This is a genomic window from Nonomuraea sediminis, assembly GCF_018531495.1.
In the GTDB taxonomy this organism is placed as follows: Bacteria; Actinomycetota; Actinomycetes; order Streptosporangiales; family Streptosporangiaceae; genus Nonomuraea; species Nonomuraea sediminis.
In genome coordinates this window covers 740,306-853,627 of the sequence record NZ_JAHDTI010000003.1, presented here as the reverse complement: position 1 = coordinate 853,627, position 113,322 = coordinate 740,306, and the positions used below count along the sequence as shown (strand labels likewise).

At 71.7% G+C, this 113,322-nt stretch carries 103 protein-coding genes and 1 other RNA gene (2 of these 104 only partly in view); 56 read left to right on the top strand and 48 right to left on the bottom strand.

Annotation, left to right across the window (positions count from 1 at the left end):
- Positions 1-405, top strand: partial view of an SAM-dependent methyltransferase gene (locus KIK09_RS18025; RefSeq protein WP_214320358.1) — the 3' portion only. 393 nt of this gene lie to the left of the window's left edge; the window shows 405 of its 798 coding nt (coding positions 394-798); its start codon lies beyond the left edge, outside the window; the stop codon is at positions 403-405.
- Here KIK09_RS18025 and KIK09_RS18020 read toward each other — a convergent pair.
- A complete protein-coding gene (locus tag KIK09_RS18020; RefSeq protein WP_214320357.1) occupies positions 402-1,202 on the bottom strand; it encodes an SAM-dependent methyltransferase in 801 nt (266 codons plus the stop codon). The two genes, KIK09_RS18025 and KIK09_RS18020, sit on opposite strands and share 4 nt — an antisense overlap.
- Before the next feature lie 251 nt (positions 1,203-1,453).
- Here KIK09_RS18020 and KIK09_RS18015 point away from each other — a divergent pair, with 251 nt between their 5' ends.
- Positions 1,454-1,735 (top strand): metal-sensitive transcriptional regulator, encoded by a 282-nt coding sequence (locus tag KIK09_RS18015; protein WP_214320356.1) that lies wholly within the window; start codon positions 1,454-1,456, stop codon positions 1,733-1,735.
- A 14-nt stretch (positions 1,736-1,749) separates the two neighbouring features.
- Positions 1,750-2,391: a class I SAM-dependent methyltransferase gene (locus KIK09_RS18010; protein ID WP_214320355.1), complete on the top strand. Its 642-nt coding sequence runs from the start codon at positions 1,750-1,752 to the stop codon at positions 2,389-2,391.
- Here the strand turns inward: KIK09_RS18010 and KIK09_RS18005 are convergent.
- The gene (locus KIK09_RS18005; protein WP_214320354.1) at positions 2,388-2,615 is read right to left on the bottom strand and encodes a hypothetical protein; all 228 of its coding nucleotides are present in this window, start codon (positions 2,613-2,615) and stop codon (positions 2,388-2,390) included. The two genes, KIK09_RS18010 and KIK09_RS18005, sit on opposite strands and share 4 nt — an antisense overlap.
- A gap of 79 nt (positions 2,616-2,694) precedes the next feature.
- On the bottom strand, positions 2,695-2,832 hold the full coding sequence (locus KIK09_RS18000) for a hypothetical protein (RefSeq protein WP_214320353.1): 138 nt from the start codon (positions 2,830-2,832) through the stop codon (positions 2,695-2,697).
- A gap of 152 nt (positions 2,833-2,984) precedes the next feature.
- On the opposite strand from KIK09_RS18000, the gene KIK09_RS17995 reads away from it, so the two are divergent.
- Genes KIK09_RS17995 through KIK09_RS17955 form a run of 9 tightly spaced genes read left to right on the top strand, consistent with a single transcriptional unit; the run spans position 2,985 to position 11,602 of the window.
- Positions 2,985-3,323, top strand: coding sequence for an NADH-quinone oxidoreductase subunit A (locus KIK09_RS17995; RefSeq protein ID WP_214320352.1), 339 nt, complete (start codon positions 2,985-2,987; stop codon positions 3,321-3,323).
- Complete coding sequence (locus KIK09_RS17990) at positions 3,314-4,507, top strand: hypothetical protein (protein ID WP_214320351.1); 1,194 nt, start codon at positions 3,314-3,316, stop codon at positions 4,505-4,507. Before KIK09_RS17995 ends, KIK09_RS17990 begins: the two co-directional genes overlap by 10 nt.
- A complete protein-coding gene (locus KIK09_RS17985; RefSeq protein ID WP_214320350.1) occupies positions 4,500-5,342 on the top strand; it encodes an NADH-quinone oxidoreductase subunit H in 843 nt (280 codons plus the stop codon). The genes KIK09_RS17990 and KIK09_RS17985 overlap by 8 nt, the downstream gene beginning before the upstream one ends.
- Complete coding sequence (locus KIK09_RS17980) at positions 5,342-5,830, top strand: NADH-quinone oxidoreductase subunit J family protein (protein WP_214320349.1); 489 nt, start codon at positions 5,342-5,344, stop codon at positions 5,828-5,830. Before KIK09_RS17985 ends, KIK09_RS17980 begins: the two co-directional genes overlap by 1 nt.
- Positions 5,820-6,125, top strand: coding sequence for an NADH-quinone oxidoreductase subunit NuoK (gene nuoK / locus KIK09_RS17975; protein ID WP_214320348.1), 306 nt, complete (start codon positions 5,820-5,822; stop codon positions 6,123-6,125). Before KIK09_RS17980 ends, nuoK begins: the two co-directional genes overlap by 11 nt.
- Positions 6,122-8,242: a proton-conducting transporter transmembrane domain-containing protein gene (locus KIK09_RS17970; protein WP_214320347.1), complete on the top strand. Its 2,121-nt coding sequence runs from the start codon at positions 6,122-6,124 to the stop codon at positions 8,240-8,242. The genes nuoK and KIK09_RS17970 overlap by 4 nt, the downstream gene beginning before the upstream one ends.
- 3 nt (positions 8,243-8,245) lie before the next feature.
- The gene (locus tag KIK09_RS17965; RefSeq protein WP_214320346.1) at positions 8,246-9,703 is read left to right on the top strand and encodes a complex I subunit 4 family protein; all 1,458 of its coding nucleotides are present in this window, start codon (positions 8,246-8,248) and stop codon (positions 9,701-9,703) included.
- Positions 9,700-11,037, top strand: a complete 1,338-nt coding sequence (locus KIK09_RS17960; RefSeq protein ID WP_250573231.1) for an NADH-quinone oxidoreductase subunit N — start codon at positions 9,700-9,702, stop codon at positions 11,035-11,037. The genes KIK09_RS17965 and KIK09_RS17960 overlap by 4 nt, the downstream gene beginning before the upstream one ends.
- A gap of 28 nt (positions 11,038-11,065) precedes the next feature.
- Positions 11,066-11,602 carry a carboxymuconolactone decarboxylase family protein gene (locus tag KIK09_RS17955; RefSeq protein WP_214320345.1) on the top strand — a complete coding sequence of 179 codons (537 nt, stop codon included), beginning with the start codon at positions 11,066-11,068 and terminating at the stop codon, positions 11,600-11,602.
- Here KIK09_RS17955 and KIK09_RS17950 read toward each other — a convergent pair.
- On the bottom strand, positions 11,550-12,125 hold the full coding sequence (locus tag KIK09_RS17950) for a TetR/AcrR family transcriptional regulator (RefSeq protein ID WP_250573230.1): 576 nt from the start codon (positions 12,123-12,125) through the stop codon (positions 11,550-11,552). The two genes, KIK09_RS17955 and KIK09_RS17950, sit on opposite strands and share 53 nt — an antisense overlap.
- Positions 12,126-12,230: 105 nt before the next feature.
- Between KIK09_RS17950 and KIK09_RS17945 the strand changes: the two genes are divergently transcribed.
- Positions 12,231-14,525, top strand: a complete 2,295-nt coding sequence (locus KIK09_RS17945) for a glycoside hydrolase family 2 protein (RefSeq protein WP_250573229.1) — start codon at positions 12,231-12,233, stop codon at positions 14,523-14,525.
- Positions 14,518-17,274, top strand: a complete 2,757-nt coding sequence (locus tag KIK09_RS17940) for an AfsR/SARP family transcriptional regulator (protein WP_214320342.1) — start codon at positions 14,518-14,520, stop codon at positions 17,272-17,274. The genes KIK09_RS17945 and KIK09_RS17940 overlap by 8 nt, the downstream gene beginning before the upstream one ends.
- An 18-nt stretch (positions 17,275-17,292) precedes the next feature.
- Here the strand turns inward: KIK09_RS17940 and KIK09_RS17935 are convergent, their stop codons facing one another.
- The 6 genes from KIK09_RS17935 to KIK09_RS17910 all read right to left on the bottom strand — a co-directional run bounded on the left by KIK09_RS17935 (position 17,293) and on the right by KIK09_RS17910 (position 23,767).
- Entirely contained in the window at positions 17,293-18,279 is a 987-nt protein-coding gene (locus tag KIK09_RS17935; RefSeq protein WP_214320341.1) for an aldo/keto reductase family protein, read from the bottom strand.
- Positions 18,280-18,282: 3 nt separating this feature from the next.
- On the bottom strand, positions 18,283-19,278 hold the full coding sequence (locus KIK09_RS17930) for a LacI family DNA-binding transcriptional regulator (protein WP_214320771.1): 996 nt from the start codon (positions 19,276-19,278) through the stop codon (positions 18,283-18,285).
- Complete coding sequence (locus KIK09_RS17925; protein ID WP_214320340.1) at positions 19,275-20,639, bottom strand: GH1 family beta-glucosidase; 1,365 nt, start codon at positions 20,637-20,639, stop codon at positions 19,275-19,277. Before KIK09_RS17925 ends, KIK09_RS17930 begins: the two co-directional genes overlap by 4 nt.
- On the bottom strand, positions 20,636-21,457 hold the full coding sequence (locus tag KIK09_RS17920; RefSeq protein ID WP_308164166.1) for a carbohydrate ABC transporter permease: 822 nt from the start codon (positions 21,455-21,457) through the stop codon (positions 20,636-20,638). Before KIK09_RS17920 ends, KIK09_RS17925 begins: the two co-directional genes overlap by 4 nt.
- Positions 21,454-22,407, bottom strand: a complete 954-nt coding sequence (locus KIK09_RS17915; RefSeq protein ID WP_214320339.1) for a carbohydrate ABC transporter permease — start codon at positions 22,405-22,407, stop codon at positions 21,454-21,456. Before KIK09_RS17915 ends, KIK09_RS17920 begins: the two co-directional genes overlap by 4 nt.
- A 61-nt stretch (positions 22,408-22,468) precedes the next feature.
- Complete coding sequence (locus KIK09_RS17910; protein WP_214320338.1) at positions 22,469-23,767, bottom strand: ABC transporter substrate-binding protein; 1,299 nt, start codon at positions 23,765-23,767, stop codon at positions 22,469-22,471.
- 224 nt (positions 23,768-23,991) lie between these two features.
- Here KIK09_RS17910 and KIK09_RS17905 point away from each other — a divergent pair, with 224 nt between their 5' ends.
- Genes KIK09_RS17905 through KIK09_RS17895 form a run of 3 tightly spaced genes read left to right on the top strand, consistent with a single transcriptional unit; the run spans position 23,992 to position 27,574 of the window.
- Positions 23,992-25,293, top strand: coding sequence for a cellulase N-terminal Ig-like domain-containing protein (locus tag KIK09_RS17905; RefSeq protein WP_214320337.1), 1,302 nt, complete (start codon positions 23,992-23,994; stop codon positions 25,291-25,293).
- Entirely contained in the window at positions 25,185-26,168 is a 984-nt protein-coding gene (locus KIK09_RS17900) for a glycoside hydrolase family 9 protein (RefSeq protein ID WP_214320336.1), read from the top strand. The genes KIK09_RS17905 and KIK09_RS17900 overlap by 109 nt, the downstream gene beginning before the upstream one ends.
- Positions 26,168-27,574, top strand: a complete 1,407-nt coding sequence (locus KIK09_RS17895; protein ID WP_308164165.1) for a glycoside hydrolase family 6 protein — start codon at positions 26,168-26,170, stop codon at positions 27,572-27,574. Before KIK09_RS17900 ends, KIK09_RS17895 begins: the two co-directional genes overlap by 1 nt.
- Here the strand turns inward: KIK09_RS17895 and KIK09_RS17890 are convergent.
- The gene (locus KIK09_RS17890) at positions 27,571-28,230 is read right to left on the bottom strand and encodes a FadR/GntR family transcriptional regulator (protein WP_214320335.1); all 660 of its coding nucleotides are present in this window, start codon (positions 28,228-28,230) and stop codon (positions 27,571-27,573) included. The two genes, KIK09_RS17895 and KIK09_RS17890, sit on opposite strands and share 4 nt — an antisense overlap.
- Positions 28,231-28,306: 76 nt before the next feature.
- Here KIK09_RS17890 and KIK09_RS17885 point away from each other — a divergent pair, with 76 nt between their 5' ends.
- From KIK09_RS17885 to KIK09_RS17850, 8 genes are all read left to right on the top strand, one after another.
- On the top strand, positions 28,307-29,443 hold the full coding sequence (locus tag KIK09_RS17885; RefSeq protein WP_214320334.1) for an amidohydrolase: 1,137 nt from the start codon (positions 28,307-28,309) through the stop codon (positions 29,441-29,443).
- 12 nt (positions 29,444-29,455) lie between these two features.
- A complete protein-coding gene (locus tag KIK09_RS17880) occupies positions 29,456-31,072 on the top strand; it encodes an ABC transporter substrate-binding protein (protein ID WP_214320333.1) in 1,617 nt (538 codons plus the stop codon).
- Positions 31,069-31,992 carry an ABC transporter permease gene (locus KIK09_RS17875; RefSeq protein WP_214320332.1) on the top strand — a complete coding sequence of 308 codons (924 nt, stop codon included), beginning with the start codon at positions 31,069-31,071 and terminating at the stop codon, positions 31,990-31,992. The genes KIK09_RS17880 and KIK09_RS17875 overlap by 4 nt, the downstream gene beginning before the upstream one ends.
- A 2-nt stretch (positions 31,993-31,994) precedes the next feature.
- Positions 31,995-32,768, top strand: a complete 774-nt coding sequence (locus KIK09_RS17870) for an ABC transporter permease (protein ID WP_308164164.1) — start codon at positions 31,995-31,997, stop codon at positions 32,766-32,768.
- Positions 32,765-33,718, top strand: a complete 954-nt coding sequence (locus tag KIK09_RS17865) for an ABC transporter ATP-binding protein (RefSeq protein ID WP_214320330.1) — start codon at positions 32,765-32,767, stop codon at positions 33,716-33,718. The genes KIK09_RS17870 and KIK09_RS17865 overlap by 4 nt, the downstream gene beginning before the upstream one ends.
- Positions 33,715-34,563 carry an ABC transporter ATP-binding protein gene (locus KIK09_RS17860; RefSeq protein WP_214320329.1) on the top strand — a complete coding sequence of 283 codons (849 nt, stop codon included), beginning with the start codon at positions 33,715-33,717 and terminating at the stop codon, positions 34,561-34,563. Before KIK09_RS17865 ends, KIK09_RS17860 begins: the two co-directional genes overlap by 4 nt.
- Positions 34,560-36,002: an amidohydrolase family protein gene (locus KIK09_RS17855; protein WP_214320328.1), complete on the top strand. Its 1,443-nt coding sequence runs from the start codon at positions 34,560-34,562 to the stop codon at positions 36,000-36,002. The genes KIK09_RS17860 and KIK09_RS17855 overlap by 4 nt, the downstream gene beginning before the upstream one ends.
- Positions 36,003-36,130: 128 nt before the next feature.
- Positions 36,131-38,038 carry a Xaa-Pro dipeptidyl-peptidase gene (locus KIK09_RS17850; protein ID WP_214320327.1) on the top strand — a complete coding sequence of 636 codons (1,908 nt, stop codon included), beginning with the start codon at positions 36,131-36,133 and terminating at the stop codon, positions 38,036-38,038.
- 156 nt (positions 38,039-38,194) lie between these two features.
- Here KIK09_RS17850 and KIK09_RS17845 read toward each other — a convergent pair whose 3' ends face one another.
- From KIK09_RS17845 to KIK09_RS17830, 4 genes are read right to left on the bottom strand one after another with little or no spacing between them, the layout of a single operon-like run.
- Positions 38,195-39,763, bottom strand: coding sequence for an MFS transporter (locus tag KIK09_RS17845; RefSeq protein WP_214320326.1), 1,569 nt, complete (start codon positions 39,761-39,763; stop codon positions 38,195-38,197).
- Between the two features lie 16 nt (positions 39,764-39,779).
- The gene (locus KIK09_RS17840; protein WP_214320325.1) at positions 39,780-40,199 is read right to left on the bottom strand and encodes a hypothetical protein; all 420 of its coding nucleotides are present in this window, start codon (positions 40,197-40,199) and stop codon (positions 39,780-39,782) included.
- Positions 40,196-41,713 carry a hypothetical protein gene (locus KIK09_RS17835; RefSeq protein WP_214320324.1) on the bottom strand — a complete coding sequence of 506 codons (1,518 nt, stop codon included), beginning with the start codon at positions 41,711-41,713 and terminating at the stop codon, positions 40,196-40,198. Before KIK09_RS17835 ends, KIK09_RS17840 begins: the two co-directional genes overlap by 4 nt.
- A gap of 57 nt (positions 41,714-41,770) precedes the next feature.
- Positions 41,771-42,562, bottom strand: coding sequence for a DUF4253 domain-containing protein (locus KIK09_RS17830; RefSeq protein WP_214320323.1), 792 nt, complete (start codon positions 42,560-42,562; stop codon positions 41,771-41,773).
- Between the two features lie 69 nt (positions 42,563-42,631).
- Here KIK09_RS17830 and KIK09_RS17825 point away from each other — a divergent pair, with 69 nt between their 5' ends.
- Together KIK09_RS17825 and KIK09_RS17820 are read left to right on the top strand one after the other, a co-directional pair.
- Positions 42,632-43,240 carry a response regulator transcription factor gene (locus tag KIK09_RS17825; protein WP_214320322.1) on the top strand — a complete coding sequence of 203 codons (609 nt, stop codon included), beginning with the start codon at positions 42,632-42,634 and terminating at the stop codon, positions 43,238-43,240.
- Positions 43,237-43,812, top strand: a complete 576-nt coding sequence (locus tag KIK09_RS17820; RefSeq protein ID WP_214320321.1) for an HAD family hydrolase — start codon at positions 43,237-43,239, stop codon at positions 43,810-43,812. Before KIK09_RS17825 ends, KIK09_RS17820 begins: the two co-directional genes overlap by 4 nt.
- On the opposite strand, the gene KIK09_RS17815 is transcribed toward KIK09_RS17820, so the two are convergent.
- The 3 genes from KIK09_RS17815 to KIK09_RS17805 all read right to left on the bottom strand — a co-directional run bounded on the left by KIK09_RS17815 (position 43,809) and on the right by KIK09_RS17805 (position 46,673).
- Positions 43,809-44,612 carry a MerR family transcriptional regulator gene (locus KIK09_RS17815; protein WP_214320320.1) on the bottom strand — a complete coding sequence of 268 codons (804 nt, stop codon included), beginning with the start codon at positions 44,610-44,612 and terminating at the stop codon, positions 43,809-43,811. The two genes, KIK09_RS17820 and KIK09_RS17815, sit on opposite strands and share 4 nt — an antisense overlap.
- Positions 44,613-44,664: 52 nt before the next feature.
- On the bottom strand, positions 44,665-45,279 hold the full coding sequence (locus KIK09_RS17810) for a TenA family protein (protein ID WP_308164163.1): 615 nt from the start codon (positions 45,277-45,279) through the stop codon (positions 44,665-44,667).
- Between the two features lie 308 nt (positions 45,280-45,587).
- On the bottom strand, positions 45,588-46,673 hold the full coding sequence (locus KIK09_RS17805) for a TIGR03118 family protein (RefSeq protein WP_214320319.1): 1,086 nt from the start codon (positions 46,671-46,673) through the stop codon (positions 45,588-45,590).
- Between the two features lie 91 nt (positions 46,674-46,764).
- Here KIK09_RS17805 and ppgK point away from each other — a divergent pair, with 91 nt between their 5' ends.
- The 4 genes from ppgK to KIK09_RS17785 all read left to right on the top strand — a co-directional run bounded on the left by ppgK (position 46,765) and on the right by KIK09_RS17785 (position 52,622).
- The gene (ppgK, locus tag KIK09_RS17800) at positions 46,765-47,478 is read left to right on the top strand and encodes a polyphosphate--glucose phosphotransferase (RefSeq protein ID WP_214320318.1); all 714 of its coding nucleotides are present in this window, start codon (positions 46,765-46,767) and stop codon (positions 47,476-47,478) included.
- 238 nt (positions 47,479-47,716) lie between these two features.
- Positions 47,717-51,577: an ATP-dependent RNA helicase HrpA gene (gene hrpA / locus KIK09_RS17795; protein WP_214320317.1), complete on the top strand. Its 3,861-nt coding sequence runs from the start codon at positions 47,717-47,719 to the stop codon at positions 51,575-51,577.
- Positions 51,574-51,969 carry a DnaJ family domain-containing protein gene (locus tag KIK09_RS17790; RefSeq protein ID WP_214320316.1) on the top strand — a complete coding sequence of 132 codons (396 nt, stop codon included), beginning with the start codon at positions 51,574-51,576 and terminating at the stop codon, positions 51,967-51,969. Before hrpA ends, KIK09_RS17790 begins: the two co-directional genes overlap by 4 nt.
- Positions 51,966-52,622, top strand: a complete 657-nt coding sequence (locus KIK09_RS17785; RefSeq protein WP_250573226.1) for an HAD family hydrolase — start codon at positions 51,966-51,968, stop codon at positions 52,620-52,622. The genes KIK09_RS17790 and KIK09_RS17785 overlap by 4 nt, the downstream gene beginning before the upstream one ends.
- Here KIK09_RS17785 and KIK09_RS17780 read toward each other — a convergent pair.
- Both KIK09_RS17780 and KIK09_RS17775 read right to left on the bottom strand, forming a co-directional pair.
- Positions 52,619-52,912 (bottom strand): hypothetical protein, encoded by a 294-nt coding sequence (locus KIK09_RS17780; protein WP_214320314.1) that lies wholly within the window; start codon positions 52,910-52,912, stop codon positions 52,619-52,621. The two genes, KIK09_RS17785 and KIK09_RS17780, sit on opposite strands and share 4 nt — an antisense overlap.
- Positions 52,913-52,941: 29 nt before the next feature.
- Positions 52,942-54,675: an ABC transporter ATP-binding protein gene (locus tag KIK09_RS17775; RefSeq protein ID WP_214320313.1), complete on the bottom strand. Its 1,734-nt coding sequence runs from the start codon at positions 54,673-54,675 to the stop codon at positions 52,942-52,944.
- Between the two features lie 70 nt (positions 54,676-54,745).
- Here KIK09_RS17775 and KIK09_RS17770 point away from each other — a divergent pair, with 70 nt between their 5' ends.
- Positions 54,746-55,165, top strand: coding sequence for a MarR family winged helix-turn-helix transcriptional regulator (locus KIK09_RS17770; RefSeq protein ID WP_214320312.1), 420 nt, complete (start codon positions 54,746-54,748; stop codon positions 55,163-55,165).
- Positions 55,166-55,383: 218 nt separating this feature from the next.
- On the opposite strand, the gene KIK09_RS17765 is transcribed toward KIK09_RS17770, so the two are convergent.
- Complete coding sequence (locus tag KIK09_RS17765; RefSeq protein WP_214320311.1) at positions 55,384-56,697, bottom strand: amidohydrolase family protein; 1,314 nt, start codon at positions 56,695-56,697, stop codon at positions 55,384-55,386.
- Between the two features lie 60 nt (positions 56,698-56,757).
- A complete protein-coding gene (locus KIK09_RS17760) occupies positions 56,758-57,909 on the bottom strand; it encodes a PucR family transcriptional regulator (protein ID WP_214320310.1) in 1,152 nt (383 codons plus the stop codon).
- 100 nt (positions 57,910-58,009) lie between these two features.
- On the opposite strand from KIK09_RS17760, the gene KIK09_RS17755 reads away from it, so the two are divergent.
- Complete coding sequence (locus KIK09_RS17755) at positions 58,010-60,088, top strand: M6 family metalloprotease domain-containing protein (RefSeq protein WP_308164162.1); 2,079 nt, start codon at positions 58,010-58,012, stop codon at positions 60,086-60,088.
- A 69-nt stretch (positions 60,089-60,157) separates the two neighbouring features.
- Positions 60,158-62,686 (top strand): tetratricopeptide repeat protein, encoded by a 2,529-nt coding sequence (locus KIK09_RS17750; protein WP_214320309.1) that lies wholly within the window; start codon positions 60,158-60,160, stop codon positions 62,684-62,686.
- Here KIK09_RS17750 and KIK09_RS17745 read toward each other — a convergent pair.
- Complete coding sequence (locus tag KIK09_RS17745) at positions 62,667-63,539, bottom strand: hypothetical protein (RefSeq protein ID WP_214320308.1); 873 nt, start codon at positions 63,537-63,539, stop codon at positions 62,667-62,669. The two genes, KIK09_RS17750 and KIK09_RS17745, sit on opposite strands and share 20 nt — an antisense overlap.
- A gap of 64 nt (positions 63,540-63,603) precedes the next feature.
- Here KIK09_RS17745 and KIK09_RS17740 point away from each other — a divergent pair, with 64 nt between their 5' ends.
- A complete protein-coding gene (locus tag KIK09_RS17740; RefSeq protein ID WP_214320307.1) occupies positions 63,604-64,395 on the top strand; it encodes a tyrosine-protein phosphatase in 792 nt (263 codons plus the stop codon).
- Here KIK09_RS17740 and KIK09_RS17735 read toward each other — a convergent pair.
- Positions 64,392-65,432: a Gfo/Idh/MocA family protein gene (locus KIK09_RS17735; protein WP_214320306.1), complete on the bottom strand. Its 1,041-nt coding sequence runs from the start codon at positions 65,430-65,432 to the stop codon at positions 64,392-64,394. The two genes, KIK09_RS17740 and KIK09_RS17735, sit on opposite strands and share 4 nt — an antisense overlap.
- Before the next feature lie 88 nt (positions 65,433-65,520).
- Here KIK09_RS17735 and KIK09_RS17730 point away from each other — a divergent pair, with 88 nt between their 5' ends.
- Positions 65,521-66,282: an SDR family oxidoreductase gene (locus KIK09_RS17730; RefSeq protein WP_250573225.1), complete on the top strand. Its 762-nt coding sequence runs from the start codon at positions 65,521-65,523 to the stop codon at positions 66,280-66,282.
- Here the strand turns inward: KIK09_RS17730 and KIK09_RS17725 are convergent.
- Positions 66,279-67,181, bottom strand: a complete 903-nt coding sequence (locus KIK09_RS17725) for a proteasome assembly chaperone family protein (protein ID WP_214320304.1) — start codon at positions 67,179-67,181, stop codon at positions 66,279-66,281. The genes KIK09_RS17730 and KIK09_RS17725 overlap by 4 nt on opposite strands.
- A 272-nt stretch (positions 67,182-67,453) precedes the next feature.
- Here KIK09_RS17725 and KIK09_RS59215 point away from each other — a divergent pair, with 272 nt between their 5' ends.
- Together KIK09_RS59215 and KIK09_RS17720 are read left to right on the top strand one after the other, a co-directional pair.
- The gene (locus KIK09_RS59215) at positions 67,454-67,576 is read left to right on the top strand and encodes a hypothetical protein (RefSeq protein WP_275956155.1); all 123 of its coding nucleotides are present in this window, start codon (positions 67,454-67,456) and stop codon (positions 67,574-67,576) included.
- 70 nt (positions 67,577-67,646) lie between these two features.
- A complete protein-coding gene (locus tag KIK09_RS17720; protein WP_214320303.1) occupies positions 67,647-68,648 on the top strand; it encodes a terpene synthase family protein in 1,002 nt (333 codons plus the stop codon).
- On the opposite strand, the gene KIK09_RS17715 is transcribed toward KIK09_RS17720, so the two are convergent.
- From KIK09_RS17715 to KIK09_RS60045, 4 genes are all read right to left on the bottom strand, one after another.
- On the bottom strand, positions 68,649-70,763 hold the full coding sequence (locus KIK09_RS17715) for an ATP-binding protein (RefSeq protein WP_308164161.1): 2,115 nt from the start codon (positions 70,761-70,763) through the stop codon (positions 68,649-68,651).
- 394 nt (positions 70,764-71,157) lie between these two features.
- Positions 71,158-71,994: an ABC transporter permease gene (locus KIK09_RS17710; protein WP_214320302.1), complete on the bottom strand. Its 837-nt coding sequence runs from the start codon at positions 71,992-71,994 to the stop codon at positions 71,158-71,160.
- The gene (locus tag KIK09_RS17705) at positions 71,991-74,507 is read right to left on the bottom strand and encodes a CocE/NonD family hydrolase (RefSeq protein WP_214320301.1); all 2,517 of its coding nucleotides are present in this window, start codon (positions 74,505-74,507) and stop codon (positions 71,991-71,993) included. The genes KIK09_RS17710 and KIK09_RS17705 overlap by 4 nt, the downstream gene beginning before the upstream one ends.
- A 239-nt stretch (positions 74,508-74,746) precedes the next feature.
- Positions 74,747-75,145: a PaaI family thioesterase gene (locus KIK09_RS60045; RefSeq protein WP_214320300.1), complete on the bottom strand. Its 399-nt coding sequence runs from the start codon at positions 75,143-75,145 to the stop codon at positions 74,747-74,749.
- Between the two features lie 25 nt (positions 75,146-75,170).
- On the opposite strand from KIK09_RS60045, the gene KIK09_RS17695 reads away from it, so the two are divergent.
- Positions 75,171-76,418 (top strand): cytochrome P450, encoded by a 1,248-nt coding sequence (locus KIK09_RS17695; RefSeq protein WP_214320299.1) that lies wholly within the window; start codon positions 75,171-75,173, stop codon positions 76,416-76,418.
- 4 nt (positions 76,419-76,422) lie between these two features.
- Positions 76,423-77,262, top strand: a complete 840-nt coding sequence (locus KIK09_RS17690; protein ID WP_214320298.1) for a class I SAM-dependent methyltransferase — start codon at positions 76,423-76,425, stop codon at positions 77,260-77,262.
- Here the strand turns inward: KIK09_RS17690 and KIK09_RS17685 are convergent.
- Positions 77,183-77,683 carry a GNAT family N-acetyltransferase gene (locus KIK09_RS17685; protein WP_214320297.1) on the bottom strand — a complete coding sequence of 167 codons (501 nt, stop codon included), beginning with the start codon at positions 77,681-77,683 and terminating at the stop codon, positions 77,183-77,185. The genes KIK09_RS17690 and KIK09_RS17685 overlap by 80 nt on opposite strands.
- 16 nt (positions 77,684-77,699) lie before the next feature.
- On the opposite strand from KIK09_RS17685, the gene KIK09_RS17680 reads away from it, so the two are divergent.
- The 3 genes from KIK09_RS17680 to KIK09_RS17670 are packed head-to-tail and all read left to right on the top strand — an operon-like array spanning position 77,700 to position 82,683.
- The gene (locus tag KIK09_RS17680) at positions 77,700-78,455 is read left to right on the top strand and encodes a class I SAM-dependent methyltransferase (protein WP_214320296.1); all 756 of its coding nucleotides are present in this window, start codon (positions 77,700-77,702) and stop codon (positions 78,453-78,455) included.
- Between the two features lie 54 nt (positions 78,456-78,509).
- Complete coding sequence (locus KIK09_RS17675; protein ID WP_250573224.1) at positions 78,510-79,745, top strand: MFS transporter; 1,236 nt, start codon at positions 78,510-78,512, stop codon at positions 79,743-79,745.
- A gap of 28 nt (positions 79,746-79,773) precedes the next feature.
- Positions 79,774-82,683, top strand: a complete 2,910-nt coding sequence (locus KIK09_RS17670) for an AfsR/SARP family transcriptional regulator (protein WP_214320294.1) — start codon at positions 79,774-79,776, stop codon at positions 82,681-82,683.
- On the opposite strand, the gene KIK09_RS17665 is transcribed toward KIK09_RS17670, so the two are convergent.
- From KIK09_RS17665 to KIK09_RS17655, 3 genes are read right to left on the bottom strand one after another with little or no spacing between them, the layout of a single operon-like run.
- Positions 82,655-84,148 (bottom strand): AMP-binding protein, encoded by a 1,494-nt coding sequence (locus KIK09_RS17665; RefSeq protein ID WP_214320293.1) that lies wholly within the window; start codon positions 84,146-84,148, stop codon positions 82,655-82,657. The two genes, KIK09_RS17670 and KIK09_RS17665, sit on opposite strands and share 29 nt — an antisense overlap.
- The gene (locus KIK09_RS17660; protein WP_214320292.1) at positions 84,148-85,170 is read right to left on the bottom strand and encodes an acyl-CoA dehydrogenase family protein; all 1,023 of its coding nucleotides are present in this window, start codon (positions 85,168-85,170) and stop codon (positions 84,148-84,150) included. Before KIK09_RS17660 ends, KIK09_RS17665 begins: the two co-directional genes overlap by 1 nt.
- On the bottom strand, positions 85,167-86,333 hold the full coding sequence (locus KIK09_RS17655; RefSeq protein ID WP_214320291.1) for an acyl-CoA dehydrogenase family protein: 1,167 nt from the start codon (positions 86,331-86,333) through the stop codon (positions 85,167-85,169). The genes KIK09_RS17660 and KIK09_RS17655 overlap by 4 nt, the downstream gene beginning before the upstream one ends.
- A gap of 156 nt (positions 86,334-86,489) precedes the next feature.
- On the opposite strand from KIK09_RS17655, the gene KIK09_RS57775 reads away from it, so the two are divergent.
- The 5 genes from KIK09_RS57775 (at position 86,490) to KIK09_RS17630 (ending at position 91,472) form a co-directional block, all read left to right on the top strand.
- Complete coding sequence (locus tag KIK09_RS57775) at positions 86,490-87,701, top strand: sensor histidine kinase (protein ID WP_308164160.1); 1,212 nt, start codon at positions 86,490-86,492, stop codon at positions 87,699-87,701.
- A gap of 3 nt (positions 87,702-87,704) precedes the next feature.
- Entirely contained in the window at positions 87,705-89,042 is a 1,338-nt protein-coding gene (locus KIK09_RS17645; protein ID WP_308164159.1) for a sensor histidine kinase, read from the top strand.
- A gap of 11 nt (positions 89,043-89,053) precedes the next feature.
- Positions 89,054-89,653, top strand: coding sequence for a TetR/AcrR family transcriptional regulator (locus KIK09_RS17640; protein WP_214320290.1), 600 nt, complete (start codon positions 89,054-89,056; stop codon positions 89,651-89,653).
- 68 nt (positions 89,654-89,721) lie between these two features.
- Entirely contained in the window at positions 89,722-90,681 is a 960-nt protein-coding gene (locus KIK09_RS17635) for an AurF N-oxygenase family protein (protein WP_214320289.1), read from the top strand.
- Entirely contained in the window at positions 90,678-91,472 is a 795-nt protein-coding gene (locus KIK09_RS17630) for an SDR family NAD(P)-dependent oxidoreductase (protein ID WP_214320288.1), read from the top strand. Before KIK09_RS17635 ends, KIK09_RS17630 begins: the two co-directional genes overlap by 4 nt.
- Before the next feature lie 123 nt (positions 91,473-91,595).
- On the opposite strand, the gene KIK09_RS17625 is transcribed toward KIK09_RS17630, so the two are convergent.
- From KIK09_RS17625 to KIK09_RS17615, 3 genes are read right to left on the bottom strand one after another with little or no spacing between them, the layout of a single operon-like run.
- A complete protein-coding gene (locus tag KIK09_RS17625; RefSeq protein ID WP_214320287.1) occupies positions 91,596-92,711 on the bottom strand; it encodes a C45 family autoproteolytic acyltransferase/hydrolase in 1,116 nt (371 codons plus the stop codon).
- Entirely contained in the window at positions 92,708-93,727 is a 1,020-nt protein-coding gene (locus tag KIK09_RS17620; protein ID WP_214320286.1) for a carboxymuconolactone decarboxylase family protein, read from the bottom strand. Before KIK09_RS17620 ends, KIK09_RS17625 begins: the two co-directional genes overlap by 4 nt.
- A 12-nt stretch (positions 93,728-93,739) precedes the next feature.
- Complete coding sequence (locus KIK09_RS17615; protein WP_214320285.1) at positions 93,740-94,981, bottom strand: FAD-binding oxidoreductase; 1,242 nt, start codon at positions 94,979-94,981, stop codon at positions 93,740-93,742.
- Positions 94,982-95,104: 123 nt separating this feature from the next.
- Here KIK09_RS17615 and KIK09_RS17610 point away from each other — a divergent pair, with 123 nt between their 5' ends.
- Positions 95,105-96,181, top strand: coding sequence for a sensor histidine kinase (locus tag KIK09_RS17610; protein WP_214320284.1), 1,077 nt, complete (start codon positions 95,105-95,107; stop codon positions 96,179-96,181).
- The gene (locus KIK09_RS17605; protein ID WP_214320283.1) at positions 96,178-96,837 is read left to right on the top strand and encodes a response regulator; all 660 of its coding nucleotides are present in this window, start codon (positions 96,178-96,180) and stop codon (positions 96,835-96,837) included. The genes KIK09_RS17610 and KIK09_RS17605 overlap by 4 nt, the downstream gene beginning before the upstream one ends.
- Here KIK09_RS17605 and KIK09_RS17600 read toward each other — a convergent pair.
- From KIK09_RS17600 to KIK09_RS17580, 5 genes are read right to left on the bottom strand one after another with little or no spacing between them, the layout of a single operon-like run.
- A complete protein-coding gene (locus tag KIK09_RS17600; protein WP_214320282.1) occupies positions 96,821-97,801 on the bottom strand; it encodes a helix-turn-helix transcriptional regulator in 981 nt (326 codons plus the stop codon). The two genes, KIK09_RS17605 and KIK09_RS17600, sit on opposite strands and share 17 nt — an antisense overlap.
- A gap of 31 nt (positions 97,802-97,832) precedes the next feature.
- Complete coding sequence (locus KIK09_RS17595; protein ID WP_214320281.1) at positions 97,833-99,620, bottom strand: zinc-binding dehydrogenase; 1,788 nt, start codon at positions 99,618-99,620, stop codon at positions 97,833-97,835.
- Positions 99,621-99,638: 18 nt separating this feature from the next.
- Entirely contained in the window at positions 99,639-99,992 is a 354-nt protein-coding gene (locus tag KIK09_RS17590) for a VOC family protein (protein WP_214320280.1), read from the bottom strand.
- Complete coding sequence (locus KIK09_RS17585; protein WP_214320279.1) at positions 99,985-100,776, bottom strand: GNAT family N-acetyltransferase; 792 nt, start codon at positions 100,774-100,776, stop codon at positions 99,985-99,987. The genes KIK09_RS17590 and KIK09_RS17585 overlap by 8 nt, the downstream gene beginning before the upstream one ends.
- Complete coding sequence (locus KIK09_RS17580; protein WP_214320278.1) at positions 100,773-101,852, bottom strand: M20 family metallopeptidase; 1,080 nt, start codon at positions 101,850-101,852, stop codon at positions 100,773-100,775. The genes KIK09_RS17585 and KIK09_RS17580 overlap by 4 nt, the downstream gene beginning before the upstream one ends.
- A gap of 95 nt (positions 101,853-101,947) precedes the next feature.
- On the opposite strand from KIK09_RS17580, the gene KIK09_RS17575 reads away from it, so the two are divergent.
- On the top strand, positions 101,948-102,562 hold the full coding sequence (locus KIK09_RS17575) for a hypothetical protein (RefSeq protein ID WP_214320277.1): 615 nt from the start codon (positions 101,948-101,950) through the stop codon (positions 102,560-102,562).
- Between the two features lie 97 nt (positions 102,563-102,659).
- Here KIK09_RS17575 and KIK09_RS17570 read toward each other — a convergent pair whose 3' ends face one another.
- The 5 genes from KIK09_RS17570 to KIK09_RS17550 all read right to left on the bottom strand — a co-directional run bounded on the left by KIK09_RS17570 (position 102,660) and on the right by KIK09_RS17550 (position 106,555).
- Positions 102,660-103,082, bottom strand: a complete 423-nt coding sequence (locus KIK09_RS17570) for a hypothetical protein (protein ID WP_214320276.1) — start codon at positions 103,080-103,082, stop codon at positions 102,660-102,662.
- 180 nt (positions 103,083-103,262) lie between these two features.
- Positions 103,263-103,658, bottom strand: an RNA gene (rnpB, locus tag KIK09_RS17565) — RNase P RNA component class A.
- Between the two features lie 145 nt (positions 103,659-103,803).
- The gene (locus KIK09_RS17560; protein WP_308164158.1) at positions 103,804-105,012 is read right to left on the bottom strand and encodes a bifunctional RNase H/acid phosphatase; all 1,209 of its coding nucleotides are present in this window, start codon (positions 105,010-105,012) and stop codon (positions 103,804-103,806) included.
- A complete protein-coding gene (locus tag KIK09_RS17555; RefSeq protein WP_214320275.1) occupies positions 105,009-105,749 on the bottom strand; it encodes a zinc ribbon domain-containing protein in 741 nt (246 codons plus the stop codon). Before KIK09_RS17555 ends, KIK09_RS17560 begins: the two co-directional genes overlap by 4 nt.
- 2 nt (positions 105,750-105,751) lie before the next feature.
- Positions 105,752-106,555 carry a Nif3-like dinuclear metal center hexameric protein gene (locus tag KIK09_RS17550; protein ID WP_308164157.1) on the bottom strand — a complete coding sequence of 268 codons (804 nt, stop codon included), beginning with the start codon at positions 106,553-106,555 and terminating at the stop codon, positions 105,752-105,754.
- Between the two features lie 78 nt (positions 106,556-106,633).
- Here KIK09_RS17550 and KIK09_RS17545 point away from each other — a divergent pair, with 78 nt between their 5' ends.
- Both KIK09_RS17545 and KIK09_RS17540 read left to right on the top strand, forming a co-directional pair.
- Positions 106,634-108,064: a flavin-containing monooxygenase gene (locus KIK09_RS17545; protein ID WP_214320274.1), complete on the top strand. Its 1,431-nt coding sequence runs from the start codon at positions 106,634-106,636 to the stop codon at positions 108,062-108,064.
- A 56-nt stretch (positions 108,065-108,120) separates the two neighbouring features.
- Complete coding sequence (locus KIK09_RS17540; protein WP_214320273.1) at positions 108,121-109,011, top strand: LLM class flavin-dependent oxidoreductase; 891 nt, start codon at positions 108,121-108,123, stop codon at positions 109,009-109,011.
- An 11-nt stretch (positions 109,012-109,022) separates the two neighbouring features.
- Here KIK09_RS17540 and KIK09_RS17535 read toward each other — a convergent pair whose 3' ends face one another.
- Positions 109,023-111,731 (bottom strand): ATP-binding protein, encoded by a 2,709-nt coding sequence (locus KIK09_RS17535; RefSeq protein ID WP_214320272.1) that lies wholly within the window; start codon positions 111,729-111,731, stop codon positions 109,023-109,025.
- A gap of 79 nt (positions 111,732-111,810) precedes the next feature.
- On the opposite strand from KIK09_RS17535, the gene KIK09_RS17530 reads away from it, so the two are divergent.
- Together KIK09_RS17530 and KIK09_RS17525 are read left to right on the top strand one after the other, a co-directional pair.
- Positions 111,811-112,062: an SCO4226 family nickel-binding protein gene (locus KIK09_RS17530; RefSeq protein WP_214320271.1), complete on the top strand. Its 252-nt coding sequence runs from the start codon at positions 111,811-111,813 to the stop codon at positions 112,060-112,062.
- Between the two features lie 74 nt (positions 112,063-112,136).
- On the top strand, positions 112,137-112,385 hold the full coding sequence (locus tag KIK09_RS17525; protein ID WP_214320270.1) for an SCO4226 family nickel-binding protein: 249 nt from the start codon (positions 112,137-112,139) through the stop codon (positions 112,383-112,385).
- On the opposite strand, the gene KIK09_RS17520 is transcribed toward KIK09_RS17525, so the two are convergent.
- A complete protein-coding gene (locus KIK09_RS17520; RefSeq protein ID WP_214320269.1) occupies positions 112,358-113,254 on the bottom strand; it encodes an NAD(P)H-dependent flavin oxidoreductase in 897 nt (298 codons plus the stop codon). The genes KIK09_RS17525 and KIK09_RS17520 overlap by 28 nt on opposite strands.
- Before the next feature lie 18 nt (positions 113,255-113,272).
- Between KIK09_RS17520 and KIK09_RS59205 the strand changes: the two genes are divergently transcribed.
- Positions 113,273-113,322 carry the start of a LuxR C-terminal-related transcriptional regulator gene (locus tag KIK09_RS59205; RefSeq protein ID WP_214320268.1) on the top strand. Its footprint extends 1,468 nt past the window's final position, so the window shows 50 of its 1,518 coding nt (coding positions 1-50); its start codon is at positions 113,273-113,275; its stop codon lies off the right edge, out of view.

Sequence of the window (113,322 nt, the reverse complement as noted above, 5' to 3'; positions counted from 1 at the left end):
GACGTGCGCGATCCGGACAGGATCCTGTCGCGGGCGGCCGAGACGCTGGACTTCTCCCGGCCGATCGGGCTGATGATGCTCAGCATCGCGGGGCAGGTGCCCGACGACGACCTGATCGGCGACCTGGTCCGCCGCTACGTCGACGCGCTGCCGCCGGGCAGCCATCTGGCGCTGTCCGACGGCGTGAACGTCAACCCCAACCTGGTGGCGGCGGTCAACTCCTACAACGCGCGCGCCGCCTTCCCCTACACGCTGCGCAGCCCGGAGCGGCTGGCCCGTTTCTTCGACGGGCTCGAGCTGGTGGAGCCCGGCGTGGTCGCCACGCCGGACTGGCGCCCGCCGCTGGGACCGCGCGCGGTCGTGGACGTGGTCAACGCCGTCTGCGGGATCGGCCGCAAGCGTTAGGGCTTGCGCGCCACGGCGCCGTGGGCGTCGATCGGCGAGGACTGGATGCCGTCGGGGCGCCAGTCGGTGATCGGGCTCAGGCCCGGCTCGATGAGCTCCAGGCCCTCGAAGCACTCGGCGAGCTGGTCGAGGGTGCGCAGGTTGTAGGGGATGGCCCCGGTCTCGGCGAGCTTGGCGCCGCCCTCGTTGATCGCCTCGCCGGTGTCGGTGCCGTCCCAGATGACCAGGTGGCTGCCGGACGGCACGGCGTCCATCACCCGGTTCACGATCGAGCGCAGCTCGCCGAAGTCGGCCACGTAGCCGAGCACGCCCATGAACATCACCGCGATCGGCCTGGTGAAGTCGAGCACGTTGCGCGCGTCTGCGACGATCCGCTCGGGGTCGTGCAGGTCGGCGTCCACGTACGTGGTCACACCCTGGGGTGTGGTGTTCACCAGCAGCGCCCGGGCGTGCGCGAGCACCAGGGAATCGTTGTCGACGTAGACCACGCGGGACTCGGGCCTGATGCTCTGGGCGATCTCGTGGGTGTTCTGCATCGTGGGCAGGCCGGTGCCGATGTCGAGATACTGGTCGATCCCCGCCTCGCCGGCCAGGTAGCGGACGACGCGGATCAGGAACTTCCTTGACTCGGCGGCCATCTTCACGATGTCGGGGTACACCGAGGCCACGGCGTCACCGGCGGCCCGGTCCACCTCGTAGTTGTCCTTGCCGCCCATCCAGTAGTTCCAGATCCGCGCGGCGTGCGGCGTTTCGAAGTCGATCTTGGAGAGCAGATCGGGTCGGGGATCTTCGGCCATGGCGGTGCTCCCGGTCGGAGGGATCTTTGCCCACAGACTAGATCTTGTCGAGGATCTTGCACGCGCCGTTCGTGAAGATCTCTCTCGTACGGCAAGCCACCCCACCGGCCGCCCGCCGCACTCCGGCTGAGGGCCCGCGCCCGGCGCTCGCGGCGAGTCGGCGACGCTCGCACGCCGCAACGGCGCGTCGAGAAATAGGGTACGGGGGTATGGTGTTAATCTCGGTGAGAGCGAGCGAGAGGACCTCTAGCATGCCCGGCTACACCGACACTAAGCAGGAACACCTCAGGCGGTTGCGCCGCGCCGAAGGCCAGGTGCGCGGCCTGCAGCGGATGGTGGAGGACGACAAGTACTGCATCGACATCCTGACCCAGGTCTCGGCCACCACCAGCGCGCTGCAGTCCTTCGCGCTGAGCCTGCTCGAGGAGCACATGGCGCACTGCGTCGCCGAGGCCACCCAGAAGGGCGGCGCCGAGGCGGAGGCCAAGGTGAAGGAGGCGGCCGAGGCGATCGCGCGGCTCGTGCGCTCGTGAATAGCCTGGACGGTATGCAGGATCTGTCGAGGTTCCAACGCCCGCGCTTCGCCCGCGCCTACGAGCGGATGAGCGCCGTCGCCGAGCAGGGCGCCATGGCCGGATACCGCCACCGGCTGCTGGCCGGGCTGTCCGGCCGGGTGATCGAGATCGGCGCGGGAAACGGGATGAACTTCGCCCACTACCCGCGCGAGGTCACCCAGGTCGTGGCGGTCGAGCCGGAGGACCTGCTCAGGGCCGCCGCCGTCAAGACCGCCGCCGGGTCTCCCGTGCCGGTGGAGGTCGTGGCGGGTCACGCCGACGCGCTGCCGTACGAGGACGGGAGCTTCGATGCGGCGGTGCTGTCGCTCGTGCTGTGCTCGGTGGCCGATCAGGCCGTCACGCTGGCCGAGGCGCGCCGGGTGCTGCGGCCGGGCGGCGAGCTGCGCTTCTTCGAGCACGTGCGCTCACGCCATCCGGTGGTCGGGCTCGTGCAGCGGGTGGTGACGCCTGTGTGGAGCCTGTCGGCGGGCGGCTGCCATCTCGACCGCGACACGGCCAGGGCGATCGCGGACAGCGGGCTGGTCGTGGAAGGACTCGACAGGTTCGCGTTCCGCCCGGCGACGCTCGCGCCGAAGCTGCCGCACATCCTCGGCACCGCGCGCAACCCGGGCTAGGCCTTGGGCAGGCGGGGGGAGATGCGGCCCTGGTCGACCAGGGCCAGGTACACGGCGAAGGCTCCCTGGGCCCACTGCTCCACCTGGCCCGCCGACAGCTTGAGCTCCTCGCCCTCGTGCGTCACGATCTCGTACCCGCCGAGCGTCACGCGGCGCCAGGCGACCAGGACGTTCTCGTACACCAGGACGTCGAGCATGGCGGCGAGGTATTCGCGGCCGGCCACGGCGGAAGCCTCCTCGCTCCTCGCCGTATGTCCTCCCCTACGCCTCCATTGTGCGTCCTCGGGGGCGTGCGGGAAGTGCCTATCGGGTGAGGTCCTGCGTGGCGGCGTCCTCCCGGTCGCGGTCGTTGCGCTCCCTGCGCACGACGGCGCGCACGCCGAAGATGAAGGCCGCTGCGACCACCGCCGGGGGCACCAGTGCCGCGAAGACGTCGAACATACGCCAAGTCTACGTCCCGCGGCGGGTGCCCCCTCTACGGGTGGCGATAGTACGCCACGGTCCCGCCAGGGTGTCGTGAGCTGCCCACGTGACGGATGTTGCTACGGTAGAGGTCACTACGTACCTTAGTAGTCAAATTCTGGAGGAATCGGATGGGGATCGGCCTGGTCGTGCTGCTGATCCTGCTCGCCGCCGGAGTGGCGGGGGTGTACGGCGTCTCGCGGATCCTCGCGCCCCGCCCGATCGCCGTCGGCCCGTTCCTGTCGGGGGCGCGTCCGGCCGAGCACGCGCTGTCGCGCTTCCACGTGCGCTGGTACGCGGTCACGCTGATCTTCCTGGCCTTCGACATGGAAATGGTCTTCATGTACCCGTGGGCGCTGGTGGTGGCCGAGGTCGGACCCGTCGCGCTGGTCGAGATGTTCGCCTTCCTCGGGTTGCTGCTGGTCGGGGTGCTCTACGCGTGGCGGGAGGGGGCCTTCCGGTGGGTCTGAGCGGGTGGCTGCTGCGGGCGGCGGCCGTGCGTCCCCGGGTGCTGGTCGTCACCGCGCTGTACGGCACGCCCGTACGGCTGGCCGTCGAGGCGGAGGCGGCCCGGCGTGGCTGGCTGTCCGCCCGGTCGCCCGCCGAGGCCTCGGTCGTGGCGGTGTGCGGCTCCCCGGACGCCGCTCTGGCTGAGGCGATCGACGTGGTGTGGTCCGACCTGCCCGTCCCCCGCGCCCTCGTCCACCTCGACGACCCGGCCGAGGTGGGGGCGGCCTTCGACCGCGCCACGGCCACGCTCTCCGACGAACCCGTCCAGCGCCACGACGCCGAAACCCGCCACCCCTGGCGCCCCGACACGCCCCCCGCCCCCATGAACCACGGCGACATGCCCGACCACGGCGGCATGGATCACGGCGGCATGGATCACGGGGACATGAACCACGGTGGCATGGACCACGGCGAGATGGATCACGGGGACATGGGCCATGGGGACATGGGTGGTCATGGGCACCACATGATGGGAAATCCCGGCGGGCTGAAGATGGCCGACCGCGGCGACGACCGCGACGGACTGAAGCTCGACCGGCTCCACATCCCCCTCGGCCCGATCCTGCCCGACTGGCCCGCCGGCCTGGTGATCCACACCGTCATGCAGGGCGACGTCATCCAGCAGGCCCACGTGTCCACGGCACACGGGCACGGCACGCCGTACTGGCACGAACCCTGGCTGTCCCCGGCCGGAGCGACCAGGGGCGAGGCGGCGAGAAGGACGGCCGCCGCCCACCTCGACAGCCTCACCCGCCTGCTCGGCGTGGCCGGCTGGCCGGGCGCCGCCCGCGAGGCCGCCCGCCTGCGCGACAGGACCCTGGCAGGAGCCCCTGTCCAGGACCCGTACACGCGTTTCGCCAGAAGGGTGGGCCGATCGAGGATCCTCGCCTGGATGCTCAAGGACATCGGCGTGATCGACGACCACGAGCGCGGCAGGGACGCCCTGGACAGGACCCGCTGGTGGCTGGCCGACACGGGCAGGGCGCTCGCCGCGACGGACGACCCCGGCCCGCTTGAGGGAGGCGAAGGGCCCACGAGCCCGCTGCCCGCCGTACTGCCCGAGCTGCTCGAAGGCGCCGAGCTGGCGGCGGCGCGGCTGATCGTCGCGAGCCTCGACCCGGACCTGGAGCTGCCCCATGGGTGAACTGGCCGTGCTGGGCGTGCTCGCGGTCGCGGCCGCCGCGCTGGACGGCAGGCTGGCGAGCGGGCACGCCGACGTGCCGTTCCGCGAGGCCGCCCGGCTGCTGGTCCAGCAGCGGCGCGTGACGCTGCTGCCCGACCTGCTGCTCACCCGCATCGGCGTGATCAGCCTGCTGGTCGCGGCGGTGCTGGCGGCCGTGGTGCTGCCGCTGGGCGGGCCGCCGGTGCTGGACCTCAGTGTCGGGATCGTCTGGTTCAACGCGATCGAGGTCGTCGTCTGGGGCGCGCTCTGGCTGACCGGCTGGGGCGCGAACTCCTTCTACCCGCTGGTCGGCGGCTACCGGTTCGTCGCGCAGGGGCTGGCCTACGAGCTGCCGCACATGTTCGCGCTGATCACGGTGGCGCTGGGCGCCGGGTCGCTGCGTCTGTCCGACGTCGTGGCGGCGCAGCAGGGGCTCTGGTTCGTCGTCTGGATGCCGGCGGCCTTCGTGGTGTACCTGATCTCGGCGCTGGCCTTCGCGTTCTGGGGGCCGATGGGGGAGCCGCTCGGGCGCGACGCGGCCGGGGGAGTGGTGGCGGAGCTGTCGGGGCCCGACCGGCTGGTGTTCATGGCCGGGCGGTACGCCCTGCTCGCGGTGGCCGCCGCGGCCGCCGTGCCGCTCTTCCTCGGGGGCGGGCCCTGGTCGCCGGCCAAGGCCGCGGTGGTGCTGGCCGTGCTGGTCGTGGCCAAGCACCGGCTGCCCGCCGTACGGATGGACAGGTTCATGACCTTCGCCTGGGTCGTGCTGATACCGCTCACGCTGGTGCAACTGCTCGTCGTGGGGATCGTGGTGCTGTGATGTTCTGGATTCTGGCGGTTCTGGCGGTGGCGAGCGGGATCGCGGTGTTCGTGGTCGACTCGATGGCGCGCGCGACGTTCGCGCTGCTGACCTCGCTGCTGGCGGTGGGCGCCACGTTTCTGTTGATCGACCTGCAGTACCTCGGCCTGTTGATCGTGCTGATGATGATCATGGAGATGCTCGTCATGGCGGTCTTCATGATCATGTACATGATGAACCCGGCGGGGCTCATGCCGATGAAGATGGTGCACAACGAGCGCGGCGCCGCGATCATCGCGGCCGCCGCGTTCGCGCTGCTGGCCGCCGGGGTGTTCCTGGTCGACTGGCCGGCGCGCAAGGGCGTGCCGCCCCGCGATCCGACGCACGCCCTGGGCCTGTCGATCATGGGCCCCAAGATGCTGGTGATGATGGTCATCGGGGTGGCGATCCTGGCCACGATGATCGCGACCGTGGTGCTCGCCACGCGCAGGGGGCGTCATGACGCTTGAGGCCTTCCTGCTGCTGGCCGCCGCCCTGTTCGCGGTCGGGCTGTACGGCGCGCTGTCGCAGCAGTCGATCGTCATGCTCATGATGGGCCTGGAGCTCATGATCAACGGGCTGATCGTGGCGGGCGGGGCCTTCTGGTACTTCGTGGCGCCCCAGACCGCGGACGGCCAGGTGCTGGTGCTGGTCGCGGTGACGGTGATGGCGCTGGAGATGGCCATGGGCTTCGCCGTCGCCACCGCCATCTTCCGCGCCCGCGACGTGGACATGACCGACGACGCCAGGGACCTGCGCGGATGAACGCCCTGCTCTGGCTGCTGCCCGGCCTGCCCGCCCTGACGGGCGGCGTCCTGCTGCTGGTACGGCGTGCCCCCCGCGTCGTGGCGATCTCGGCCGCCGCCCTGACGCTGGCGCTGGCCGTCTGGGCGGCGGTGGCGCGGCCCGCGGTCTCGGCGCGGCTGGTGTTCCGGTCAGGGCTGGCCGTGGACGGGCTGTCGGCGGTCATGGTGGTGACCGTGGCCGCCGTCGCGCTGGCCGTCCTCGTGTTCGCCGCCGGGGAGCTGCGGGAAGGGCGCTTCTTCGGGCTCATGCTGATCTTCGTGGCCGCGATGCTGGTCACGGTGACGGCCACCGACCTGGTCCTGCTGCTCATGGGCTGGGAGGTCATGGGGGCGATGTCGTATGCGCTCATCGGCTACTGGTGGCGCGACGGCTCCCGCGTCCGTGCGGGCACGATCTCCTTCGTCACCACGCGCGCCGGCGACCTGGGCCTCTACCTGGCGGCCGGCGCCGCCCTGGCGGGAGCCCTGGCCGCCTCGGGCGCCCAGACGGGTGCCCTCGCCGCCGGGCTCGGCTCGGCATTCGGCCCGGAAACCGCGGCGGGGGGCCCGCTGGGCGCCTTTACGGGTACGGCAGGGAGCGCTTTCGCGGGCGTGGCAGGCGGTGGGGTGGTGCCTGGGCCGGGGCTCGATGGGGTGCTGGCGTTGGGTGGGTTGCCGGGGTTGGGCGGGATATATCGGGATCTGGTGGCCGGGGGGATCGTGCTGGCGGCGCTCGGGAAGTCGGCGCAGGTGCCGTTCTCGTTCTGGCTGTCGCGGGCCATGGCGGGCCCGAGCCCGGTCTCGGCGCTGCTGCACTCGGCGACGATGGTGGCCGCGGGGGCGTACCTGCTGCTGCGGGTCGAGCCGCTGCTTGCCGCGACCGAATGGGCGGCGACCGTAGTGTCCTGGGCGGGCGTGGTGACGGCGCTGCTGCTCGGGGCGGTGGCGCTGGCCCAGCGGGACCTCAAGCAACTGCTGGCGGCCTCGACCTGCGCCCAGCTCGGCTTCATGGTGCTGGGCGCCGGAGTGGGCGCCGTCGCCGGAGGCACCGCGCAGCTGGTGGCGCACGCGGCGGTCAAGAGCCTGCTCTTCCTCGGGGCGGGAGCCTGGCTGACGGCCCTGGGCACCAAGGACCTGGGCTCGCTCGGCACGGCCGCCCGGCGGTATCCGCTGGTGGGGGTCACGTTCACGGTGGGCGCGCTGGCGCTGGCCGGGGTGCCGCCGCTGTCGCTGTGGGTGACCAAGGACGCGATCCTCGGCTCGGTCTCCCAGCCCGCCCTCTACGGCGTGGCCCTCGTCGCCGCCCTGCTCTCCGCCGCCTACGCCGCCAAGGCCCTGGTCGCCGTCTGGCGCCCGGCCTCCGACGCGCCGCCGGTCCTCGAGCACGGGCCCGAGCCGGTCACCGGGCGGGTGGGTGTGCTCCAGGGGATCCCGCTGCCCGTGCTCGCGGTCGGCGCAGCCACGCTGGGCGTCGTCGGGTTGCCGTCCGTGTTCGACGCATGGTCACGCCTGGTGGGGGATGCGGGCGCGCCCGGTCCCACTGGGGGCGAGCTGGTGCTGTCCGGCGCCCTGGCCGTGGCCGTGGTGGCCGCTGTCGTGATCGTGGCCCGGCGGTCCTGGGTTCCCGCGCAGGCGGGTCCCATGGCGGGCCGTACAACCGAGATGGCGGCGGGCCGTACGGACGAGGTGACGGCGGGCCGAGCAGGCGAGGTGGCGGCGGGCCGTGCGGGCGAGGTGGCGGCGGGCCGTGGGAGTGGGCTGGGGCGGGCCGCTGGGGAGTGGCTGTATCTGGAGCGGGGCGCGGAGGCCGGGCTGTGGCGGCCGATGCTGGCGTTGGCGCGCGGGGCGGCGTGGTTCGACGATCACGTGGTCGACGGGATCGTGCGGGCGGTGCCGAGGGCGGGGATGGCGGCGGCCAGGGTGGCGCGCAGGCCGTTCGAGGTGGGGGTCGACGGGGTCGTCCAGGGGCTGGCGCGGACGGCGGGGCGGCTCGGGCGGGTGGCGCGCAGACCGCAGACCGGGCAGGTGCACACCTATTTCGCCCAGGCCGCCGTGGCGTTGATCGTGCTGGCAGTCGTCTTCGCGGTGATGAGGTAACGCGTGCTCTCCCTAGTGATCTTCCTCCCCCTGGTCGCGGCCGCCGTGCTGGCGCTGCCGTGGATCGGCGCCAGGGCCGCGATCTGGGTCTGGATCGCGGCCTCGGCGCTTGACCTGGCGCTGGTCGTGGCCCTGTGGGTGGGCTACCGCGGCGGCATCGGCTACGAGGAGCGGCTGCGCTGGATCCCCTCGGTGGGCGCCGGGTACCACGTCGGCGTGGACGGGCTGTCGCTGCCGCTCATCGCGATGAGCGCGGTGCTGTTCCTGGTGTGCGCCGTCTACTCGCTGCGCGAGCCCGTCAGGCCGCGCGCCTACGCCGCGCTCTTCCTGTTCCTGCAGACTGTGTCGATCGGGCTGTTCGCGGCGCTGGACCTGCTGCTGTTCTTCGTCTTCTTCGACCTGTCGATCGTGGGCATGTACTTCGTGATCGCCGGGTGGGGGCACGGCGACCGGGCCCGCTCGGCGCTGAAGTTCTTCCTCTACACCTTCCTCGGCTCCCTGTCGCTGCTGCTCGGCTTCATCGGCCTGTACCTGGCCGGGAACACGTTCGACATGGTCGAGCTGATCCGCAACCCGCCGGCGGCCCCGGCCGTGGTGCTGCTGGCGATCGGCGTCGGGCTCGCGGTCAAGACCCCGACCGTGCCCGTGCACACCTGGCTGCCGCCCGCGCACACCGACGCGCCCGCCGCGGGGTCCGCGATCCTGGCCGCCGTCCTGCTGAAGATGGGCACGTACGGCATGGCCAGGATCGCGATGCCGATGCTGCCCGAGGCGTGGCGCGCCTACGCGTGGGTGGTCATCGTGATCGGCGTGGTCAGCGTGCTCTACGGCGCGCTGGTGGCGCTGGCTCAGGAGGACATGAAGCGGCTGATCGCCTACACCTCGGTCAACCACATGGGCTACATCGTGCTGGCCCTGGGCGCCGCGGGCCTGGCCGGCGGCGGGACGCAGGCGCGCGAGGTGGCCGTCGACGGGGCCGTCACGCAGATGGTGAGCCACGGGCTGATCACCGGGGCGCTGTTCCTGCTGACCGGGGTGCTGTGGGACCGCGCCGAGAGCTACCAGATCCCGAGATTCGGAGGGATCGCGGGCAGGGCGCCGGTGTTCACCGGGCTGATGGCTCTGGCGGCCTTCGCCTCGCTCGGGTTGCCCGGCCTGTCGGGGTTCATCGCGGAGTTCCAGATCTTCACCGGAGTCATCGGGGCCGGGGCGGTCTGGGCGGGCGCGCTCGGCATCGTGGGCATCCTGATCACCGCCGCGCTGCTGCTCAGGCTGCTGCACCGGGCCTTCCTCGGCAGCCCGGGCGAGCTGACCCCGCGCGTCACCGACGTGCGGCCGCGCGAGCTGGCCGCCGTCGCGCCGCTGCTCGGCCTCTCCCTGGTCATCGGCATCGCGCCCCGCTGGCTCCTCGACATGATCGAACCCGCTTCGGCGGCCCTGGTGCACCTGGTCGGCCGATGACCGGGATGATGAACGAGAACCCGCTCGACCTGCTGCCCGAGCTGCTCATCCTGGCGGGCGCCGTGATCGGGCTGCTCACCGGGATGTTCCTGCCCCGCGACAGGCAGCGGATCGTGGCCTGGATCTGCGCGCTCGCGCTGGCGGGATCGCTGGCCGCCACGGCCGCGGCGGTGGGGCGTGATCTGATGGCCTTCGAGTTGTACGCCGTCGACCCGCTCACCAACCTCGCCCGCGCCACCGTGGCCGTCGCCACCCTGCTCGCGCTCTGGCTGGCGGCCGGCTGGGCCGGGGGCGCCGCCCGCGAGACCGAGGTCTACGTCCTGATCATGCTCGCCGCGCTCGGCACGGTCCTGCTCGCCGGCGCGGACGACCTGCTTGTGCTGGTGGCGGCCTACCTGCTGGCCAGCATCCCCGCCTACGCGCTGGTCGCCTTCGCCAAGGACGCCCACGGCACCGAGGCGGCGCTCAAGTACTACCTGATGGGCGCCTTCATGGGCGTCCTCATGCTCGCCGGCGTCACCCTGCTGTACGGCACGGCCGGCACCACCTCCTACCGCCCCGGCGCCCCGGTCGTGGCCGTGATCCTGCTGCTCGCCGGGCTGCTGTTCAAGGCCGGCGGCGTGCCCGCGCACTTCTGGCTGCCGGACGCCGCGGAGGGCGCCTCAAGGCCGGTGGCCGCGTTCGTCACCACGGTGCCGAAGATCGGGGCGTTCGTGGCGCTGTTCCGGCTGGCCGAGGAGGTCTTCCGCGAGCCGCTGCTGCTCGCGCTCATCGCCGCGGCCACCATGACGCTGGGCAACCTGGCCGCCTTCTACCAGGACAACGTGCGGCGACTGCTCGCCTACTCCTCCATCAGCCAGGCCGGATACCTGCTGGTGCCGGTCGCCGTGGCGGGGCGCAGCGACCTGGCCGAGCCCGCGCTGCTGTTCTACGTGGCCGCCTACGCGGTCACCAACCTGGGCGCGTTCGCCGTGGTCCAGGCGGCGGGCACGGACCGGCTGCAGGACTACGCGGGGCTGGCGCGGCGCTCGCCCTGGCCGGCCGCCGCGCTGGTGGTGTGCCTGCTCGGGCTCGTCGGGACGCCGCCGACCGCGGTCTTCGTCGGCAAGCTGCTCGTCTTCGCCGCCGCCTGGGACGGCGGGTACGCGTGGCTGGCCGTCCTGGCCGCCGTCAACACCGTGGCCAGCGTCTTCTACTACCTGCGCTGGATCAGGCCCGTCTTCGCGGGGGAGGGGGCGGCGGCGCCCCGGGTCTGGGGATGGCCCGCGCTGGTGGCGTCGGCCGGCTCGGTGGCGCTCGGAATAGCCAGCGGCGCGCTCCTGCTTATACGGTAGGGGGGTATATTTCCGATAAGGAGGAAGCATGCGCCGCTTGACCGCGCTCGAACCGGACCAGGCTCCGGACAAGTCCCGCGACCTGCTGAACGACATCATCGCCAGGCGTGGCTCGGTGGGCGAGATGGTCTCCACCATGGCCAACTCGCCCGCGCTGCTGGAGGGCTACCTGGCCTTCTCGCGGGCGATGAAGCGGGTGAAGATCCCGCGGGCGCTCGGGGAGAAGATCTCGCTGGCCGTACAGGAGTGGATCGGGTGCGCGATGTGCCGTCAGGCGCACGCGGACGCGGCGCGCGCGGCCGGGTTGAGCGAGGCCGACATCGAGCTGGCCCGCCAGGGCACCTCGACAGACGCCCGCGAGGCGGCCCTCATCGGGGTGGCCGTCAGGGTCTTCGCCGAGCCGAGCTCGATCACCGACGAGGACGTGGCGGAGCTGCGGGCGCACGGCTGGAGCGACCGCGTGATCGCCGAGGTGGTCGGCCTCGTCACGCTGAACCTCCTGACGGGCGCCTTCAACCTGCTGGCAGGGATCGAGCCGAGAACACAGGAGCCAGCGTCCGCCTGAGCGTCTCGCCCGCCGCCGCCCGGTCGAGCCGCCCTGCCTCGACCTCGGCGGCGGCCGTGTGCAGGATCGCGAAGAACGTGCTGACCAGCCATGACAACGGCAGGTCCGTGCGGATCTCGCCCTCGTCGCGGCCCCGCTGGATGAGCTGCTCGACCCGGTGCAGCGGCTTGGCGTGCGACTCGCGGATGCGCTCGGTCGGCAGCAGCCTGTCGGCCGCCACGAACAGGCTGCTGTGCTGGTCGAGCACCTCCCACGAGGAGCCCACCAGCCGCGTCAGAGCCTCGGCCGCCGGCATCCGTTCCAGCTCGGGATCGTCAAGCAGGTGGTCGGCCTGCTCGACGGCCCGGTCCATCACGGCCTCGACCAGTTGCTCGCGCGAGGGGAAGTGGCCGTAGAGCGTCACCCTGCCCACCCCCGCGGCCTTGGCGATGTCGGCGACGCTGGCCGCGTGGTCGACGCTGAGCAGGCGGCGGCCCGCCTCGAGGATCGAGGCGATGTTGCGTTCTGCGTCGGCGCGGACCATGGTCATCAGCCTACTCGGGCGGGACGCTGCCGCCCTTTCGGTGACGTCCGGGCGAATGATCCTGGAACAATGGCTCCCGCCAGGAAGCCCACTGATGGAGCCCACTTGCGACCTCTGCACCACGCCTGGACTCTGTCCGGCGCCGGACACCACCGGGTCCCCGCCACGGTCCCCGGCTGTGTCCACACCGACCTGCTGTCGGCCGGCCTGATCGACGACCCCTACGTGGACGACAACGAGCACCACCTGGGCTGGATCGGCCGCCAGGAGTGGACCTACGAGACGTCCTTCACCTGGCACGACGACGGCCACGACCGGGTCGACCTGGTGTGCGAGGGGCTCGACACGGTGGCCACCGTCCTGGTCAACGGCGCCCGCGCGGGCAGCGCCGCCAACATGCACCGCACCCACCGCTTCCCCGTGCGCGACCTGCTGCGCGCCGGCGACAACACGCTGACCGTGGTCTTCGCCTCGCCGTACGGCTACGCCGAGGCCGTCCGCGCGGAGGTGGGCGACCGGCCCGGCGCCTACGCCGAGCCGTACCAGTTCATCAGGAAGATGGCCTGCGGCTTCGGCTGGGACTGGGGCCCGACGCTGGTCACCTCGGGCATCTGGCGGCCGATCGGCCTGCACGCCTGGTCGGGCGCCCGCCTGGCCGAGGTGCGCCCCGTCGCCTCGGCCGACGGCCGCGTCGAGGTGCACGTCCGCGTCGAGCGCGCCACCGACGCCCCGCTCACGCTGACCGCCGAGGTGGCGGGCGTCCACGCGGAGGTACGGCTGGCGCCGGGCGAGACCGAGGCCGTGCTCGCCCTCCACGTCCAGGACCCGGAGCCGTGGTGGCCCCGCGGGTACGGCGAGCAGCCCCTGTACGACCTGACCGTCAGGCTCGGCGACGAGACCACGACCACCAGGATCGGCTTCCGCGACGTGACCCTGGAGCGGGAGGCGTTCCGGCTGAACGTCAACGGCGAGCCGGTCTTCGTCAAGGGCGTCAACTGGATCCCCGGCGACTGCTTCCCCTCCCGCGCCACCCCCGACCGCCTGAAGGACGCGGCCGAGGCGGGCGCCAACCTGGTCAGGGTGTGGGGCGGCGGCCTGTACGAGAGCGACGCCTTCTACGACCTGGCCGACGAGCTGGGCCTGCTGGTCTGGCAGGACTTCCCGTTCGCCTGCGCCGCCTACCCGGAGGAGGAGCCCCTCTGGAGCGAGGTCGAGGCCGAGGCCAGGGACAACGTGGCGCGCCTGGCCGGGCACGCGTCGCTGGTGCTGTGGTGCGGCAACAACGAGAACCTCGAGGGGCACCGGCACTGGGGCTGGCGGGCAGGACTCGGTGACCGCACCTGGGGCGCCGGGTACTACCACGGCCTGCTGCCGAAGGTGGTGGCCGAGCTCGCGCCCGCCACGCCGTACTGGCCGGGCAGCCCCTACTCGGGCAGCCCCGAGCTGGACCCCAACGACCCTGCGCGGGGCACGATCCACCTCTGGACGGTGTGGAACACCCAGGACTACACCCACTACGCGGCCTACACGCCCAGGTTCGTGGCCGAGTTCGGCTTCCAGGGCCCGCCCACGCACGCCACGCTGCGCAGGGGCAGCACGCAGGATCCGCCGGTCTCGCACCAGAAGGCGGCCGGCGGCGACGACAAGCTGCTGCGCGGCCTGGGCGAGCACCTGCCCGAGCCCCGCACCCATGACGACTGGCACTACTACACCCAGCTCAACCAGGCCCGCGCCGTCGCCTTCGGCGTCGAGCGCTTCCGCGCGCTGGCCCCGTACTGCATGGGCGCGATCGTCTGGCAGCTCAACGACTGCTGGCCGGTCACCTCCTGGTCCGCCGTCGACGGCGAGGGCCGCAGGAAGCCCCTCTGGTACGGCTTGCGCCGCGCCTACGCCCCGCGCCTGCTCACCTTCCAGGGACCCGAACTGGTCGCGATCAACGACACTGCCGGGCCGTGGCAGGGCGAGGCCGAGCTGACCAGGATCGCCGTCACGGGCGAGGTGCTGGCCAAGGAGCAACTGCCGGTACAGGTGGGCCCGCGTTCGGTGGCGGGCTTCGAGCTGCCGTGGGACGCCACCCCCGGCGAGCTGGTCGTGGCCGTTCTCGGTGAGGCGCGGGCGCTGCGGCCCGGCGCCGAGGACCCGGCCATGGGCTACCCGCGGGCGGCCTACGACGCCGTCGCCGAGCGGGTGCCCGGCGGGGTGCGGATCCGGGTGACGGCGGTGACGATCCTGCGCGAACTGGCGATCTTCCCCGACCGGGTGGACCAGGGCGCCGCCATCGACGACCAGCTCGTCACCCTGCTGCCCGGTGAGAGCGCCACCTTCCACGTCACCACCGCCGCGGACGTGGACCCGGTGGCCTTCACCCGTCCGCCCGTCCTGGGCTGCGTCAATGAGTGACCTGCGCTTCCGCGTCCTCGGGCCGGTGCGGGCCTGGCGCGGCGAGGAGGAACTGGACCTGGGCTCGCCCCAGGCCCGGCTGACGCTGGCCGTCCTGCTACTGGCCGGTGGCCGGGTGGTGGGCAGGGAGCGGCTGATCGACGCCATCTGGGGCGACGACCCGCCGCCCACCGCGCTCGGCGCCCTGCGCACCTACGTGTCGCGGCTGCGCTCGCGGCTCGGCGACGGGGTGATCACGTCCGCGGGCGACGGGTACGCGGTGCCCGCGCCGCGGCTCGACCTGGACGAGTTCACCCGGCTGTGCGAGGCGGGGCAGCACGAGGAGGCGCTGCGGCTCTGGCAGGGCCAGGCCCTCGGCGGACTCGCCGGCGGCTACGCGCAGGCGCAGCGGGACCGGCTGGAGGAGCTGCGGCTGTCCGCCGTGGAACGCGCCGCCGAGCAGGCGATCGAGCAGCGCCGCGGCGGCGAGGCCGTGGGCGAGTTGAGCGCGCTGTGCGCCGCGCACCCGCTGCGCGAGCATGCGCGCGGGCTGCTCATGCGGGCGTTGGCCGCCTCGGGCAGGAAGGCCGAGGCGCTGGCCGTCTACACCGACACCCGCCGCCTCCTGGCCGCCGAGCTCGGCGTCGACCCCTCCGCCGAACTGGCCGCGCTGCACCGGCGGATGCTGGCCGACGACGCGCCCGCTCCCGCCCCCGCCGCCAAGCTGCTGCGACCCGCGCAGCTGCCCGCCGACATCGGCGACTTCACCGGAAGGGCCGCCGAGGTCGCCGAGCTGACCGCCGTCGTCCGGCCCGGCCGCACGGTCATGGTCGGCGCCATCGCCGGCATCGGCGGGGTGGGCAAGACCCGGCTGGCCGTGCGGGCCGCGCACCTGGTCAGGCGGGAGTTCCCCGACGGGCAGCTGTACGTCGACCTGATGGGCATGCACGCCAGGCCGCTCGATCCCGCGCACGTGCTCGGCTCGTTCCTGCGCGCGCTCGGCGTCGCCGACGTGCCCGACGAGGCGGCGGAGCGGGCCGCGCTCTACCGCTCCGCGCTGGCCGAGCGCCGGGTGCTCGTACTGCTCGACAACGCCGCCGACGCCCGGCAGGTCAAGGCGCTGCTGCCCGGCTCGCCCGGCTGCGCGGTGATCGTGACGTCCCGGGCCAGGCTGGTGGCGCTGGAATCGGCGCACCGGCTCGACCTGGACGTGCTCGAACCCGGCGAGGCGCTCACCCTGCTCGCGCGCATCGCCGGGGAGGAGCGGGTCGCCGCCGAACGGGCCGCCGCCATGGACGTGGTGGCCGCCTGCGGGTTCCTGCCGCTGGCGGTGCGGATCGCGGGCTCGCGGCTGGCCGGGCGGCCCGGCTGGACCGTCGCCCGGTTGCGCGACCGGCTCGCCGACGAGCGGCGCCGCCTGGCCGAGCTGCGCGTGGGGGAGCTGGCCGTGGAGGCCACGTTCTCGCTCGGGTTCGACCAGCTCACGGCGGAGCAGGCCAGGGCGCTGCGGCTGCTGGCCGTACCCGATGCCCCCGATCTGTCGGCCGAGACGGCCGGGGCCGTGCTGGACGTCGGCGAGCAGGCGGCGGAGAAGCTGTGCGAGGCGCTGGTCGACCTCAGCCTGCTGGAGTCGCCGGCACCGCGCCGCTACCGCTTCCACGACCTGCTGCGGACCTTCGCGCGCGGCCGGGTGGGCGAGGAGGAGGCGCGGCAGGCGCGGCGGCGGCTGCTCGACTTCCACCTGGCCGGCGCGGCGGCGGCGCTGCGCGTGCTGTGGCCCGGCTACCTCGTCAACGACCACCTGGCGCCGACGCGGGCGAGCGGGCTGCCGCTGGCCACCCCTGAGCAGGCACGGAGCTGGGCCACCGGCGAGCTGCCGGGGCTGCTCGGCGCCACCGCCGAGGCCGAGGACGTCGCGCAGGCCGTGGACCTGCTGCTCGTCCTGGCGATCCTGCTGGATCTCACCGTGTACGGGCCGGAGGTGGCGGCGGCGCTGAGCGCGCTGCCGCCCACGCCGCGCCGCCGCTACCTGCTCGGCTACGCCTACTGGTACCTGGGCAGGGCCGACGACTGCGCCACCGAGATGACCGCGGCCATGCGCGACGGCCAGGACGACGTGGTGGTGCGGGTCGGCACCAGGCAAGGGCTGGCGATCATGCTCAGGCGGCGCGGCGAGCGGGCCGAGGCGGCCGGGCACCTGCGCGCGCTGATCCAGGAGCGGCTCGAGCTCGGCGACGGGCTCGGCGTGGCATGGGACCAGGTGAACCTGGGCATGGTCCTGCTCGATCTGGGCGAGCCGGCGCAGGCCCTCCAGGAGGCCGACCGCAGCATCGTCCTGGCCCGCGAGCTGGGGCACCTGCCCACCCTGGGGCACGCGCTCATCGTGCGCGGCACCGCGCTGCACCGGCTCGGCGACCGCGCCGAGGCCGGCACTGCGCTGCGGGAGAGCGTGGAGATCGCCGCCGCCGGCGGGCAGCACCTGATGCAGGCGATGGCCATGACCCGGCTGGCCGAGGTCGAGCTGGCGGCCGGGCACGCGCTCGAGGCGCTGGTCCAGGCGGAGGCGGCGATGGCGGTGGTGCCGGTGCACGACGCCGACGACCGGCGCGCCGACATGCTGGCGGTGCTGGGCCGCGCGCTCGTCCTCGCGGGACAGCCGGAGCGCGGCAGGGCCTGCCTGGAGCAGGCCCTGGCCGTCTACGACCGGCTCGGCAGGCCCGAGGCCGACCAGGTCCGCCGCCACCTCGTCACGGGCGCGGCCACGAGCTGAGTACGGTGGCCTCCGGGGTTACGGGCGCGCCGGCGGGCTGAGCGGGCCGTCGAGGTGGCGCTCGATGATGCCGTCGAGCGCCTCGTCGATCGCCTCAAGCGCGGCGGCGTCCAGGGTGACCCCGGCGGCCTTGGCCGAGTCGGCGAGCTGCTCGGGCCTGGAGGCGCCGACGACGGCCGCCGACACGGCCGGGTTCGACAGCGTCCAGGCGATCGCGAGCTGCGCCATGCTCAGGCCGTGATCGGCGGCGATCGGCGCGAGCGCCCGCACCCTGGTCAGCACCTCGTCGGTCAGCAGCCGGGCGATGTACTGGCCGCCGTCGGGATCCGTGGCCCTGGTCCCCTCGGGGATGGGCGCGCCCGGCAGGTACTTGCCGGTCAGCACGCCCATCGCCAGCGGCTGGAAGACGAGCTGGCCGATGCCGTGCCGCTGCGACACGGGCACGATCTCGGGTTCGATCACCCGGCGGATCATGTTGTACTGCGGCTGGTTCGACACGATCAGCCCGGGCGCGATCCGCGCCGCCTCGGCCAGCTCCGCCGCCGTCCACTCCGACACGCCCACGTACAGGACCTTGCCCTGCCGTACGAGGTCGTCGAAGGCCCGCAGCGTCTCCTCCAGCGGGGTGCTGCGGTCGTAGCGGTGGGCCTGGTAGACGTCGATGTAGTCGGTGCCGAGGCGGCGCAGCGAGCGCTCGGCCGAGCGCAGGATGTGCTTGCGGTTGAGCCCGCGGTTGTTCACGCCCGCGCCGGTGGGCCAGTAGACCTTGGTGAGGATCTCGATCTCGTCCCTGTCCACCTGCGCCAGCGCCCGGCCGAGCACCTCCTCGGCGCGGCCGCCCGCATAGGCGTCGGCGGTGTCGAACGTGGTGATGCCCAGGTCGAGCCCGGCGCGGACGCAGGCGTGGGCCCGCTCCTCGTCGATCTGGGCGCCGTGGGTGATCCAGTTGCCGTAGGCGATCTCGCTGACCATGAGGCCGCTGCGGCCCAGGTGTCGGAATTCCACTGTCTAACTCGATTCGCGGATGACGAGATGGGGAGTGAGGACCAGGGCGGCGCGCGACTGGCGCTCGCCCGAGATGAGGGAGGTCAGCAGCCTGACCATCTCCCTGCCCATGTCCTCGATGGGCTGGTGGACCGAGCTGAGCCCGGTGAACTGGGCGTGGCTGGAGTCGTCGAACCCGACCACCGCGACGTCCTGCGGCACCCGGCGCCCCGCCTCGGCCAGCACCCGCAGCGCGCCCACGGCCATCAGGTCGGAGGCGGCGAACACCGCGTCCACGTCGTGCGCCAGCAGTTCGCGCATCCCGCGCGCGCCGCTCAGCTCGGTGAAGTCGCCGTGCACGATGAACTCGGGCAGCCCGGCCAGCATCAGCGCCTCGCGGTAGCCGCCGAGCCGGTGCAGCCCGGCGATCATGTCCATCGGCCCCGAGATCGTGGCGATCCTGCGCCGCCCGCGCTCGACCAGGTGGTCGACGGCCATGTGCGCGCCGCTGTGGTTGTCGACGTCCACGACCTGCGAGACGATCTGCGGCCCGATCGAGCGCCCGCCCTGCACCGTCGGCACGCCGATGTCGACCAGGAACCCGGGCAGCGGGTCGTCGCGGTGCTGCGACAGCAGCAGCACCCCGTCGACGTGCCCGCCCGACAGGTAGCCCTCCAGGTTGGCCCGCTCCTCCGGCGTGCCCGCCATCGTCAGCAGCAACTGCCTGCCGGTCGCCGTCAGCTCCGAGGTGATGCCCCTGATGATCCCGGCGAAGAACGGGTCGGAGAACAGCCGTTCCTCCGGCTCCGCGATCACCAGCGCGATGCTGTCGGTACGGCTGGCCGCCAGGGACCTGGCCGCGTGGTTGGGCACGTAGTTGAGCTCCGCGATGGCCCGCTCGACGGCCTCCCGGGTCTCCGGCGAGACGTTGTCGGCCCCGTTGACCACCCGGGAGACCGTGCCCCTGCCCACCCCGGCGTGCGCGGCCACCTCGTCCAGGGTCACCCGTTTGCGGTTCACAGCTCGCCCTTGCGGATGCGGGCCGCGTACCACAGGGCCGAGTCCTTCGGGGTGCGCCGGTGGGTGTCGAAGTCGACGTGCACGATGCCGAACCGCTGGTCGTACCCGTGGGCCCATTCGAAGTTGTCCAGCAGGGACCAGGCGAAGTACCCCTTGAGCGGCACGCCGTCGCGGATGGCGTCGGCGCAGGCGTTCAGGTGGCGCTGCAGGTAGTCGATCCTGTCGGGGTCGTGGACGGCGCCGTCGGCGCTCACCACGTCGGCGAAGGCGGCGCCGTTCTCGGTGACGTAGAGGTCGACCGCCGGGTAGTCCTTGCGGAGGCGGACGAGCAGGTCGTACAGGCCACGCTCGTCGATCTCCCAGCCCATCGTGGTGCGCTTGCGACCGCCCTCCATCCAGCGGGCCGACTCGGCGCCGATCCACGGCGTGCTGCCCTGCGCGGCGGGCTCGCCGGCGGCGACCAGCGCGGGGGAGTAGTAGTTGACGCCGAGGAAGTCCACCGGCCGGGAGATGATCTCCAGGTCGCCGTCGAGGACGTGGGAGAAGTCGCTCAGATCGGCCAGGTCCGCCACGATGTCCGCGGGGTAGGAGCCGCGCAGCACCGGGTCGAGGAACAGGCGGTTCTGGATCCCGTCGATGCGCCTGGCCGCGTCCACGTCCTCGGGCGCCTCCGTCGCCGGGGTCACATGCGACATGTTCAACGTGATGCCGATATTTCCGGACAAGGTGGGGATTGCTAGGCCGTGGCCGAGCAGCAGGTGGTGCACGGCCGCCACGGCCGCCGACGGCTCCTTGCGCCCGGGGGCGTGCTCGCCGTTGGCGTACCCGAGCAGCGCCGAGCACCATGGCTCGTTCAGCGTCGTCCAGTGGCTCACTCGGTCCTTCAGCGCCTCGTGCACGATCCCGGCGTACTCGGCGAAGCGGTAGGCCGTGTCCCTGACGGGCCACCCACCCGCGTCCTCCAGGTACTGCGGCAGGTCCCAGTGATAGAGCGTCGGCCACGGCAGGATGTCGCGTTCCAGCAACGCGTCGACCAAGCGATCGTAGAAGTCCAGCCCCTTCTGGTTGACCACCCCTGGTTCGGGCATGATGCGCGGCCAGGCGATCGAGAAGCGGTAGGCCTTCAAGCCGAGTCCGGCCATCAGTTGCACGTCGTCCAAATAACGGTGGTAGTGATCGCAGGCCACGTCACCGGTGTCGCCGTGCTTGACCTTGCCCGGCGTGCGGCTGAAGGTGTCCCAGATGGACGGCCCCCTGCCGTCATCCGCGAACGCGCCCTCGATCTGGTAGCTCGAGGTGGCTGCACCCCACAGAAAGAGGGTGGGGGTGGGAGCGGAGCGGGGTCGGATTTCAACTGTCATGCCTTGACGGCCCCTTCCATGATGCCGCCGATGATCTGGCGGCCGAAGACCACGAAGACGGCCAGCAGCGGCAGCGTGGCCACCAGCGTCCCCGCGAACATCAGCGTGTAGTCGGTGTAGTACTGGGTGGCCAGCTGGCTGAGGGAGAACTGAACGGTCGGGTTGTCCGCCTCGAGCACGGCCCGCGGCCAGATGAACTCGTTCCAGGTCCCCATGAAGGTGAACAGCGCCAGGACGGCGACGCCGGGCCGCAGCGCGGGCAGCACGACGCTCCAGTAGATGCGGAAGCTGGAGCCGCCGTCGACCGTGGCGGCCTCGATCAGCTCGTCGGGCACCGCCCTGACCGCGTACTGGCGCATCATGAACACGCCGAAGGCCGAGACCATGAACGGCACGATCACCGCCTGCAGGGTGTTCTGCCAGCCCAGCTTCACCATGATCATGTAGAGCGGGATGACGCCCATCTGGACCGGGATCATCATCGTCGCCAGGATGATCACCAGCAGCGCGTTCCTGCCGCGGAAGCGCAGCTTGGCGAAGGCGAACCCGGCCAGCGAGCAGAAGAACACCACCGACACGGTCACCGCGACCGAGGCGATGGCCGAGTTGACCATGCCGAGCGCGAAGTTGGCCTGCTCGGCCTCGAACAGCCGCGTGACGTTGGCGCCCAGCTCGCCGCCCGGCGTCATCGGCGGCGGGTACTGGCCGACGACGTCGTTGGTGCGCGTGGCGATGACGAACATCCAGTAGAGCGGGAAGACCGAGATCACGATCGAGGCGAGCAGCGTCAGGTAGACGAGCCGGTTCTGCTTGATCACTTGTCCACCCCGTTCATCCGCCGGGAGATCAGGAAGTTCACCAGCGCGATCAGCACGATCAGGATGAAGATCATCCAGGCGACCGCGGAGCCGTAGCCGTAGTCGAAGTCCTCGAAGGCCTTCTTGAACATGTACATCGCGGTCGTCTGGAACTGGCCGAGGCTGCCGCCCGACAGCTTGCCCTGGCCGAACAGCAGCGGTTCGGTGAACAGCTGCATGCCGCCGATCGTCGACATGATCACCGTGAAGATCACGGCCGGTTTGATCATCGGGATCGTGATCCGCCAGAACTGCCGCGCCTTCGACGCCCCGTCCAGCTCGGCCGCCTCGTAGACGTCGCGCGGGATCGACTGCATCGCGGCCAGGTAGATCAGCGCGTTGTAGCCGGTCCACCGCCAGTCGACCATGGTGGCGATCGCGGTCCACGACGACCACTTGTCGGCCTGCCAGTCGACGGGCGCGGCCCCGAACAGGCCGATCACCCAGTTGGCCAGCCCCGCGTCGCGCGAGAACAGCTGCGAGAACACGATGGCCACGGCCGCGATCGAGGTGATCATCGGCGCCAGGACGCCCATCCGCAGGAACGTCAGCCCGCGCAGCGGCCGGTTGAGCAGGCTGGCCAGCACCAGCGCGATCAGCAGCTGCGGCACGCTGGCCAGGACGAACATCCCGACGGTGTTGAGCACCGAGTTCCAGAAGTCGGGATCGGCGAACAGCTCCGCGTAGTTGTCCAGCCCGACGAACGTGCTGTCCCCGGCCAGCTGCCAGTCGTGCAGCGACACCCAGGCCGTGTAGACCAGCGGGAACAGCCCGAAGATCGCGAAGAGCACGAAGAAGGGCGCGATGTAGAGGTACGGCGAGCCGGCCCGGTCGAACCGCGACGTCCACTTCGCCTTGGGGACCCGCCTGGCGTGCAGGGCGCCGGGCCGGGTCTTCGCTTCGACGCTCAACCTGTCACCCCCGCGGCGCGAACCCCGTGCGGCGGAAGGGCGCCGCACGGGGAGATCGGGATCACTTGGCCGCGCGCTTGGCGTCGTCGAGGGCCTTGGTCCAGGCGGCGCCGGCGTCGAGCTTGCCCTGCTCCAGTGCCAGCAGCGCGTCACCCACCCTGTCCTGCACGACCTGATTGTCCGGGCCCAGGTAGATGGGCTTGAGCGACTTGGCCGACTCGCCGAAGATCTTGCCGACCGGGGCGTTGTTGAAGAAGGCGTTGGAGAAGCCCTGCACCGCCGGGTCGTCGATGGCCTGCGGCGAGGACGGGAAGTTGTTGGCCGCCTTGAAGGCGCCCAGCTGGCCCTCGGGGCTGGTCAGGAACTTGACCAGCTCGGCCGCCTCCTTCTGGTGCTTGCTCTGCGCAGGCACCGCCAGGAACGAGCCGCCGCGGACCGCGCCGGAGCCGGGCACCTTGGCCACGTCCCACTTGCCGGCCAGCCCGTCGCCCGCCTGCTCCTTGATCAGGCCGAGCATCCAGGCGGGGCAGGCGATCGTGGCGAACGACCCCTGCTTGAACCCGGCGTTCCACTGCGGGCCCCACATCTGCAGCTTGGCCGACAGTCCGGCGGCCACCATCCTGGTGGTGATGTCCCAGGCGCTCTTGACGGCCGGGTTGGTGTCGATGACCAGCTTGTTCGAGGTGTCGAAGTAGGTGTGGTCACCCTGCTGGATGAGCACGTTCTGGAAGATGTTGCCGGCGGAGTCGAAGAACTTGGCCTCCTTCGAGGCGGCCACGAACTTCTTGCCCGTCTCGATGTAGGCGTCCCAGGTGGGCCAGAGCTTGCTCACCTCCTCGCGGTCGGTGGGCAGGCCGGCCTTCTCGAACAGGTCGCGGCGGTAGCACATGCCCTGCGCGCCCACGTCGGTGCCGAGGCCGACCAGCGTCTTGCCGTCGGGGGTGAGGGCCTGCTTCCACTTCCACTCCAGGAACTTGTCCTGCAGCGAGCCCGCGCCGTGGTCCAGGAGGTTGACGAAGTTGGCCGGCTTGGCCATGAACTGGACGAGGATGCCCTCCTCCAGCGCGACCACGTCGCCCGCGCCGCTGCCGGTGGCCATCCACTGCTGCAGCTTGGGCAGGTAGTCGCCGAGCTGGGCGATGTTCTCCTCCTTGATCGTGACGTTCGGGTGCGAGGCCTCGTACTGCTTGTAGAGGTCCTTGTAGCCGAAGTCACCGAAGGTCTTGACGACGAGCTCGGTCTTTCCGCCCGCCTTCGCCTGGTTCGACGAGGAGCCGGAGCCGCCGCACGCGGCCGCCGTGGCCACGATGCCCGCCAGAGCGACCGCGGCCACGAGGCCACGGCGAAGCTGACCCTTCATAGCGGAACCTCCCTAGGAATGCACCACTCACCTGCGTTGACGCCGCCGGTACCGGTGTTGCTCCCTAATTTTGGGAGCGCTCCCACGGAGACTAAACCAAGATTCGGACGGGCGAAAGGCCCGACCCACAAAGGAAATTTACAATGATCAACCCCTTGACGTAACACCTGGAGTGAGGTGATGATCGCGCCGACGCCGCCGGACCGCTTCACGAGAGGTCCGGCATGTTCATTCGATGGCGAGTGGCCTGCGCGCTGACGGCGCTCGCGCTTCCTCTTGCGCCCGCGCAGGCGGCGCACGCGGCCGGCTACGAGCGCGTGCTCAACGGCGGGTTCGACGCCGGCTCCAAGGAACCCTGGTGGAGCAGCGAGAACACGCCCTCCAGGGTCCAGGACGGCCGGCTGTGCGCCGACGTGCCCGCGGGCACCGTGAACCCGTGGGACTCGATGATCGGCCAGAACGACATCCCGCTGGAGAATGGCCAGTCGTACACGCTGTCGTTCACCGCCAGTGCCACCAGGGACGTCGCGATCACGGCGATCGCCCAGATGAGCGGCCCGCCGTACACCACGCCGGTGGCCGGGCGGGTGAGGTTGACCGCGACCCCGCAGCACTTCGAGATCACCGGCACGTCCACGGTGGACGAGCCCAAGAGCCAGGTCGCCTTCCAGATGGGCGGCGCGACGGAACCGTACACGCTGTGTCTGGACGACATCTCCTTCGTCGGCGGCGTCGTGCCGCCGGGCGGCGTGCGCGACCTTGGCTCGCCCGTGCGCGTCAACCAGGTCGGTTACCTGCCCGGCGGCCCCAAGCGCGCCACGGTCGTCACCGACGCCACCGCGCCGCTGACCTGGCGCCTGCTCGACGAGGACGGTACGGCCGTCGCCACGGGAACCACCAGGCCGCACGGCCCGGACGCCATGTCCGGAGACACCGTCCAGACCGCCGATTTCACGAAATTTCGGACGCCTGGCACCTATCGCCTCCAGGTAGGCGAGGACAAGAGCGAGCCCTTCGCCATAGGTCAGGATCTGTACGGCAGGCTGCGCAGGGACGCGCTCGCGTACTTTTATCACAACCGCAGCGGCATCCCCATCGAGGCGAAGTACGTGGGCGAGGCCTACGCCAGGCCCGCGGGCCACCTCGGCGTGCCGCCCAACCAGGGCGACACCGACGTCCCCTGCCGGCCGGGCACCTGCGACTACCGGATGGACGTGCGCGGCGGCTGGTACGACGCGGGCGACCACGGCAAGTACGTCGTCAACGGCGCGCTGGCCGCCTGGCAGCTCATCGACCTGTACGAGCAGGCGGGCGACGTCCCGCTGAGCATCCCCGAGCAGGGCGGCGCGCTCCCCGACGTGCTGGACGAGGCCAGATGGGAGCTGGACTTCCTGCTGCGGATGCGCGCCCCGACGGCATGGTGCACCACAAGATCCACGACGCCGCCTGGACCGGGCTGCCCCTGGCCCCCGCCGCCGACCCGCAGCCGCGCCTGCTCTACCCGGTCTCCACCGCCGCGACGCTGAACCTGGCCGCCGTCGGCGCCCGCTGCGCCCGCGTCTACCAGCGCTTCGACCGCGCCTTCTCCGCCCGTTGCCTGGAGGCCGCCACCAGGGCGTGGCAGGCCGCGCTGAAGAACCCGGAGCTGTACGCCCCGGCGGAGAGCGTCGGCGGCGGGCCCTACGACGACACCAAGGTGAGCGACGAGTTCTCCTGGGCCGCGGCCGAGCTGTTCGCCGCCACCGGCAAGCGCGGCTACCTCGGCAGGGTCACCACGGTGCTGACCACCGGCAACTTCTCGTGGAAGGACACCGGCGGCCTGGCCGACCTGGCCCTGGCCCGCGTGCCGTACCGGATGGACCCGATCACCTACCTCAAGCTGGTCATGCGCATCGCCGGCGTCGCTGACCGGCACCTGGCGGACCTGCGCGCGCAGGGGTACGCCAACCCGTTCCTGCCCACCGACGGCAAGTACGTCTGGGGCTCCAACAGCGCGACCGCCAACGAGGCGTTGGTCCTGGCCTACGCCTACGACCTCACGCGTCTGCCGAAGTACCGCGAGGGGGCGCTGGAGTCGCTGGACTACCTGCTCGGCCGCAACGCGCTCAACCAGTCCTACGTCGCCGGGTACGGCGAGCGGTCCAGCCAGAACCAGCACCACCGGTTCTGGGCCCACCAGCTCGACCCGGCGCTGCCGCATCCGGCCCCCGGATCCCTGGCGGGCGGCCCCAACTCCGGCCTGCAGGACCCGGTGGCCCAGCGCGCGCTGCAGGGCTGCGCCCCGGCCAAGTGCTACATCGACGACATCGGCTCCTACGCGACCAACGAGGTCGCCGTGAACTGGAACTCCGCCCTGGCGTGGCTGGCCGGCTTCGCCGACACCCAAGGAAAGGTGCACTAGTGAGACGCTTGTCCGCCCTCGTGGCCGTGCTCGTGGCGATGGTGGGGCTCACCGCCTTACCCGCGCAGGCGGCCACCGAGCTGATCAAGAACGGCACGTTCGGCACGACGAACCCCGACAACTGGTGGTCGAGCACCGCCGCCCCCATCAGGATCGAGACGGGCAGGCTCCGTGTCGACGTCGCCTCCGTGGCGAACCCCTGGGACGCCATCGTGGGACAGAGCGGCCTCTCCCTGACCCAGGGCAAGAGCTACACGCTGGCCTTCGACGCCTACTCCAGCGTGGCCTACACCGCGCGCACGACCGTGCAGCTGGAGTCCTCGCCATCCACCCAGCCGCTCAGCCAGGACGTGGCGCTCACCACGGCGAGCAGGCGCTTCTCCTTCCCGTTCACCTGGTCGGCGGCCTCGACGACCGGCGGCGCCCAGGTGACCTTCCAACTCGGCGGGCACGGCGCGGCGGTGGTCCGCTTCGACAACGTCTCGCTGCAGGAGGCGGCCAACCCGATCTCCGGCACGACCGGCCTGTACGTGGACGACCAGTCGCACCCCGCGCAGTGGGTGTCGGCCAACCGCACGAGCGACCCCGGCAGGGCGTCGGCCATCGACGCGGGCATCGCCACCAAGCCGATCTTCCAGTGGTTCGGCGACTGGTTCCCCAACCCCACCAACGCCGTCACGACCTATGTGAACGCGGCGCAGGCGCAGAACAAGCTGCCGATGCTCGTCGCCTACAACGTCACCAAGCGTGACTCGTGCGCCACCCAGTCCACCGGCGGCGCCCCCGACGAGCCCACCTACCAGACCTGGATCACCAACTTCGCGAACGCGATCGGCACGCGCCCGGCGATCGTGGTGCTCGAGCCCGACGCAATCCCCGGCATGAGCTGCCTCGACGGCAACCAGCAGGCGCTGCGGCTGCGCGAGCTGAACTACGCCCTCGACACGCTCCGCGCCAAGGCGCCCAACGCCTGGACCTACCTGGACGCGGGCAACTCCACCTGGGGCGCGGCCACCGACATCGCCCGCTGGTCGGACCAGGCGGGCCTGCGGAAGGCGCGCGGCTTCTCGCTGAACGTCTCCAACTTCTTCACCACCGCCGACACAGGGACCCGCGCCGGCGCGGTCAACGCCGAGCTGACCAAGTACGGCTACACCAAGCCGTACGTGATCGACACCAGCCGCAACGGCAACGGCCCCTACACCGGCCCGCCCATCAACGACTCCTGGTGCAACCCGCCGGGACGCAAGCTCGGCACGCCGCCCAAGCAGCAGCAGACCGGCGCGGAGTTCCTGCTCTGGGTCAAGGTTCCCGGTGACTCCGACGGCTCCTGCAACACCGGTGCGGGGATCCCGGCCGGAACCTTCGATCCCGGCCTGGCCATGCACCTGATCAACGGCGACTAGAGGTCACGCTCCTGCTGGTCGAGGATGGTGACGCCGGCGCCGATCGCGCGCGCGGCGTCACCGTCCTCGACCGCTTTCATCAGCTCGGCGTGCGAGTCGTCGTAGTCCAGCACCGCCTGCTCCATGTTCCGCACGCTGTCCCGCAGCGCCTCGCTCATGCTGCGGTAGAGATCGGTCAGCAGCGGGTTGTGCGCCGCGTCCGCCACGTGCAGGTGGAAGGCCACGTCAGCGTCGGCGAAGGCGTCCAGGTCGCCCGCGCGGGCCGCGGCGTCCCTGCGTTCCAGCGCCACCCGCATCAGCGCCAGGTCCTCGGGCGTGCGCCTGGTCGCCGCCAGTCGCGCCGCCACCATGTCCAGGCCGCGCCGCACGTCGATGATGTCCATCGCGGCCGCCCTGTCCAGCCGCCTGCGCAGCGCCACCTGCGACTCGTCGGTGGCCGTCACATAGGTGCCGTCACCCTGCCGCGTCGTCAGCAGCCCCGCGTGCACGAGCACCCGCACCGCCTCACGCACCGACAGCCTGCTCATGCCCAGAGTCTCCGCGAGCTGGCTCTCGGAGGGGATCTTCGTCCCGACCGGCCAGGCGCCGCTGGAGATCTCGCCGCGCAGCTCCTCGATCGCGGCGTCGACGAGAGACGTCCGCGCTACGTTTCGCATTCATCCTCTTCTCTAAACATCTGATGTCTGATAAATCTATCGCGAAGTCCTCCCCAGATTAAAGGCGATCAACCCCGTGGCTCTGGTTCAGTTCACCAATCTCCGCCCGCACGACCTGCTGGTCGAGGACGGGCGCATCGTCGCAGGCGGCACGCCGGACGAGGTCGTCGACTGCGACGGCCTGCTGGCCCTGCCGGCGCCGGTCGACGCCCACATCCATCCGGACAAGACCACGTGGGGCCAATCATGGCTGAGCCGCGAGCCCGCGCGGAACCTGCGCGAGCTGATCGACGGCGACGTCGCCGCCCGCCAGGGCATGACCGCCACGGTGGCCGAGCGCGCCGGCGCCCTGATGGACCACGCGATCGCCCGCGGCGCCCGCGCCTGGCGCGCCCACGTCGACGTCGCCCCCGTCTACGGCCTGGATAACCTCCACGGCGTACGGCAGGCCGCGGCGGAACGAGCCCACCTGCTCGACGTCCAGACCGTGGCGTTCCCCCAGCTCGGCCTGCTGACCGCGCCGGGCACCGCGGAACTGCTCGAGCGGGCGCTGCAGGAGGGCGCCGACATCCTGGGCGGCCTCGACCCGATCGGCGTGGACGGCGACCTGCACGGTCACCTCGACGTGCTGTTCGGACTGGCGCAACGGCACGGCGTGCCGCTGGACATCCACCTGCACGACGGGGGAGCGGCGGGCGTCGAGACGGTTCACGAGATCGCCCGCCGTACCGCCGCCTCAGGACTGAAGGTCACCATCAGCCACGCGTTCAGCCTGGCAGGCGAGGTCGCGCCCGAGACCGTGAAGCTGCTGGCCGAGGCCGGGGTGGCGCTGACCACCTGCGCGCTCGGCGGCGATCCGGTCATCTCGCCGGACACGTTCGCCGGCACGGGCGTGCTGCTCGCGGCCGGGTCGGACGGCGTGCGCGATCCGTGGACGCCGTTCGGCGACGGCGACATGATCGCGCGGGCGCACCTGCTGGCCTACCGCACCGACGCCCGCACCGACGAGGAGCTGGCCGCCTGCTACGCGGTCGTGGCGCACGGGGGCGCCGAGCTGCTCGGACTGGCGCGGGTCGAACTGAACCCGGGCGACCCCGCCGACTTCGTCCTGGTCAGGAGCGACTCCGTGGCCCAGGCCGTGGTGGAGCGCCCGATCCCCCATCTCGTCGTCCGGGCGGGCCGCGTGATCGCCCGTGACGGCCGGCTCGTCTGAAAGGTCCCCCCGATGATCCGTCGCGCCCTGCCCGTTCTCGGCCTGGCTCTCGCCGTGGCCGCCTGCGGCGCCAACGCCCCCGCCAAGCAGCAGCAGGAGGCTGCCGCACCCCCGCAGCTCGATCTGAAGACCGCCACCGCGCCCGCCGCCAAGGGCCTGGACAAGATCACCTGGAACCTGCCGTACGAGCCGCAGACGCTCGACCCGATCAGGTCCTTCAACTATGCGGAGAACACCGCGCTGGCCAACATGTGCGAGAGCCTGCTGCGGCTCACGCCCGACTTCAAGATCGAGCCGGGGCTCGCCGTGAAGGCGGACAACCCCACCCCGACCACCTGGGTCTACACGATCCGCGACGGCGTGAAGTTCTGGAACGGCAAGCCGCTCACCGCCGCCGACGTGGCCGCCAGCCTCAACAGGCACCTGGACCCGGCGCTCGGCACCTGGTGGGGCGACTACTTCCACACCGTCGAGTCGATCAAGGCGACCGGGCCGATGCAGGTCACGGTCACGCTCAAGCAGCCCGACGTGCTGTTCAACCAGGCCATGGCCACCGCCGCGGGCGCCGTGGTGTCGGCCGACTACGCCAGGAAGAAGGACCTGGGCTCGCCCACCGGCGGGCTGATGTGCACGGGACCGTTCCAGTTCGAGGGCTGGAAGTCCGGCGACGCACTCACGCTCAAGCGCAACGACTCCTACTGGGACCAGGCGCTGAAGGCCAAGTCGGAGAGCCTGGTGTTCCGCTTCATCGCCGACGAGACCACCGCCGTCAACGCGCTGCGCTCGGGCGAGGTCGACGGGCAGTACTTCTACCTGCCGCCCGCCGGGCTCTCCCAGCTGCAGAACTCCACCACCGGCTCGGTGACGCTGGGCAGGTCGCTGACGTTCTGGACCCTGCTCGGCGCGGCCAAGTCGGGCCCGTACGCCGACCCCAAGGTCAGGCAGGCGCTCTCGCTCGCGCTGGACAGGGCGGCCATCTCCAAGGTCGTCTTCCAGGGTACCGCCGCGCCGCAGAAGACCCTGGCCGGCGCCGAGTACTGGGGCTACGCCGCCGACACCTTCAAGCAGGCCTACGACGCCCTGCCCGCCGCCACCCCCGACCTGGCCAAGGCCAAGCAGCTGCTGACCGAGGCGGGCAACCCCACCCAGACCATCACCATCGGCATCCAGGGCAGCGCCGCCGTCCACGAGCAGACCGCGAACCTGATCAAGGCCACGGGCGAGGCGCTCGGCCTCAAGATCGACATCAAGGTCATCCCGGTCGAGCAGTACGGCAACCTCTACAGCGACCCCAAGGCCCGCCAGGGCATCGACGCGTTCTTCTCCACCTGGTACGGCAACGTCCCCGACCCGCTCGACATCTACACGGTCTTCCTGGACGGCGGGCGCACCAACTTCAACGGCTACCCGGCCGTGGACGCCGACATCAAGAAGGCCCGCGCCACCTACGACCCGGCCGCCCGCGCCGCCCTGGTCACCGGGATCCAGCAGAAGGTCACCGCCGACGTGCCCTGGATGCCGCTGAACAACCTGCCCGTCATCCTCTACATGAACAACCGGGTGACCGGCGCCGTCCCGTCGTTCCCCTACCTGTACTACCCGTGGGCCTCCGGGCTGGGGGCCCGGTGAGCTTCCTGCTCAAGCGGCTGGCGGGCCTGGCCGTGGTCCTGCTCGTCGCCTCCTTCCTGGTGTACGGCCTGCTGTACCTGGTGCCGGGCGGGCCGATGGCGTTCCTGCTCGGCAACCGCAGCGGCACCCCCGAGCAGATCGCCGCGATCCGGGCGCAGTACCACCTCGACGACCCGTTCCTGGTCCGCTACGCCACCTGGCTGCGGGGCGCCGTGACAGGCGACTTCGGCAGCTCGCTGGTCTACCGGCAGGACGTGTCGGCGCTGATGGCGGCCCGCGTGCCGACCACCGTGCTGCTGGTGGCCTACGCCACGCTGCTGATCGTGCTGGGCGGGGTGTCCATGGGGCTGCTCGCCGGGCTGCGCAGGGGACGCGTCGAGGCCCTGGTGAACGGCCTGTCGTCGGCGTTCCTCGCCGTGCCGCCGTTCGTGATCGGGGTGGCGCTGGTCATCGTGTTCGCGCTCGGGCTCGGCTGGTTCCCCGTGTTCGGGGCCGGCAGCGGGTTCGGCGGGCGCATCCACCATCTGACGCTGCCCGCGATCACGCTCAGCCTGGCCAGCGCCGCCTTCCTGGCCCGCATCACGCGCGCCTCGGTGCGGGAGGAGCTCGGCCGCGAGCACGTGGAGACCGCCCGCGCCCGCGGCTTCGCCGAGCGCCACATCGTGCGCCGCCACGTGCTGCGCAACGCCGCCATCCCGGTGGTGACCGTGACCGGGCTCAACGTGGCCGGGCTGATCGCCGGGTCGGTCGTGGTGGAGAACATCTTCGCCCTCGACGGGCTCGGCTCGCTGTTCGTCCGCGCGATCCTGCAGCGCGACTTCGCGATCGTCCAGGCGGTGGTGCTCGTGCTGGTCACCGCCTTCGTCCTGATCAACCTCCTGGTGGACCTGTGCTACTCCGCTCTCGACCCGCGCCTGTGACGGTGACGGCCGCGTCCTTCCTGGTCGTGGTCGTGGCCGTCACGCTGGCCGCGCCGCTGCTCGCGCCCTACGATCCGAACTTCCCCGACCTGCTGAACGCCCTCGGCGGCAGCACGGCCGCGCACCCGCTCGGCACCGACGCGCTCGGCAGGGACGTGCTGTCCAGGCTGATGTACGGCGCGCGGACCACGCTGCTCGGACCGGTGCTGGTCATCGCCGTCTCCAGCGTGGCGGGGACCGCGCTGGCCATCACCGCCGCCTGGGCCGGCGGCCGGGTCGACGCCGTCGTCTCCCGGGCGCTCGACGTGCTGTTCGCCGTGCCCGGCATCGTGTTCGCGCTGGTCACCGTGGCCGTGCTGGGGCCCGGCATCCCCGGCGTGGTGGCCGGGCTGGCCGTGGCCTACACGCCGTACGTGGCCCGCGTCGTGCGCGGGGCGGCGCTGCGGGAGCGCGGCCTGCCGTACGTGGCGGCGGCCTGGGTGCAGGGGCGCGGGGTGCTGGCCATCTGCACCCGGCACCTGCTGCCGAACCTGCGGCCGATCATCATCGCGCAGTCGGTGTCGGCGCTGGGCTTCGCGGTGATCGACGTGGCGGCGGTCTCATTCCTCGGGCTGGGCGTCCAGCCGCCGGACGCCGACTGGGGGCTGATGGTCAAGAGCGGCCTGGACAGCGCCATGCGCGGCCAGCCGCTCGAGGCGCTCAGCGCGGGGATCCTGATCGCCCTGGTCGTCGCCGCGTTCAACGTCCTCGGCGACCGTCTCGGGAGGCAGTCATGAGCCTGCTCAGCCTGTCCGCGCTCAACCTGGCCGTGCCGTACGCCAAGGACTGGCGCACGCTGGTGGCGGACGTCAGCCTCGACATCGCCCGCGGCGAGGCCGTCGGGCTGGTCGGCGAGTCCGGCTCGGGCAAGTCGATGACCGCCCGCGCGGTGCTCGGCCTCACCCCGCCGGGCGCCCGCGTCACCGGATCGGTGCTCTTCGACGGCGCCGACGTGCTCGCCCTGCGGCCCAGGGACCTGCGCGCGCTGCGCGCCCGCCGCATCGCGATGATCTTCCAGGATCCGCGCGCGCACATCAACCCGGTGCGCAGCGTCGGCGACTTCCTCACCGAAGCCATGATCCACAACCTCGGCCTCCCGGTACGGCAGGCCTCCTCGCGGGCCGCCGAGCTGCTGGCCGAGGTCGGCATCGAGGAACGCAGGATGAGGCAGTACCCGCACGAGCTGTCGGGCGGCCTGCTGCAGCGGGTGATGATCGCCTCGGTGCTGGCCGTCGAGCCAGACCTGATCCTGGCCGACGAGCCGACCACCGCGCTCGACGTGACCACGCAGTCGGAGGTGATGGCCATCCTGGACGAGCTGCGCAGGGACCGGGGCATGGCGATGCTGCTGATCACCCACGACCTGGAGCTGGCCGCGGCCACCTGCGACCGGCTGGCCGTGATGTACGCGGGCCGCGTCGTGGAGACCCAGCCCGCCGAGGCCCTGGTCGCCGCGCCCCGCCACCCCTACACGCGCGGCCTGCTCGAGTCGCGGCCCGCGCTCGGGGAGCGCAGGCGGCTGCCCGTCATCCCCGGCAGGCCGGTGGCGGCCTTCGAGGCGGATCCCGGGTGCGCCTTCGCGCCACGGTGTGCCTTCAGCACGCCGTACTGCCAGGAAGGAGAGCCGCCGATGCGGGACATGGAGGGCGTGCTGGTGGCCTGCGCGCGGGTCGAGGAGATCGCATGAGCGAGCGACCCGATCAAACACAGCTGTCTGACGCCCGTGCGGCCTCCGAAGGAGGTCGGACGAGTGTCATCGAGGTGGAGGGGCTGCGGAAGGTCTACGGGCAGGCGGTCGCGGTGGACGACGTGTCGTTCACCGTCGAGGCGGGCGAGTCGCTGGCCGTGGTGGGGGAGTCCGGGTCGGGCAAGACCACCGTCGCGCGGATGCTGCTCGGGCTGGAGACCCCCACCGGCGGCACGATCACCGTGTGCGGCAGGCAGCGCCGCGGCGGGCGCGTGTCGACCGCCGAGCGCAGGCGGCGGGCCAGGGAGATCCAGATCGTCTTCCAGGACCCGTACTCCTCGCTGGACAAGCTGCAGCGCGTCGGCGACGTCGTCGAGACCAGCCTGGCCCTGCACTTCCCGCTCACCCAGGCGGAGCGCGGCCGCAGGGCGCTGGAGCTGCTGGAGTCCGTCGGCCTGGCCGAGCGGCACGCCGCCATGCTGCCCAAGCAGCTGTCGGGAGGCCAGCGCCAGCGCGTGGCCATCGCCCGCGCGCTGGCCGCCGAGCCCCGCGTGCTGGTGCTCGACGAGGCGGTGGCCGCGCTGGACGTGTCGATCCAGGCCCAGATACTCAACCTGCTGGCCGACATCAGGGAGCGCGGCGAGATCAGCTACGTGTTCATCACGCACGACCTGGCCGTGGTCAACCAGATCAGCGACACCGCCATCGTCATGCGGCAGGGCAGGATCGTCGAGAGCGGACCCACCGCCGGCCTGCTGCGCGAGCCCGCCCACGACTACACCAGGGCGCTGCTCGAGGCCGTGCCCCGGCCGGGATGGAAACCGACCAGGAGAACCACCACGTGATCACACTCGTCAAGGCCTCGCACGTCATCGGATACCGCGACGGCGACCACGTCGTGCACAGGGACGGCTGCGTGGCCTACTCCGCCGACAGGATCGTCTACGTGGGCCCGTCGTACCCGGGTCCGTACGACGAGGTGATCGACGCCGGGCAGGCCGTGGTCGGGCCGGGGTTCATCGACCTGGACGCGCTGGCCGACATCGACCACGCCATCCTCGACACCTGGCAGGCCGACTCCAGCGGCCTGAACTGGTCCCTCGACCACGCCCGCGACCGCAGGGCGGCCGTCTTCCCGCTGGAGGAGACGCTGTTCATGCGGGAGTACGCGCTGACCCGGCTGATCCGCAACGGCATCACCACCGCCATGCCCATCGCCGCCGAGACCCACAGCGCCTGGGCCGAGTCCTACGACGAGCTCGCCGGGACAGCTTCGATCGCGGGCCGTCTCGGGCTGCGCATGTACCTGGGCCCCAGCTACCGCTCCGGCGTCCCCGTGGTGCTTCCCGACGGGTCCAGGGACGTCCACTGGGAGCCCTCGCTCGGCGAGCAGGGCCTCGCCGACGCCGTCCGCTTCGTGAAGGACTTCGACGGCGCCTTCGACGGGCGGATCAGGGGCGCCCTGCTGCCGTGCCGCATCGAGACGCTCACCCTGGACCTCATGCGCGCCACCGCGGCCGCCGCGGGCGAGCTCGGCTGCCTGGTCCGCCTGCACTGCCTGCAGGGCCTCACCGAGCTGCGCCTGCTGCGCGAGTGGTACGGCAAGCGGCCCCTGGACGTGCTCGCCGACACCGGGCTGCTGGACCGGCGCCTGCTCATCCCGCACGCACTGTACGCCGCCGGGCATCCGGAAGCGCCCGGCTCCGGACCGGACGACCTCGACCGGCTCGCCGGGATCGCCGGGATCGTCCACTGCCCGCTCACCATGGTCCGCTACGGCGCGGCGCTGCACGACTTCGACCGCTACCGCGAGGCCGGGGTGACGGTGGCGCTGGGCACCGACTCCTATCCGCCGGACATGATCCGCAACATGGACTACGGCAACAACTTGGCCAAGCTCGTCACGGGACGGCTCGACGCCGGTTCCGCCGCCGACTACTACCGGGCCGCCACCCTCGGCGGCGCCCGCGCCCTCGGCCGCGACGACCTCGGCCGTCTTACTCCCGGCGCCAAGGCCGACCTCATCGCGGTCGCCCTCACCGGCCCCGTCGACGACCCGATCCGCACCCTCCTCATGAACGGCTCGGGCGCGGACGTCACCACGGTCGTCATCGACGGCCGCACGGTCATGCGCGACCGCACCATCCCCGGCGTGGACGAGCCCGCCCTCCGGTCCCGCGCCCAGACCTACTTCGACCACATGAAGGCCGCGTACTCCACCCGCGACCACCTCACCCGCCCCCCCACCGCCCTCTTCCCCCCGTCCTTCCCCGACGCTTGCTAGCGGTCCCCCACCTCAGCGCCTCGTGGCCGGATCCGGACAGGGCTTACTGGGGTGGCTGGGATCTTGTCAGGAGTGCGGTGGTCTGAGAGATTGCGGGTACTTTTCCCCAAATGTCTCGGAGGACACGCGTGCCACAATTACGCCCGGCCCTCATCGCGATCGCCCTCACCCTCGCGGTCGCCGCGACCCCGGCGAAGGCGGCGAGCGAACCCGCGATCACGGTCCAGAACGGCCGCACTCAGCCCGTCTTCTCCTACGCGGACGCGATCCGCGAGTACGTCTACGTCGAGTCGAGCGTCGACAGCGACTCCGACGGCAAGCTGGACAGGGTCCGAGTCGACATCATCCGGCCCAAGGAGTCCGGCCCCGGGCTCAAGGTCCCGGTGATCATGGACGAGAGCCCCTACTACGACAACTCGGGCCGCGGGAACGAGGGTGAGCGGAAGGTCTACGACCCCTCCGGCAACCCCGTGAAGTTCCCCCTCTTCTACGACAACTACTTCGTGCCGCGCGGCTACGCCGTACTGAACGTGGACATGATCGGCACCACGAAGTCCGAGGGATGCCCGGACATCGGCGGCAAGGCCGACATCGCCGGCGGCAAGGCGGTCATCGACTGGCTCAACGGCCGCGCCAAGGCCTACAAGGCGGACGGCAGCCCCGCCACCGCCGACTGGACCACCGGCAAGGCCGCGATGATCGGCAAGTCCTACGACGGCACGCTGGCGCAGGGCGTGGCCGCCACCGGAGTGCAGGGCCTGGTGACGATCGTGCCGATCTCGGCGATCGACTCCTGGTACAAGTACCAGCGCTCCAACGGCGTCATCTACAACCACGACTACGCCTCCTGGCTGGCCAACTACGTCGACACCGACCCCGAGCCCAAGTGCCAGGCCGTCCGCGACAAGATGGACGCCGAGGACGGCGACGACACGGGCAACTACAACGCCTTCTGGGCCGAGCGCGACTACCTCAAGGACGTCTCCAACGTCCGCGCCAGCGTCTTCGCCGTGCACACGGTCAACGACCTGAACGTCAAGCCGGACAACTTCTCCACCTGGTGGCAGGCCCTGGCCGAGCGGAACATCCCGCGCAAGATCTGGGTCGGCCAGTACCAGCACGTGGACCCGTTCGACTTCGAGGGCCGCAGGGACATCTGGGTCGACACCCTGCACGGCTGGTTCGACTACTGGCTGCAGGGCGTCCGCAACGACGCGCTCACCCAGCCGCGCGCCGACGTCCAGGTCGGCCCCACACAGTGGATCAAGCAGCGCGACTGGCCGGCGCCGTTCGCGGTCAAGGTCCCGCTCAGCCCCGCCCCCGACGGCTCGCTCGGCCTGGTCCCTGCCGCCAAGGGCGCGACCGCGTCGTTCACCGACGTCAGCCTCGAGGAAGCCGACATGATCGCGGACGTCGGTACGGCCAAGCCGGGCCGGATCGCGTTCACCAGCGGCGCGCTGCCGCTGGACCTGCGCCTGTCCGGCACGCCGACGGCCGACCTGCGGGTCAAGCTGGACCAGCCCACCGCCAACCTGACGGCCCTGCTCGTCGACTTCGGCGACGACACCAGGGTCGACTGGCGCCGCGGCCAGGGCATCACCACGCTCACCGAGGAGGACTGCCACGGCGACTCCACCCCGGCCGACGACGGCTGCTACAAGAAGACGGTCACGAACCTGGTGACCGCCCCGGCCGAGATCGTCGCCCGCGGTTGGATCGACGTGCAGAACCGCGACTCGCTGACCACCTCGTCGCCGCTCCCCGTGGGCACGTACGGCAAGGTCAAGTGGCAGACGCTGCCCCACGACTACACCTTCAAGCAGGGCCACCGCCTCGGCCTGGTGATCGCCGGCACCGACTACGACTACAGCGACGAGGCGGGCACCGGCGCGAACGTGACCGTTGACCTGGCCAAGAGCCGCATCATCGTCCCGTTCGTCACCGCTCCGACGACCATGCCGAAGGACAAGGCCAAGTTCCACGGCCCGCAGCAGCTGAGGCTGCCGCAGCCGGAGCAGGGCTTCTCCTTCTTCTAGAAGTACGGCAAGCCCTTCTAGAAGTACGGCAAGCCGCCCCACCGGCCGCCCGCCGCACTTCGGCTGAGGGCCCGCGACCGGCGCTCGCGGCGAGTCGGTGACACCTGCTCACCGCAACGGCGCGCGGGAACCACCTGGATGGTTCCCGCGCGTCCGTCACACCTCGACGGGTTGGAGTTCGGTCTTCCTGGTCTCCACGCCGAACAGCAGCACGGCCGCGACGGCCAGCACCAGCGGGACGGCGCCGAGCAGCGCGGTCGCGCCGATGGACGGCGCCGCCGCCCCGGCCACCAGGAACGCCGTGACCGCCACGCCGCCGAACTTGCCGACCCCGGCCGACAGGCCGGATCCGCGCGAGCGGACCCGGGTCGGGTAGATCTCCGAGGAGTAGGCGGCCAGGACGGCGGCGATCGTGGCGGTGCCCACGATCGGCCCGGCCAGCAGGATGTACAGCCAGGTGCGGTCCTGGGCGAGGCTCTCACCGGCGAACGACAGCACGACCAGCGCCGCCCCCACCAGCGTGGCCAGCACCACGATGGTCTTCTTGGCGCTCCACAGCCCGTACATGGCCGCCGAGATGAAGATCAGCGGCAGCCCCAGCAGCGCCGAGTCGCGCAGCGCCCGGTCGGCTGTCGGCTGGTCGAGCCCGAGCTTCTGCAGGTTCGACGGGATCCACAGCTGGAAGCCGTAGGTGACCAGGCCGATGCTCAGCCCCAGGATCACCACGGCCACGGTCAGCCCGGTGAACGGGGGACGGAACAGCCGCGAGTAGCCGCCCGGCTGCTCGTCCTCGACCAGCTCCACGGCCTGCGTGGTGGCCGCGCCGTACCTGGCCATGATCCGGTGGGCCTCCTCGTCGCGGCCGTGCGCGAGCAGGAAGCGGGGCGATTCGGGGATGAAGCGGTTGAGCAGGATCAGGAAGACGCCGGTCGGCAGGCCGATCAGCCACATGATCCGCCAGGAGTAGGTGGGCGCGAGCGCGGCCGACAGCCAGCTGGCCGCCACGTAGGCGACGGCCAGGTTGCCGCCGATGAGCACCATCACCCAGCCCTTGTGCCGCGGCGGGATCGTCTCGGCGAGCAACGAGAACGTGATCGGCAGCATGCCGCCCGCGCCCAGGCCCATGAGCAGGCACATGACCAGGTTCCACCGGATGTCGGGCATGGCGCCGCAGATCGCCGTCCCGATGAACAGCACGCCCGCGAACAGGATGGACGGCTTGCGCCCGATGCGGTCGCCCATCCAGCCCCACAGCAGCGAGCCGAGCACGGTGCCGGTCAGCCCGGCCAGCGGCAGGATCGCCGCCGGCCACTCGCCGTGCGGGTTCAGCGCGGAGCGCAGCCCGTACTCCTTGGCCATGCCGGGCACCACGAAGCCCAGCGTGATCGGCTTCATCGCGTCGATGATCACCGCGATGGACAGGACGACGATCAGCCCGAGGTGCGCCGGGCGCATCCGCGCGTCGTCCAGCGCCCGCACCCGCACCTCCCCGGCGGGCCTGGAGGCGAAGGCACCCCTCGGGATCAGTCCGTAGCCGGTGGCGGCCAGGCCGACCACGATCAGGGCCATGCCGATCGTCATCGGCGTGTCCATCTCCATCCCCGCCAGCCTGTAGTGCATGTCCGCACCGTGCAGGTACATCGGCAGGTGCAGGACCACCCCCGTGGCCGTGGCCAGGAACCCCAGCCAGAAGTACAGCGGACGAGCCAACTCGATGCCGCCCATGCCTCCCCTTCCTCGATCAGATCAGGCGGCCCCCACGCAGCCGCCACTGGACGAACAGCACCCGCATCGGGCCGTTGGCGAACAGCCACTGGCCGGTCCAGACGATCGCGAACATGGCCGCGAACGCCCAGGCGGACACCGGGCCCCCGACCCCCGGAACCAGCCCGCGGTCCAGCAGCACCCACATCAGCAACCCCTCGGGCACGATCGTGACCAGGCCGAACAGCGTCGGCCAGTCCTTGTCCCAGCGGAACTGCATGAGCAGGTGATAGACCAGCTCCCAGCCGACGCCGACCACGGCGACGGCCAGCAGCACGAGATAGGCGTCCATGAAGGACATCGGCAGCACCAGGGCCGACAGCGCGGTGAGCGCCGCGCCCACGGTGGCCAGCAGGAAGAGCCGGGTCTGTATCCGCCCGGCCAGCGTCGGGATCATCCGGGCCTCCGGTTGGCCGCCCACTTCGCCCACTGCGTCACCGACCTGATCGGCCCGAGCCGCGCGCAGAAGCCGCGCCCGGCCAGGTCGTCGGCGATGTCCAGGGCGGCGGTCTGCATGCCGAGGAAGCTGTCGACGGCCAGGAAGTGGTTGCCCGCCGTGGCCGCGCCCGAGGCGTACACCGCGCCGCCCTGGCTGTCGGCGCCGATCACCTCGAAGTTCCTGCCGGTCAGCAGCCTGCCCGCGCGGTTGGTGAGCGCGCCGCCGTGCCGTACCAGGTCATCCAGGACGCGGTGCTCGTCCATGTCGGCTTCCAGGCCGGTGCAGTCGATGATGAAGTCCGAGACGTACCGCATGGGCGCGGCGCCCTCGCTGCGGGTCAGCGTGACCAGGCGGCCGTCGGGGGCCCGGTCGATCCGGTCGACCACGGCCTGCACCGGGTGGTACCAGCCGCTCTGGCGGCCCTGCCGCAGTTGCTCCTGCCAGCGGCGCAGCTTCGGCGTGGTGGTCCCCGCGACGACCTTGGCGAGCCCGGCCCTGCGCTCGGCGCCTGCCTTGCGGAAGCGGGCCTTGAGCTGGCCGCCGAAGGCCGACTTGGGCATGGTGAACGCCTGGTAGGCCCACCCGTCGCCGCCCTTGCGCCGCATCCACGGGTTCGGCCCGTGCGAGCCGGCGACCCAGGTGCGGAACAGGTGCACGATCTGGGTCTGCAGGCCGTGCCGCTGACGGTCGTCGATGAGGCGCTGCAGCACCCGCGAGGCCACGATGCCCGCCCCGCGCACCACGACCACGCCGGGACGCGAGCGCAGCCGCTCGTAGACGTGCTCGTGCGGCTCGTAGGCGTTGACCACCCGGTAGCGCTCGCCGTGCGACTGACGGAAGTCCTGCAGGTCGTCGAGGAACTTCAGCCCCGGATAGCCCACCGCCAGGTGTACGTACTGCGAGCGGATCGCCACCCGCTTGGTCGGCCCCGTCCCGGCGGGCGGGGTGAGCACGGTGAAGTAGCCGCCGCCGGCCCGCTTCCTGACCATCCGGACCTGCCCCTTGGCCAGCGTCTCCCAGTAGCCGATCCGGTCGGCTTCGCGGCGCAGGCTCCTGGTGACCGTGCCCGCGCGGGGGCTGTAGAAGTCGGCCAGGACCGGCTCGGCCAGCACCTGGTAGACGGGTTTGAGCGTGCGCTCCTGCCAGGCCTCCTGCAGCGCGTAGGAGGGGAAGCCCCAGATGTTGTCGGGCCGGGCGCCGGAGTCGGAGCGGATGCGCTCGTGCGCGGGCAACTGCGACACGCGCGTCAGGTACTCCCACGTCTGCCAGGGGGAGTCGGAGGTCGACAGCACCCTGATCGAGGTGGTCGGCACGCCCCGGACGCGCAGCACGTCGACCAGCGTGAACGAGCCGATCCCGCCGCCGACCGACACCAGCGGCACGTCGAAGACCGGGATGCCCGCCCGCTGCACCAGCTCGTCGGCCCACAGGGAGGAATCGAGTAACTCCGGTGTGAGGTCGCCCCGCGACATGCTGCTATGCCCCCTTACGGGGCTAAAGCTAGCTTAAAGATCCACATTTGTGGAGGGTCAGTCCCACCAGAAGGACCAGGCGTGGCTGCCCATGAGCTGCTCGGCGTATCCCCGCAGGTCTCCGGCGCCCTGCACCACGTTGTCGGGGCAGAACGTCCAGTGCTCGGCCGCCACGTGCAGCGCGTGGTCGGGGTCGACCGGCGGCGCGGCCACGCTCAGCTCCAGCGTGTTGAAGCCCATGCCGACCACCCGCGCGCCGAAGCGGTCCTCCCAGCTGCGCACCACCGCGGCCAGCGGCACCATCCACTCGTTGTGGTGCAGCGCGCCCTGCCAGCCCATCGCCACCAGCGCGTCGGCGCCCCGGTTGACCGCGGCCAGCCCCAGCGGCATGCCCCTGTCCGCCAGCTCCTTGGCGTACCAGTCGGCCACCGCGCCCGGATCGGCCACCAGCTGGCCCGGCGCGGCCGGACCCGGGCAGTACGCGCCGAACGGCTCCACCTCCTCCAGCGCGCCCTGCGGCATCTGCGCCACCCACTCCCGCCACACCTCGGCCATGAACCCCTCGGCGGTGAAGTGGTCGATGAGCGCCGTGTCGTCGGGCACCACCTGCCCGGTCGACCACGGCTGGGCCGACTCGTCCAGCAGGATCGGCCACAGGCCCGTCCGCGGGTGCTCCGAGCGCAGGCGCGCCCACTCCTCGGCGGTCGCGTCCTCGTCGCTCATCCAGAACGCGGGCCTGGCGGCCTGGACGAACTCGGGATCGGGCCAGACGAGACCGCCCTCGGGCAGCCCGGAGGGGACCGTGCGCCCCCGGCCGCCGTCGGCGAACAGCCGGCTCAGATCGTCCATTGCCTACCCGTTACCGTTGCATTCCGTCTCGGAGATGGTAGTGCCGAGCATCCGGCTACGGTTGGGCCCATGGCCATCCGTGTGCTGATCGCTGAAGACCAGGGCATGATGCGGGACGCCCTGGCGCTGCTGCTCGGGCTCGAGGAGGACCTGGAGATCGTCGCGAGGGTGGCCTCGGGGGAGGAGATCCTGCCCGCCGCCCGCGAGCACCGGCCCGACGCGGCGCTGCTCGACATCGAGCTGCCCGGGCGCGGCGGCCTGGACGTGCTGCCCGAGCTGCGCGGGCTGCTGCCCGGCTGTGCCGTACTGGTGCTGACGACCTTCGCCAGGCCCGGCTACCTGCGGCGGGCGATGGAGGCGGGCGCGGCCGGCTTCATGGTCAAGGACGGGCCGGTGGAGGAGCTGGCCGCGGCGATCAGGCGGGCCGTGGCGGGGGAGCGGGTCGTCGACCCCGGGCTGGCCGCCGCCGCGCTGCACGCCGGTCCCTCGCCGCTGACCGACAGGGAACGCGACGTGCTGGCCGCCGCGCTCGACGGGTCCACGATCGCGGACGTGGCCGCGCGGCTGCACCTGTCGGAGTCCACGGTGCGCAACCACCTGTCGTCGGCCATCGGCAAGACGCACACCAGGAACCGGATCGAGGCCGCCCGGCTGGCCCGGCACAATGGGTGGCTATGACGGCTTACGACGCGGTGCTCAGCGACCTCGACGGGGTGCTGCGCCTGTTCGACCACGACCGGCAGCGCGACATCGAGGCGCGTTACGGCCTGCCGGTGATGCAGGTCGCCTTCGACCCGGCCAGGATGACGCCGGCCACGCTCGGGCACATCACCGAGGCGGAGTGGGTGGAGTCGATCGCGGCGGGGCTGGGCGGCGGCGAGAGGGCCAGGCAGGCCGCCCGCGAGTTCGCCGAGGTGCGGTTCTGGGTCGACGAGGAGGTCAGGACGCTGCTGGCCAAGGCGCAGGAGCGGGTGCCCGTGATCCTGGTGACCAACGCCATGGACACCCTGGAGGCGCACCTCGACCTGCTCGGCCTGACCTACTTCGCCGACGCCGTCGTCAGCAGCGCCCGGGTCGGGGTGGCCAAGCCCGACCCGCGCATCTACGAGATCGCGGCCGAGCAGGCGGGCGTCCCGCCCGAGCGCTGCCTGTTCGTGGACGACCGGCTGGAGAACGTCGAGAGCGCCCGCGCCCTCGGCATGACCGGCGTCTACTACACCTGCGTGGCGGACCTGGCGTCCGCCCTCTAGAACGGGCCGGCCAGGTCGCTCACCGGCTCGTCCTTGCCCGCCGTACGCGGGTCGCGGTAGAAGAGCTGGCGCGGCGGCCCGGTGAACTCCCGATCACCGGCCCACTCGCCCAGCGCCTGCATCGCCCGCAGCGCCCCCGCCGCCCCCAGCTGCTCGGCCGTGAGCCGCACGTACGCCTCGCTGTGCGCGGGATCCGTGCGCACGGTGAGGTCGGGGAAGTGCTCGTGCAGCGCGTCCGCCATCTCGGCGGGCACGGGACGGCAGAACTCGGCGGGCCCGTCGCTGTCGGCGCTCACCTCCCCGTGGAACAGCAGGAACGGCGCGCCGTGGATGCCGTCGAGCGCCGGCATGCCCGCCAGGCGGTTGATGAGCTCCATGGTGAAACCGCCCACCTGGTCGGCCGTCACGTGGCGGGTCGCCGTCAGCAGCACTCGCTCCGGCAGGTCACGCTGGTGAACCTCGTACATGGATCCGTCCTTCCCTGTGAGTTGCTCGACGAGGAAGGCGACCAGATCGGCCCTCTGCGCGTGCTTCGCCGCCACTTCCGCCCAATAAGCGGAAATTTCGGCAGCCGCCCTGGTCTGGTCGAGGTCGCACACGACCCTGATCCTGGCCAGCGGCATCCCCAGCCGCCGCAGCAGCCCGACGAGCCGTGCCCGCTCCAACTGCTCCGGCTCGTACATCCGGTAGCCGTTGAACGGGTCCACCCGCGCGGGCACGATCAGCCCGAGCTCGTCGTAGAGCCGCAGCGCCTTGGGTGAGAGCCTCGACTCCTTGGCGAACGCCCCGATCGTCAACATCGGCCGCCTCCTCCTGTCGCCACCCACGCTGCGGCTTCCCCCAGGGGCAAGGTCAACCGGCGGCCATGTCGAAGAACCCGCGCTCCAGCTCGACCGCCCGGCGGAAGGTGCCCTCCAGGCGCGCGTCGCCGATCCTGTCGAGCTCGCCGCGCAGGAAGGCCACCCACTCGCGGAACTCGGGGCCCTCGTGCAGCTCGATCCACTCGCGGTGGATCCAGCTCGCGGTGTACGGCTCGGCCGCCCGCGACGCCCAGCCCAGGTAGGTCCACTCCGCCACGCACAGCACGGCCACGATCGACGCGTAGTCCTGCGACCTGCGCACCTCGTCCATCAGGTTCCTGAACGCGGACGTGGCGGGCTCGAGCCGCGGCGTCGCCGAGCCGCCCAGCTCGGCCAGCGCGCGGTGGAAGTACGTCTTCTCCTCGGTGGTGGCCACCTGCCCGAGGAACCTGGCGTACGGCACACGCGCCTCCAGGGTGTCCGCGCAGGCCACGGCCGCCCCGAGCAGCGCGGTGAAGGAGTCGACGAACTGGAAGTCCTGCTCCAGGTACCGCCGCATGTCCGCCCGGCCCTCGATGATCGCCGTGGCGAACGGGTGGTTCACCACCGCGTCCCACTCGTCGGCGCACCGCTCACGCAGCCACTGGCTGAAGCTTGCCTCACTCACCCCCCCGACTCTAGCGATGTCCCGTCACGCTGCTCTCGTACGGCAGGCCGCCCCACCGGCCGCCCGCCGTACTTCGGCTGAGGGCCCGCGGGCGGCGCTTCTGGCGAGTCGGGGAGGGTTGCCCGCCGTTACGGCGCACGGGACCCGCCTGACCCACCAAGGGGATCCCGTGCGTCGTAACGGCGGGCCACCCCGCATCGCCTGAGGAGCGTCTCCCTGGACGGAGCCCGGCCGGAGTGCGGCGGGTGGCGGTGGGGCGGCCTGCCGTACAGGGCTCTGCTGTGTGACAGAGCCCATGAGGCGGAGAGCTAGTAGCCGCTGTTGTAGTTGTAGGAGGAGGTCGGCGAGGACGTGGGCGTGGGGGTGCCCGTGGAGGTGGCGCCGGCGGGGCGGATGAGGCCGAGGAGGCCGTGCTGGCCGCCCTCGATGCCGGCGGCGTACCACAGGGCGTTGTCGCCGCCGTTGGCGGCCGTGCCGGGCTCGAGGTCCCACAGCCCGGGCAGCATGATCGGGCGGCCGTCGGCGCCGCGCAGCGGGCCGAGGTGGCGGCCGTGGCGGTAGGCGTGGATCGTGCCGTCGCCGAAGTTGCCGATCAGCAGCGCCCCGCGCCACAGGCCGAAGCCGCGAGGCGCCGTCGTGATCGCCCACGGGGCGTTCAGCCCGCCCGTGATGCGCCCGGTCAGCTGGCCGTCGGCGTTGAAGCGGCTGACGACACCCGTGCCGGGCACCGCCTTGCCGGTGGCGGGGTCGTGCTTGGCGTAGGCGACCCAGATCGAGCCGTTGGCCACCGCCACGTTGAACGGGTGGAAGTGCTCCGGCACCGCGGGGTCCCTGAACTGCCAGCGCGACAGGCGGATGCGCTGGAAGTCCTCGTTGAAGGCGTGCACCCGGCCGCCCGCGAAGTCGGCGGCGAGCAGGAAGTCGCCGTCGTCGGTCTGCACCATGGCCAGGCCCTTGTAGTCGGCGCCTCTGGTGAACGCGGCGATGATCGCGTTCTTGGGGTCGGCCTCGGCGTTCCAGCCGGTGATCGCGCCGCTGGGGCTGGAGAAGATGAACGTTGCGGGCTTGCCCTTGACGGTGAAGCCCTCGCCGGGGTTGAACACCTGCCCGGTCGGGGAGCCGCCGGGGATGGCGACCTCGGCCTGCTCCTTCTTGCCCTGGCCCGAGTAGACCGTGGCGGTGCCCGTGCCGGTGTCGGAGACCCACAGGGTCTTGCCCATGGCCAGCCCCCACGGGTTGACCAGCTTGGGATCGGTGACGGCGGCCTTGCCCTTGACGTCGGAGACGAGGTTGACCACGTCGAATCGGGGTCTGGTGGCGGCCTCCGCGGGATCGGTGAGAATGGCTCCCGTAACGGCCGCGACAGCGCAGAACGTAATGATGCGTGCCCGCATCCGAGCCTCCTTGGTATGCGCTTGTGACGCGAGATACGCGTGGTGCGCGTGGGAGGTTCAGCCCGGCGAGGAACTGGGGAGGTGTCCGAATATGGAAGTTCTGGGCATCGATATCGGCGGTTCCGGGATCAAGGGCGCTCCCGTGGACGTCGCGTCGGGGGAGCTCACCCAGGAGCGGCTGCGCATTCCGACGCCTCAGCCCGCCAAGCCTGAACCCGTCGCCGAAGTGGTCGCGAAGATCGTCAAGCACTTCTCCTGGAGCGGTCCCGTCGGGGTGACCTTCCCCGGGGTGGTCATGGACGGCGTGGTCCGCACGGCACCCAACCTGCACGCCGCCTGGGTGGGCGTGGACGCGGGCAAGCTCTTCGACGGGGCCCGCGTGCTCAACGACGCCGACGCGGCGGGCATCGCCGAGGTCGCCTTCGGCAAGGGGCAGGGTGAGCGCGGCACGGTGCTGATGCTGACGTTCGGCACCGGGATCGGCAGCGCCCTGTTCATCGACGGCACGCTTGTGCCCAACACCGAGTTCGGCCACCTGGAGCTGCGCGGCAAGGAGGCCGAGCACCGCGCGTCCGACCGCGTCCGCGAGGAGCGCGGCCTGAGCTGGGACAAGTGGGCCGAAAAGGTGGAGGAGTACCTGCGCCACGTCGACATGCTCCTGTCGCCCTCGCTGATCATCATCGGGGGAGGCGTGAGCAAGAAGGCGGACAAGTTCCTGCCGCACGTCAAGGTCGACACCCGCGTCGTCCCCGCCGCCCTGCAGAACGAGGCCGGCATCATCGGCGCCGCCCTCGTCGCCGCCTGACCTTCACGCCTGGGAAATCCGGGAAATTCGGGGTTCGGGATGCAACCTCCCGGGCCCTGTAGGAGTCTCACTAGCGAGACCGTGATCGCCCATGGCGTAACTCTGGGGAGAGTGGGCCGGCTGTGGGCGATCACGGTCTCCTGCTCGCGGCGATATTGAGATGCGAAGCCGCGGGCCGCTGAGGCACGATGGGCCGTTGGCTCCGGGTGCGCGGGGCTCAAATATCCTTGAAAGCAGTATGGGAAGCTCTGCGTTGTCCTCTCCTCTCGCCGACCTCCAATCACGCCTGCCCGAGCTGATGCCGCGCGACCAGCGGCGGCTGCGGCGCAGGCTCGACGGCGTGCGCCGGGTCCGCTCCCGCGAGGCCCGTGACAAGATCGCCGCCGAGATCCTTGCCGACGTGGAGCGTGCCGAGCGGCGCCTGGAGAGCCGCCGCGCGGCCGTGCCGGCGGTGACGTATCCGGAGAACCTGCCGGTCTCGCAGCGCAAGGACGACCTGCTCGAGGCCATCCGCGACAACCAGGTCGTGATCATCGCGGGCGAGACCGGGTCCGGCAAGACCACCCAGATCCCCAAGATCTGCCTGGAGCTGGGCCGCGGGGTCCGCGGCCTCATCGGCCACACCCAGCCGCGCCGCATCGCCGCCCGCACCGTGGCCGAGCGCATCGCCGAGGAGCTCGGCACCCAGCTGGGCGAGGTCGTCGGCTACAAGGTCCGCTTCACCGACAAGGGCAGCGACCGCACGCTGGTCAAGCTGATGACCGACGGCATCCTGCTGGCCGAGCTGCAGAACGACCGGCTGCTCGAGCAGTACGACACGCTGATCATCGACGAGGCGCACGAGCGCAGCCTCAACATCGACTTCATCCTCGGCTACGTCAAGCAGCTCCTGCCGAAGCGCCCCGACCTCAAGGTGATCATCACCAGCGCCACGATCGACCCTGAGCGCTTCTCACGCCACTTCGGCGACGCCCCGATCGTCGAGGTCTCCGGCAGGACCTACCCCGTGGAGGTCCGCTACAGGCCGCTCGACGAGGACGACGACCAGACGGCCGGCATCGTGGACGCCTGCCGCGAGCTCGTCGGCGAGGGCCCGGGCGACATCCTGGTGTTCCTCAGCGGCGAGCGGGAGATCCGCGACGCCGCCGACGCGCTGGCCAAGGCCGACTTCCGCAACACCGAGGTGCTGCCGCTGTACGCCCGGCTGTCCAGCGCCGAGCAGCACCGCGTCTTCCAGACCCACACCGGCCGCCGCATCGTGCTGGCCACCAACGTGGCCGAGACGTCGCTGACCGTGCCGGGCATCAAGTACGTGGTCGACCCCGGCTACGCGCGCATCTCCCGCTACAGCCACCGCACCAAGGTGCAGCGCCTGCCCATCGAGGCGGTCTCGCAGGCCAGCGCCAACCAGCGCAAGGGCCGCTCAGGCCGTACCTCCGACGGCGTCTGCATCCGCCTGTACGAGGAGGAGGACTTCCTCAGCAGGCCGGAGTTCACCGACCCGGAGATCCTGCGCACCAACCTGGCCAGCGTCATCCTGCAGATGACCTCGATCGGGCTGGGCGACATCGAGGCGTTCCCGTTCGTCGAGCCGCCGGACAGGCGCCAGGTCCGCGACGGCGTCAACCTGCTGCACGAGCTGGGCGCCTTCGACGCCCACGGCAAGCTCACCCCGATCGGCCGCAAGCTCGCGGGCCTGCCGGTCGACCCCCGGCTGGGCCGGATGGTGCTGGAGGCCGAGCACAACGGCTGCCTGCGCGAGGTCATGGTGATCGCCGCCGCCCTGTCGATCCAGGACCCGCGCGAGCGCCCCGCCGACAAGCAGCAGCAGGCCGACGAGAAGCACCGCCGCTTCGCCGACCCCGAGTCGGACTTCCTGGCCTACCTCAACCTGTGGAACTACCTGCGCGACAAGCAGCAGGAGCTGTCCTCGAGCGCCTTCCGCCGCCTGTGCAAGGCCGAGTTCCTCAACTACCTGCGCGTCCGCGAATGGCAGGACATCTACAGCCAGATCCGGCAGACCCTGGGCGTCCAGCCGAACAGCACCCCTGCCGCGCCGCTCGCCGTGCACACCTCGCTGCTCGTCGGCCTGCTGTCGCACCTGGGCGTCAAGGACGTCATGGAGAAACGCTCCGGTGACGGCCGCCGCCCGATCCAGGAGTACATCGGCGCCCGCAACGCCCGCTTCGCGATCTTCCCCGGCTCGTCCCTGGCCAAGAAGCAGCCCCAGTGGGTCATGTCCGCCGAGCTGGTCGAGACCTCCCGCCTCTGGGCCCGCGTCAACGCCAAGATCGAGCCCGACTGGGTCGAGCCGCTGGCCCAGCACCTGATCAAACGCACCTACTCCGAGCCGCACTGGGAGAAGAACCAGGGCGCCGTCATCGCCTTGGAGAAGGTCACCCTGTACGGCGTGCCGCTCGTGGTCGGCAGGAAGGTCAACTACGGCAGGATCGACCCGGACCTGTCGCGCGAGCTGTTCATCCGGCACGCGCTCGTCGAGGGCGACTGGGACAGCCACCACGCCTTCCTCAAGGACAACCGCAAGCTCCTCGAGCAGGTCGAGGAGCTGGAGAACCGGGCCCGCCGCCGCGACATCATGGTCGACGACGAGGCCCTGTTCGACTTCTACGACCAGCGCGTGCCCGCCGACGTGGTCTCCGCCCGCCACTTCGACGCGTGGTGGAAGAAGGAGCAGGACAAGGCCCTGCTGACCTTCACCCCCGAGATGCTCGTCAACGAGAACGCGGACGTCAGCACCCAGGACTACCCCGACACCTGGCGCCAGCTCGGCCAGCGGATGAAGCTCACCTACCAGTTCGAGCCCGGCACCGACGCCGACGGCGTGACCGTGCACGTGCCGCTGCAGGTGCTCAACCAGGTCGGCGCCGACGGCTTCGACTGGCAGATCCCCGGCCTGCGCGAGGAACTGGTCACCGCGCTGATCAGGTCGCTGCCCAAGAACCTGCGGCGCAACTTCGTGCCCGCCCCCAACTTCGCCCGCCAGGTGCTGCAGAACGTGGGCAACCCCGACGGCCCGCTGCTCGAGACCGTCGAGCGCGAACTGCTGCGCCTGACCGGGGTGCGCGTCCCGCACGACGCCTGGCAGGTCGACCAGATCCCCGACCACCTGCGCATCACCTACCGGGTGATCGACGAGAAGAAGCGGACGGTCGCCGAGGACAAGGACCTGGCCGCGCTCAAGCGCCGCCTGGCCCCGCGCCTGCGTAAGACCCTGTCGGCCGCCGGGGACGACCTGGAGCAGTCGGGCCTGCACACCTGGAGCTTCGGCACGTTGCCCAAGGTGTTCGAGCAGGGGCGGATGAAGGGCTACCCGGCGCTGGTCGACGAGGGCTCCAGCGTCGGCGTGAAGATCTTCGAGACGGCGGCCGAGCAGCGGCGCGCGCACTGGCCCGGCACCCGCCGCCTGCTCCTGCTGAACGTCACCAACCCGGCCAAGTCGCTGCTCGGCGGCCTGTCCAACCAGGCCAAGCTGGCCCTGTCGCGCAGCCCGCACGGCGGCGCCGTGGCGCTGTTCGACGACGTGGTGAACGCCTCGGCCGACAAGCTGATGGCCGATGTGGGCGGCCCCGCCTGGGACCCGGTCTCCTTCGACCGGCTCTACCAGCACGTGCGCGCCGAGCTGTACGACACCGCGCGCGACGTGCTGGGCAAGGTGGAGCAGATCCTGTCCGTCTGGCACACGATCGGCACCCGGCTCGATGGGCTGCGGCCCGGCGCCTCCACCGATGACGTGCGCGACCAGCTGGGCAAGCTGGTCTACCCGGGCTTCGTCGCCGCGACGGGCGCCCGGCGGCTGCCCGACGTCTCCCGCTACCTGCGGGCCATCGACCGGCGCCTCGCCAAGCTCCCCGAGGAGCCGTGGCGGGACGTGGAGTGGATGGACCGCGTGCACGCCGTGGAGGACGCCTACCTCGACCTGCTCGACCGGCTTGCTCCGGCTCGCCGTACCGATCCCGACGTCACAGAGGTCAGGTGGATGATCGAGGAGCTGCGCGTGAGCTTCTTCGCCCAGACGCTCGGCACGCCGACGCCGGTCTCCGAGAAGCGGATCGCCAAGGCCATGGAGAGGCTCACATGACGGAACGCAAACCGCTCGGGATGAACTTCGAGACCTGGATCGACAGGCAGATCCGTGAGGCCACCGAGCGCGGCGAGTTCGACGACCTGCCGGGCGCGGGCAAGCCGCTGCCCAACCGCGGCGAGCTGAACGACGAGGACTGGTGGGTCAAGCAGAAGATCGCCGGCGAGGGGCTGAAGATGCCGCTGCCGCCCACGCTCCAGCTGCGCAAGGACGCCGACGAGGCGCTGGAGCTGGCGCGTAAGGCCAGGTCGGAGGCCGAGGTGCGGCAGATCGTGGAGGAGGTCAACGATAGGATCCGTCAGGCGATAAAGACTGGTTTGTCCGGTCCGCCGCTGAACCTCATGCCCTTCGACGTCGACCGCGTCGTGGCCGAATGGAGAGATCGTTGACGATCAAAGCCGTGGTGTTCGACGTCGGCGAGACGCTGATCGACGAGACGCGCATCTGGTCGCGCTGGGCCGACCGGCTGGGCGTGCCACGGCTGGCCTTCCTCGGCGTGCTCGGCGGCATGGCCGCGCTCGACCGCCCGCACAGGGAGACCTTCGAGATCCTGCGTCCCGGGTTCGACGTGGACGCCGACATCGAGCTCTGGGCCCGCGAGGAGCCCGGCAGCCTGCGCAACAACTTCGACGCCGACGACCTCTACGCCGACGTACGGCCGGCCTTCGAGGAGCTTCGTACGGCCGGCTACCAGGTGATCGTGGCCGGCAACCAGCCCACCACGGCCTACGACGCGCTGGTGGCGATGGACCTGCCCGCGGACTCGATCCACACCTCCGACGGCTGGGGCGTGGCCAAGCCGGAGCCCGGCTTCTTCGCCAAGGTGGCGGCGGTCGCGGGCCGCGAGCCCGCGGAGATCCTCTACGTGGGCGACCGCCTCGACAACGACGTCCTTCCCGCCGGGGAAGCGGGCATGCGCACGGCCATGCTGCGCCGCGGCCCCTGGGGCTACCTGCACGCGCTGCGGCCCGAGGCGGCCAAGGCGGACGTCGTCCTCGACGACCTGCGCGCCCTGCTGCCCTACCTGCGCGAGAACCCCTAGTACTCCTCGTCCGGATCCACCCGGACGGCCCGCTCCTCGGCGGACAGGTCCTCCCCGGCCTCATCCCCCCAGTCCTCGGCGAAGTCCTCGCCGTCGCTCGTCAGCCGATGCTCCTCCCGGGGCTCCCGCTCCCTTTCGGGCGCCTCCCGCCACAGCCGCTCGCCGATGCTGTCACGGTGCTCGGGATCGTCCGCGGCAATCTCATGATCAAGCCCGAGATCGTCGTTCCACCCCTCGACCTCGATCTCCTGCTCATCACTGAGCCCATACCGTTCCGGCCTCTCACTCATACGCGCCCCCTACCCCTGACCAGGGCGTTCTATACGAGTTCGAGGGGGCGGTCGCGGGTGGTGAGGGTGGTGTAGTGGCCGTTGAGGGGCAGCAGGGTGTCGTGGGTGCCGCGTTCGACGATGCGGCCGTGGTCCAGGACGATGATCTGGTCGGCGTCCCTGATCGTCGACAGGCGGTGGGCGATGGTGATCGTGGTGCGGCCCCGCGCCAGGGTGTCGAGCGCTTGCTGGACCGCGCGTTCCGTCTGGGTGTCCAGGGCGCTGGTGGCCTCGTCGAGGATGAGGACGGGCGGGTTGCGCAGGAGGGTGCGGGCGATGGCCAGGCGTTGCTTCTCGCCGCCCGAGAAGCGGTAGCCGCGCTCGCCGACCAGGGTGTCGTAGCCGTCGGGCAGTGAGACGATGTGGTCGTGGATGCGGGCCGCCCTGGCGGCCTCGACGAGTTCGTCGTCGGTGGCCTCCGGCTTGGCGAAGCGGAGGTTGTCGGCGATCGAGGCGTGGAAGAGATAGGTCTCCTGCGACACCACGCCGACCGTGTCGGCCAGCGACTCGAACGTCAGGTCCCGCACGTCGGCGCCGTCGATGGTGACGCGCCCGCCGGTCACGTCGTAGAGGCGGGGGAGCAGGTAGCTCAGCGTGGTCTTGCCGGACCCGGTCTCGCCCACCACCGCCAGGGAGGTGCCCGCGGGTACGTCAACCGAGATGCCAGTCAACGTGGGGGCCTCGCCGTACGAGAAGTCGACCTGGTCGAAGCGGACGTGGCCGCGCGGCGACTCCAGCGCGCGGGCGCCGGGGCGGATGTCGACGGGCAGGTCGAGGTATTCGAAGATGCGGCCGAACAGGGCGAGCGAACTCTGCACCTCCACCCCGAGCCGCAGCAGCGACACCGCGGGACGGAAGAGGGAGACCTGCAGCGTGGTGAAGGCGACGAGCGTGCCGACCGAGATCGCGCCGGTGTAGCCGACCGCCCAGTAGATCAGCGCCGGCATCGCGGCCATGATGATCTGGATCGACGACTGCCGCCACCGCCCGGCCATGCTTGAGCGCACCTCGAGGTCCGCCAGGTCGTCGGAGGCCGTGCCGAAGCGGGCGGTGAGTTCGGGGGAGCGGCCCATGGTGCGCCCGAGCAGGACGCCGCTGATCGACAGCGACTCCGTCACCATGGACGACAGCCCGGCCAGCTTGCGCTGCCGCTCGGCGGTGATCCGGCGGCGCTCCTTGCCGACCTTCCTGCTGATCCACACGAACAGCGGCAGCAGGAGCAGCGACACCACGGTCAGCCGCCAGTCGAGCGCCACCATGGCCACGATCGAGGCGACGACGGTGGTGAGGTTCGAGACGATGGAGGTGGCGGTGGAGGTGACCACCGACTGCATGCCGCCGATGTCGTTGGCGATGCGCGACTGCACCTCGCCGGTCTTGGTGCGGGTGAAGAAGGCCAGCGACATGCGCTGCAGGTGGGAGTAGACGGCGGTGCGCAGGTCGTGCATGACCCGCTGCCCGACCGTGGTGGAGATCAGCGTCTGCAGCACGTCGAACACGCTCGTGGTCACCGCGACCGCGATCATGCCGAGCGCCAGCAGGGTCAGCAGCAGCGCGTCGTGCGTCGGGATCGCCACGTCGAGCACCTCGCGCAGCAGGAACGGCGAGGCGAGCGAGACCAGCGACGACAGCAGGATGAGTGTGCCCACCAGGGCCAGGCGGCCGCGGTAGGCGTGGAAGAGCCGGATGATGCGCCCGAGCGGCGCGCGGGGTTCCTCTGCCAAGTAAAGCTCCTTTCAGATGTTCCCTCCAACAGAGGTTAGCTCATATTTGTTCCCGCTAAACTGTGTGGTCATGGAGGACGTGGAGCTGTCGGAGCTCCTGCATCGGGTCAGCCGCAGGCTGCGCTACGGCTACAAGCAGCGCCTGGAGCCGCTCGGGCTCAACCCAGGCCAGGCACGGGCGCTGCGCGCGCTGGCCGAGGCCGACGGGCCGCTGCGCATGGTGCGCCTGGCCGAGCAGCTGCGGATCGTGCCGCGCTCGCTCACGCCGGTGGTCGACGCGCTGGAGGAGTCCGGGCTCGTGCGCCGCCAGACCGATCCGTCCAACCGCCGCTCGACGCTGGTGGTCCTCACCCCGGAAGGGCAGGCGCTGCACGAGCGCGCCCGCGAGGCCCGCCGCCGCGCCGGCCAGGAGCTGTTCGCGGTCCTGTCCGACGAGGAGCGCGCCCACCTCACCCACCTCCTCGGCACAGTCGACGCCCAGCCCTCCTGACCTCGCACAGACCCCGCACGGGCAGGCCAGAGCCACCGCTCGACCGCCGTCGGACCGTCCTTGTACGGCGGGCCAGGGCTGCCGCTCGACCGCCGTCGGTGCCGTCTCTGTAAGGCGGGCCAGGGCCACCGCTCGACCGCCATCGGGCCGTCCTTGTACGGCGGGCCAGGGCCACCGCTCGGCCGCCGTCGGGCCGTCCTTGTACGGCGGGGCCGTGGCTACGGCTCGATGCCGCCGATGACGATGCCCAGGCATGGGGCGTCGTCCAGGAGGGAGGCGTAGGGATAGCGGCCGCCGGCGGCGAAGACGGCCAGGTCGGCGCGGCTGCCGGGACCCAGGGTGCCGATCCGCCCGGCCCCCTCGGCCAGGCCCAGCGCTCTGGCGCCTCCCAGCGTGGCCGCCTCGACGAGCTTCCTGTCCAGCCCGCGCGGCCGAGGCGTGCGCCCTCGCGCCTGCGCGAGCACCGTACGGGCCTGGGCCAGCGGGTCGCCGATGCCGCCCGAGCCGAGGGCCACCAGGTTCCCCTCCTCCAGCAGGGTCAGCGCATCGTCGGGCGGCGGCGGGCGCAGGGCGACCGCGGTGTGGCGCAGCCTCAGCAGTTTCCGCTCGCCGGGGTCGAGGGAACGCGAGCAGGTGGCATGGCAGTGCGCGCCCAGGATGCCCGCCTCGTCGAGCGCCGCCAGGGAGTGCGCGTCCAGGTCCACCAGGAGCCGCAGCCCGAACGTCCTGGCCAGCACCGCCACGTCCTCCAGCACCTGGAGGTCGCGGGAGTGCACGGCGACGCCGATCACGCTGGGCCGCTCGACCTCCCGGATCGCGGTGATCAGCAGGTCGCGGTCACGCTCGTCCCACTCGTCCACGCCAGGACTGGTCACCGGCACGTACCCGAAATCCGGCACCCGCCCGGCCTCTCCTGGCTCCCCGACGACCCCCGCCCGAGTCGTCACCCCGAATCCCGGGACGACGCCCGCCGTCCCGGAAAGGCCCGAGAAGACGCCATCGCCGGACGCACCAGACGTGGTCGATCTGAACTCGGGGGCGCCGCGGGGTGGCTGAGGCGACCGGGTACCCGGCCCCGAGGTGCCGTGCGGCGTTCCCCCCGACGTGGTGCGCGGCCCGGCCGGTGGCGTGCCGTACTGCCCAGCGCCGTCATGCCCAGGGCCGTACTGCCCAGCGCCGTCATGCCCAGGGCTGTCATGCCCAGGGCTGTCATGCCCAGGGCTGTCATGCCCAGCGCTGGAAGGCGCGTGCGAGGGGCGGGATCCAGGCGCGTCCGGGTGGCGGCCGGTGGCGTAGGTGTCGATCAGGCCGGGCAGGAGGGTGCCGGGCCAGCGGCGCTCCCGGGTGACCGCGAAGAGCCCGAGGAGCTCCGCCCGCGGCCCCACCCGCAGCACCCGATCGCCCCTGACCGCGACGGCCCCGTCACGCAGCGGTTCCCCCCGGATCGGCAGCACCAGCGGGGCCGAGTGGATCACGACGGGCGCGGGCGCGCGCCGGCCCAGGAACGGCCCGGCACGTGTCGCGAACGGCATCAAATCTCCCGTCGGATCTTCCCTTTCCGGCATTAAACGTGAGCCCGAGCGGCCACGCAATCACGCTCCCGCACGCGTGTCCCTGGGGCGGTAGCGACCGGAGAGGCGGGCGAGTTTCAGGCTCAGGTGCAGCGCGAGCCGTTCCCCGCCGTCCTTCAGGTCGGTGGCGGCGAGCTCCTCGACCCGCTGCAGCCGGTAGTACAGCGAGCTCCTGTGCAGCCGCAGCGCCCGCGAGGTGGCCACCGCGCTGCCCGCCAGGTCCAGGTAGGTCTCCAGCGTCTCGAGCAGCGTCAGGTGCTGCTCGTTGGCCAGCAGGGTCTCGAGCCCGGGATGCAGCTCGTCGTGCGGCACCCGGGTCAGCAGCCGGTAGACGCTGAGCCGCGCCCACTCCACCGAGGCCCCGAGCCCCGGCACGCGCGCGGCCACCTCCGCCGCGTGCAGCGCCTCGGTGTAGGACCCGGCGGCCTCGGCCAGCGACGGCCTGGACCGGCCCGCGCCCACCACGACGGGCACACCCATGGCGGCATGCACCTCCTCCATCGGCATCCCGCCGCCCGCCACCAGCAGCACCCCGTGGTCGTAGCGGACCAGATGCAGCGTGTGCTGCCCGCTGAGCCGCCGCCGCAACGCCAGCAGCCCCTGCTCGAGCGCCATCCTGACCGGCTCGCCCGGCGCGTCCACGGGCCTCGCCACCAGTACGGTGACCGGCTGCGCCTGCGGGAAGGCGCCGGCCTCGATCAGCTGCCGTGCCGCCTCCTGCTCGCCCAGCAGGACCCCGGTGACGGCCTCCAGCTCCCGGTGCGAGGCGAGGCTGCCGGCCAGGCTCTCGTGGAACAGCGCGAGCGCCAGCGCGGGCACCGCCTCGGCCGCGGTCGCGACGTCCGCCGCGCTCATGACGGGCGTGTCGATGAACCACAGGAACCCGAGCAGCGCCGAGTCGTGCCGGATCGGCACGCATACCCGCGGCAGCAGCCCCAGGTGGGCGGCCCCCGGAGTGCGCAGCGGCCCGGCGGCGTCGTGGATGCCGGCGTCCCGCAGCCAGGCGCGCACCTCGGGCGTGGTGTGCCTGCGCAGGATCGAGTCGCGGCGGATGTCGTCCATGGCCCCGCTCTGCTCGCTGTAGGCCACGACCCGCTGGAGCCGGTCCTCCAGCAGCAGCGGCCGGTCGAGCCTGGCCGCCAGCTCGTCCACGATCCGCTGAAGATCCGCCAAAGCTCACCTGGACGTTTCGACATATGCCGGAAATAAATCCACAGCTCTTCCCTACAACTGCCCGATGATCTCCGTCAACATCGTCTATACCGTCCAATGCGTGAATGCCCCGAAGAAGCTGCTTTTGGGGTTACTGACGGCGATCGTCGCGATCCCGACGAGCCTGATGACAGCCCCCGCTTCCGCAGCATCCCCCGACGATCCGAAGTATCCCTGGCGGCAGGACCACTGGCCGCAGACCCAGCCGTGGCAGCAGGACGGCCCTGATGAGGCCCAGACCCTGCGAGCCCGCCCCGTGGGCGACATCAAGCCCATCGACCCCCAGAACTGGGAGAATCCCGACCACATGACGTGGGACGACTACAAGCGCGTCCCCGGCACCACCTGGAACGACCCCGGCGCCAAGGGTTCCAAGCGCACCTTCAAGGGCGCGCTGGTCCTGCTCGACTACCCGGACCAGCAGTTCGTGGCGACCCAGCCCAAGGGCTCGACGATCTACAAGAACCCCAGCGTCGAGGCCCACGACATCCCGCGTGACCAGGTGGCCAAGTTCTACCAGGACTTCCTCAACACCCCGAACGCGCTCAACAAGGGCCACACCATCCACGAGTACTGGATGGAGGACTCAGGCGGGCGCTTCGGCGTCGAGCTGACCGGCTTCGGCCCGTACACGGTGCCGGGCAAGAGGCACGAGTACGCCATGGAGTTCCAGGGCGGCACCGGATGCCCGGCGGGCGACTCCTGCAACAAGAACCTGCGCGTCGACGGGCACAACGCCTGGGAGGCCGCGGTCGGTCCCGACAAGCTCAAGGAGTTCGACTTCGTCTTCTACCTGAGCGCGGGCCAGGACGAGTCGTCCACCTGGCAGGAGTTCGGGATGATGAAGTTCCCCACCAAGGAGGACGTGACCGACGATTGGGGCCCGCCCGACCCCAGCCTGCCCAACTGGGTCAAGACCCGCTACGTCGACTGGACCTCCTGGCAGGCCGGATCCAACTTCTGGCCCAACGCCAACATCGGCGTCGACTCCGTCCAGGCCGAGAGCTCAGGCATGGCGGTCTACGCCCACGAGTTCAGCCACATCGTGGGCATCCTGGACAACTACAACAACCCCTACTCCATCCCCGCCAGACGCGACTACACCGGTCCGTGGGAGATGCTCAGCCGAGGCAGCTTCAACGGCCCCGGCGGCCCGCACTCGCGCTGGCTCATCCCGCCCACCTCGGGCGCGTCGATGGGCGCTCAGCACATGCTGCGCAACAAGGTCAAGCTGGGGATCGTCGACCCGCAGAACGTGCTGAACCTCACCAGGGAGGGCCTGACCCACTCGGGCCTGATCACGGCCAAGGTGATCTCCCGCGAGACGCTGCCGGGCAGCACGGACCTGTCGGGCATCAACATCGTGATGAACGGCGGCGACAAGAGCCCGGCGTGTGACGTCAAGACCGACCCGATGTGCGACGGCGGCGGCTACCAGAACTACACGGTCGAGGTCGTGGACCGGGTCGGCACCGACTCCTTCACCCCCGATTCCGGCGTCCTGCTGTCCAAGACCAAGGACAAGGACACCGCCCCGTTCGAGTGGGTGATCGACGCCAACCCGCAGAACATCAACATGACCGACTACGTCCTGCCCGACGGCACCAAGGTGCCGATCACGATCGGCGACTACCGGCAGCTGTCCGACGCCCTGTTCCACGCGGGCACCGGCTCCGGCAGCCAGTACGAGTACGAGGACACGGCCAACCGCCTGCACTTCTACATCCTCGACGTCAAGCGCGACCGCAAGGGCACGCTGACGTACACGGTCGCGGTCCGCTCCCTGGACGGCGCGGGCACGCAGCGCCGCGGCGTCCGCGTCCTGCCGGGGGTCGGGATCCCTGCCGGGAACGGGGTCTCGACCTGCAAGTTCCCGGTCTTCAACACCGGACAGAAGGTGTCGGATCCGCGGGCCAGCGGTGATGTCTACCGCCTCAAGACCGAGGTCCAGGGCAACGGCTGGACGACTCAGCTGCCCAACGAGCTGTCGGCGATCCAAGCGGGCGACCAGTCGCTCGTCACGGTGAACGCGATCCGCGCCGCGGGTGGCGACCGCCTGGCCAAGGTCAAGCTCACCGCCACCTCGGAGAGCGACCCCACCAGGACGGCCACCGCCACCTGTCAGGTGATCGGCCTTTAGGTGAATGATGGGGTACGGCTGGCGCGAGCCGTACCCCATCGCGTTGAATCACCCCAGAGGGGGTGTTCATTGACAGGCCCGCTGTCACCGCCGGAGGAACCGAAGCGCCGGCGGAGGGGGATCCCGCTGGCCGCGCCCGTCGCCGCGGGGATCGCCGCGGCCGCCGCGAGCGTGCTGGCCGCGCTGGTCGACTGGGACGTGCCGCCGCTGGCCAAGGTCGGGCTGACCGCCGGGGCCGCGCTGCTGGTGGGCCTGACGACCTGGGCCACCACCGGCAAGCAGGACCAGCCGGCCATCACCGCGGGCGAGGCGCAGTGGCGCCCGCCCGACCAGTGGCCGCCCGCGCCCGAGCACTTCACCGGCCGCGTCGACGACCTCGCCGAGCTGCGCCAGGTGTTCACCGCCCGCAGGAAGGCCAAGGACCTCGGCCCGTCGCTGGTCGTCTCGGTGTACGGCAGGGGCGGCATCGGCAAGTCGGCGCTGCTGGCCCGCTTCGCCCAGGAGGCCGCGCAGTGGTTCCCCGACGGCCGCCTGTACGCCAACCTGCGCGGCGGCGTCGACGCCGAGGTGCGGCCTGAGGAGGTGCTGATCGGCTTCCTGCGGGCGCTCGGCGTCCGCCTGACCACCGATCCCGGCGGGCTGGACGAGTTACGCAAGCTCTGGCTGACCTGGACCAAGGGCCGCAGGATCCTCATCGGCCTGGACAACGCCCACACCGCCCAGCAGGTCAAACCGCTCATCCCCGCCGAACCCGGCTGCGCCGTGCTCGTCTCCTCGCGCCAGCCGCTGTTCCTGGGCGCCACCTTCGACAAGCAGCTCGGCCAGTTCAGCGAGGCGCAGGGCGTGGAGCTGCTGGCCAGGCTGGCGGGCGGCGAGCGCGTCGTGGACGACCTGGCCTCGGCCAAGCAGATCGTGGCGCTGTGCGACAACCTGCCCCTGGCGATCAGCATCTGCGGCGGCCGACTGGCCACCCGCGAGCAGTGGACACTGCGCGAGATGGCCGGCCGCCTCAGCGACGAGCGTCGCCGGCTGGACCAGCTGGAGCTCGGCCCCACCCTGGACAAGAGTGTGCGCGCCTCGGTGCAGCTCAGCTACGACGACTGCACCGGCATGCAGCGCCGCCTGCTGCGCCTGCTGTCCTCGCTCACCTCGCCCGACGTGCCCGGCTGGGTGGCGGGCGAGCTGCTCGACATCTCCGTCCTGGACGGCGGCGACCAGCTCGAGGCGCTCATCGACGCCCAGCTTGCCGAGTCGTCCGGCACCGACCAGACCGGCACGATCCGCTACCGCCTGCACGACCTGGTCCGCGTCTTCGCCGCCGAGCTGACCCAGGAGGACGAGCCCCGCCGCCGCGCCGCGATCGAGCGGGTCCTGTACGGCTACCGCCGCCGCGCCGAGGAAGCCGCCCAGGAACGCTGGCCGCAGGACTGGAGCAGGGGCGGCCACCGCTCGACCGGCGCCGGCCAGGTGCACGCGGGCGACTGGCTCAACGCCGAACGCCTGTCGCTGATCGCGATGGTCTCCCTGGCCAGCCAGCTCCAGCTGTGGGACCTGACCTGGGGCCTGGCCAGGGCGTTCTGCTCGCTGTGCCACTCGCTGCGCGCCTACTGGAGTGACTGGGCGGCGGTCGCCGAGCTGGGCTGCCAGGCCGCCGAGCGCTCCGGCGACCGCCGTGCCCTGGGCATCTCGCTGATGGACCGCGCCGCCGTACAGGGCGGGCTGGGCAGGCGCGCGGCGGCCCGCGCTGACGCCGAGCGGGCGCTGGAGCTGTTCACCGGGCTGGGCGAGTCGTGGTGGGCGGCCAGGGCGATGCGCACGGTCGGCATGAGCCTGTTCAGCGACGGGCACCTGGACAGGGCGCAGGAGTTCCTCATCGGCGCGATCACCGCGTTCAAGGGCGAGGACGACCTGTGGTGGCTGGCCCGCACGCAGCGCAACCTGGCCGAGATGCGCCTGGCCGAGCGCCGCCCGGAGGAGGCGCGCGAGCTGCTCGAGGACGCCCTGGAGGTGTTCAAGCGCGACGGCAACCGCTACTCCGAGGCGCAGACGCTGCGCGCCTACGGCGAGGTGATCGCCGCCCAGGCGCGCGGGCAGAGCCGCGAGGGCGACCACCGGGAGGCCATGGCCGGCTTCGCCAAGGCGGGCCACAACCTCAACCGCGCCGCCGAGATGTTCAGGCAGCGTGGCGAGCTGTGGGAGGAGGCACGCTGCCTGCGCGCCGCCGGCGAGGTCGGCGATCCGTCCAACGGCCTGCGCGAGCTGGAGATGGTACGGCGGGCCGAGGAGATCCTGGCGGCCCTGGGCGACTCGTGGGGCGTGGCCCGCACCGCGCTGTCGACCGGGCGGGCGCTGGCCAGGCTCGGCCGGATCGAGGAGTCGGAGCGGGAGCTGCGGCGTGCCGTACAGGCCTTCGAGGAGCTGGACGACCGCTGGTGGATGGCGCTGAGCCTGCGCTACCTGGGCGAGGCGCACCTGGACACCGGCGGCTCCGGGGCCGCCGTGGAGCCGCTCGAGCAGGCCAGGGAGATCTACCGCAGCCTGGGCAACGAGGCGGGCATGCGGCGCACCCTGGAGCTGCTCAGGAGAGCGGGTTCCTGAGCAGCTCGCCGGCCGTCTCCCTGGCCCGCGCGATGCTCTCCTCGAACAGCCTGCGGGCGCCGGCCGCCTGCTCGGCCAGCTCCTTGATGTGCGCCCGCGCCAGGTCGTCGCGGAGCGTGTCGGCGACCAGCGCCTGGTATTCGGGCGTCCGCGCGACCAGCGCGTCCAGCCGCTGGTGGGCGTGGAAGACCCGGTCGGCCCGCTGCACCTGCTTGGCGTAGCGCTCGAGCTGGCGCACCCGCTTCGACAGCGACGTCCAGGCGGCGTCCAGCGCGGAGGTGTACGGCCTGAACGCCTCCTCCATCCCCGACGGGACGTTGCGCGGGACGAGCCGGGAGTGCTCGGCGTGCATCCGCGACAGGTTCGTCAGGCGCTGGGCGATCTGCCACACCTCCTCGGGCAGCGTCACCTGGTTGTTGATCGTGTCGATGAAACCCGCCCTGTTCACCTGCGAGGACAGGATGATCTCCACCGCGTCCTGCGCCCGGCGCAGCAGCATCTGGCAGGGGTGGTCCAGATCCTCGGGCAGCACGTAGTGGGCCGCGTAGTCGTAGGCCAGCTTCAGCCGCCGCCTGGCCGACCGGTTGGCCGCGTCGACGGAGGCCCACCTGCCCGCCATGAACAGCGCCACCACGATCGAGATGACCATGGGGCCCGGCCCGCCGGTGGCGAACCACAGCACGACCATGAAGCCGAGCACCGCCAAGGGCAGGGTGGGGCTGTAGGTGCGCTCGATCCTTCTGCCTGTCCTGGCCATCCTGAGCAGGTGCGGAGCGGCCCGCAGCTCGAAGACGACGTCGGACGGCAGTGATGGATCGATCACCAGCGCGGGAGGCAGAAGGCGTGGACCCATACGTTCATGCTGCGTTATGAACCTCGAATCCGCTCAGCTTTGGCGGACATATAGGGTCGAATCAATGAACGAGAAGACGAGATGGATCGCGCTCGAAGGCGCCGTCAACGCCCGTGACCTGGGAGGACTTCCCACGACGGATGGCGGCGCCACCCGTTTCGGCCGGATTTTCCGGGCGGACAATCTTCAGGGGCTCACCTCCGGCGACGTGTCGCTGCTGGTCGGTGAGCTCAAGCTCAGGCACGTGGTGGACCTGCGCTCCAACGCCGAGGTGTCGCTGGAGGGGCCGGGCCCGCTGACCCGGGTGCCCGAGGTGACCCACCACCACCTGAGCCTGTTCGCCGAGGGCGGCACCCACACCGACGTCGAGGCCGACGGCATCGACGCGGACAAGGTCCTGCCCTGGCAGGAACGTGATCTCGACGACGACCTGCGGGTGACCGGGTTCTACTTCGGCTACCTGCGCGACCGGCCCGACGCGGTCGTGGCGGCGCTGCGTGCCATGGCGCTCAACGACGGCGCGGCCGTCGTGCACTGCGCGGCGGGCAAGGACCGCACCGGCGTGCTGTCGGCGCTCGCGCTCGAGGTGGCGGGCGCCACCAGGGAGGCGATCGTCGAGGACTACACGGCCACCGGCGAGCGGCTCGAGCGGGTGCTGGCCCGGCTGCGCGGCAGCACCACCTACCGCGACGACCTGGACTCGCGACCCGCCGACGACCACATGCCGCGGCCACGCTACATCCTGCAGTTCTTCAACGTGCTCGAGGAGCGCTTCGGCGGGCCGATGGCCTGGCTGGAGTCCTACGGCTGGACCGCCGAGGACAGCGCCGCGATGCGGGCCAGGCTGCGCGACTAGGACAGGTGCACCTCGATGCCCTGCGTGGCCGACAGGTGCGCCGCCTCCAGCACCGTCAGGCCGCGGATCACCTCCTCCGGGTCGACCGGCGGCGGCCCGCCGTGCCGCACGGCCGCCTCGACGCCGCGGTAGAAGTCCAGGTAGCGCCCCTCCTCCGTCGGGATGCGCTGCTTGACGTCGTCGGTGCCCGCCAGGCCCCAGTAGTCCTCGGGCTCCGCGCCGAATTCCGGCTGGAGCGGCGACAGGCCCGCCCGCAGGCGGGCCTCCTGGACGTCCAGGCCGTACTTGACGTAGGCGCCCTGCGACCCCAGGACGCGGAAGCGCGGCCCGAGCTGGGCGGCCAGCGCGCTCGCCCACAGGTGTGACCGGACCCCGTCGGCGTGCGTCAGCGCGACGAACGTGTCGTCGTCGGCCTTCACGCCCTGCCTGCGCACGTCGGTCTCGGCGTAGACGCGTACGGCCGGGCCGAACAGCCGCAGCGCCTGGTCGACCAGGTGGCTGCCGAGGTCGTACAGCAGGCCCGCCATCTCCTCCGTCCCGCCCGTCTCCCGCCAGCCGCCCTTCGGCCGCGGCCGCCATCTGTCGAAGCGGGACTCCATGCGGTAGACCTCGCCCAGAGTGCCCGCCTCGACCAGCTTGGCGAGCGTCAGGAAGTCTCCGTCCCAGCGCCGGTTCTGGAACACGGTCAGCATCAGGCCCCGCTCGCGCGCCGTCCGCACCAGCAGGCGTGCCTCCTCGGCGGTCCTGGCCAGCGGCTTGTCCACGACCACGGGCAGGCCCTGGCTCAGCGCCCAGTTCGCGGTCGTGACGTGCGTCCTGTTCGGCGAGGCCACCACGACCAGGTCGCAGGCGCCCGCCAGCGCCTCGACGTCGCCGACCGGGGTCGCGCCGTACCTGGCCGTCACCTCGGCGGCCCGCTCCGGGTTCCGCGTCACCACGGCGGCCAGGCGCAGGCCCGGGGTCGCGTGGATCAGCGGGGCGTGGAAGTACGCCCCGGCCACGCCGTACCCGACCAGTCCCACCCTGATGTCGTCCATCGGCCCAGCGTAGTCAGCAGGTTGTCAGCGGGCGGTCAGCGGCACCGGGGAATCTCTGTTCCGTCAACCACGACGAATGGAGAAGGACATGATCAGGACCGCTCTGGTGACGGGTGCTTCGCGGGGAATCGGCCGGGCCATCGCGCAGCGGCTGGCGGCCGACGGCGCGCTGGTGGCCGTGCACTACGGCGAGAACGAGGCGGCCGCCCACGAGACGATCACGCTGATCGAGAAGCAGGGCGGGCAGGCCTTCCCCGTCCGCGCGCTGCTCGGCGCACCCGGCGACGTCGACACGCTGTTCGCCGGGCTCGAGGCCGGGCTGCGCCAGCGCACGGGACAGGTACGGCTGGACGTCCTGGTGAACAACGCGGCGATCAACGCGCCCTCGTCGATCGACGAGATCACGCCCGAGGTGTTCGACCGGCTGATCGCCGTCAACGCCAAGGCGCCGCTGTTCATCACCCAGCGGGCGCTGCCCCTGCTCAACGACGGCGGCCGCATCGTCAACATCTCCACGGGCGCCACCCGCATCGCGATGCCCGAGCTCGGCTACTCGATGAGCAAGGCGCCCGCGGAGGTGCTGGCGCTGAGCCTGGCCAACGTGGTCGGCCCGCGCGGCATCACGGTCAACGCCGTTTCGCCCGGCCCGACCGTCACGGACATGAACCCGTGGATGCAGGACAACCCGCAGGTCCAGCAGATGGTCGGCAGCGGCAACGCCATCCCCAGGGCCGGGCAGCCCGCCGACATCGCCGACGTGGTCGGCTTCCTGGCCTCCGAGGCCGGGCGCTGGGTGACCGGCCAGGTCATCGACGCCTCCGGCGGCTGCTTCCTCGGACCCCGGCTCTAGAGGTCTTCCTCCCTGTCGGCGAGGAAGGCCTCGAACTGGGCGGCGAGCTCGTCGCCCGTGGGCATGGGGATGGGCTCGGCCATCAGGTTCTCGCGGTCGGAGCCCGCCGCGAACGCGTCGTACTGCTGCTCCAGCCCGCTGATCGCGGTCGACAGCTCGGAGGAGGCCTGGATCTGCTCCTCGATCTCCGTCAGCGTCCGCTCGGCGGCGTCGCGCAGCGTGTCCATCGGGAAGACCAGCCCCGTCCCGCGCGTGACCGCCTCCAGGGCCGTGACCGCGGCGGTCGGGTACTCGGCCTGCGACAGGTAGTGCGGCACGTGGACCGCGTAGCCGAGCGCGTCGTGGCCCTGGGCGCCCAGACGGAACTCGAGCAGCGCGGCCGCGCTGCCCGGCACCTGGACCCGGCCGAAGGAGCTGGTCTGGGCGTTGATCAGCTCAGGGCGGCTGGCGTGCATGGTGAGGCCGAGCGGCCGCGTGTGCGGCACCGCCATCGGGATGCCGTGCACGGTGACCAGCTTGCTCACCCCGAAATAGTCGACCATCGCGCCCACGGCCTGAGTGAACACCTCCCACTCACGGTCGGGCTCCGGCCCAGTCATGATCAGGAACGGGGTGCCGGTCGCGTCCTGGGTCGCGTGGACCGCTAGTTCCGGACTCTCGATCTCGACCCACCGGTCGGTGTCGAAGGTCATGATCGGCCGCCGGGAGCGATAGTCGAGGAGCCGGTCCACGTCAAAGGTCGCGACAACCCGGTGCTCCAGCTCGGCGAGCAGGTGGCCGAGCGCGAGCCGCCCGGCGCCGCCCGCGTCGACGAAACCGTCGAAGTGGTAAAGCAGCACCGGCTCGGCGAGCGACGGCACGTCGTCGGCGAGCTTATAGAGGTCCGTCGGGTCGAACACGGTTGGACAGCCTTTCCCTTAGGTACTCTCTCCTGAACCTACGGCGAGCCGGAACGATTCCGTGCAGCGCACTTTATCGATGAGGAATGGGACGCATGGCCGGGGACCCGGATGTCCGACCTGGCCAGGGCGGGTGACACGGAACCGCTCGAGGCCCAGGACCTCGCCGACGGCAAAGGTGACAGTTTGCTGATACCGGCGGCTCGCCACCTCGGCCCCGGCGCCGACCGGGCCGGGCTGACTTCAGGGGGCCAGAGGCCGCCAGGGGTGCAGTGTTCAACAAGGAGCGCGATGTGGTGAACGCGCTGCTGGAGGCGGGTGCCGATCCATGTGAAGGCACACCGTTCGCGATCGACGCGGCACGCATGTTCAGGACTGAGGACTGGTTTGTATAGCCGGGGAAGGGAGAAAAGAGGCTATTAGCGCTATATAGCTATGTTTCTGTAACGTTGCGATCATCAGGGCATGGCTAGAAAAGCTGCGCAAGCCACACCCACACCCATCCGCATCCCCTCGCTGCCCTGCCCGTTCCCCAGCGAGATCAACACCCATGCCGCAGAGGTCGACGCCGAGAGCCATGCCTGGCTCGCCGCATCGCACATGCTCTCCGGAAGTGACGCCATCGAGCATTTCCAGCGCTCGAAGATCGGCTATCTGGCCGCTCGCACCAACCCGCTCGTGCCGCGCGACAGCCTGCGGCTGATCAACGACTGGTACAACTGGCTGTTCGCCTTCGACGACGCGTTCTGCGAGAGCGAGTTGATGGGGCATCGCGCCTCCGCCGTCGCCCAGGCCCTGCCGCCGCTGCTGGAGATCATCGACGGCCGCGGTCGCCCCGATCCGTCCAACGCCTTCGAGATCACCCTCCACGAGATTCTCGGACGCATCTCGGAGGTCGCCAGCTCCGCCCAGGTCGACCGGTGGCGGACCACGGTCAAGGAGTACCTGTTCGCCCAGATCTGGGAGGCTGCCAACCGCGAGGTGGACCGGATCCCCACGCCCGAGGACTACATCGCCATGCGCCGCATCACGGGCGCCACCTACACCTGCTTCGCGCTCATCGACGTCGGTGGGGGATACTGTCTCGAGGCCGAGGAGTTGCACCACCCGGACGTGCGGTTACTGTCCGACCTGGCGTGCGATCTGATCGGGTGGGACAACGACATGCTCTCCTACGCCAAGGAACGCTCCAACGACAAGGCGCGGCACAACCTGGTCACCGTTCTCGCCACGCACCGCTCCTACAGCCTGCAGCAAGCGCTGGAAGAGGTCTCGCGCATGCACGAAGACGCGATCACGGCTTTCCTGGAGCGGCGTGAGGCCGTCGACCAGTGGGCCCCGCTGCCGGTGTGCAGGTACGTTCGCGGGCTCGAGCATTGGGTACGCGGCCACATCGCCTTCTCACTGGGGAGCGCGCGCTACATGCACGCCTGGCCGCGTGACACCCGATGGCCGGAGGCCGTTTGATCATTCGATGGCGTCCAGCTCACCGAGTGCGCTCGCGGAAGCCTCGTCGAGGTCGAGGCGGGCGCCCTCCGCGAAGTACTCCTCGTAGGCCTGCTCACCCAGCGACTTCTTGCACTCCTTGACCACCTGATCGTGGTCGGTCGTCAAGAACGGCGCGCCGAGCATGGGCAGGCCCGCGCTCTTCCAGTTCTGGTGCAGCGCGCCGAGCAGCCTGGCCGCCAGGGGCATCTGGTCCTGGGCGGTGTGGATCCGGGCGGTCGTCTCGAGTACCAGCAGGGTGCCGAGGGTGTCGTGGAAGTGCCGTTTGATCCGCAGGGCCTCCTGAGCGCTGCGGAGCGCGTCGGCCGGCCTGCCCGTGGCCAGGCAGACGATGGACAGTGCCCAGTTCGCGTAGGAGGCTACCCACAGCTCGCCGCGCTCCTTGCACACCTGGAGACAGTCGGCGAGCAGAGACTCGGCCTCGTACATCTCACCCTGGGAGTTCAGCACGAGCGAAAGCTCCACGATGGCGGGCAGCAGGCCGGGGTTGAGCTCCTTATTGTCGGTGTTGAACTCGATCGCCACGCCGAGCAGCGCGCTGGCCTTCTGCAGGTCGCCCTGCAGGAGGGCGGCCGTGCCCTGCATCTTCGAGGCCAGGATCACCGCCTTGGAGTCGCCGACCCTGACGGCCTCGGTGCTGCACTGCTCGGAGGCGGACAGCGCGCCCGCGCTGTCGCCCTGGGCGCTGCGTACGTACGACAGCACCCACAGCGCCTTGCACCGCTCCTTGCTCACGCCCGGGTTGGCCTGCAGCGCCCGCTCCAGGTACAGGCGGCCCTCACGGGTGAAGCCGCAGCAGATCCACATGAACCACAGCGACGACAGCAGCTTCAGCGCGAGCACGGTCTTGCCCGGCGTGCGCAGCGCGTGCTCCAGCGCGACGCGCACGTTGTCGTGCTCCTGGCGCATGCGCACGAACCAGTAGATCTGCCGCGGCCCCGACCAGGCGTCCTCGCCACGCTGGGCCAGGCTCAGGTAGTAGTCCAGGTGGCGGTGGCGCATCCGCTCGGTCTCGCCGAGCTTGTCCAGCCACTCCTCGCCGTACTCGGCCAGCGTGTCGATCAGCTTGTAGCGCACGCCGGCGTGGTTGCTCCTGATCAGCAGGATCGACTTCTCCACCAGCCCGGTGACCAGGTCGGTGATGTCCTCCTGCGGCAGCCGGTCGTCGGCGCAGACGAAGCGCGCCGCGTCCAGCTCGAAGTCGCCGGCGAACACCGACAGCCGTGCCCACAGCAGCCGCTCGGCGGGCTCGCACAGCTCGTGACTCCAGCCGATGGCCGCGCGCAGCGTCTGGTGCCTGGGCAGCGCCGTACGGCTGGCGCCGGCCAGCAGGCTGAACCGGTCGGCCAGCAGCCCGAGGATCTGCTCCACCGACAGCGCCCGCAGCCGGACCGCGGCCAGCTCGATCGCCAGCGGGATGCCGTCCAGACGGCGGCACAGCTCGGCCACCGAGACGATGTTCTCCTCGTCCAGCACGAAGTCCGGCATCACGGCCCCGGCGCGTGCCGCGAACAGCTGCACCGACTCGTTGGTGAACAGGTTCTCCGACGGGTCGTCGCCCGGCACCAGCAGCGGCGGCACCGGCACGACGTGCTCGTAGGGCAGGTGCAGCGACTGGCGGCTGGTGGCGAGCACCTTCAGGTTGGGGTTGCTCTCCAGCAGTTCCTCGACCAGCTCGGCGCAGCCCTGCACGAGATGCTCGCAGGTGTCGATGATGAGCAGCATCTGCCGCTCGCCCACCCACTCCGACAGCGACTCGGACTCCGTGCGCGAGGACTGGTCGGCGATGCCGAGCGCGGAGGCGATGGTGTGCTTGACCATGCCCGCGTCCTGCAGCCGGGCCAGGTCGGCGAACCACACGCCGTCCTCGTACTGCGAGCGGACCTGGTGAGCCAGGCGCAGGACGGTGCGCGACTTGCCGACACCCCCGATGCCTGTGACCGTCACCAGACGTGACTCGTTCAGATGGCGCTTCAGGTTGGCGAGTAGCCGGGTCCGGCCGACGAAGCTGGTGAGCTCCGCCGGTAGATTGCCTTCTCGCCGCCAGCCTGTCGGGGTGGCCATGGGCAGCCTCACGGGGGATAGGCGACACCTGCCTTCGCATGGTACCCCGCGCCAAACCGCCTGTCCTTGCTGGCACAAGTGCGGCGGAGTCAGGATTGTTCGCCTCGGTAGCATGTCTTCGTGAGCGAATATCTCCCTGAGCAGACCAGCGAGGACACCGACCTGGGCTGGGGTGAATGGCGCCAGGACGACTCCGACGCCTTCTACCTCGACAACCGCCCGCCCCACTGGGACTGACCAGCACACCTGTCTGTCCGGCAGGCAAGGCTGCCCCGTACGGCAGGCCGCCCCACCGCCCGCCCGCCGTACTCCGGCTGAGGACCCGCGCCCGGCGCTTGCGGCGAGTCGGTGACGGTCGCCCGCCGTCACGACTCCGCGGTGGGCCGCCCAGGTGGTCGGGGAGCCCTCAGGAGACCACGTCCTTGCGGCGGAAACGGCGGAAGGCGATGGCGATCAGGACGGCCGCGTAGGTGATCGACACCGAGGCGCCCTTGGCCATGCCGCTCCAGTCCAGCTCGGGCGCCAGCGCGTCCAGCCAGGCCGTGTTCCAGAACGTCGGCAGGAACTCCCGCAGCGACCCCAGCGCCTCCACCGCCTGCAGGATGTTGCTGACGATCCACAGCCCCACCGCGCCGCCCACCGCGCCCAGCGGCGAGTCGGTCATCGTGGAGATCAGGAACGCCAGCCCGGCCACCACCAACTGGCTGACCAGCGCGTAGCCGATCACGATGCCGAACCTGGGCAGCACGTCGAGTGCCGGGATCAGCTCGCCGGTGCCGGGCACCTGGATGTCGTGCCAGCCGAAGGCGACCGTGCCCGCCAGCAGCGCCATCAGCGGCACGCTGATCACGGCCGCGGCCGCGTAGCCGAGCGCCACGATCAGCTTCTGCCGCAGCAGCCGGTCGCGCGGCACCGGCGCGGCCAGCAGGTAGCGCAGCGACGACCAGTTCGCCTCGCTGGCCACCGTGTCGCCGCAGAACAGCGCCACGGCCACGACCAGCAGGAACGTGGCCGACACCGACAGCGTGAACGCCGCGAAGTTCAGCCCGCCCGCGGTCGCCAGGTCCGACAGCCGCAGCGCCGAGCGCTGCTGCCCGCTGGACTGCGGCCCGAACTGGAAGGCCACCACCAGGATCCACGGCAGCAGGAGCAGCAGCCCGAACATCACCAGCGTCCTGCGCCGCTTGAACTGCCTGACGATCTCCACCCGCAGCGGCAGAGTACGACTGGCCACGTACGTCATGACTGCTCCCCGATCAGGTCGAGGAAGACGTCCTCGAGGCGTGGCCCGTGGCCGTTCGACGAGGCCAGCAGCCTGGACACCGGGCCCGCCGAGACCAGCCGGCCCCTGTGCATGACGACCACGTGGCTGCAGGTCTGCTCGACCTCGGCCAGCAGGTGGCTGGAGACGATCACGGTGCGGCCGTCGCGGGCGTACCGCTTGAGCACCTCGCGCATCTCCCTGATCTGGGGTGGGTCGAGCCCGTTGGTGGGCTCGTCGAGCACGAGCAGGTCGGGCAGGCCCAGCATGGCCTGCGCGATCGCCAGGCGCTGCCGCATGCCCTGGGAGTAGGTGCGTACGGCACGCTCGAGCGCCTTGCCGAGCCCGGCGATCTCCAGCGCCTCCTCCAGGTGCGCCTCGTCCAGCGGACGGCCGGTCGCGGCCCAGTACAGCTCCAGGTTCTCCCGGCCCGACAGGTGCGGCAGGAACCCGGGTCCCTCCACGAACGACCCGAGCCTGGACAGCACCGGCGCCCCCGGCGTGACCTTCTGCCCGAAGATCCGGATCTCTCCGGCGTCCGGGTGGATGAGGCCCATCATCATCCGCATCGTGGTCGTCTTGCCCGCCCCGTTCGGCCCCAGCAGGCCCAGGACCTGGCCCTGCTCGACCCGGAACGACAGGTCGTCCACGGCCTTCTCGCCGTTGCGGTAGGCCTTGGTCAGCCCGGCGATCTCCAGCGGCACCTCCGTCCCCGCGGGCGCGGGATCGGACTTCCTGGTCCGCCCGGTGACCACGATCCCGGCCGCGACCGCGATCGCCACCAGCGGCATCGCCCACACCCACCAGGCCGGCCCGGCTGCGGGCGCCTCCATGGCCGCCACGGTCGGTACGGCGAGCGCCGGCGAGGCCAGGCCGACGCGGTAGGAGGCGGGCTCCGCCGGGGTGGCGTACCCCATGTCCGTCGTGGCCACCGTGAGCCGCAGCCGATGCCCAGCGGGGAAGGTGTGGTCCACCACCGGCAGCCGCACAGTCACGTCGGCCGACTGGGCGCCCTGCGGGATGGTCACCCTGAACGGCGCCACCAGCCCGGCGGGCAGCGTGGGCGGCTGCAGCGCGTCGGCCACGTCGTAGAGCTTGGCGAACAGGGTCACCTCGCCCGTGCCGTACACCCTGAGCTTGACGCCGGGGCCGCCGGTGAGCTGGAGCGGAGCCTTCAGCGGGGCCGACTCGAACGAGGCGCTCTGGCCTGGCATGTCCAGCGCCACGCTCGGGCCCGTCGCGGTCGCGCCGGCGATCAGGCCGCCGACGCCGGGCACGGTGGAGATCGCGGCGGGCGCGCCGCCCGGCGGGTTCACCACGTTCTGCTCGGGGCCGCTGAGGGTGACGTCGGTGGTGGCGGTGCCCTCGATGCCGGGGTACGCGCCGGTCTCCGGGTGCAGCAGGATGCGCTGGCGGGTGCCGGGGTCGCGGCCGCCGTCCCTGGTGACCGTGAACTTCGCGGTCGTCGCCTGCGGGGCGTTCTTCAGGTAGCGGGCGAACCAGGCGGTGGTCTGGTCGTAGAGCCAGTCGGGCTCGCCGGTGCCGCCGTCGTGGCCGCCGTCGAACCAGGCGATGCTCACCGGGGTCCCCGGGGCCAGGGCCCTGGCGTTGGCGTCGGCCTGGGCCAGCGGGAACAGCGAGTCGCGCTGTCCCTGGATGAGCAGGGTGGGCGCCTTGATCCGGCCGGCCTGCGAGCTCGGGCTCGACTCGCGCAGCAGCGCCACCGCCTCGGGCGTGGCCCTGCCCGTTTTTGCCACCTGCTGGTACATGTCGCAGATCTCCGGCAGGAAGCGGCCGCACCTGGCCTGCTCGGGGGTGAGCGGGACGGCGGCGCGCGGCGCCAGCAGGTCCTGCGCGGAGGCCTGGCCGAGGCCGCCGCCGCGGCCGAAGAAGAAGCCCGCCCACATGCGTTTGAACACGCCGTTGGCCGGTCCCTGGCCCGACGCGTCGGGGAACAGCGCGTCGGCCAGGTCGTACCAGGTGATCTGCGGGACGATGGCGTCCACGCGGGGATCGGCGGCCGCCGTCATCAGCGCGATGGCGCCGCCGTACGAGCCGCCCGCGATCCCCACCCGCGGGTCGCCGGCCTTGTCCAGGCGGACCTCGGGGCGCCTGGCCAGCCAGTCGATCAGCTGTTTGACGTCCTTGACCTCGTAGTCGGGGGAGTTCAGCGCGATCTGCCCCGTCGACCTGCCGAAGCCGCGCGCCGACCAGGTCAGCACCGCGTACCCGTCCTCGGCCAGGCGCTCGGCAGGCTCGCGCACGCTCTGCTTGCTCCCGCCGAAGCCGTGGGCGAGCAGCACGGCGGGCGCCTTCCCGCCGCCCTTCGGCGGGTAGTACGTGGCGTCCAGCTCGACCCGCTGGTCGTCGCGGGGCCCGTCGACCACCGTGATCGTCTGGTCCTGCCCCCGGACGTCGCCGCCCGACGGCCACACCAGCCACGCCCCCAGCCCCACCAGGGCCAGCACCGCGACCAGCGCGGCCACACGTCTCATGCCCCGACCCTACTTATCCGACCTGAGAGCACCCTGAGACCACGGGGTGTACGGCAGGCCAGGACACGGTGGCGCCAGGGGTCAGAAGCGTCATGGCGCCAGGGTCAGAAGCGCCGTGGCGCCACGATCAGGAGCGCCGTGGCGGCGGGCGACCACTACCGACTCGCCGCGAGCGCCGGTCGCGGGCCCTCAGCCGGAGTGCGGCGGGCGGCCGGTGGCGGCGGCCTTGCCGTACACCTCTAGGACAGAAGGGCGTAAACAGTCGTCGCGTGGGCGGCGGGGTCGGGGGCGTCGGCGGGCGTGAGGGTGATGTCGCAGAAGGCCAGCGTGCGCCCGAGCTTGGTGATGCGCGCGTGGACGAGCAGGTCCGTGTCGATGACCGGCCGCTGGAAGGTCGTCGACTGCTGCACGGTCGTCATCGGGACGAAGCCGCCGCGCGCCGAGGAGATGGCGATGACCGTGGCCGTGTCGGCCGCGGCCATCATGGCCTGCCCCGACAGCCCGCCGCCCTCCCTGGCCAGGGACGAGGACCACGGCAGCCGCAGCACCGCCTCGCGGGAGCCGACCGATTCCACCTGGAGGCCGAGGGCGAGAACCCAGGGGGCGAAGTTGTCGCGGAGGATCTCTTCAGGAGTCACCGGCTCATCATGCACGCTGGACCCCATGGAGAACACGGAGGCGGTGTTCCTGCCGTCCACGTATGCGAAGGCCGTGCCGTACGAGCTGTTCGCGACCCTGCGCAGGGACAGCCCCGTGTGCCGGGTGCCCGAACCGGCCGTCGGCCCGTGGCCGGCGGGGACGGGCTTCTGGGCGGTGTTCCGTCACCGCGACGTCAAGCACGTGCTGCGCGCCAGCGAGGACTTCTCCTCCCACCTGGGCGCCACGCAGATCCGCGACCCGGAGACCGCGCAGGACCTGGAGTTCGTCCGGGCGATGATGCTCAACACCGACCCGCCCGGGCATTCCCGGCTGCGCAGGATCGTGGCGGCCGCGTTCACCCCGCGCGCCGTCAGGGCGCTGGAGGAGACGATCGTGGCCAGGGCCCGCGGGCTGTTCGGCGCGGGGGAGTGCGACTTCGTCGAGGTGGTGGCCGACCTGCCCGTCTGGACGCTGGCTCACGTGATGGGCGTGCCTGACGAGGACAGGCGGTTGCTGTACGACTGGGCCTCGCGCGTGATCGGCTACCAGGACGCCGACTACGCGGGCCTGTCGACGGCCGACGCCGAGCGGCTCAGCCCGGCCGGTCGCCTGGCCGTCGCCGCGCGGCCGGAGCTCGGCCCGGGAGTGAACCCCCGGTCGAAGGCGGCGCTGACCGACATGTTCGCCTACGCCCACGCCCTCTCACCACGCGAGGGTTCGATCATGGAGGCGATGGGCGAGCTGACCGGGCCCGAGTTCGAGAACATGTTCTTCCTGTTCGCCGTGGCCGGCAACGAGACGCTGCGCAACGGGATCCCCGGCGGCCTGCTGACGCTGCTCCAGCACCCGGACGAGCACGCCAGGCTGCGGGCCCACCCCGAGTTGCTCGACTCCGCGGTGGAGGAGATGCTGCGCTTCTGGCCGCCCGTCATGGACTTCAGGCGTACGGCGACGCGGGACCTCACCCTGGGCGGCCAGAAGATCGAGCGGGGCGACAAGGTGGTCGTCTACCACGCCTCCGCCAACCGGGATCCCGAGGTGTTCGACGCCCCCGACAGGTTCGATCTCGCGCGCACCCCGAACGACCACGTCAGCTTCGGTTTCGGCCCGCACTTCTGCCTGGGCGCCCACCTGGCCAGAGTCCAGCTGCGCGCCGTGTTCCGCGAGCTGCTGGCGTGGGACGTCGAGCTGACCGGCGATCCGGTCCGGCTCACCTCCAACTTCCAGAACGGCCTCAAACACCTGCCCGTACGGCTGCGCCGCCTAGGCTGACCTGATGAACGACTACCTGACCGTCAACCGAGCCAACTGGGACGGCCGGGTGCCGATCCACGTCGCCAGCGACTACTACGACGTCGAGGGCTTCAAGGCGGGCGGGGATCCGCTGCGGAGCTTCGAGCTCGACGAGGTGGGGGACGTGCGCGGGAAGTCGCTGGTCCACCTCCAGTGCCATTTCGGGCTCGACACCCTGGCCTGGGCCAGACATGGGGCGAGGGTCACCGGGCTGGACTTCTCAGGCAAGGCCGTCGACGCCGCCCGCCGGATCGCCGCCGACTGCGAGCTGGAGGCCCGGTTCGTGGCCGCGGACGTCTACGACGCTGTCGAGGCGTTGGGGGAGACCTACGACATCGTCTACACGGGCATCGGCGCCCTGGTCTGGCTGCCCGACCTGACCCGCTGGGCCGAGACGGTCGCCGCCCTGCTGAACCCGGGCGGGTTCCTGTACCTGACCGAATTCCATCCGTTCCAGGACATGCTGGACGACGAGACGGGAAGCGTGGTCGCCCACGACTACTTCGCGGGCGGCCCGGAGGTCTACGACCACCCCTACACCTACACCGGTGACGAGCCGCTGGAGCACACCGTCAGCGTGCAGTTCACCCATCGGCTGGGGGAGGTGGTCTCGGCCGTGGGCGCGGCCGGGCTGCGGATCGAGTTCCTGCACGAGCGCGACTTCACGCTCTTCCAGCGTTTCCGGGCGATGGAGGCCGACGGCGGCCGCTACCGGATGCCGGAAGGCAGGCCGCGCATCCCGCTCATGTACTCGCTGCGCGCCGGTAGTGCACCTGCTCGAGCGGCGGATCCGACTCCGTCTTCACCAGCCCCGACGCCGTGAACCCGCACCGCTCGTAGAACCGCCTGGCCCGCGGGTTGCCGGCCAGAACCCACAGCCCGACCTCCTGGCCATGAAGGTCCTCCAGCGAGGCGGCCATCAGGGCCCGGCCCATCCCGGTGGAGAACTCCTCCGGCAGCACGTAGATGGCGTACACCTCCATGCCGTCGTGCCCGTCGTCCCTGGCCTTGCCGTACAGCGTGAAGCCGCGCACCCGGCCGTCGCGGACGGCCACGAAACCGCGGGTGCTGCCGTCGCTGAGCAACGAGGAGCGGCGGTCCACCATTGCGGGGGAGACGGACAACTCCTCGAGGAAGGAGTCGGTCATGACGCCCCGGTAGGCCGTCTTCCACGTGGTGATCCGCACGTCCTCGATCTCCTGGGAATCGGCGGGCGACGCGGGGCGGATCTCGAATGGCGACATGTGACGATGATGGCCTATGACTGATCTTTTCGGCGGCGCGGCCCCCTACTACGTCCGTTACCGCACCGATCATGGCGAGGAGGCGATCGACCACCTAGGGCGCGCGCTCGACGGCACCGTGCTCGACCTGGGCTGCGGCCCGGGCACGGTGGCGATCCCGCTGGCCGCGCACGTGCGCGAGGTGATCGCCGTCGACCCCGACGAGGAGATGCTCGCCGAGGGCAGGAGCCGCTCGCCGGGCAACGTCCGCTGGCTTCTGGGCGACTCCACGCGGATCAGGGCGCTGCCGCCGTTCGACCACGTGGTGATGGGCCGCTCCTTCCACTGGATGGACCGCGTCCGCCTGCTCGAGGAGCTGGACGACCTGCTCCCGCCCGGCGGCGCGGTCGCCCTGATCGGTCCGGGCCGCAACCCCGAGCCGGAGCCATGGGGCGAGGTGACGCAGCGCCTGCGCGAGCGGTTCGGCCTGGGGGAGCTCGCGGCGCGAGGCTCCTTCCAGGCGACCGGTCTGCACCCCCATGACCTGCTGGCCGTCTCCGCCTTCCCCGACCTGGACATCGCCACCTTCGAGACGAGCCTGACCAGGGACGTGGAGTCGGTGATCGGGCTGCAGCTGTCGTACTCCTTCAGCTCCCCCGCCAAGCTAGGCGACCGCCTGCCCGCCTTCATGGTGGCCCTGCGGGAGGCGCTGCTCGCGGACAACCCGTCGGGCCTGTGGGTGGAGCGCGTGGTCACCGAGGTACTGATGGCGCGGCGATACGGGTCTTCCTGACGGCGGGGGAGAGGCGTAGCATCCCCGCAACAGCCGATCATGAGGCGGGCTCGGATGACAAGTAGCGCACTCGCGGAACCGGTCCGCCGCGTCGGGCCGTGGTGGATCGCCACGATCTCGCTCGGGAACCTGGCGCTCTACCTCGGCTACTTCGGGCCGCTGCAGGTGCTGTTACCCGAGCAGGTCGCCGCCGTCGCGCCGACCGGCAAGGAGGGCGCGCTGGCCTGGGTGACCGGCGTCGGCGCGCTGGTGGCGATGCTGGGCAACCCGATCGCGGGCGCGCTGTCGGATCGCACGATCGGCAGGTGGGGGCGCCGCCACCCGTGGACGCTGGCCGGGGCGCTGACCGGCGGGGCCGCGCTGGCGTTCCTGGCCTTCCAGAGCACGGTCGTCGGGATCGCGGTGGGCTGGTGCCTGGCGCAGGCGGCGCTCAACTCGATGCAGGCCTCCCTCACCGCGGGGGTGCCCGACCACGTGCCGGTCCGCCAGCGGGGCGAGGTGTCGGGGTGGATCGGCGTCCCGCAGTCGGTCGGGGTGGTCCTCGCGGTCGTGCTGGTGACCATGGTCGCGACCACCACCAGGTCCGGCTACCTGCTGCTCGCGGTGGTGATCCCGCTCTGCGTGCTGCCGTTCGTGCTGACCACCCCCGATCTCCGGCTCGCGGAACGCCCGCCGTTCAGGCTGAGTTCCTTCTGGATCAGCCCGCGGCGGCACCCCGACTTCTTCTGGGCCTGGATCACCCGCTTCCTCATGCAGCTGGGCAACTCCGTGGCCACGCTCTACCTGCTGTACTTCCTGACCGACGCCGTCGGGTACGAGCGGCTGTTCCCCGGGCAGAAGGCCAGCGACGGGCTGCTCATCCTGATCCTGATCTACACGGTGTTCGTCGTGCTCACCACCGTGGTGGGCGGAGTGATCTCCGACCGGGTCGGGCGCCGCAAGCTGCTGGTCACGGTGTCGGGGATCATCTCCACGGTGCCGACCGTGATGCTGGCGTTCTGGCCGCTGTGGCCGGTCGCGATGGTCGCCGCGGCCGTGCTCGGCGTCGGCTTCGGCGTCTACAACGCGGTCGACAACGCGCTGGTCACCCAGGTCCTGCCCACCGCTGAAGGCCGCGCCAAGGACCTCGGGATCATCAACATCGCCAACTCGGGCCCTCAGGTCATCGCCCCCGTCATCGCGGGCCCGATCGTGTCGGGTCTCGGCGGGTACCCGGTCCTGTTCCTGACCGCCACCGTGCTGGCCCTGCTCGGCGCGGGCCTGGTGTGGCGCATCAAGTCGGTCCCGTGAACATCTCGGAGCTGGCAGGCTTGGGGCCGTGCGAGTGCTGCTGCTTGGCCCCTTCGAGGTGCGTGACGACGACGGCGAGCCGATCGACATCCCGGGAGCCAGGCTCCACGCGCTCCTGACCAGGCTCGCCCTCGACCCGGGCCGGGTCGTCCCCGTGGAGGCGCTCACCGAGGCCGTCTGGGGCGAGGACCCGCCCGCCGGCAGCGGCAACGCCCTGCAGTCACTGGTCTCCCGCGCCCGGCGGCTGGTCGGCGCGGCCACGATCGAGTCGCACCCGGCCGGATACCGCCTGGCCGTCGACCCCGGCGACGTGGACGCGATCCGCTTCGAGCGCCTGGTGGCCGAGGGCGGCCTCGAGGCGCTGCGCGAGGCCGAGCGGCTGTGGCGCGGGCCCGCGCACCTCTCTCCGGCCAGTGCGGCGGTACGGCTGGCGGAGCTGCGCCTGTCGGCCGCGGAGGACCGCCTCGCCCTCGAACTCGCCGCGGGCGCCGAGGTGCTGCCCGAACTGCGGAATCTGGCGGCCGCCCACCCGCTGCGCGAGCGGCTGCAGGGGCTGCTGATCCAGGCGCTGTACCGGTCCGGGCGGCAGGCGGAGGCGCTGGAGGCCTACGAGCGGACCCGGCGCACGCTCGCCGACGAGCTCGGCGTCGACCCCTCGGAGGAGCTGGCGGAGATCCACCTCGCGATCCTCCGCCACGAGCAGCGCCAGGCGCCCCGCCCGCTGCGCGCCCAGGTCACCACGTTCGTCGGCCGGCAGCGGGAGCTCGCCCAGCTCACCGCCGCCCTGCAGGCCTCCCGCCTCGTCACGGTCGTCGGCCCCGGCGGCGCGGGCAAGACCCGCCTGGCCGTCGAGACGGCCGCCCACCTCGCCGGCTCCGGCGACGGGCCCATGCCTGTGTGGCTGGTGGAGCTGGCGGCGGTGGCGGACGCGGGGGACGTGCCGCATGCCGTACTGGCCGCGATCGGGGCGCGCGACAGCGGGTGGCTGGAGTCCGACGTGACGGGAAGCGTGGCCGAGGTGCTGGCAGGCAAGCGCGCGCTGCTGGTACTGGACAACTGCGAGCACGTGGTGGAGGCCGCCGCCGAGCTGGCCGACCGGCTCCTGGGCGCCTGCCCCGAACTGCGCGTCCTGGCCACCAGCCGCGAGTCGCTGGCCATCCCCGGCGAGATCCTCTACCCGATCCCCGCGCTCGAGCAGGCCGCGGCGGCGCGGCTGTTCGCCGACAGGGCCGCCGCGTTGAGGCCCGGTTTCGCGCTGGAGGAGGCGAACGCCGGGGCCGTCGCCGAGATCTGCCGCCGGCTGGACGGGATGCCGCTGGCGATCGAGCTCGCCGCCGCCCGGATGCGCGCCATGACCGCCGAGCAGATCGCCGCCCGCCTCGACGACCGTTTCCGCCTGCTCAGCGGCGGCAGCCGTACGGCGCTGCCGCAGCACCGCACGCTGGAGGCGGTCGTCGACTGGAGCTGGGAGCCGCTGTCGGAGCCCGAGCGCGACCTGGCGATGCGGCTGGCGGCCCTGCCCGGCGGCGCGACGCTCGACCTGTTCCCCGACGTGGACGCGCTGGCGGGCCTGGTGGACAAGTCGCTGGTCGAGCTGTCCGGCGACCGCTACCGCATGCAGGAGACCGTGCGCGCCTACGGCATGGCCAGGCTGGCCGAGTCGGGACGCGACCTGGAGGTCCGCGGCGAGCACGCGCGGCACTTCCTGCGCCTGGTCGAGCAGGCCGACCCCGAGCTGCGCGGCCCCGGGCAGCTCCAGTGGCTCGACCGGCTGCAGGCCGAGCACGACAACCTGCTGGCGGCGCTGCGCTACGCCGCCGACGCGGGCGAGGCCGAGCTGGGAGTGCGGCTGGTGGCCGGGCTGTGGTGGTTCTGGCGCCTGCAGGGCAGGTACACCGAGGGCATCCACTGGTCCCGCAACGTGCTGGAACTGCCGGACGAGCTGGCGGGCGAGCCGCACGCCGTACGGCTGGTGCTGCGCAGCGTGGCCCGTGGCCTGGAGTTCGGGCAGGCGAGCGAGCTCGCGCCCATCCCTGACGGGCAGGCGTTCGTGCTGCTCGTGGCGCCGGTGCTGCTGCAGGACAGGGCGGCGGCCGAGGACAGGCTGGCGGAGCTGACCGGGTGGGAGCGGACGCTGACGCTGTGCTTCCTGGCACTCGAGCTGGACGGCGAGGGTTCGGTCCCCGAGGCCTTCGCGCTGCTGCGGGAGGCGCGCGAGATCCTGGAGCCGCTCGGTGAGCGCTGGGCCATGTCCGTGACGCTGCGGATGCTGGCCTACCACCACGTGCTGCGGGGCGAGGCTGACGCCGTGGTCCCCGCGCTGTCGCGGGCGCTGCGGCTGGCGGCCGAGCTGGGCGTGCCCCCCGACGTGACCAGCATCGAGGGGGAGCTCGCGGTCGCGCACGCGCGGCAGGGCGAGCTCGACAGGGCGCGGACCCTGGCGAGCTCCGCGCTGGCCGGGCTGGAGCGGATGCACGCGCACGCGGACTTCGCCATCGTCCACCTGTCCCTGGCCGAGGTCATGCTCAGGGCGGGCGACCGCGCGGCCTTCCGCGTCCAGGCCGAGGCCGCGCTGGCGGTCTCCGACCAGCCCTGGGTGGGGGCGCGGGTGGCGTGCCTGGAAGCGGCGGCGGCCCTGCTCGAGGAGGACACGGCCCGCGCGCGCGAGCGGGTGACGAGCGCGATCGGGCTGGCCGGGCCGGACCTGATGGCGCTGGCGACCGCGGTGCGCCTGTCGGCAGCGCTGGAGCAGGACTCCGACGCCGCCTCCTACCTGCTCGGCGTCGCGGCCGCGGTGCGCGGCGCGGACGAGCGCGGTGGGGTCGACGAGCTCGTCCTGCGGGCGGCCCGCGGCGGCCCGGCCTACGACCGGGGCGCCGCGCTCACCAGGCAGGCCGCGATCGCGCTGGTCACAGCCGGGCCAGGTACTCCTCCCTGACCTTGGTCCGCGACAGCTTCCCGGTGGGCGTGCGCGGCAGCTCGTCGCGGTACTCGATCACCCGGGGATGCTTGAACCGGGCGATCCGCGGCCCGCAGTGCTCGAGGAGCTCGGCCGTCAGCGCCTCTCCCGCGGCGTGCCCGTCGGCGACCTGGACCAGGGCGACCACGTTGTGCCCCCACTCCTCGTCAGGCACCCCGATCACCGCCACGTCGGCGACGGCCGGGTGCTCGAGGAGGGCGGCCTCGATCTCGGCCGGGTAGATGTTGACCCCGCCCGACACGATCAGGTCGGTCCGCCGGTCGCACAGGAACAGGTACCCGTCCTTGTCCAGATAGCCGATGTCGCCGGGCGCGTACCAGTCGCCCCGCTTGCTGGCCGCGGTCTTGGCCGGGTCCTTGCGGTACTCGAAGTTCGCCGTCGCCGACCGCACGTAGATCATGCCCGGCTCGCCCGGCGGCAGCTCCGTCCCCTCTTCGTCGAGGATGCGCGCCTCGAAGGTGGGCGCGGGCCTGCCGACGGTGCCCGGGCGGGCCAGCCACTCGCGCGGCTTGACCGCGAAGGCGATCGTGGACTCGGTCGAGCCGTAGTACTCGTAGAGCACCGGCCCCCACCAGTCCATGATCCCCTGCTTGACCGCCACCGGGCAGGCGGCGCCGGTGTGGACGACCTGCTGGAGCGAGGAGACGTCGTAGCGGTCCTTGACCTCCTGCGGCAGCTGCAGCATCCGGTGGAACATGGTCGGCACCATCATCGCGTTGGTCACCCGGTGGCGCTCGACCAGCTCCAGGATGTTGACCGGCTCGAACCGCGGCGTGATCACCACGGTGTGCCCGAGGTGCAGCGCGAACTGGGTGTGCGCGCACGGCGAGGAGTGGTACATCGGCGAGGTCACCAGGTGCACCGCGTCGCCCGGCCGCAGGTCGCACACCTCACCCAGGAACCACGTGTACAGCGGCAGCAACTGCTCCGGCGGCGCGTCGGGCAGCGCCCGCTGCACCCCCTTGGGGAACCCGGTGGTGCCCGAGGTGTACCACATGACCGCCCCCGCCGACCGGTTCTCGGGCGTGGTCGCGGGCTGCCCGTCGACGAGACCGGCTATCCCAATATCCGGATTTTTCGTCTTATCTGCGTAGGCTTCGCCTGACACCACGACCTGGGCGTCGCAGTCGCCCAGGATGTAGTCGATCTCCGCGGCCGTCAGGTGCCAGTTGATCGGCACGTAGTACAGCCCGATCTGCCCGGTGGCCATCAGCATGACCACCGCGTCGATCCCGTTCGGCAGCACCCCGGCCACCACGTCGCCCTTGGCCAGCCCGCGCGCCCGCAGACCGTGGGAGACCCGGTTCGACAGGGCCAGCAGCTCGCCGTAGGACGTCGTGGTCCCGTCGGTGTCGATCACGGCGGGGCGGTCAGGGTCCGCCTCGGCGATGGCGTAGAAACCGGGCAACTGGCCGATGTCCATCACAGCTCCAGCAGTTCCGCGAGGCGGGCTCGGTACATCCTGGGCGGGCCGAGCAGCACCTCGTCGCTCTTGGCCCGCTTGTAGTACAGGTGGGCGTCGTGCTCCCAGGTGAAGCCGATGCCGCCGTGCAGCAGCAGGTGGTCGCGGGCCACCTCGAAGCAGGCCCGGCCGACGAAGGCCTGCGCGAGCATGGCCGCCTCCGGCAGGTCGCCGGGTGACTCGTCGGCCGCCCAGGCCGCGTAGCGCACGATCGACTCGGCCTGCTCCAGCTTGGCGTGCATGTCGGCCAGCTTGTGCTTGACGCCCTGGTAGGAGCCGATGAAGCGGCCGAACGCCACCCTGATCTTGGCGTAGGCCACGATCGCGTCGAGCGCGGCGCGCATCACGCCCAGTTGCTCGGCCGCCAGCACGACGGCCAGCCGGTCGAGGATGCCGCCCGCCGGCTGGGGGCCGAGGACGCGGGCGGGGGCGCCGTCGAGGGTCACCGCCGCCTGGCCGCGCGTCAGGTCCAGCGTGTCGAGCGCCCGCCTGCTCACGCCGGGCCCGGACAGCTCGACGGCCGCCATGACGACGCCGTCCGCGCCGCGGGCGGGCAGCACCAGGACGTCGGCCTCCATGCCGGACAGCACCCGGGTCAGCTCGCCGGACACCTTCCTGTCGGCGAGCCGCACCTCGGACTCCGACAGCGTGGCCGAGATCCCGCCCTCGGCGATGCCGGTGAGCAGCTCCTTGTCGGGCGTGGCGGCCAGCGCGACCGTCGCGAACACCGTCGCCAGGAAGGGGCCGGGCAGCAGCACAGCGCCGGTCTCCTCCAGCGCGACCGCCAGCTCGGCGTACCCCGCGCCGGCCCCGCCGTACTCCTCGGGGATGATCAGGCCGGACAGGCCGAGCTCGCCGTTGAGCCGCGCGTAAACGGCCGGGTCGTAGCCGTCGCGGGCCTTGGCGGCGGGGGAGGCGGAAGTGAGGAAGGACCTGACCGCCTCGCGCAGCTCCTGCTGCTCCTGGCTCAGTACCAGTTTCACGTCTGGGTCCCCACCTTCAGCTCCTTGAAGGGCACGGTCTTGTCCACGCGCGGACCCGGCGGCAGGCCGAGCACGCGCTCGCCCACGATGTTGCGCATGATCTCGTTGGTGCCGCCGCCCAGCGCCATCGCCGGCGCCAGCGACACCGCGAACCCCAGCGGGTTGCCGTCGACCACCGACTCGGGCCCGACCAGCCGGGTGGCCAGGTCGGTCTGGAACAGCGTCAGCTCGGCGAGCAGCAGCTTGGCCGCGCTGCCCCTGGCGCCGGGGAAGATGCCCGCGTTGGTCTCCTGGGCCAGGCGCTGGTTGAACAGGGCCAGCGCGCGCGAGCGGATGTGCAGCTCGACCAGTTCGTCGCGGACCAGCGGATCGCCGGTGTCGACCACCTTGCGCAGCGCCTCCAGCGAGGCGGGGTTGTCACGCTGGCCGCTCATGCCCACGCCCGCGGAGATCGACAGCCGCTCGTGCAGCAGCGTCGTGACCGCGACGCCCCAGCCGTCGTTGACCTCGCCGACCCGGTCGGTGTCGGGGATGACGGCGTCGTCGAAGAAGATCTCGTTGAAGCCGGACCTGCCGCTCATGTCCTTCAGCGGCTTGACCGTCACGCCCTGCTGGCGCATGTCGATCACGAACATGGTCATGCCCTTGTGCTTGGGCACGTCCACGTCGGTGCGGGCCAGCAGCAGGCCCCAGTCGGCATACTGGGCGTTGGTGGTCCACACCTTCTGCCCGTTGACGACCCAGTGGTCGCCGTCGCGCACCGCCCTGGTCTGCAGGCTGGCCACGTCGCTACCCGCGCCCGGCTCGGAGAACAGCTGGCACCAGACCTCCTCGCCGCGCAGCAGCGGCCGCAGCCAGCGGGCGCGCTGCTCGTCGTCGCCCCGGTCGAGGATCGTCGGGCCGGTCATGCCGAGCCCGATCGAGAAGATGTAGGTGGGCAGCGAGAAGGCCCGCGCCTCGGCGGCGAAGGCGCGCTCCTCCGCCTGCGTCAGCCCCTGACCTCCCCATTGCCTCGGCCAGGTGATGCCGGAGTATCCGGCGTCGTGGAGCCTGGCCATGAACTGCTTGGCGCGGGCCACGGCCTCGCCCTCGGGAGGATCCTCGGTGGGGGTGTTCTCGAGCAACCAGGCCCGGGCGGCACGCCGATACTCATCAAGGTTCACGTCGACTCCTTGGCATCAGTGCTCACTTACTCTAGTCAGGGGAAAGCTGAACGCATAGAGCATTGCTCTGGAGCGTTTTGTCTGGATTTATCACTGAATCTCCTTTAATTAGGGCTAGGGGGACCTAATGTGATCACCTGATCACCGGGGGGAGGCGTGATCGCAAGGTTCGGGGGCTCGGTACGCGCACGGCTGACGTCGTTCGCCAGCGTAGCCATGGCGTTCCTGTGCGTGGTGGGTAGCGGCTTCGTCCTGTACGGCCTGCACAACACCGCCGTGGACTTCCGCACCAACCAGGTGCTGACCGGGGCGCTCAAGGTGGTCCACCAGGTCAAGCGGGGAAACCTGCCCACCGTCGTCCCGACCACCCTGGAAGGCGTCCAGGTGCTGAACGCCGGCGGCAGGGTGGTGGCCTCCTCGCCCGAGCTGGCGGGCAACCCGCCCATCACCACGGTCGTCCCCGACCCCGACAACGCCAACCGCACCCAGGTGATGTGCGACGTGCCGGCCTTCCCCGAGCAGTGCGTGATCATGGTGATCCTGCGCGTCTACGAGCCGGACGGCGACTGGCTCGTCTACGCCGCCGGGCGGATGCCGCCGTGGTACGTCGACCCCCGGGTGATCGCCTTCCTGGTCGTGGTGTCGCTGGTGGCGGTGACCATGACCGGGTTCGTCACCTCCCGGGCCGTGGCCAAGAAACTCGCCCTGGAGAGCGCGGTGGAGAAGCAGCGGCGCTTCGCCTCCGACGCCTCGCACGACCTGCGCAGCCCCATCACCGCCATGCGCGCCCAGGTCGAGGGCGTGATGCTGCACCCGCAGGACGCCGACTGGCAGGAGACGGGACGCGCCCTGCTCGACAGTCTGGACCGCCTGCAGGCCATCGTCACCGACCTGCTGACCCTGGCCCGCCTGGACGCCGGCGCCCCCGGCCGCCGCGAGCCCGTCGACCTGGGCGAGCTGGTCACCTCCGAGACCGACAGGCAACGCTCGAAGCAGGTCGTGGCCCGGCTCCAGCACGACGTGGTGGTGGAGGGCGACCGGCTGCGCCTGGCCCGCCTGCTGACCAACCTGCTCGACAACGCGGAACGGCACGCCGAGGACACGATCACGGTCTCGGTGGCCAAGCGGGACGGCCATGCCGTACTGGAGGTCCAGGACGACGGCGCGGGCATCGCGCCCGAGCACCGCGAGGTCGTCTTCCAGCGCTTCGCCCGCCTGGACGCCTCGCGCAACCGCGACGCGGGCGGCACCGGCCTCGGCCTGCCCATCGCGCGCGAGGTGGCCCTGGCCCACGGCGGCAACCTGGTCATCGAGGACTCTGACCGAGGCGCCCGCTTCGTGGTGCGGCTGCCGATGAGGGCGGGATGAGCCGTGTTCACCCGGTGGTCGGTCAGGCGCAGGCTCACACTGGTCACGCTGCTCACCACGCTGGCCGGATTCCTGCTCATCGCGCTCGTGGTGACGCCGCTGGTGCACGCGCTGGTCACCTCCTACGTGACCGACCAGGCCGCCACCGCGGCCCGGCGCGTCTCCTACGGCGTCCAGCGGTACGCCCCCGACAACCTCAAGCCGGTCGTCGCGACCGAGGAGGTCGACCTGGTCCAGGTGGTCGACAACCAGGGAGCGGTACGGCAGGCCAGCATACGTCTGCTCGGGAAGCCGCCGCTGACCCGGGTGCTGCCCCGCGACGCCGACAGCCGCGTCGACAGCCGGGTGTGCACCGGCGGCACGTGCCTGATCGTCGTCGGCTACCGGGTGGGCGTGGGGTCCGCCAACTGGATGGTCTACACCTACGTGCCCGAGATCCCGTGGTACATCAGCATCCGCTACATCATCGGCGTCCTGGCCGGCAGCGTGCTCATGTCCGCGATCATCGCGGCGGTGTGCTGGATGGTGGTCCGCAAGGCGCTCGAACCCGTCAAGACGATGAAGAACGAGCTGGCCGAGATCACCGAGACGGACCTGGGCCGCCGGGTCCCGCCCACCGCGCACCAGGACGAGCTCGACGACCTGGCCAAGACCATCAACGATACGCTCGACCGGCTGGAGGGCGCAGTGGAGCAGCAGCGGCGCTTCGCCTCCGACGCCTCGCACGACCTGCGCAGCCCCATCACCGCCATGCGCGCCCAGGTCGAGGACGCGCTGATGCACCCGGAGGACGCCGACTGGCAGGGCACGGGCCAGGCGCTGCTGACGAGCCTGGACCGGTTGCAGGCCATCGTCACCGACCTGCTGACCCTGGCCAGGCTGGACGCGGGCGCGCCGGGCAGGAACGAGCCGCTCGACCTGGCCGTCCTGGTGGAGGAGGAGCTGGCCAGGCGCCCGCGCGGCAAGCAGGTCAACCTGGGCCTGGCGCCCGGGGTGGCGATCCAGGGGGATCGGCTGCGGCTGGCCAGGCTGCTGACGAACCTGCTCGACAACGCCGAACGCCACGCCGATGCGACGATCACCGTGTCCGTCTTCCGTGAGGGCGGGATGGCCGTGCTTGAGGTCGAGGACGACGGCGCGGGCATCCCGCTCGATCAACGCGAGCTGGTCTTCCGGCGCTTCACCAGGCTGGACGCCTCCCGCAACGTGGACGCGGGCGGCACCGGGCTCGGCCTGGCCATCGCGCGTGAGGTGGCCAGGGCGCACGGCGGGTCGCTCACGATCGAAGATTCCGAGGTCGGTGCCCGTTTCGTCCTGCATATTCCTATCAGCGGAAGTTAGAGTTTCCCGCTGTGACGCGGGGATTTGGCCGATTAAGGCGTGAGGATCTGTTGAAGGCGGCCTGCGAGGTGATCGCGGAGCTCGGGTTCGGGCGTACCAGGGCGCAGGACATCGCCAGGGCCGCGGGAGTCAGCCAGGCGCTGCTGTTCTACCACTTCGACACCAAGGAGCGGCTGTTCGCCCAGGCCTTCGCCTACGCGGCCAGGCAGCACCTCGACGTGCTCGCGGAGATCGAACGCTCCACCAGGCCGCCGCTCGACCGGCTGCGCACCTTCCTCAAGCGCTGCTCGCCCACCACGGGCGCGGACGGCTGGCGGCTGTGGATCGACGCGTGGGCCGAGTCCATGCGCACGCCCGACCTGGAGGAGACCTCGCGCCGGCTGGACCTGCAGGGCCGCTCGGTGCTGCGCGGCATCATCGAGGCCGGCGTGGCCTCTGGCGTCTTCACCTGCCCGGATCCGGACGCCGCCACCTGGCGGCTGTTCGCGCTCTGCGACGGGCTGGCCATCCAGGTCAACGTGCACTCCAGGGTCCTGACCCGCCGCCGCGTCGCCGAACTGGTCCGTACGGCCGCCGCGGCGGAGCTGGGCCTGGCCGCGGAACAGCTGTGAGCGCGGTCACCCTTCCGCAGTTATTGGATGCTCCGTACAATTACCTGGCGAGGAGAGGAGTGCATGCGATGGCATCCGCACCGAGCTCTACCGCCGCCAGGGAACGCGACGAGACGGTCGCCGACCGGAGCGCCTACGAGGCCGTCATCCACCGCCTGTCCAAGGCCTCGGTCGACAAGCACTGGGAGCCCTACAAGGACATCCCGTGGGACGACCCGGAGTTCCTGGTCGACCCGGCGGATCCGCGCTGGGAGCTGCCCGAGGTCGACAAGCTCGGCGGCCATCCGTGGTACCGCAGCCGCTCGCCGGAGACGCGGGCCAGGATCGGGCTGTTCCGCGTGGCGACCGCCATGAAGATCGGGCTGCAGTTCGAGAACCTGCTCAAGCGCGGCCTGCTCAACTACGCCTACCGGCTGCCCAACGGCGCGCCCGAGTTCCGCTACGTCTACCACGAGACGATCGAAGAGGGACATCACGGGATGATGTTCCAGGAGTTCGTCAACCGCACGAAGATGCCCGTGCGCGGCATGCCGGGGCCGCTGTCGGTCATCGCGCAGGTCGCTCCCTGGATCCCGCTCATCTCCACCGAGCTGTTCTTCGTGTTCGTGCTCGGCGGCGAGGATCCGATCGACCACGTCCAGCGCAAGGTGCTCAAGGACGGCCAGGTCCACCACCCGCTGGAAGAGACGATCATGCGCATCCACATCGCGGAGGAGGCCAGGCACATCTCCTTCGCCCGGCACTACCTGCGCAACCGGGTGCCGCGGATGCCCCGCTACCGCCGCCTGATGCTCGGGATCATCTCGCCGATCATCCTCGGGATCATGGCCAGGATCATGCTGGCCCCGCCGGGACCGATGATCAGGCGCTTCAAGATCCCGCGCAACGTGGTGGCCGAGGTGTACCTGCACAACCAGGCGGCCAAGCAGGAGATCCGCGACTCGGTGGGCAAGACCCGCGAGCTGTGCGACCAGATCGGCCTGATGAACCCGCTGACCCGCCGCATCTGGAAGGCCATGGGGATTTGAGAACCGCAGTGGTGACAGGAGGCGCGTCCGGCATCGGGCGGGCCGTCGCCAGGGACCTGGCGGGCAAGGGCGTGGCGGTGACGATCGCCGACCTCGACGAGGCGGCGGGGGAGCGCACGGCCAAGGAGTTCGGGCTGGAGTTCGTCCCGCTCGACGTGACCGACGCGGCCGCCGTGTCGGCGGTGCTCGGCGCCGTCCGCGACGCGCGCGGCCGCCTGGACTTCGTGTTCAACAACGCGGGCATCGCGGTCGGCGGCTTCACCGAGGAGCTCACGCTCGACCACTGGAACCGCACGATCGATGTGAACCTGCGCGGCGTCGTGCACGGCGTCCACGCGGCCTACCCGATCATGCTGGAGCAGGGCCACGGCCATATCGTCAACACCGCCTCGCTGGCCGGGCTGGTCCCCGCGCCGCTCATGCTGCCCTACACCACGACCAAGCACGCCGTGGTCGGCCTGTCGCTCGCGCTGCGCGCCGAGGCCGCGGGGCGCGGCGTCCGGGTGAGCGTGGTCTGCCCGGGCTTCACCGACACGCCGCTGCTCGACCACGCCAACCCCGGCCTGCCGTCGACCGAGGTGGCCGCGCGCGCCCGCGAGTCGGCGATCAAGACCACCGGCCGCCTGTACTCGGTCGACCGGCTGGCCGCCGACATCCTGCGCGGGGTGGCTCGCAACCAGGCCGTGATCGTGGCCCCCGCCTCGGGCCGGGCGGCCTGGCGCGCCGCCAGGCTTTCGCCCGGCGGCGCGGTCCGGGTGGCCGGCCTGGCCACCCGGCGCCTGCGCGGGTAGTTTCATCCCTCCCAATCCGGACATATCGGTCATATAGGAAGGCGGCTGGCGTCCAGAGCCGGCGGATGAATCCGCAGATGCCGGTCCCGGCCCGCGTGCGGGCCTGGGACCGGCGCGTGCGTCTCACGGTCGCTTCGCGGAGAACACCAGCTCCTCGGCATAGCGGTCGTCGCCCAGGAAGAACCGGGTGGACAGGGTCCTGCCCGCCGGGTCGAAGATCGTGGTCCAGGTCGTCCGCCAGGGCTTGGCCGGATCGTCGCGCTCCCCGACTGAGTCCATAGCCGCGCGCAGGTCCTCCCGCGACATCGTGGCGCCCTTGCTGACCTCGTAGAGCGCGCGCAGCCGCCGGTAGGTGTCGAAGCTGCCCTCGGTGTCCTCCGGCAGGGTCATCGGGTCGGGGTGGCGGTGCAGCAGGTGGTTGGTCACGCACAGCGGCGCGTCGCCGAACTCGACGATGTGCTCGGCGCCGTCCCTGCCGCGCTCCCACACGAAGGCCTGCCCGCTGGCGTCGGCCACCAGGTAGTGCAGCGGCATGCCGTAGTCGTACTGCTTGGCGCCGAGCAGCGCCTGCTTGGCCTGCTCGACGTTCTCACACGTCTCCACGACGAACCTGGGCAACTGCACGGAGTCGACGCCCACCTGCGGGGCGTGCCCCTCCGGCGGCTCGGCGCGGTCGATGTCGGCCAGGAGCAGCATGACGGCCAGCCCGGCCTCGTTGATGCCGTCCATGCAGCCGTCCAGGGTGTTCATCGTGATGACCGTGCTGGCCAGGCCCTCGTCGGGCAGCGTGGTGATCACGTAGGGCCGCGAGGTCAGGGGCAGCTCGCCCGGCTGCGCCCGCAGCCCCCTGAGCTCGCTCTCGGTGGTGGTGAAGAAGTCGTAGTTACGCCCGACCCTGCCGTGCCCGTCCGCGCTCGCCGACGGCGGGCACCACAGCGCCGAGCAGCCGAACTCCATCGGGATGTAACCGAGCGCGTCCAGGGCCAGCTCGTCCTGGTCGGGGTCGAGGCCGAGCACGGCCGCCGCGCCGTCCATGCGGGCGTGCTGCTGTGGCCACTCGCGCTCGAACCAGGTACGGCGGGCCCTGCCCACCGTGGGGTCGACCGGTTGCGGCGCCCAGCCGAGGCGGCGAGCCTCCTCGGCGAGCGCCACGCCGATCTCGTAGTGGGATCCGCCGACGGTCAGGTGGCGGACCAGCTGGAAGTCGTTCCTGCTTCCCGCGACATGCGTGATGGTCATGCCACCACGGTCGGCGGCTCGGCTGACCAGGCGCTGACAGGCCGCTGACCGCCGGTGTAGTCCGCCTCGGCCCGCCGTACGGCCGCCGCCGCGCCGAAGGCCAGCACCCGCACCAGGCCGGCGTCCGAGCGGTCTCCGGGAAAGGCGCGCCAGGCGGCGACGTCGGCATCGGTGATGCGGTAGGCGGCGACCGCGGCCAGCACCGCCAGGCGCGCCTGCGGCAGCTCGTCGTGAGGGACGCCCCAGATGGCCTCGGTCAGCCACTCGGTCCCCATCGGCGGGTGCTTGCCCGCCCACCGGTCCGCCGCCTCGGTCACGGCCTGCCGGGTGTCGATCCCGACCTCGGCCGCCTCGGCGGTGGCCAGCAGCGTGGCGACAGCCGTACCGACCGGCGAATCACCGGCCCAGGACGGCGCGGGCGCGGACGGCAGATCGGCCAGCAGCGGCAGGCTCGCCCCCGGCTCGAGATCCGCGCGGACCTTGCTCGCGACCATCCGCCCGCCCACCCCGCGCACGATCCGCGAGCGCTGCAGCCCGCCGGGCAGCATGTCCTCCGAGTGCAGCGCCGACACCATCCGGTTGATGAAGTGGAACGTCAGCGCCGTCCCCACGATCTCCGGCTCCTCGTACGGCGAGGCCGCCCGCGACCCCGCCCAGGCGAACAGCGCGGCGAAGTGGGGATCGTCCGGCGCCCCGCCGGACACCAGCGTCTCGGCCAGCCGGTGGTCGCCGGTGGCGTGCAGGAACATGGTGTGCGCCGACACGCAGAACGGGCACCGGTTGGCCATCGACACGCCCAGCGCGACGATCTCGCGAGCGGTGCGTGACACGGGTCCCGCGATGAGCGACTCGCGCAGCATCGCCCAGGTGGCGGCCAGCACCTCGGGCGCGGGCGACAGCGTCATGAGCGCGGGCATCCTGCGCAGCCCGACGTCCGCGGCCTGCTGACGGTAGACGTCGGCGGCCAGACCGGTGGCGTCCTTCGGCTCGACAGGCGTGATGTAGCGAAAAGTCATGATCTTCTCCGGTCAGATCGCGTGGGCCGCGCGGATGACGCGGTCCGGGTCCCAGGCCTTCTTGACCTGGACGAGCCATGCGTGGTTCTCGGGGGTGAAGGCGGAGGCGGTGCGGCCGGGGTCGGCCAGGAAGTTGAGGAAGGTCCCGCCGGTGGCGTGCTCGCCGACGTCCGCGGGCTCGCCCGCCGAGATGATCGAGAAGGGCACGTCGCGGTGCCCGGCCGGCCCCGCGTCGGCGTCCGGCCTGGCCATCGCGCCGCCCCAGTGGCGCACCTCGACCGCCTCGGACTCCGACTCGAGCAGCGCGCCGATGAGGTCGTCGGGGAGGTCCCTGACCAGCTCGATGTGCTGGGTCATGGCCATCGGCGGGCGCGGCGGCCCCGCCAGCGCGAGTCCCGCCTCCTCGAAGGTCATCTCGCGCATCTCCCCGCCGATCGGCTCGCCCGCCGCTTCCAGCACCGGCTTCAGCGCGGGGTCGGCGCCCAGCCACACCGCCCGGACCGCCAGGACCCGGCCGCCGTCGGGCCTGCGCATGACCATCACGGCCGTGTTCGACTCGTCGGGCTCGTCGGCCGCCCAGTCGCGGTAGGCGGCCAGCGTGTCAGCGGCCCGCTCGAACGGGTGCAGCGTCATGCCCGCGAAGACCCGTTCGACCGGGTAGAGGCGGAAGGTCAGCTCGGTCACGATCGCGAAGTTGCCGCTGCCGCCGCGCAGCGCCCAGAACAGGTCGGGATGGTGGTCCAGATCGGCCGTGACCACCCGGGCGTCGGCGGTGACGGCCTCGGCGCGCACCAGGCTGTCGGCCGCGAAGCCGTACTTGCGCGACAGCCAGCCCGTCCCGCCGCCCAGCGTGTAACCGGCCACCCCGACCCACGGCGTCCCCGACAGCGGGGCCAGCCCGTGCCACGCGGCCGCGGCGATCACGTCGGACCACAGCGCGCCGGGGCCCGCGGTGGCGGTGCGGGCGTGCGGGTCCACGCTCACCCTGGCCATCGCCGAGGTGCGCAGCAGCAGCCCGCCCACGTCCGAGGTGACCGCGCCGTGGCCGGTGGACTGGACCGACAGCTGCAGGTCGTGGTCGCGGGCGACGGTCACCGCCGCCCGCACGTCCTCGGGGCAGGTGGGCTCGGCGACGAGCGCGGGCCTGGGGTCGAAGCGGCGGTTCCACGGCAGGCGTTCCTGCTCGTAGCGTTCCTCGCCGGGCAGATGGACGCGGCCCTGGAACCCGGCGGTCCTGAGTGCTCGATACGTCATGGCAGCGATGCTGCTGTCCGGCGCGATCCTGGTCGTCGTGCTGCCAGATGCACTGCCTACTCCCGGGGGAGTAGCACCTCCAGATGATGACCTTCTGTCCGGTTTCGCCATAGGGTTCGGGTCATGGTGAGACTCCATCTACCCGACGTCGCGCTGGTGGCGGGGGTGGCAGCGGTGATGGCCGGCAACGCGGCGCTGGCCGGGGCCGGCCCGCTCGGCTACGCGTTGCTGGCGGTGTCGGCGCTGGCCCTGTACGCCCACCGCCTGGCGCCCAGGACCATCCTGCTGCTGACGGGCGCGTGCGCCCTGGCCTACGCGCTGGTGGAGTCGCCCGAGGTCATCGCCTCGCTGCCGGCTCTGATCACGATGTTCAGCGTGGTCAAGAACGGGCACAACCCGCTGGCGCTCGTCGTGACGTTCGTGCTGGAGTGCGGCATGGTCGCCGCGCTCCTGCTCGACGGGCAGCCGACGGTGACCGCCGTGAAGACCGCGGGGCTGATGGGCGGCTGGTACATCGCCTCGGCCGTGATGGGCGTGGTGTTCAGGCAGGTCGAGGAGCGCGCGCTGGAGGCCGAACGGACCCGCGAGGAGGCGGCGCTGCGCCGGGCGGGGGAGGAGCGGCTGCGCATCGCCAGGGAGCTGCACGACTCGCTCACCCACTCGATCTCGATCATCAAGGTGCAGACGGGCGTGGCCATCCACCTGGCGCGCAAGCGCGGCGAGGAGGTCCCGCCCGCGCTGCTGGCCATCCAGGAGGCGGGCGGCGAGGCCATGCGCGAGCTGCGCGCCACGCTCGACGTGCTGCGCGAGCCGTCGGGCAACACGCTGGAGCGGCTGCCCGACCTGGTCGAGCGGGCGCGCGCCGCCGGCCAGCAGGCGACGCTCACCATCGGCGGCGAGCCGAGGAAGCTGTCGGCCGAGGTGGAGCAGGCCGCCTACCGGATCGTGCAGGAGGCGCTGACGAACGTGACCCGGCACGCGGGCGGCGCGCCCGCCACGGTCGTCGTCGACTACGGTCCGCACGACCTCGTGGTCCGCGTCGAGGACGAGGGCCCCGGCCCCGGGCACGACGAGCCGGGGGTCGGGCTGATCGGGATGCGCGAGCGGGTCACCGCGCTCGGCGGCAGGCTCGTGGCGGGTCCCGGTCCCGCCGGCGGGTTCGCCGTCCGCGCCGACCTTCCCGTGGGCGGTGAGGCATGATCCGCGTGCTGCTGGCCGACGACCAGGTGCTGATCAGGGCCGGGTTCCGGGCGCTGATCGAGGCCGAGGACTCCATCGAGGTGGTCGGCGAGGCCGCCAACGGGCGGCAGGCCGTGGAGCTGGCCGCCGAGCACCTGCCCGACGTGGTGCTCCTGGACATCCAGATGCCGATCATGGACGGGATCGAGGCCACCAAGCGCATCGCGGCCGACCCGCGGCTGGCCGGCGTGCACGTGATGATCCTGACCAACTACGGCGTGGACGAGTACGTCTTCCAGGCGCTGAAGGCCGGCGCCGCCGGGTTCCTGCTCAAGGACAGCGACCCCGACGACCTGCTGCACGGCATCCGGGTGGTCGCGCGCGGGGACGCGCTGCTGTCGCCCGACATCACGCGGCGCCTCATCGGCGAGTTCGTCGCCCGCCCCAAGCTGTCACTGCCGACCGGGGACCTGGACGTGCTGACCGAGCGCGAGCGGGAGACCGTGGCGCTGGTCGGCCGCGGCCTGTCCAACGAGGAGATCGCCGCGCACCTGGTGGTGAGCCCGTTCACCGCCAAGACCCACGTCAGCCGCGCCATGACCAAGCTCGGCGCCCGCGACCGCGCCCAGCTCGTCGTCATGGCCTACGAGTCGGGCCTGGTCACGGCCCGGCGCTAGCGGCCACGGACCCGCCCGGTACGGCGCGGCGGTAGCGGTCGGCCTGGACCAGCACCGCCTCGGCCAGCTCGGGCGGGTCGAGCACCTCGAAGTCCAGGCCGAGGAACCCGACCCAGGCGGCCATCCCCGCCACGTCGTCGCCGCCGAACCGCAGCAGGCACGTCCGCTCGTCCACCGGCTCCGGCTCCAGCCCGAGCGGCAGCCCCCGCACCCGCTCGACGGGCGCGTGCAGCAGCACCGTGGCCCGGTAGCGCCACATGGCCGTGTTGACGCCGCGCTCCACGAACGCGGCCACGTCGCCGTCCGCGGGCAGCTCCCGCGGGGTGAACCGGGGACCGGTCGGCGTCCTGGGCGCCATCCTGTCCACCCGGTAGGTGCGCCAGTCCTTCCGTTCGGCGTCCCAGCCCACCAGGTACCAGCGGCCCCGCAGGTGGGCCAGCCGGTGCGGCTCCACGTCGCGCACGCTGGCCGTACCGTCGTGGCCGGTGTAGTCGAAGCGGAGCCGCTCGTGGTCGCGGGCGGCGTTGGCGATCGTCGTCAGCCGCTCGGGCGGCACCGGCGAGGAGCGGCCGGGGATCTGCACGGTGTAGGAGTTGAGCGCGCTGACCCTGCGCCGCAACCGTGACGGCATCACCTGCTCCAGCTTGGCCAGCGCGCGCACCGACGACTCCTCGATGCCCTCCACTCCGCCGCCCGCGGCCCTGCCCAGGCCCACCGCGACGGCGACGGCCTCCTCGTCGTCGAGCAGCAGCGGCGGCAGCGCGGCCCCGGCGCCCAGGCGGTAGCCGCCGGCGACGCCGGGCGTGGCGTGCACCGGGTAGCCGAGGCTGCGCAGCCGCTCCACGTCGTTGCGCACCGTCCTGGTCGACACGCCGAGCCGCGTGGCCAGCTCGGGGCCCGGCCACTCGCGGTGCGCCTGGAGCAGGGACAGCAGCTTCAGCAGGCGGGCCGAGGTTTCCAGCATGCGACCAGTCTGCCGCCCATCGAGGAAAGGTTCATTCCGCGACGATCACGATCTTGCCGAGGAAGTGCCCGTCCTCGCTCATCCTGTGCGCGTCGGCGATCCGCTCCAGCGGGAACGCGGCGGCGATCGGGATCCGCAGGGCTCCCCGCTCGACCAGCGGCAGCACCTCGGCGAACACCTCGCCGAGCGGCGCGCCGCCCTGCGCGCCCGTGGAGAAGCGCACCCCGTGCTCGGCGGCGGTCAGCCCGTCGGCGATCGTGACCACCTTGGCCGGGTCGCCGGTCAGCCGCACCGACAGCCCGAGCACGTCCCGCCCCGAGGCGTCCAGGACCAGGTCGACGGGCTCGGTGATCCGCTCCTCCAGCCCGTCGCCGTAGACGACGGGTTCGACGCCCAGGCCGCGCAGGAAGGCGTGGTGCCGTTCGCTGGCCGTGCCGATCACCCGGGCGCCGCGCGCGATGGCCAGCTGCGCGGCGGCCAGCCCGACGCCGCCCGCCACCGCGTGGATCAGCAGCGTCTGCCCCGGCCGCGGTGCCAGCAGGCCGAGCACCCGGTGGGCCGTCCCCGCGGCCACCGGCAGGGCGGCGGCCTCCTCGGGCGCCAGCCAGCCGGGCCGCTCCAACAGCTCCGCCGGGTCGGCCAGGACGAAGTCGGCCACCCCGCCCGCCGATACCCGCCCGAACACGGCCTGCCCGATCCGCGGGCCGTCCACGCCCGGGCCCAGCGCGTCGATCGTGCCCGCCACCTCGAGGCCCGTCCCCGCAGGGCCCTCCAGCGGGCCTCCCATCATGCCCTGGCGGAACTTCCAGTCGATCGCGTTCACCCCGGCCGCCTGGACGGCCAGCCGTACCTGGCCGGGGCCGGGTTCGGGGATCGGCAGCTCGTCGACGCGCAGGACCTCGGGCCCGCCGTAGACCGAATAGCGCGCGGCGCGGGAGGTGACCAGCAGCAGCGCCTTGCCGGTCAGCTCGCGCGCGTCCAGCGCCGCGTGCGCCCGCGCGACCTGGTCGAACGGTACGGCGAGCCCCACGTGCGGCCGGAGCCGGCCCGCGACGGCCTCGGCGAAGGCCCGCTCGGCCAGCCGGACGAACTCCTCGGGCGCGAACTGCACCTGCTCCATCCCGACCACCCGGCGCCCGGCGGGATCCACCTGGGCGGGGTTGCCGCCGGTCACCCCGTAGGCGAAGAACGTCCCGCCCGGGGCGACCCGCTCGAACAGCTCGGCCCCCACCTGGCCGCCGACCCCGTCGAAGACCACGTCGAACTCGCCGGTGACCTCCTCGTAGTCCACCACGCGCGCCGCGCCCGCCGCCTCGGCCGCGGACCGCTTGCCTTCTCCGCGGGCGGCGCCCGTGACCTCGGCGCCCGCGGCGGCGGCCAGCTGCACCAGGGCCAGCCCGAGCGCCCCGCCCGCTCCCGTCACCAGCACCCGCGTGCCGGGCTTGAGCTCCGCCGCGTCCACCAGGCTCAGCGCCGCGGGACCCACCTGCAGCAACGCCGCCGCCGCGGGCAGGCTCAACCCGTCGGGCACGGCGGCCACCTCGCTCGCCACGACCTTCTCGGCGTAACCGCCGCCGCTCACGCGCGCCGCCACCCGCCGCCCGCCGGCATACCCGGCCACGCCGGTGCCCGGCACGTAGGGCGGCTCGTGGCCGAACCACTGCCTGCCCCACCCGGCCCGCAACTGCGCGTCGAGCGACATGACGTCCACGACGGAGACGTCCACCACGACCTGTCCAGGCCCCGGCACGGGATCGGGCGCCTCGCGCACCGCCAGCACCTCGGGACCGCCGAAACCCACTGCCTCGATGACTCTCATGGCAGCGAGTCTGTTACCTCAAGCGTGGTTGAGGTCAATCGCCTTGGGATGCCGCGGCTCGTACAGCCCCAGGGTTCCGCCGCCGGGCAGCCTGATCGAGGTGAGCACGCCCCACCCCTGGTCCGCCGGCGGGGAGGTGGTCACGCCCTTGGCGGCGAGCTCGGCGACCGTCTCGTCCAGGTCGTCGCACATCAGGTAGAGCTCGTGCGTCTCGGTCTCGGCGGGATGGACCGCCACCTCGGCGGGCGGCAGCTTGAAGATCAGCCAGCCACCGCCCACGTCGACGTGCGGGTAGCCGAGCACGTCGCGCAGGAACGCCCGGTCAGCCTCCGCGTCCCTGCTGTAGATGATCACGTGTGCGCCGTTAATCATCCACCGAGACTATGTAGTCGCCCTCTCCCGAGAAACCCACGACACACCCGCCCGCGCCCATCAGCTCGCCCAGCGTCCGGCGCATCGCCAGCCGCCACGCCCGTGCCGCCTCCGGGTCGCGCCGCCGCAGCTCCTCGATGTCCGGCGGCGTCCCCACCAGCAGCACCGGCCCCTGCGCGGGCGTCACGCGCGGCAGGTCGCCGTCCGCGCCCAGCACCCTGGCGTACGGTCCCGGCGGCAGCGGACCCGGCTCCTCGGTCAGCCGCCACATGGCCACCAGCCGGTCGGAGTAGTCGCCCTCGTTGATCGCGTCGGCCATCACCCCGTAGAAGTTCTCGAGGTACTTCTCGGGCCGCGCCCCCAGTTTGGCCAGGTTGAAGCGGGCGTTCCTGCGCACCAGCGGATCGAAGGTCCAGGTGATCTTCTCCAGCCCGCGCCGCAGGCACCACGCGCGCTGGTGCAGCTTCAGCGCCGTCCCGATGCCCCGCCCGATCAGCGCCCCCGTCACGTGCGAGTGCAGCGTACGGCCGGGCGCCAGGAACCCGACCGACGCCCCCACCAGCGCGTCGCCCTCGAAGGCGCCCGCCACGTAGCTGCCCGAGTGGGCGAAGCCCACCATCAGCTCGACGGGCACGGGAACGTTGGCGGGCTCCGGCTGCCAGATCTCGTCGAAGAGCCGGAACACCTGCTCGAACTCCGGGATGCCGTGCAGTTCCCTGATCGTCACCCCGGTCTTGGCCGCCGCGGCCTCCGCCTCGTGGAGCGCCGCCTCGTACGTGGTCACCTGGTGGTTCTACCCGCCAGGACCGCTTCCACCAGCGCCCGCAGCAAAGCCGTGCGCCCGGGCATCTCCGCCACGATCACGTGCTCGTGGTCGGCGTGCGCGCCGCCGCCCACCCCGCCCAGGCCGTCGAGCGTCGGGCAGCCCACGCCGGCGGTGAAGTTGCCGTCGGAGGCGCCGCCCACCGACGCGGACGTCAGCGGCCCGAGCCCGAGCCCGGTGGCCAGCTCCTGGGCCAGCGCGTACAGCCCGGCCGACATCGAGGCCTCGAGCGGCGGCCGGTTCGGCCCGCCGAGCACCTCCAGGCGCGTGCCCGGCACCACCGGAGCCAGCGACCGCATCAGCGCGTCCACCCTGTCCTGCTCCGACAGCTCGGCCACGCGCACGTCCACGCCCAGCTCCGCCTCGGCGGGCACGGTGTTCAGCGTGGTGCCGCCGCGCAGCACGGTCGGCGTGACCGTGGTCGCGCCCGCGCCCATCCGGGAGATCGCCAGGATCTGGTGCGCCAGCTCGATCCCGGCGTTGGCGCCCTTCTCGGGTTCGAGCCCGGCGTGGGCGGCCTTGCCGTACACCTTGAGGTCGTACTGGGACGTGCCCTTGCGCGCGGTCTTGAGCGCGCCGCCGTCGGCGCTGGCCTCCGTGACGAACGTGGCGTCCAGCCCGCGCGCCGCGTCCTCGATCAGCTGGGAGGAGGTGATCGAGCCCACCTCCTCGTCACCGGTGATCAGCACGCTGACGCCGTCGAGCGAGCCGAGGCCCGCCAGGGCGTGGAACGTCTGCACGATCCCGGCCTTCATGTCGAAGACGCCCGGCCCGCGCGCGACTCCGTCCTGGACCGACCACGGGTGCGTCTTCAGCGAGCCCATCGGCCAGACCGTGTCGTGATGGCCCAGCAGCAGCACCCGTGGCGTACCGAACGTCCAGCGCAGGTGCGTGACGCCGTCGATCACCAGGAACTCGGGCTCGGCGCCCAGATATCGGGCGCCCATCGCGGCGACCACCTTGGCGCTGCGCGCGACGGCCTCCAGATCACTGGAGAACGACTCGCACACCACCAGCTCTTCCACATCTTCGATCACCCGTCCGACGCTACCGTCCGCGGTGTGGCCGCCCTATGTCGGCCGGTACAAGGCTGGTGGGTGTGGTTTGGGTTTCCTGCCTAAGATCGCATGTCATGCATCTTCTCGCCGCCGCCGCTCTCGCGCTGGCCCTGCCGGTCCAGACCCCCGCCGTCTCCGTGGCGCCGCTGCACTTCGCCCTCGGCAAGCTCACCGTCAAGGGCACCTACGCCAAGGCCTCGGACAAGCGGGTGAACGCCGCCCTGCGCGCCCCGATCGACGCCCGGGCCAAGGAGTACGCCGCCAACCTCTCGGGCAGCCGCGCCACCGCCTACGTGGACACCACCGTCAAACTCAACGGCCCCCGCTACGCCTCGGTCCGCTACGACATGACCATCCACTCGAAGGTCCTCTGGCACCCCACCTGGACCCGCGCCCGCACGGTCACGGTGGATCTGCGCTCGGGCCGGGCCCTGCGCGGCACGGACCTGTTCGCCCCCGGTGTCAGCATGCGCAAGCTCACCAAGCTCTTCACCTCGAGCCAGCCGTGCTTCGCCGACATCCACCTCAAGCGCGCCGACCTCAACGGCCCCGGCCTCCAGTTCGCCCTCACAGGAGCCCGCCTGGAGGTCGCCGTCGACGGCCCCTACTTCAGCACCGCCACCGCCTGCGGCCAGCAGACCATCAAGATCCCCTACTCCAAGCTCCCCGGCTTCCGCCTCCACCCCTGAGGCGGGAAATGGTGCTTCCGGTCGCGTTCCCGCGGGCCAGAAGACGGCGGCCGATCACGTGGTGTTCGGCCGCATGCCCCCGGTATCGAGAAGATCCTCAGCCGCAGTGCACGTTGTTGAGCTCGCGGGTCACCCAGTCAGGTACCGTCGCGGCGACGTCGATGCACTTGCCGGCCGCGGAGACGTACACCGGCCCGGCGTAGTACTTGTAATGCCCGGCGTCGGTGTCCTCGCCGCTGCCGTCGCCTCTCGAGATCGTGACTCTCTTCCAGCTCGTGGTGTTGGCGTAGGCGCCGTAGCCGTAGGTCAGGGCGCAGTTCTTCCCGGTGCTGGAGCTGTAGTACACCTCCAGCGTGCCCGTGCGGGTCCCGTCTCCTCGGGAGACGGCGTAGACGCCGACCCGGGAGTAGCTGCTGCCGCAGGGTCCGTCCGCGCCGGCCGGGGAGCCGCCCGCCACGAGCACGGTGGAGGTCAGCGTCGCGCCGGCCAGGAGGGTCGCAAGCTTGCCGCGTGTACGCACGCAGGTCCTTTCTCTCGATCTTGTCGAGCAGTCATGCGACCATGAAAACTTCCGGGCCCGCCACCTTTGGTGATCAACCTCACATCCCGGCATCAACGCCCTCCTGCTCCCCGAGCTCACGGGGACAGGCGCGGAACGGGAGATCTTGAAGGGTGCTTCGCCCCTGGTCATAGGGGGAGTGAGACGAGCCGGCCTGTAGGCCGGGTTCTGTCCTTCTGTGCGAAGGGGCGGCCATCCATCTAGGGCCGCCGTTGCCGGCGGCCTCGAGCGGTCTACCCGCGCGACTCGGACGGGCCGTCCTCGAACGCCGCGCGCGGGACGCTCCTTGCGGGGCGTCCCTTCTTGACCTTGCTCCGGGTGGGGTTTACCGAGCCGCCCACGTCACCGTGGGCGCTGGTGGTCTCTTACACCACCCTTTCACCCTTACCTCCCGCCGGAGCGGGAGGCGGTCTGCTCTCTGTGGCACTTTCCCGCGGGTCACCCCGGGTCGGCGTTACCGACCACCCTGCCCTGTGGAGCCCGGACCTTCCTCGGCGGGCCCCCGGAGGGACCCGACGCGGCCGCCCGGCCGGCTCGTCTACCTCGAAAGATTATCAAACATCAAGCGATCTCCAACCCGCCGACAAGATCGGTCGGGTGGAATGGATACGTCATCGCCTGAGGGGGGCGGTGGCGACGGGTCGTGCCGGGTGTTCTGGCGGCATCCGGCACGACCCCCGCATCAGCGCAGGTGGGCCGTGTCGTTGAAGGCCTTGACGAGCGCCTGGCCGTCGGCGAAGTACTCCACCAGCGACAGGCACGCCAGGTCCAGGTGCATCCGGTAGAGCGCCGCGGGCGGCGCCATCAGCGCCAGGCGCAGCAGCGTCTTGATCGGCGTGACGTGCGAGACGACCAGTACGGTGCGCCCCTCGTACCGCTCGATCAGGCGGTCCCTGACCCGCTCGACCCGCCGGGCCGCGTGCGCGAAGCTCTCGCCGCCGGGCGGCGCCATGTTCGGGTCGGCCAGCCAGGCGGTCAGCTCGTCGGGCCACTCCCGCTGGATCTCGGTGAACGTGTGCCCCTCCCAGGCGCCGAAATCGGCCTCCCTGAGGTCCTCGTCCACCTCGACGCTCAGCCCGGTGAGCTCCGCCACCGCCTCCGCGGTCTGCCTGGCGCGCTTGAGCGGCGAGCTGACGATCACGTCGATCCGGTACGGCTCCCGCGACAGGCGCCGGGCGGCCGCCGCGGCCTGCGCGAGCCCGTTGGCGGTCAGTTCGGCGTCGCCGAGGCCGGAGAAGCGCCGCTCCACCGACAGCGGCGTCTCGCCGTGCCTGAGCAGCAGCAGCGAGGTCGCCACCCGCGTCGGCGGCATCCAGCCGCCCCCTGTGGAACGCTCCTGCGCCGTGGCCACGGACGCGGTCGGCGCCGACAGATCCGCCCCGGCGGGCCGCCGCGACCGGCCCGCCCCGGGGGCCTGCTCGAACAGGTCGGTCTGCCCGGACTCCGGTACGGCGGAGCCGCCCGCCCGCCACGGCTCTCCCTTGGCGGCGGCGTCCATGGCCTCGTTGGCCAGGCGGTCGGCGTGCTTGTTGCGCTCGCGCGGGATCCACGTCCACTCGGTCACGCGCAGCCGCCTGGCCAGGTCGCGCGCCTCGAGCGCGAGGGGGCGCAACCCCTCGTTCTTGATCTTCCAGCGTCCCGCCATCTGCTCGATGACGAGCTTGGAGTCCATCCGGACCGCCACCGAGGCGCCCTCGCCGCCCAGCCGCAGCACCTCGCGCAGCCCGGCGATGAGCCCGCGGTATTCGGCCACGTTGTTGGTGGCGACCCCGATCGCCTCGGCGGCCTCGGCCAGGACCTGCCCGCCCGCGGAATCCTTGACGACCGCGCCGTAGCCGGCGGGGCCCGGGTTGCCCCGCGAGCCGCCGTCGGCCTCGATCACGTATGTCACAGGCCGGACTCCGCCGTGCGCACCAGGATCCGGCGGCACTCCTCGCAGCGCACCACCTCGTCGTGCGGCGCGGCCTTGATCGAGTTCATCTCCGCGATCGACAGCGCCACCTTGCAGCCCTGGCAGCGGCCGCCCCGCAGCATCGCGGCGCCCACGCCGTACTGATCCCTGAGCTTGTCGTAGAGCGCGAGCAGGTCGGCGGGGATGTCGCCGACGATCTGGGCGCGCTTGCCGCGCACCTCGGCGGTCTCCTTGTCGATCTCGGTGAGCGCGGCGTCGCGGCGCTCCTCGGAGACCGAGCGGACGGCGGCGATCTCGTCGCGCTTGGCGATCAGGCCCGCGGCCTTGGCGTCGGCCGCCTCCTTGCGCTCCATGATCTCCAGCACGACCTCCTCCAGGTCGCCCTGGCGGCGGTGCAGGGAGACGATCTCCGACTGCAGGCTGGCCAGGTCCTTGGGGGAGGTGACGGCGCCGGAGTCGAGCCGCTTCTGGTCGCGGTCGGCGCGGGTGCGGACGGTGTCGACGTCGCTCTCCGCCTTGGTCTGCTCGCGCGACAGGTCGCCCGCCTCGGTCTCGGCCTCGATCACCTCGGTGGCCAGCTTGGCGTACTGCTTGGACTGCTCGTCGATCTCTGCCAGCTCGGGCAGCGTGCGCCGGCGATGGGCCAGCCGGTCCGCGGTGGAGTCGAGCTCGGCCAGATCGAGGAGTCGCTTCTGTGCTTCAGGGGCTGCTTTCATGATCAATATCCTCTTGTCCAAGCATCGGTGACCGTGGCGGAGACGCGCGTCTCAACGGTAACGCCACTCGAGGCCAGCATTGACGCGGCGCTGTCGAGCCAGGGCCACTCGGTCGCCCAGTGCGCGGCGTCGATCAGCGCGGGGCCGCCCGCCTCGACGAACTCGCTGGCCGGGTGGTGGCGTAGGTCGGCGGTGAGGAACACGTCCACGCCCGCGGCGGCGGCCGTACCGAGCAGGGAGTCGCCCGCGCCGCCGCTGACGGCAACGCGCGAGACGCGGCGGCCGGGATCACCGGCGACGCGGATGCCCCAGGAGGTCTTCGGCAGGCCCGCGGCGGCCTGCTCGGCGAAGTCCCCGAGCGTCATGGGCGCGGGCAGTTCGCCGATGCGGCCCAGGCCGCGCCACGGGTCGTCGGGGAAGGGCCGCAGCGGCACCAGGTCGCCGGTGAGGCCGACGGCGCGGGCCAGCGCGTCGGAGACGCCGGGATTGGCCACGTCCGCGTTGGTGTGCGCGGTGTAGAGGGCGACGTCGTTCTTGATCAGCGTGTGGACCACCCGGCCCTTGGGGGTGTTGGTGGCGACCGTGGTGGTGCCGCGCAGGTAGAGCGGGTGATGGGTGACGATCAGGTCGGCGCCCCACTCCAGCGCCTCCTCCACGACGACCACGACCGGGTCGACCGCGAACAGCACCTTGCGCACCGGCTGGCCGAGGTCGCCGGTGACCAGGCCCACCGCGTCCCAGGACTCGGCGCGGGCCGGCGGGTAGGCGCTCTCCAGCGCGTCGATCACATCCGTCAATGCAGCCACCTGGGCAGACTATCGGGGGACTGTCCCCAGAACGGCGCTCGGCGTAATGTAAGTGAATCCTGACACGCGGAGGACGGCATGGCACCCAGGGTCGCGATCACCGGTGCGGGTTTCGGCGGGCTCTGCATGGCGATCCAGCTCGAACGGGCGGGCCTGTCCTCCTACACGGTCTTCGAGAAGGCCGGCGACCTGGGCGGCACCTGGCGCGACAACAGCTACCCCGGCGCCGGCTGCGACATCCCCTCGCACCTGTACTCCTACTCCTTCGAGAAGTACGCGAGCTGGACCCGCCGCTACCCCGAGCAGCCGGAGATCCTCGGCTACCTCGAGCACTGCGCCGACAAGTACGACGTCATGCGGAAGATCCGCTTCAACACCGAGGTCCTGTCCGCCACCTTCGCCGACGCCTCCTGGCGGATCCGTACGGCCGGCGGCACGGAGACCTTCGACGTGCTGGTCATGGGCGTCGGCCAGCTCAACCGCCCCCGCATGCCGGACATCCCAGGCATCGACGACTTCGAGGGAACCTCCTTCCACTCCGCCCGCTGGAACCACGACCACGACCTCGCCGGCCGCCGCGTGGCGGTGATCGGCAACGGGTCGTCGGCGGCCCAGTTCATCCCGCGCATCGCCGAGCGGGTCGAGCACCTGGACGTGTTCCAGCGGACGCCGAACTGGGTGATCCCGAAGCCCGACGCCGCCTTCGGCCCGCTGACCAGGCTGGCCTTCCACTACGTGCCCGGGCTGCAGCGCGCCTACCGCGAGTGGATCTACCGGTACGCCGAGGGCACCCTGTATCCGGCGCTCGCCCAGGGCTGGAGCGCCGGCCTGCTGAAGAAGCGCGCCATGGACCATCTCAGGGACCAGGTCCCCGACCCCGAACTGCGGGACAAGCTCACCCCCGGCTACCCGCCCGGCTGCAAGCGCGTGGTGATCGACAGCACCTTCTATCCGGCGCTGACCAGGCCGAACGTGGACGTGGTCACCGACGGGATCGTCCGCGTGGCGGCCAAGGGCGTCGAGACCGCCGAGGGGCTGCGCGAGGCCGACACGATCATCTTCGCGACCGGGTTCCGCAGCACCGAGTTCCTGTCCCCGATCCAGGTGCAGGGGCGCGACGGGGTGTCGCTGGCGCGGCAGTGGGGCGGCGGGGCCGAGGCGTACCTGGGCATCTCGGTGCCGCGCTTCCCGAACCTGTTCCTGCTGTACGGGCCCAACACCAACCTGGGTCACAACTCGATCATCTTCATGATCGAGTGCCAGGTGAACCACGTGCTGTCCTGCCTGCCGTACATCAGGAAGCACGGGACGATGGAGGTCAGGCCCGAGGCGATGGCGGCCTGGACGCGGCAGCTCGACGCGGCGATGGGCCGGATGGTGTGGGGGAACGGCTGCCAGAGCTGGTACAAGACGGCCGAGGGGCGGGTCACCAACAACTGGCCCGGCCCGACCACGCTCTACCGCAGGCTCACCGCCCGGCCTCCGCTGCCCGCCTACTCCCTGGGCTGACTTGCTCTTCGTGATACGAACCAATATGGTTCGTGTCACGAACTGGGGAGGTTGTCATGGTGGTGTTCGGTGCGGGGATCTCGACGGCGGTGGGCGAGGCGCGGCAGACGCTGCGGCATGCCGTACAGCTCGACAGGGACGGGCTCGACCTGTTCACCGTCTCCGACCATCCCTACCTCGGCGGCAGGCTGGACGCCTACTCCATCGTCGGGACCGCCCTGGGCGCCACCGGGAGCATCGCGGGGCTGGTCAACGTGACCAACCTGCCGAGCCGTCCCGCGCCGATGCTGGCCAGGACCGTCACCTCGCTGTCCGAGCTGACCGGCGGCCGGATCGTGCTCGGGCTCGGCGCGGGCGGGTACTGGGACGGGATCGTCAAGCTGGGCGTGCCACGGCTGGACCCCGGCGCCGCCGTGCGCGCGTTCGAGGAGGCGATCACCGTGATCAGGGCCCTGTCGGGGGGCGGCGCGCCGGTGACGTTCGACGGCGAGTTCTACCAGGTCACCGAGCTCGAGCCGGCCCCGACCACGGCGCCGCCCATCTGGACGGGTTCGGTGGGGCCGAAGTCGCTGGCCGTCACCGGCCGACTGGCCGACGGCTGGATCCCCGGGCACGCGGCCGACTGGCTGAGCGAGCGCTACCGCACCTCACGCCCGATCATCGACGCCGCGGCCGTCGAGGCCGGCCGCGATCCCGCCGACGTCGCCACGATCTACAACTTCCCGGGCGTCATCACCCCGCGTCCGCTGGCCGCCACCCGCGGCGGCGACGGCCGGTGGATCGGCGGCTCGGTCGAGCAGTGGGTGGAGGAGCTGACCGGCGCGGTGCTCGAGCACGGCGCGGCGGGCTTCACGTACTTCCCGCCCGACCACGGCGTCGACGACGCGCTCGGCCGCTGGGCGCGCGAGATCGCCCCCGCGGTCCGTGAGGCCGTCGCCAAGGCCTGAGTCCTGGCCGGTTACGCCCGTGATCGCGTGGTGTACCAGGCCGCGATCTCGGTACGGCGGGCGGCGCCCAGCTTGGCCAGGATGTGCTCGACGTGCGCGGAGACCGTCTTCGGCGCCAGGACGAGGCGTTCGGCGATCTGGCGGTTGGTCAGCCCCTCGGCCACCAGCCCGGCGACCTCGAACTCTCTGGCGGTCAGCGGATCCCAGGGATCCACCGTCCGCTGCCCGAGCAGCGCGGCCGCCTCGTGCAGCGGGCCGGAGGCGGGCAGACCGGTCAGCAGGCGGGCGGCCTCGCCGCGGCGGCGGTTCCTGAGGGCGAGCGTGGCCAGGTCGATCCTGGCCCATGCCTCCTCCCAGAACCGCCTCCTGCCGCTCCAGGTCGCGCGCGCCGTCTCCAGCGCGTCGCGCGCGGCGGCCAGATCTCCCTGGGCGAGCAGGAGCAGGCCGCGGCCGTGGTCGATCGCGGGGAGCGTGCCGGGGATCCCGCGCGCCCGCAGCACCTCCGACACGCTGTCCAGCCACCGCGCCGCCGCATCGTTCTCGCCTTCCGCCAGGTGCGCGCGCACCCCCGTGACCAGGTAGGGGAACAGGTAGGCGGCGTCGGTCACCTCGGCGGAGACGCGGTAGCCGTACGAGCACAGCTCCAGCGCGGTGGCGTGGTCGCCGCGGCAGCGCGCCATCTCGGCCAGCCCCCACAGCGGTGGCGAGAGGCGCTGCAGCTCGGCCATCCGCTCGCCCTCGGCCAGGGCGGAGCGCAGCGCGTCACCGGCGGCGTCCCAATCGCCCCGGCCGAGGGCCTGGTAGCCGAGCACGTACTGGGCCGTGATCCGGGTGGTGACGCCGCCGCGGCCGTCCGCCAGGACGCGCTGGGCGGTCGTCTCGGCCTCCTCCCACCGCCCGGTGGCCCACTGCACGTGGGCGAGATGGGCGGCCAGGTAGTGCCGGTGGTTCCACAGCTCGGCCCGTTCGGCGTAGTCGATGCCCTCGGACAGGTGGCGTTCGGCCCTGTCGTACTCCACCAGGACCGAGGCGCACGAGCCGATCATGCGGTAGCCGCGGGCCGCCTCCGACTCCCTGCGCGAGTCCCTGGCCCGGGCGGTGGCCTCTTCGAGCAGGCGCCAGCCCTCCTCCATCCGCCCGGCGAAGACCAGTACGGAGCCCAGCGTGACCTCGCCGTCGAGGCTCCGCTCGCCCCACGCGATGGCCTCGTCCAGGCGGCGGGCCAGCATGTAGGCGGCCGACATGGCCGAGCGCAGCGAGCCGCGCAGGGGGTCGTCCTCCTCCAGGCTGTCGAGCGCGCTCGTGAGCATGGCCACCCGCTCGTCGAGCCCGGCACCGAGCAGGTGGGCGACCGCGGCGATCCGCGGGACCAGCGCGGCGGCGCCCCGCACGTCGCCCGACTCGAGCGCCAGCGCGTGGGCGCTGTCGTAGGCCTGGGCGGCCGCCCGGTTGTCGTCGGCCGCGGCCGCCGTGTCGCCGAGCGCGGCGTACAGCTCGGCCCGATCCTGGACGGGCAGGCCGGGGGGCAGGTTCCGTACCGCCCTGCCGTACAGCTCGAGTGCTTCGCGGTGTGCCGAGAGCGCGGCGGCCTCGCGCGCGGCGGCCAGCGCGTGGGCGTGGGCCGGCTCGCCCAGACCCGCCTGCTCGTAGTGGGCCGAGACGAAGGCGTCGCGATACCCCCGCTCGGCCGCGGTCCTGGCCACTCGCTCGTGCAGCCGGCGGCGCGGCGGCAGGTCCGTGTCGGCGTAGAGGGCGTCGCGGATCAGCGCGTGCCGGAAGTCGAAGGTGACCGCGTCGGTGCCCGGCATCACCAGGTAGGCCTCGCGCAGCTCGCGCAGCGCGGCGGCGACCTCGTCGGGCTCGTGCGGCGCGACCGCGGCCAGCAGGTCGAAGTCGAACGAGCGGCCGATCACCGCGGCGGCCGAGGCGACCGACCGGGCCACGGCCGACAGCCGCAGGGCGCGGGACAGCACGGCGTCCGCCAGCGTGTCGGGAACCGCGGTCGACTCCACCGCCTCGTCCGAGACGTCAGGCAGGGCGGCGAGCAGCTCCTCGACGTGCAACGGGATGCCGTCGCTGCGTGCGTGGAGCGCCGCGACGACCCGGGCGGGGGCACGGCGGCCGAGCAGCGCGCCGGTCATGGTCGCGATCTCCTCGGGGCGCAGCCGCGGCAGCCGGATCTCCTCGGCGAGCCGCTGCCCGAGCAGCCGGCCCCGCAGCTCCCGCATGGGCAGCCGCGGGTAGAGCTCGTCGGTCCTGAAGGCGCCCGCCACCAGCATCCGCCGGGAGGACAGCCGTGCCGCCAGATGACCGAGCACGTCGAGGCTGAGCTCGTCGGCCCAGTGCAGATCCTCCAGGATCATCAGCACGGGGGTACCGGGCGCCGCGCCGAGGATCAGGTCGGTCAGGTCCTGCACGAGCAGCCTGCGCCGCCTGTGCGAGTCCTCGGCGCGCACCAGCGACGACAGCGCGGGCAGCTCGGTGGCCAGGTCGAGCAGCAGCCCCGCCGACGACTGCACGTCGCCGGGGAAGGCGGCCGCGCGCATCACGGTGAACCCCTTGGCCCGGCGCGCGATCGCGTCCAGCAGCCGTGTCTTGCCGATGCCCGCCTCGCCGGCGACGAGCACGAGCTGCCCGTCACCGCTCGCGGCCTCGGCGAGCCGGCGATCGGCCAGGGCGAGGAAGGGGTCCCTGCCGACCATGACGGGCGACTGGATCACGGGAACCAGTATTAGGTCGGATGACCGATGTCGCACAGGTTCCCGCCCGGCAGCCTTGAACCGACGAAAGGAGCAGACCATGGCGAAGTTCATGGACGTGCACAGCGGGTTCGTCGGCGTGACCGAGGAGCAGCTGCGCGAGGCGCACGAGCGTGACCTGGCGATCGAGGGCACCGAGGGCGTGCACTTCGAGAGGGCCTGGCTCGACCCGGAGTCGGGCAAGGTGTTCTGCCTGTCCTCCGGCCCGTCGAAGGAGGCGGTCATGCGGGTCCACGAGAAGGCCGGGCACCCCACGGAGGAGGTCTACGAGCTGCCCGTCGAGATCGAATAACAGATTCGAATGTGAGCTCGAGGTCTAGGCTGAGTGTGGGTCGCACCTTTCCCGCACTACGAAGGGAGCAGACCATGAAGTTCATGGACGTGCACAGCGGCTTCGTCGGCGTCTCCGAGGACGAGCTGCGCCAGGCCCACGAGCAGGACCTGGCCATCGAAGGCTCCGAGGGCGTGCACTTCGAGCACGCCTGGATGGACCCGGAGTCGGGCAAGGTGTTCTGCCTGTCCACCGGTCCGTCCAAGGAAGCGGTGCTGCGGGTCCACGAGAAGGCGGGCCACCCGACGTCGGAGATCTACGAGTTGCCCGTCGACATCGACTGAACGACCTCAGCGGCCGTGCGGCGCTCGCGGACCAGGCCGACGGCCTGGCCCGCGTACACGTAGCCGCCGGGCTTCAGCTCCGCACGGCCCTCGGGGGAGGTGGCCAGCTCGTCCTCCCGGCCCTCCCACCTGGTGAAGTAGCCGTTGCGCAGCGACCGCCCGCCGTACTCGACGGGCCAGGCGAGCTGCTGCGCCACGTCGAAGACCCGCCCGTAGGCGGTGTCCGTCTCGCGGGCGTCCAGCACCTGCGCGGCCGCCGCGTCCGACAGCGTGGTCTCCACGCAGCCCAGGAACGCCGTGCCCACCCAGGCCCCGGCCGCTCCCGCGGCGAGCACCGCGGCCATGCCCCGCCAGGTGGCGATGCCGCCCGCGGCCAGCACCGGGATCCGCACCGCGTCAAGCACGCCCTGCAGCAGCGGCAGCGTGCCCACGTCGTTGCGCCCGTGCCCGCCGCCCTCGCCGCCGCGCGCCACCACGGCGTCCACCCCGGCCTGCTCGGCGGCCATCGCCTCGTCGGTCGTGCCCGCCTGCGTGACGACCGTGATGCCTGCTCGCCGCAACTCCTCGACGTACTTCGCGTAGGGCCCGAAGCTCACCGACACCAGCGCGGGCCGTGCCGCCAGCACGGCCTCGAGCTGCTCGCCCGTGAGCGCCCAGGCCATGAGCCCGATCCCGTACGGCCGCCCGCCCGCCGCGCACGTCGCGGCCTGCGCCGTGATCCACGAGGCGGCGCCCGTCGCGGGCACGCCGAGCATGCCCAGCGCCCCCGCGCGCGAGATGGCGGCCGCGAGCCGCCCGTCAGCCACGCCCGCCAGCGGAGCCCCCACCAGGGGCACGTCCAGCCCGAACCGATCAGTCAGCCACGTCATGCTGACTACCGTAGGAGCATGCGGGCAGAGCAACTGCTGCGGGAGGGCGACTGGGCGGCGGCCTACCG

Coding starts and splice junctions, on each gene's coding strand:
- KIK09_RS18020 (WP_214320357.1), bottom strand. CDS start 1,202: ATGGCCGAAGATCCCCGACCCGATCTGCTCTCCAAGATCGACTTCGAA.
- KIK09_RS18015 (WP_214320356.1), top strand. CDS start 1,454: ATGCCCGGCTACACCGACACTAAGCAGGAACACCTCAGGCGGTTGCGC.
- KIK09_RS18010 (WP_214320355.1), top strand. CDS start 1,750: ATGCAGGATCTGTCGAGGTTCCAACGCCCGCGCTTCGCCCGCGCCTAC.
- KIK09_RS18000 (WP_214320353.1), bottom strand. CDS start 2,832: ATGTTCGACGTCTTCGCGGCACTGGTGCCCCCGGCGGTGGTCGCAGCG.
- KIK09_RS17995 (WP_214320352.1), top strand. CDS start 2,985: ATGGGGATCGGCCTGGTCGTGCTGCTGATCCTGCTCGCCGCCGGAGTG.
- KIK09_RS17985 (WP_214320350.1), top strand. CDS start 4,500: ATGGGTGAACTGGCCGTGCTGGGCGTGCTCGCGGTCGCGGCCGCCGCG.
- KIK09_RS17980 (WP_214320349.1), top strand. CDS start 5,342: ATGTTCTGGATTCTGGCGGTTCTGGCGGTGGCGAGCGGGATCGCGGTG.
- nuoK (WP_214320348.1), top strand. CDS start 5,820: ATGACGCTTGAGGCCTTCCTGCTGCTGGCCGCCGCCCTGTTCGCGGTC.
- KIK09_RS17970 (WP_214320347.1), top strand. CDS start 6,122: ATGAACGCCCTGCTCTGGCTGCTGCCCGGCCTGCCCGCCCTGACGGGC.
- KIK09_RS17960 (WP_250573231.1), top strand. CDS start 9,700: ATGACCGGGATGATGAACGAGAACCCGCTCGACCTGCTGCCCGAGCTG.
- KIK09_RS17955 (WP_214320345.1), top strand. CDS start 11,066: ATGCGCCGCTTGACCGCGCTCGAACCGGACCAGGCTCCGGACAAGTCC.
- KIK09_RS17950 (WP_250573230.1), bottom strand. CDS start 12,125: ATGGTCCGCGCCGACGCAGAACGCAACATCGCCTCGATCCTCGAGGCG.
- KIK09_RS17940 (WP_214320342.1), top strand. CDS start 14,518: ATGAGTGACCTGCGCTTCCGCGTCCTCGGGCCGGTGCGGGCCTGGCGC.
- KIK09_RS17925 (WP_214320340.1), bottom strand. CDS start 20,639: ATGACAGTTGAAATCCGACCCCGCTCCGCTCCCACCCCCACCCTCTTT.
- KIK09_RS17910 (WP_214320338.1), bottom strand. CDS start 23,767: ATGAAGGGTCAGCTTCGCCGTGGCCTCGTGGCCGCGGTCGCTCTGGCG.
- KIK09_RS17905 (WP_214320337.1), top strand. CDS start 23,992: ATGTTCATTCGATGGCGAGTGGCCTGCGCGCTGACGGCGCTCGCGCTT.
- KIK09_RS17900 (WP_214320336.1), top strand. CDS start 25,185: ATGGTGCACCACAAGATCCACGACGCCGCCTGGACCGGGCTGCCCCTG.
- KIK09_RS17890 (WP_214320335.1), bottom strand. CDS start 28,230: ATGCGAAACGTAGCGCGGACGTCTCTCGTCGACGCCGCGATCGAGGAG.
- KIK09_RS17880 (WP_214320333.1), top strand. CDS start 29,456: ATGATCCGTCGCGCCCTGCCCGTTCTCGGCCTGGCTCTCGCCGTGGCC.
- KIK09_RS17865 (WP_214320330.1), top strand. CDS start 32,765: ATGAGCCTGCTCAGCCTGTCCGCGCTCAACCTGGCCGTGCCGTACGCC.
- KIK09_RS17860 (WP_214320329.1), top strand. CDS start 33,715: ATGAGCGAGCGACCCGATCAAACACAGCTGTCTGACGCCCGTGCGGCC.
- KIK09_RS17845 (WP_214320326.1), bottom strand. CDS start 39,763: ATGGGCGGCATCGAGTTGGCTCGTCCGCTGTACTTCTGGCTGGGGTTC.
- KIK09_RS17840 (WP_214320325.1), bottom strand. CDS start 40,199: ATGATCCCGACGCTGGCCGGGCGGATACAGACCCGGCTCTTCCTGCTG.
- KIK09_RS17835 (WP_214320324.1), bottom strand. CDS start 41,713: ATGTCGCGGGGCGACCTCACACCGGAGTTACTCGATTCCTCCCTGTGG.
- KIK09_RS17830 (WP_214320323.1), bottom strand. CDS start 42,562: ATGGACGATCTGAGCCGGCTGTTCGCCGACGGCGGCCGGGGGCGCACG.
- KIK09_RS17825 (WP_214320322.1), top strand. CDS start 42,632: ATGGCCATCCGTGTGCTGATCGCTGAAGACCAGGGCATGATGCGGGAC.
- KIK09_RS17820 (WP_214320321.1), top strand. CDS start 43,237: ATGACGGCTTACGACGCGGTGCTCAGCGACCTCGACGGGGTGCTGCGC.
- KIK09_RS17815 (WP_214320320.1), bottom strand. CDS start 44,612: ATGTTGACGATCGGGGCGTTCGCCAAGGAGTCGAGGCTCTCACCCAAG.
- KIK09_RS17805 (WP_214320319.1), bottom strand. CDS start 46,673: ATGCGGGCACGCATCATTACGTTCTGCGCTGTCGCGGCCGTTACGGGA.
- ppgK (WP_214320318.1), top strand. CDS start 46,765: ATGGAAGTTCTGGGCATCGATATCGGCGGTTCCGGGATCAAGGGCGCT.
- hrpA (WP_214320317.1), top strand. CDS start 47,717: ATGGGAAGCTCTGCGTTGTCCTCTCCTCTCGCCGACCTCCAATCACGC.
- KIK09_RS17790 (WP_214320316.1), top strand. CDS start 51,574: ATGACGGAACGCAAACCGCTCGGGATGAACTTCGAGACCTGGATCGAC.
- KIK09_RS17780 (WP_214320314.1), bottom strand. CDS start 52,912: ATGAGTGAGAGGCCGGAACGGTATGGGCTCAGTGATGAGCAGGAGATC.
- KIK09_RS17770 (WP_214320312.1), top strand. CDS start 54,746: ATGGAGGACGTGGAGCTGTCGGAGCTCCTGCATCGGGTCAGCCGCAGG.
- KIK09_RS17765 (WP_214320311.1), bottom strand. CDS start 56,697: ATGCCGTTCGCGACACGTGCCGGGCCGTTCCTGGGCCGGCGCGCGCCC.
- KIK09_RS17745 (WP_214320308.1), bottom strand. CDS start 63,539: ATGGGTCCACGCCTTCTGCCTCCCGCGCTGGTGATCGATCCATCACTG.
- KIK09_RS17740 (WP_214320307.1), top strand. CDS start 63,604: ATGAACGAGAAGACGAGATGGATCGCGCTCGAAGGCGCCGTCAACGCC.
- KIK09_RS17735 (WP_214320306.1), bottom strand. CDS start 65,432: ATGGACGACATCAGGGTGGGACTGGTCGGGTACGGCGTGGCCGGGGCG.
- KIK09_RS17730 (WP_250573225.1), top strand. CDS start 65,521: ATGATCAGGACCGCTCTGGTGACGGGTGCTTCGCGGGGAATCGGCCGG.
- KIK09_RS17720 (WP_214320303.1), top strand. CDS start 67,647: ATGGCTAGAAAAGCTGCGCAAGCCACACCCACACCCATCCGCATCCCC.
- KIK09_RS17710 (WP_214320302.1), bottom strand. CDS start 71,994: ATGACGTACGTGGCCAGTCGTACTCTGCCGCTGCGGGTGGAGATCGTC.
- KIK09_RS17705 (WP_214320301.1), bottom strand. CDS start 74,507: ATGAGACGTGTGGCCGCGCTGGTCGCGGTGCTGGCCCTGGTGGGGCTG.
- KIK09_RS17695 (WP_214320299.1), top strand. CDS start 75,171: ATGGAGAACACGGAGGCGGTGTTCCTGCCGTCCACGTATGCGAAGGCC.
- KIK09_RS17690 (WP_214320298.1), top strand. CDS start 76,423: ATGAACGACTACCTGACCGTCAACCGAGCCAACTGGGACGGCCGGGTG.
- KIK09_RS17685 (WP_214320297.1), bottom strand. CDS start 77,683: ATGTCGCCATTCGAGATCCGCCCCGCGTCGCCCGCCGATTCCCAGGAG.
- KIK09_RS17680 (WP_214320296.1), top strand. CDS start 77,700: ATGACTGATCTTTTCGGCGGCGCGGCCCCCTACTACGTCCGTTACCGC.
- KIK09_RS17675 (WP_250573224.1), top strand. CDS start 78,510: ATGACAAGTAGCGCACTCGCGGAACCGGTCCGCCGCGTCGGGCCGTGG.
- KIK09_RS17665 (WP_214320293.1), bottom strand. CDS start 84,148: ATGGACATCGGCCAGTTGCCCGGTTTCTACGCCATCGCCGAGGCGGAC.
- KIK09_RS17635 (WP_214320289.1), top strand. CDS start 89,722: ATGGCATCCGCACCGAGCTCTACCGCCGCCAGGGAACGCGACGAGACG.
- KIK09_RS17625 (WP_214320287.1), bottom strand. CDS start 92,711: ATGACCATCACGCATGTCGCGGGAAGCAGGAACGACTTCCAGCTGGTC.
- KIK09_RS17620 (WP_214320286.1), bottom strand. CDS start 93,727: ATGACTTTTCGCTACATCACGCCTGTCGAGCCGAAGGACGCCACCGGT.
- KIK09_RS17615 (WP_214320285.1), bottom strand. CDS start 94,981: ATGACGTATCGAGCACTCAGGACCGCCGGGTTCCAGGGCCGCGTCCAT.
- KIK09_RS17610 (WP_214320284.1), top strand. CDS start 95,105: ATGGTGAGACTCCATCTACCCGACGTCGCGCTGGTGGCGGGGGTGGCA.
- KIK09_RS17605 (WP_214320283.1), top strand. CDS start 96,178: ATGATCCGCGTGCTGCTGGCCGACGACCAGGTGCTGATCAGGGCCGGG.
- KIK09_RS17600 (WP_214320282.1), bottom strand. CDS start 97,801: ATGCTGGAAACCTCGGCCCGCCTGCTGAAGCTGCTGTCCCTGCTCCAG.
- KIK09_RS17595 (WP_214320281.1), bottom strand. CDS start 99,620: ATGAGAGTCATCGAGGCAGTGGGTTTCGGCGGTCCCGAGGTGCTGGCG.
- KIK09_RS17590 (WP_214320280.1), bottom strand. CDS start 99,992: ATGATTAACGGCGCACACGTGATCATCTACAGCAGGGACGCGGAGGCT.
- KIK09_RS17575 (WP_214320277.1), top strand. CDS start 101,948: ATGCATCTTCTCGCCGCCGCCGCTCTCGCGCTGGCCCTGCCGGTCCAG.
- KIK09_RS17555 (WP_214320275.1), bottom strand. CDS start 105,749: ATGAAAGCAGCCCCTGAAGCACAGAAGCGACTCCTCGATCTGGCCGAG.
- KIK09_RS17545 (WP_214320274.1), top strand. CDS start 106,634: ATGGCACCCAGGGTCGCGATCACCGGTGCGGGTTTCGGCGGGCTCTGC.
- KIK09_RS17540 (WP_214320273.1), top strand. CDS start 108,121: ATGGTGGTGTTCGGTGCGGGGATCTCGACGGCGGTGGGCGAGGCGCGG.
- KIK09_RS17530 (WP_214320271.1), top strand. CDS start 111,811: ATGGCGAAGTTCATGGACGTGCACAGCGGGTTCGTCGGCGTGACCGAG.
- KIK09_RS17525 (WP_214320270.1), top strand. CDS start 112,137: ATGAAGTTCATGGACGTGCACAGCGGCTTCGTCGGCGTCTCCGAGGAC.
- KIK09_RS17520 (WP_214320269.1), bottom strand. CDS start 113,254: ATGACGTGGCTGACTGATCGGTTCGGGCTGGACGTGCCCCTGGTGGGG.